109 protein-coding genes (2 of these 109 cut by a window edge) are annotated in these 115,343 nt (G+C 46.7%); 63 read left to right on the top strand and 46 right to left on the bottom strand.

The features are described from left to right. On the bottom strand, positions 1-701 hold the start of the coding sequence (locus tag B2W60_RS12900; RefSeq protein ID WP_292361333.1) for an acetamidase/formamidase family protein. It extends 757 nt beyond the left edge of the window; the window shows 701 of its 1,458 coding nt (coding positions 1-701); the start codon lies at positions 699-701; the stop codon falls past the left edge of the window. Positions 702-1,143: 442 nt separating this feature from the next. Between B2W60_RS12900 and B2W60_RS12895 the strand changes: the two genes are divergently transcribed. From B2W60_RS12895 to B2W60_RS12880, 4 genes are read left to right on the top strand one after another with little or no spacing between them, the layout of a single operon-like run. Then, positions 1,144-1,425, top strand: a complete 282-nt coding sequence (locus tag B2W60_RS12895) for a hypothetical protein (RefSeq protein WP_292361332.1) — start codon at positions 1,144-1,146, stop codon at positions 1,423-1,425. Further along, positions 1,422-3,065: a PepSY-associated TM helix domain-containing protein gene (locus B2W60_RS12890; RefSeq protein ID WP_292361331.1), complete on the top strand. Its 1,644-nt coding sequence runs from the start codon at positions 1,422-1,424 to the stop codon at positions 3,063-3,065. The genes B2W60_RS12895 and B2W60_RS12890 overlap by 4 nt, the downstream gene beginning before the upstream one ends. Next, positions 3,065-3,415 carry a DUF3325 domain-containing protein gene (locus B2W60_RS12885; protein WP_292361330.1) on the top strand — a complete coding sequence of 117 codons (351 nt, stop codon included), beginning with the start codon at positions 3,065-3,067 and terminating at the stop codon, positions 3,413-3,415. Before B2W60_RS12890 ends, B2W60_RS12885 begins: the two co-directional genes overlap by 1 nt. 26 nt (positions 3,416-3,441) lie before the next feature. Further along, complete coding sequence (locus B2W60_RS12880; RefSeq protein ID WP_292361329.1) at positions 3,442-3,657, top strand: hypothetical protein; 216 nt, start codon at positions 3,442-3,444, stop codon at positions 3,655-3,657. On the opposite strand, the gene B2W60_RS12875 is transcribed toward B2W60_RS12880, so the two are convergent. Together B2W60_RS12875 and argH are read right to left on the bottom strand one after the other, a co-directional pair. After that, complete coding sequence (locus B2W60_RS12875) at positions 3,654-5,000, bottom strand: DUF5924 family protein (RefSeq protein ID WP_292361328.1); 1,347 nt, start codon at positions 4,998-5,000, stop codon at positions 3,654-3,656. The genes B2W60_RS12880 and B2W60_RS12875 overlap by 4 nt on opposite strands. A 120-nt stretch (positions 5,001-5,120) precedes the next feature. Then, positions 5,121-6,503, bottom strand: coding sequence for an argininosuccinate lyase (argH, locus tag B2W60_RS12870; RefSeq protein WP_292361327.1), 1,383 nt, complete (start codon positions 6,501-6,503; stop codon positions 5,121-5,123). A 118-nt stretch (positions 6,504-6,621) separates the two neighbouring features. Here argH and hemC point away from each other — a divergent pair, with 118 nt between their 5' ends. Genes hemC through B2W60_RS12850 form a run of 4 tightly spaced genes read left to right on the top strand, consistent with a single transcriptional unit; the run spans position 6,622 to position 10,531 of the window. Continuing rightward, on the top strand, positions 6,622-7,551 hold the full coding sequence (gene hemC / locus B2W60_RS12865; RefSeq protein ID WP_292361326.1) for a hydroxymethylbilane synthase: 930 nt from the start codon (positions 6,622-6,624) through the stop codon (positions 7,549-7,551). Beyond that, on the top strand, positions 7,535-8,308 hold the full coding sequence (locus B2W60_RS12860) for a uroporphyrinogen-III synthase (protein WP_292361325.1): 774 nt from the start codon (positions 7,535-7,537) through the stop codon (positions 8,306-8,308). Before hemC ends, B2W60_RS12860 begins: the two co-directional genes overlap by 17 nt. Further along, complete coding sequence (locus tag B2W60_RS12855; RefSeq protein WP_292361324.1) at positions 8,298-9,332, top strand: uroporphyrinogen-III C-methyltransferase; 1,035 nt, start codon at positions 8,298-8,300, stop codon at positions 9,330-9,332. The genes B2W60_RS12860 and B2W60_RS12855 overlap by 11 nt, the downstream gene beginning before the upstream one ends. Then, entirely contained in the window at positions 9,329-10,531 is a 1,203-nt protein-coding gene (locus B2W60_RS12850; protein ID WP_292361323.1) for a heme biosynthesis HemY N-terminal domain-containing protein, read from the top strand. The genes B2W60_RS12855 and B2W60_RS12850 overlap by 4 nt, the downstream gene beginning before the upstream one ends. 65 nt (positions 10,532-10,596) lie before the next feature. Here the strand turns inward: B2W60_RS12850 and dnaN are convergent, their stop codons facing one another. After that, the gene (gene dnaN / locus B2W60_RS12845) at positions 10,597-11,700 is read right to left on the bottom strand and encodes a DNA polymerase III subunit beta (protein ID WP_292361322.1); all 1,104 of its coding nucleotides are present in this window, start codon (positions 11,698-11,700) and stop codon (positions 10,597-10,599) included. 14 nt (positions 11,701-11,714) lie between these two features. Further along, positions 11,715-13,079, bottom strand: coding sequence for a chromosomal replication initiator protein DnaA (dnaA, locus tag B2W60_RS12840; protein ID WP_292361321.1), 1,365 nt, complete (start codon positions 13,077-13,079; stop codon positions 11,715-11,717). A gap of 267 nt (positions 13,080-13,346) precedes the next feature. On the opposite strand from dnaA, the gene rpmH reads away from it, so the two are divergent. The 8 genes from rpmH to gloA all read left to right on the top strand — a co-directional run bounded on the left by rpmH (position 13,347) and on the right by gloA (position 19,420). Beyond that, positions 13,347-13,481, top strand: a complete 135-nt coding sequence (rpmH, locus tag B2W60_RS12835) for a 50S ribosomal protein L34 (protein WP_036311011.1) — start codon at positions 13,347-13,349, stop codon at positions 13,479-13,481. Between the two features lie 49 nt (positions 13,482-13,530). Further along, positions 13,531-13,863 (top strand): ribonuclease P protein component, encoded by a 333-nt coding sequence (gene rnpA, locus B2W60_RS12830; protein ID WP_292361320.1) that lies wholly within the window; start codon positions 13,531-13,533, stop codon positions 13,861-13,863. Next, complete coding sequence (gene yidD / locus B2W60_RS12825; RefSeq protein WP_292361319.1) at positions 13,848-14,084, top strand: membrane protein insertion efficiency factor YidD; 237 nt, start codon at positions 13,848-13,850, stop codon at positions 14,082-14,084. The genes rnpA and yidD overlap by 16 nt, the downstream gene beginning before the upstream one ends. Next, on the top strand, positions 14,077-15,720 hold the full coding sequence (gene yidC, locus B2W60_RS12820) for a membrane protein insertase YidC (RefSeq protein ID WP_292361318.1): 1,644 nt from the start codon (positions 14,077-14,079) through the stop codon (positions 15,718-15,720). The genes yidD and yidC overlap by 8 nt, the downstream gene beginning before the upstream one ends. A gap of 58 nt (positions 15,721-15,778) precedes the next feature. Continuing rightward, positions 15,779-17,137 carry a tRNA uridine-5-carboxymethylaminomethyl(34) synthesis GTPase MnmE gene (gene mnmE / locus B2W60_RS12815; RefSeq protein WP_292361317.1) on the top strand — a complete coding sequence of 453 codons (1,359 nt, stop codon included), beginning with the start codon at positions 15,779-15,781 and terminating at the stop codon, positions 17,135-17,137. A gap of 5 nt (positions 17,138-17,142) precedes the next feature. Further along, positions 17,143-17,772: a methyltransferase gene (locus tag B2W60_RS12810; protein ID WP_292361316.1), complete on the top strand. Its 630-nt coding sequence runs from the start codon at positions 17,143-17,145 to the stop codon at positions 17,770-17,772. 117 nt (positions 17,773-17,889) lie between these two features. Then, positions 17,890-18,843 carry a magnesium/cobalt transporter CorA gene (gene corA, locus B2W60_RS12805; RefSeq protein WP_292361315.1) on the top strand — a complete coding sequence of 318 codons (954 nt, stop codon included), beginning with the start codon at positions 17,890-17,892 and terminating at the stop codon, positions 18,841-18,843. A 22-nt stretch (positions 18,844-18,865) separates the two neighbouring features. Beyond that, positions 18,866-19,420, top strand: coding sequence for a lactoylglutathione lyase (gene gloA, locus B2W60_RS12800; RefSeq protein WP_292361314.1), 555 nt, complete (start codon positions 18,866-18,868; stop codon positions 19,418-19,420). On the opposite strand, the gene B2W60_RS12795 is transcribed toward gloA, so the two are convergent. Together B2W60_RS12795 and B2W60_RS12790 are read right to left on the bottom strand one after the other, a co-directional pair. Beyond that, positions 19,374-20,780 carry a sensor domain-containing diguanylate cyclase gene (locus B2W60_RS12795; RefSeq protein WP_292361313.1) on the bottom strand — a complete coding sequence of 469 codons (1,407 nt, stop codon included), beginning with the start codon at positions 20,778-20,780 and terminating at the stop codon, positions 19,374-19,376. The two genes, gloA and B2W60_RS12795, sit on opposite strands and share 47 nt — an antisense overlap. Positions 20,781-20,860: 80 nt before the next feature. Beyond that, positions 20,861-21,778, bottom strand: a complete 918-nt coding sequence (locus B2W60_RS12790; protein ID WP_292361312.1) for a LysR family transcriptional regulator — start codon at positions 21,776-21,778, stop codon at positions 20,861-20,863. 369 nt (positions 21,779-22,147) lie between these two features. On the opposite strand from B2W60_RS12790, the gene B2W60_RS12785 reads away from it, so the two are divergent. Then, a complete protein-coding gene (locus B2W60_RS12785) occupies positions 22,148-23,188 on the top strand; it encodes a porin (RefSeq protein WP_292361311.1) in 1,041 nt (346 codons plus the stop codon). Positions 23,189-23,236: 48 nt separating this feature from the next. On the opposite strand, the gene B2W60_RS12780 is transcribed toward B2W60_RS12785, so the two are convergent. The 20 genes from B2W60_RS12780 to dsbD all read right to left on the bottom strand — a co-directional run bounded on the left by B2W60_RS12780 (position 23,237) and on the right by dsbD (position 47,029). Beyond that, positions 23,237-25,294 (bottom strand): BCCT family transporter, encoded by a 2,058-nt coding sequence (locus tag B2W60_RS12780; protein WP_292361310.1) that lies wholly within the window; start codon positions 25,292-25,294, stop codon positions 23,237-23,239. Positions 25,295-25,488: 194 nt separating this feature from the next. Continuing rightward, positions 25,489-25,668, bottom strand: a complete 180-nt coding sequence (locus B2W60_RS12775) for a PLDc N-terminal domain-containing protein (RefSeq protein WP_226070887.1) — start codon at positions 25,666-25,668, stop codon at positions 25,489-25,491. Between the two features lie 80 nt (positions 25,669-25,748). Continuing rightward, a complete protein-coding gene (locus B2W60_RS12770) occupies positions 25,749-27,191 on the bottom strand; it encodes an efflux transporter outer membrane subunit (RefSeq protein ID WP_292361309.1) in 1,443 nt (480 codons plus the stop codon). Next, the gene (locus B2W60_RS12765) at positions 27,188-30,334 is read right to left on the bottom strand and encodes an efflux RND transporter permease subunit (protein ID WP_292361308.1); all 3,147 of its coding nucleotides are present in this window, start codon (positions 30,332-30,334) and stop codon (positions 27,188-27,190) included. Before B2W60_RS12765 ends, B2W60_RS12770 begins: the two co-directional genes overlap by 4 nt. 1 nt (position 30,335) lies before the next feature. Then, complete coding sequence (locus B2W60_RS12760) at positions 30,336-31,514, bottom strand: efflux RND transporter periplasmic adaptor subunit (protein WP_292361307.1); 1,179 nt, start codon at positions 31,512-31,514, stop codon at positions 30,336-30,338. A gap of 3 nt (positions 31,515-31,517) precedes the next feature. After that, on the bottom strand, positions 31,518-32,144 hold the full coding sequence (locus B2W60_RS12755; protein ID WP_292361306.1) for a TetR/AcrR family transcriptional regulator: 627 nt from the start codon (positions 32,142-32,144) through the stop codon (positions 31,518-31,520). Positions 32,145-32,317: 173 nt separating this feature from the next. After that, positions 32,318-33,577, bottom strand: coding sequence for a DUF2254 domain-containing protein (locus B2W60_RS12750; RefSeq protein ID WP_292361305.1), 1,260 nt, complete (start codon positions 33,575-33,577; stop codon positions 32,318-32,320). A 118-nt stretch (positions 33,578-33,695) separates the two neighbouring features. Next, positions 33,696-34,040: an iron-sulfur cluster insertion protein ErpA gene (gene erpA, locus B2W60_RS12745; protein WP_069294759.1), complete on the bottom strand. Its 345-nt coding sequence runs from the start codon at positions 34,038-34,040 to the stop codon at positions 33,696-33,698. Positions 34,041-34,105: 65 nt separating this feature from the next. Next, positions 34,106-34,543, bottom strand: a complete 438-nt coding sequence (locus B2W60_RS12740) for a bactofilin family protein (RefSeq protein WP_292361304.1) — start codon at positions 34,541-34,543, stop codon at positions 34,106-34,108. 8 nt (positions 34,544-34,551) lie between these two features. Beyond that, positions 34,552-35,181, bottom strand: a complete 630-nt coding sequence (locus B2W60_RS12735) for a DUF6776 family protein (protein WP_292361303.1) — start codon at positions 35,179-35,181, stop codon at positions 34,552-34,554. A gap of 74 nt (positions 35,182-35,255) precedes the next feature. After that, positions 35,256-36,284, bottom strand: coding sequence for an N-acetyl-gamma-glutamyl-phosphate reductase (argC, locus tag B2W60_RS12730; RefSeq protein WP_292361302.1), 1,029 nt, complete (start codon positions 36,282-36,284; stop codon positions 35,256-35,258). Between the two features lie 54 nt (positions 36,285-36,338). Beyond that, the gene (locus tag B2W60_RS12725; RefSeq protein WP_292361301.1) at positions 36,339-38,972 is read right to left on the bottom strand and encodes a class I adenylate cyclase; all 2,634 of its coding nucleotides are present in this window, start codon (positions 38,970-38,972) and stop codon (positions 36,339-36,341) included. A 13-nt stretch (positions 38,973-38,985) separates the two neighbouring features. Beyond that, the gene (gene purH / locus B2W60_RS12720; protein ID WP_292361300.1) at positions 38,986-40,551 is read right to left on the bottom strand and encodes a bifunctional phosphoribosylaminoimidazolecarboxamide formyltransferase/IMP cyclohydrolase; all 1,566 of its coding nucleotides are present in this window, start codon (positions 40,549-40,551) and stop codon (positions 38,986-38,988) included. Positions 40,552-40,580: 29 nt separating this feature from the next. After that, complete coding sequence (fis, locus tag B2W60_RS12715) at positions 40,581-40,871, bottom strand: DNA-binding transcriptional regulator Fis (RefSeq protein WP_069294753.1); 291 nt, start codon at positions 40,869-40,871, stop codon at positions 40,581-40,583. Then, positions 40,868-41,869 carry a tRNA dihydrouridine synthase DusB gene (gene dusB, locus B2W60_RS12710; protein WP_292361299.1) on the bottom strand — a complete coding sequence of 334 codons (1,002 nt, stop codon included), beginning with the start codon at positions 41,867-41,869 and terminating at the stop codon, positions 40,868-40,870. Before dusB ends, fis begins: the two co-directional genes overlap by 4 nt. Next, positions 41,862-42,731, bottom strand: coding sequence for a 50S ribosomal protein L11 methyltransferase (gene prmA, locus B2W60_RS12705; protein WP_292361298.1), 870 nt, complete (start codon positions 42,729-42,731; stop codon positions 41,862-41,864). Before prmA ends, dusB begins: the two co-directional genes overlap by 8 nt. A gap of 11 nt (positions 42,732-42,742) precedes the next feature. Then, a complete protein-coding gene (accC, locus tag B2W60_RS12700) occupies positions 42,743-44,083 on the bottom strand; it encodes an acetyl-CoA carboxylase biotin carboxylase subunit (RefSeq protein ID WP_292361297.1) in 1,341 nt (446 codons plus the stop codon). 54 nt (positions 44,084-44,137) lie between these two features. Beyond that, positions 44,138-44,608, bottom strand: a complete 471-nt coding sequence (gene accB, locus B2W60_RS12695; protein WP_292361296.1) for an acetyl-CoA carboxylase biotin carboxyl carrier protein — start codon at positions 44,606-44,608, stop codon at positions 44,138-44,140. Positions 44,609-44,611: 3 nt separating this feature from the next. Beyond that, complete coding sequence (aroQ, locus tag B2W60_RS12690; RefSeq protein ID WP_292361295.1) at positions 44,612-45,055, bottom strand: type II 3-dehydroquinate dehydratase; 444 nt, start codon at positions 45,053-45,055, stop codon at positions 44,612-44,614. A gap of 126 nt (positions 45,056-45,181) precedes the next feature. Further along, a complete protein-coding gene (gene dsbD / locus B2W60_RS12685) occupies positions 45,182-47,029 on the bottom strand; it encodes a protein-disulfide reductase DsbD (RefSeq protein ID WP_292361294.1) in 1,848 nt (615 codons plus the stop codon). Between the two features lie 136 nt (positions 47,030-47,165). On the opposite strand from dsbD, the gene B2W60_RS12680 reads away from it, so the two are divergent. The 7 genes from B2W60_RS12680 (at position 47,166) to B2W60_RS12650 (ending at position 55,382) form a co-directional block, all read left to right on the top strand. Continuing rightward, positions 47,166-48,815 (top strand): inorganic phosphate transporter, encoded by a 1,650-nt coding sequence (locus tag B2W60_RS12680; RefSeq protein WP_292361293.1) that lies wholly within the window; start codon positions 47,166-47,168, stop codon positions 48,813-48,815. A 61-nt stretch (positions 48,816-48,876) separates the two neighbouring features. Further along, entirely contained in the window at positions 48,877-50,097 is a 1,221-nt protein-coding gene (arsJ, locus tag B2W60_RS12675; protein ID WP_292361292.1) for an organoarsenical effux MFS transporter ArsJ, read from the top strand. 85 nt (positions 50,098-50,182) lie between these two features. Then, positions 50,183-50,875, top strand: coding sequence for a phosphate regulon transcriptional regulator PhoB (phoB, locus tag B2W60_RS12670; protein ID WP_292361291.1), 693 nt, complete (start codon positions 50,183-50,185; stop codon positions 50,873-50,875). Positions 50,876-50,887: 12 nt separating this feature from the next. Then, positions 50,888-52,177, top strand: coding sequence for a phosphate regulon sensor histidine kinase PhoR (gene phoR, locus B2W60_RS12665; RefSeq protein ID WP_292361290.1), 1,290 nt, complete (start codon positions 50,888-50,890; stop codon positions 52,175-52,177). Positions 52,178-52,379: 202 nt separating this feature from the next. Next, positions 52,380-53,087, top strand: a complete 708-nt coding sequence (phoU, locus tag B2W60_RS12660; RefSeq protein ID WP_292361289.1) for a phosphate signaling complex protein PhoU — start codon at positions 52,380-52,382, stop codon at positions 53,085-53,087. A gap of 201 nt (positions 53,088-53,288) precedes the next feature. Beyond that, positions 53,289-54,794 (top strand): exopolyphosphatase, encoded by a 1,506-nt coding sequence (gene ppx / locus B2W60_RS12655; RefSeq protein WP_292361288.1) that lies wholly within the window; start codon positions 53,289-53,291, stop codon positions 54,792-54,794. A 54-nt stretch (positions 54,795-54,848) separates the two neighbouring features. Then, positions 54,849-55,382, top strand: coding sequence for a hypothetical protein (locus tag B2W60_RS12650; protein WP_292361287.1), 534 nt, complete (start codon positions 54,849-54,851; stop codon positions 55,380-55,382). Between the two features lie 45 nt (positions 55,383-55,427). Here B2W60_RS12650 and B2W60_RS12645 read toward each other — a convergent pair whose 3' ends face one another. Continuing rightward, on the bottom strand, positions 55,428-55,832 hold the full coding sequence (locus B2W60_RS12645) for a c-type cytochrome (RefSeq protein WP_292361286.1): 405 nt from the start codon (positions 55,830-55,832) through the stop codon (positions 55,428-55,430). 319 nt (positions 55,833-56,151) lie between these two features. On the opposite strand from B2W60_RS12645, the gene B2W60_RS12640 reads away from it, so the two are divergent. The 5 genes from B2W60_RS12640 (at position 56,152) to B2W60_RS12620 (ending at position 60,211) form a co-directional block, all read left to right on the top strand. Continuing rightward, complete coding sequence (locus B2W60_RS12640; protein WP_292361285.1) at positions 56,152-56,907, top strand: sulfite exporter TauE/SafE family protein; 756 nt, start codon at positions 56,152-56,154, stop codon at positions 56,905-56,907. A gap of 15 nt (positions 56,908-56,922) precedes the next feature. Continuing rightward, positions 56,923-57,861 (top strand): sigma 54-interacting transcriptional regulator, encoded by a 939-nt coding sequence (locus tag B2W60_RS12635; RefSeq protein ID WP_292361284.1) that lies wholly within the window; start codon positions 56,923-56,925, stop codon positions 57,859-57,861. A gap of 247 nt (positions 57,862-58,108) precedes the next feature. Continuing rightward, positions 58,109-58,942, top strand: a complete 834-nt coding sequence (locus tag B2W60_RS12630) for a thymidylate synthase (protein WP_292361283.1) — start codon at positions 58,109-58,111, stop codon at positions 58,940-58,942. Then, entirely contained in the window at positions 58,939-59,376 is a 438-nt protein-coding gene (locus B2W60_RS12625) for a hemerythrin domain-containing protein (protein ID WP_292361282.1), read from the top strand. The genes B2W60_RS12630 and B2W60_RS12625 overlap by 4 nt, the downstream gene beginning before the upstream one ends. Before the next feature lie 97 nt (positions 59,377-59,473). Next, entirely contained in the window at positions 59,474-60,211 is a 738-nt protein-coding gene (locus B2W60_RS12620; protein ID WP_292361281.1) for a cytochrome b/b6 domain-containing protein, read from the top strand. A gap of 8 nt (positions 60,212-60,219) precedes the next feature. Here B2W60_RS12620 and B2W60_RS12615 read toward each other — a convergent pair whose 3' ends face one another. The 3 genes from B2W60_RS12615 to radC form a co-directional block, all read right to left on the bottom strand. Further along, positions 60,220-61,356: a PepSY-associated TM helix domain-containing protein gene (locus B2W60_RS12615; protein ID WP_292361280.1), complete on the bottom strand. Its 1,137-nt coding sequence runs from the start codon at positions 61,354-61,356 to the stop codon at positions 60,220-60,222. A gap of 75 nt (positions 61,357-61,431) precedes the next feature. Further along, positions 61,432-63,459, bottom strand: a complete 2,028-nt coding sequence (locus tag B2W60_RS12610) for a TonB-dependent receptor (RefSeq protein WP_292361279.1) — start codon at positions 63,457-63,459, stop codon at positions 61,432-61,434. A 126-nt stretch (positions 63,460-63,585) separates the two neighbouring features. Further along, entirely contained in the window at positions 63,586-64,260 is a 675-nt protein-coding gene (gene radC, locus B2W60_RS12605) for a RadC family protein (protein ID WP_292361278.1), read from the bottom strand. Between the two features lie 285 nt (positions 64,261-64,545). Here radC and B2W60_RS12600 point away from each other — a divergent pair, with 285 nt between their 5' ends. The 8 genes from B2W60_RS12600 (at position 64,546) to B2W60_RS12565 (ending at position 74,390) form a co-directional block, all read left to right on the top strand. Next, entirely contained in the window at positions 64,546-65,589 is a 1,044-nt protein-coding gene (locus B2W60_RS12600) for a substrate-binding domain-containing protein (RefSeq protein ID WP_292361277.1), read from the top strand. Positions 65,590-65,729: 140 nt separating this feature from the next. Further along, a complete protein-coding gene (gene pstC, locus B2W60_RS12595) occupies positions 65,730-67,118 on the top strand; it encodes a phosphate ABC transporter permease subunit PstC (protein ID WP_292361276.1) in 1,389 nt (462 codons plus the stop codon). Next, complete coding sequence (gene pstA, locus B2W60_RS12590) at positions 67,111-68,385, top strand: phosphate ABC transporter permease PstA (protein ID WP_292361275.1); 1,275 nt, start codon at positions 67,111-67,113, stop codon at positions 68,383-68,385. The genes pstC and pstA overlap by 8 nt, the downstream gene beginning before the upstream one ends. 11 nt (positions 68,386-68,396) lie before the next feature. Beyond that, entirely contained in the window at positions 68,397-69,293 is an 897-nt protein-coding gene (gene pstB / locus B2W60_RS12585; protein ID WP_292361274.1) for a phosphate ABC transporter ATP-binding protein PstB, read from the top strand. A gap of 34 nt (positions 69,294-69,327) precedes the next feature. Further along, positions 69,328-70,050, top strand: coding sequence for a phosphate signaling complex protein PhoU (gene phoU / locus B2W60_RS12580; RefSeq protein ID WP_292361273.1), 723 nt, complete (start codon positions 69,328-69,330; stop codon positions 70,048-70,050). 524 nt (positions 70,051-70,574) lie between these two features. Then, on the top strand, positions 70,575-71,210 hold the full coding sequence (locus tag B2W60_RS12575; protein WP_292361272.1) for a hypothetical protein: 636 nt from the start codon (positions 70,575-70,577) through the stop codon (positions 71,208-71,210). 69 nt (positions 71,211-71,279) lie between these two features. Beyond that, positions 71,280-72,536 (top strand): Shedu anti-phage system protein SduA domain-containing protein, encoded by a 1,257-nt coding sequence (locus B2W60_RS12570; protein WP_292361271.1) that lies wholly within the window; start codon positions 71,280-71,282, stop codon positions 72,534-72,536. A 459-nt stretch (positions 72,537-72,995) separates the two neighbouring features. Then, the gene (locus tag B2W60_RS12565) at positions 72,996-74,390 is read left to right on the top strand and encodes a phospholipase D-like domain-containing protein (RefSeq protein ID WP_292361270.1); all 1,395 of its coding nucleotides are present in this window, start codon (positions 72,996-72,998) and stop codon (positions 74,388-74,390) included. Between the two features lie 21 nt (positions 74,391-74,411). On the opposite strand, the gene B2W60_RS12560 is transcribed toward B2W60_RS12565, so the two are convergent. Further along, positions 74,412-76,250, bottom strand: coding sequence for a metallophosphoesterase (locus B2W60_RS12560; protein WP_292361269.1), 1,839 nt, complete (start codon positions 76,248-76,250; stop codon positions 74,412-74,414). Between the two features lie 241 nt (positions 76,251-76,491). Beyond that, positions 76,492-77,778: an MgtC/SapB family protein gene (locus B2W60_RS12555; protein WP_292361268.1), complete on the bottom strand. Its 1,287-nt coding sequence runs from the start codon at positions 77,776-77,778 to the stop codon at positions 76,492-76,494. Positions 77,779-78,032: 254 nt separating this feature from the next. Between B2W60_RS12555 and B2W60_RS12550 the strand changes: the two genes are divergently transcribed. From B2W60_RS12550 to B2W60_RS12540, 3 genes are all read left to right on the top strand, one after another. After that, positions 78,033-78,290, top strand: coding sequence for a DUF1488 family protein (locus B2W60_RS12550; RefSeq protein WP_292361267.1), 258 nt, complete (start codon positions 78,033-78,035; stop codon positions 78,288-78,290). Positions 78,291-78,362: 72 nt separating this feature from the next. Next, on the top strand, positions 78,363-78,953 hold the full coding sequence (locus B2W60_RS12545) for a uracil-DNA glycosylase family protein (RefSeq protein WP_292361266.1): 591 nt from the start codon (positions 78,363-78,365) through the stop codon (positions 78,951-78,953). Between the two features lie 131 nt (positions 78,954-79,084). Next, a complete protein-coding gene (locus B2W60_RS12540; protein WP_292361265.1) occupies positions 79,085-79,360 on the top strand; it encodes a DUF1971 domain-containing protein in 276 nt (91 codons plus the stop codon). Between the two features lie 32 nt (positions 79,361-79,392). Here B2W60_RS12540 and B2W60_RS12535 read toward each other — a convergent pair whose 3' ends face one another. The 4 genes from B2W60_RS12535 to B2W60_RS12520 form a co-directional block, all read right to left on the bottom strand. Further along, a complete protein-coding gene (locus B2W60_RS12535) occupies positions 79,393-80,550 on the bottom strand; it encodes an ABC transporter ATP-binding protein (RefSeq protein WP_292361264.1) in 1,158 nt (385 codons plus the stop codon). Further along, positions 80,547-81,212 (bottom strand): molybdate ABC transporter permease subunit, encoded by a 666-nt coding sequence (gene modB, locus B2W60_RS12530; protein ID WP_292361263.1) that lies wholly within the window; start codon positions 81,210-81,212, stop codon positions 80,547-80,549. Before modB ends, B2W60_RS12535 begins: the two co-directional genes overlap by 4 nt. Before the next feature lie 16 nt (positions 81,213-81,228). Continuing rightward, positions 81,229-81,996: a molybdate ABC transporter substrate-binding protein gene (gene modA, locus B2W60_RS12525; protein ID WP_292361262.1), complete on the bottom strand. Its 768-nt coding sequence runs from the start codon at positions 81,994-81,996 to the stop codon at positions 81,229-81,231. Positions 81,997-82,095: 99 nt separating this feature from the next. After that, entirely contained in the window at positions 82,096-82,458 is a 363-nt protein-coding gene (locus tag B2W60_RS12520; RefSeq protein WP_292361261.1) for a winged helix-turn-helix domain-containing protein, read from the bottom strand. Positions 82,459-82,634: 176 nt separating this feature from the next. On the opposite strand from B2W60_RS12520, the gene B2W60_RS12515 reads away from it, so the two are divergent. From B2W60_RS12515 to B2W60_RS12500, 4 genes are all read left to right on the top strand, one after another. Then, positions 82,635-82,955 (top strand): hypothetical protein, encoded by a 321-nt coding sequence (locus B2W60_RS12515; protein ID WP_292361260.1) that lies wholly within the window; start codon positions 82,635-82,637, stop codon positions 82,953-82,955. 210 nt (positions 82,956-83,165) lie between these two features. Further along, positions 83,166-84,485 carry a ferredoxin reductase family protein gene (locus B2W60_RS12510; RefSeq protein WP_292361259.1) on the top strand — a complete coding sequence of 440 codons (1,320 nt, stop codon included), beginning with the start codon at positions 83,166-83,168 and terminating at the stop codon, positions 84,483-84,485. Positions 84,486-84,612: 127 nt separating this feature from the next. Then, positions 84,613-84,909, top strand: a complete 297-nt coding sequence (locus B2W60_RS12505; protein WP_292361258.1) for a DUF1840 domain-containing protein — start codon at positions 84,613-84,615, stop codon at positions 84,907-84,909. A gap of 160 nt (positions 84,910-85,069) precedes the next feature. Further along, positions 85,070-86,629, top strand: a complete 1,560-nt coding sequence (locus B2W60_RS12500) for a cation:proton antiporter family protein (RefSeq protein ID WP_292361257.1) — start codon at positions 85,070-85,072, stop codon at positions 86,627-86,629. A gap of 78 nt (positions 86,630-86,707) precedes the next feature. Here the strand turns inward: B2W60_RS12500 and ycaO are convergent, their stop codons facing one another. The 3 genes from ycaO to B2W60_RS12485 form a co-directional block, all read right to left on the bottom strand. After that, positions 86,708-88,450: a 30S ribosomal protein S12 methylthiotransferase accessory factor YcaO gene (ycaO, locus tag B2W60_RS12495; RefSeq protein ID WP_292361256.1), complete on the bottom strand. Its 1,743-nt coding sequence runs from the start codon at positions 88,448-88,450 to the stop codon at positions 86,708-86,710. A 148-nt stretch (positions 88,451-88,598) separates the two neighbouring features. Further along, positions 88,599-88,799, bottom strand: a complete 201-nt coding sequence (locus tag B2W60_RS12490; RefSeq protein WP_292361255.1) for a DUF3185 family protein — start codon at positions 88,797-88,799, stop codon at positions 88,599-88,601. Positions 88,800-88,824: 25 nt separating this feature from the next. After that, positions 88,825-89,172: a GlcG/HbpS family heme-binding protein gene (locus B2W60_RS12485; RefSeq protein ID WP_292361254.1), complete on the bottom strand. Its 348-nt coding sequence runs from the start codon at positions 89,170-89,172 to the stop codon at positions 88,825-88,827. A gap of 73 nt (positions 89,173-89,245) precedes the next feature. Between B2W60_RS12485 and B2W60_RS12480 the strand changes: the two genes are divergently transcribed. The 10 genes from B2W60_RS12480 (at position 89,246) to B2W60_RS12435 (ending at position 98,797) form a co-directional block, all read left to right on the top strand. Continuing rightward, positions 89,246-89,557, top strand: a complete 312-nt coding sequence (locus B2W60_RS12480) for a hypothetical protein (RefSeq protein ID WP_292361253.1) — start codon at positions 89,246-89,248, stop codon at positions 89,555-89,557. 205 nt (positions 89,558-89,762) lie between these two features. Continuing rightward, complete coding sequence (gene miaB, locus B2W60_RS12475; RefSeq protein ID WP_292361252.1) at positions 89,763-91,103, top strand: tRNA (N6-isopentenyl adenosine(37)-C2)-methylthiotransferase MiaB; 1,341 nt, start codon at positions 89,763-89,765, stop codon at positions 91,101-91,103. Positions 91,104-91,124: 21 nt separating this feature from the next. Further along, positions 91,125-92,099, top strand: a complete 975-nt coding sequence (locus B2W60_RS12470; RefSeq protein ID WP_292361251.1) for a PhoH family protein — start codon at positions 91,125-91,127, stop codon at positions 92,097-92,099. After that, positions 92,096-92,560, top strand: a complete 465-nt coding sequence (gene ybeY, locus B2W60_RS12465) for an rRNA maturation RNase YbeY (protein ID WP_292361250.1) — start codon at positions 92,096-92,098, stop codon at positions 92,558-92,560. The genes B2W60_RS12470 and ybeY overlap by 4 nt, the downstream gene beginning before the upstream one ends. Next, on the top strand, positions 92,557-93,426 hold the full coding sequence (locus B2W60_RS12460; RefSeq protein ID WP_292361249.1) for an HlyC/CorC family transporter: 870 nt from the start codon (positions 92,557-92,559) through the stop codon (positions 93,424-93,426). The genes ybeY and B2W60_RS12460 overlap by 4 nt, the downstream gene beginning before the upstream one ends. Then, entirely contained in the window at positions 93,426-94,937 is a 1,512-nt protein-coding gene (gene lnt / locus B2W60_RS12455) for an apolipoprotein N-acyltransferase (RefSeq protein WP_292361248.1), read from the top strand. Before B2W60_RS12460 ends, lnt begins: the two co-directional genes overlap by 1 nt. Before the next feature lie 6 nt (positions 94,938-94,943). Next, entirely contained in the window at positions 94,944-96,395 is a 1,452-nt protein-coding gene (locus B2W60_RS12450; RefSeq protein WP_292361247.1) for a TrkH family potassium uptake protein, read from the top strand. After that, positions 96,396-96,971, top strand: coding sequence for a class I SAM-dependent methyltransferase (locus B2W60_RS12445; protein WP_292361246.1), 576 nt, complete (start codon positions 96,396-96,398; stop codon positions 96,969-96,971). It abuts the gene before it with no gap. 124 nt (positions 96,972-97,095) lie between these two features. Continuing rightward, positions 97,096-97,296 carry a 50S ribosomal protein L31 gene (gene rpmE, locus B2W60_RS12440; RefSeq protein ID WP_014705308.1) on the top strand — a complete coding sequence of 67 codons (201 nt, stop codon included), beginning with the start codon at positions 97,096-97,098 and terminating at the stop codon, positions 97,294-97,296. Positions 97,297-97,324: 28 nt separating this feature from the next. After that, positions 97,325-98,797 carry a M48 family metalloprotease gene (locus B2W60_RS12435; RefSeq protein WP_292361245.1) on the top strand — a complete coding sequence of 491 codons (1,473 nt, stop codon included), beginning with the start codon at positions 97,325-97,327 and terminating at the stop codon, positions 98,795-98,797. Between the two features lie 187 nt (positions 98,798-98,984). Here B2W60_RS12435 and B2W60_RS12430 read toward each other — a convergent pair whose 3' ends face one another. Continuing rightward, positions 98,985-101,381, bottom strand: coding sequence for a penicillin-binding protein 1A (locus B2W60_RS12430; protein WP_292361244.1), 2,397 nt, complete (start codon positions 101,379-101,381; stop codon positions 98,985-98,987). A gap of 188 nt (positions 101,382-101,569) precedes the next feature. Here B2W60_RS12430 and B2W60_RS12425 point away from each other — a divergent pair, with 188 nt between their 5' ends. The 8 genes from B2W60_RS12425 (at position 101,570) to B2W60_RS12390 (ending at position 109,874) form a co-directional block, all read left to right on the top strand. Continuing rightward, positions 101,570-102,628: a pilus assembly protein PilM gene (locus B2W60_RS12425; RefSeq protein ID WP_292361243.1), complete on the top strand. Its 1,059-nt coding sequence runs from the start codon at positions 101,570-101,572 to the stop codon at positions 102,626-102,628. Further along, entirely contained in the window at positions 102,628-103,188 is a 561-nt protein-coding gene (locus B2W60_RS12420; RefSeq protein WP_292361242.1) for a PilN domain-containing protein, read from the top strand. The genes B2W60_RS12425 and B2W60_RS12420 overlap by 1 nt, the downstream gene beginning before the upstream one ends. Before the next feature lie 2 nt (positions 103,189-103,190). Next, on the top strand, positions 103,191-103,778 hold the full coding sequence (locus B2W60_RS12415; RefSeq protein ID WP_292361241.1) for a type 4a pilus biogenesis protein PilO: 588 nt from the start codon (positions 103,191-103,193) through the stop codon (positions 103,776-103,778). A 14-nt stretch (positions 103,779-103,792) separates the two neighbouring features. Continuing rightward, positions 103,793-104,326, top strand: a complete 534-nt coding sequence (locus tag B2W60_RS12410; RefSeq protein WP_292361240.1) for a pilus assembly protein PilP — start codon at positions 103,793-103,795, stop codon at positions 104,324-104,326. A 103-nt stretch (positions 104,327-104,429) separates the two neighbouring features. Continuing rightward, positions 104,430-106,481: a type IV pilus secretin PilQ gene (gene pilQ / locus B2W60_RS12405; protein ID WP_292361239.1), complete on the top strand. Its 2,052-nt coding sequence runs from the start codon at positions 104,430-104,432 to the stop codon at positions 106,479-106,481. A gap of 92 nt (positions 106,482-106,573) precedes the next feature. Beyond that, positions 106,574-107,101: a shikimate kinase AroK gene (gene aroK / locus B2W60_RS12400; RefSeq protein WP_292361238.1), complete on the top strand. Its 528-nt coding sequence runs from the start codon at positions 106,574-106,576 to the stop codon at positions 107,099-107,101. Between the two features lie 5 nt (positions 107,102-107,106). Then, positions 107,107-108,192, top strand: a complete 1,086-nt coding sequence (gene aroB, locus B2W60_RS12395) for a 3-dehydroquinate synthase (RefSeq protein WP_292361384.1) — start codon at positions 107,107-107,109, stop codon at positions 108,190-108,192. A gap of 8 nt (positions 108,193-108,200) precedes the next feature. After that, positions 108,201-109,874, top strand: a complete 1,674-nt coding sequence (locus tag B2W60_RS12390; RefSeq protein WP_292361237.1) for an SPOR domain-containing protein — start codon at positions 108,201-108,203, stop codon at positions 109,872-109,874. On the opposite strand, the gene B2W60_RS12385 is transcribed toward B2W60_RS12390, so the two are convergent. From B2W60_RS12385 to B2W60_RS12365, 5 genes are read right to left on the bottom strand one after another with little or no spacing between them, the layout of a single operon-like run. After that, entirely contained in the window at positions 109,849-111,030 is a 1,182-nt protein-coding gene (locus B2W60_RS12385; RefSeq protein WP_292361236.1) for a pyridoxal phosphate-dependent decarboxylase family protein, read from the bottom strand. The genes B2W60_RS12390 and B2W60_RS12385 overlap by 26 nt on opposite strands. Then, positions 111,027-111,602, bottom strand: a complete 576-nt coding sequence (locus B2W60_RS12380; RefSeq protein WP_292361235.1) for a delta 1-pyrroline-5-carboxylate synthetase — start codon at positions 111,600-111,602, stop codon at positions 111,027-111,029. The genes B2W60_RS12385 and B2W60_RS12380 overlap by 4 nt, the downstream gene beginning before the upstream one ends. Then, on the bottom strand, positions 111,603-112,988 hold the full coding sequence (pabB, locus tag B2W60_RS12375) for an aminodeoxychorismate synthase component I (protein WP_292361234.1): 1,386 nt from the start codon (positions 112,986-112,988) through the stop codon (positions 111,603-111,605). A 9-nt stretch (positions 112,989-112,997) separates the two neighbouring features. After that, positions 112,998-114,041 (bottom strand): hydantoinase/oxoprolinase family protein, encoded by a 1,044-nt coding sequence (locus tag B2W60_RS12370; protein ID WP_292361233.1) that lies wholly within the window; start codon positions 114,039-114,041, stop codon positions 112,998-113,000. After that, a complete protein-coding gene (locus tag B2W60_RS12365; RefSeq protein WP_292361232.1) occupies positions 114,034-115,032 on the bottom strand; it encodes an ATP-grasp domain-containing protein in 999 nt (332 codons plus the stop codon). The genes B2W60_RS12370 and B2W60_RS12365 overlap by 8 nt, the downstream gene beginning before the upstream one ends. Positions 115,033-115,054: 22 nt before the next feature. Here B2W60_RS12365 and B2W60_RS12360 point away from each other — a divergent pair, with 22 nt between their 5' ends. Continuing rightward, on the top strand, positions 115,055-115,343 hold the 5' end (the start) of the coding sequence (locus B2W60_RS12360; protein ID WP_292361231.1) for a HisA/HisF-related TIM barrel protein. Its footprint extends 407 nt past the window's final position; only the first 289 of its 696 coding nucleotides appear in the window; it begins with the start codon at positions 115,055-115,057; the stop codon falls past the right edge of the window.

Raw genomic sequence — 115,343 nt, 5'->3', positions numbered from 1 at the left:
GCATCGACTTCGTAGATGGTAATGACTTCCCGTTGTTTTGGTTCGGTAAGCATATCGCCGTAATGAAAGCCCCACCAGGCAGCGGCATTACTGCCAAAGGTCTTACCTTTGTAATCAGGGTTGCCACTCGGTCTGGGGGTGACATCAACTATGCGCACCTCAAGAATATCGCCGGGCTGAGCGCCTTTGATGCGTACTGGTCCGGTACAGATATGCACGCCGGCTCCACCACCTGCTCCAATCTTGGCATCCATCGGGCCAGCACCACGTCTATCGACACCTTTGCGTTGGGCATCCCAATGAAAAATACTTTCTGCGCCGGGGTCACCTTTTACCATCCGTTCAGCATCATCGTTGGCATGATGGGTGAGTGTTTCCATGGTGACAAAATCACCGGACTCGATTTCAACGGTAGGCTTGGCATTCTTGCTGAAATAACCCCAGAGAACTGTTTCCGGGGTGGCAGGAATGTAATAGTGCATCTGGCCAGGTGCGTCAGCATTAATTGGTGTATTGGCGCCTGCGGCAAAACTCATTGGTGACATGGACATGCCCATGGCACCCAGAGAGGCGGCACCACCGCCAACAAACGCGTTACGGATAAATGAACGTCTTGCCGTATCAAATTCCTCGACGACGTCTTTTTTATTTTCTTCGGTGATGCCGTGTGTACAGCCTGGAGTGCAAATATGCTCTGTCATGATAAATCCCCTCGGATAACTGCTTGATGTCGGAGGTGCCCCGGCAGTGCGGCACGTGCAGATATTATGTTCCGGAGAGTGAGAGTTCTTCTTGTCGGCTGGCGCACTAATTCTTGTCGAAGATAGTTAATTGAGGTTTGTTGCTACCGCTCAATAACCCTCAATAAAACTCTTTCTGGAAGTTACCCAATCCAAACTTTTACCGTTAAACATTTACGGATAGAAAACTCGAGACTTGTTAATTACGAATGCAAACGATAATCTATCGCATTAGCTGTTGTTGTGAAAACACTAAAAATGTTGATAAACACCATGAAAATGGCCTTTTTATGCAGGTCATTCGACTTGTTATTAACTGAAAACATCTGAGTCGGCAGCGAAGCCATTATCTCATCGAAAAAGGCTTTGCTCGCTTAAAACCGTTTGTATGGAACATCCTTATATGACTTTGTCTTACCCAGGCCGAATTTTTTCGCTGCTGTTGGCCGCTACATTTGGTGGCTATTTGCTAACTTCGGCAGTGGTGATTCTGGTCGCCGCTATTTTGCCGTTATCGCGTGCTGATGCGGTTATCACTAGCTCATTACTGAGTTTTGCTGTGTATACCGCAGTCATTATCTGGGTGTTTGCGGTTAAAGATGCCAAACGTGCCTGGACAGGCATGTTATCGGCGACAGTGATAATTGGCGGAACAGGTCTGCTGCTGACGGAGTTGCTGCGATGAAACAGGCAACAGCAGTGAATAATGAACCAGGTCGTTTCCGTCAGGCGATGGCCTGGTTGCATACCTGGGGTGGGTTAGTCGCCAGTTGGGCATTATTTGCCATTTTTCTGACCGGTACTATCGGGGTGTTTGATGATGACATTACACATTGGATGAACCCTGAAAGAGCCATGGTGGGGGAGTTTGATCCTCAGACCAACACTCAGCAGCAGCGTTTGGATGCAGTCACAAAAGGTGAAGCCTATCTGCGAGATATTGCGCCACAAAGCCACCTTTGGAGAATACGTTTACCCAGTGAAGTAGATCCGGCTATCGGCTTAACTTGGGAAAATGAAAACGAGCAGTTCCAACAAGCTCGATTGCATCCGGTCAGCGGTGAATTACTAACTCAAAAGCAGGAACGTGAAACACAGGGCGGACATCATTTTGTGCATATGCATTTTGAGTTTCATGCCGGTACAGCTGGTATCTGGTTGGTAGGCTTTTTTACCATGATTATGCTGGTGGCGCTGGTCAGCGGCATTATTATTCATAAGCGTATATTCAAGGACTTCTTTACCTTTCGCCCCGGCAAGGGGCAACGCAGCTGGCTTGATGCGCATAATGCATCTTCAGTTTTATCCTTGCCGTTTCAATTGATGATTGCTTATACCGGCCTGATCGTCTTTGTCACGGTTTACATGCCTGTTGGCGTAATAGCTAATTATGACCATCCACGAACCTTTTTTGCCGAAGTGTTCAATCAACCGGAGCATCGTCCAGAAACCGGGATTCAAGCTGAGGTTTATCCGGTAACGGAATTGTTCGAAAAAGCGGAAGCATTGATGGAAAAACCCGCTAGTTTCATCAGTGTGGAGCATCCCGGCGACAGCAGTGCGGTGGCCAAGGTGTTTGGCTTATTCGAAAAAGAAAAAAATACCGGACGCCTGTTATTTTTGAGTTCCGGCCAGGTGATTCTGGACGCTGTCACTGGTGAGTTGCTGCATATCGAAGCACCAGATTTATTTGATAAAAGTAATGCGTTTGCCGCACAACGTATTATGCGGACCTTACATTTTGCCAATTTTGGCGGTTATACCGTGCGCTGGATTTATTTTATTCTGGGCATGGCGGGCACCATCATGATGGCCACTGGCGCCATTCTGTTTATGGTGAAACGACGTCAGAGATCGCTCAATGAATTTGGTGCACAGACACCCAAGGTTTACCGCGCCATTGAAGTGCTCAATATCAGCGCCATCAGTGGATTAATGGTGGCCTGTATAGCGTTTTTCTGGGTGAATCGACTGTTGCCTCTGGAAGTAGCCGATCGAGCCGGCTGGGAAATTAAGCTGTTCTTTTTTATCTGGCTGGGCAGTTTGCTGCATGCCGCATTACGACCTGCCTCACGTGCCTGGATAGAACAATTAATTGGCTTTGCTGTTTTATCTCTGTTGCTGCCAATCGTTAATTGGCTGACCACCGGCCAGCACTTATTCCATTATTTTGCCCGGGGGGACTGGTCAAACGTGGGATTTGAGCTAACGGTACTGCTGTTCGGGGTGTTAGGTGTCTTCACGGTCAAAATACTCAAACGCAAACAACAAAAAACCATAACAGAAGCCAACAGAGTCTATAAACCTGAATCGGAGTCAGCTTAATGAACATGTTGCTGATGATGTTGCTCGGAACAGCCTTGTGTTATGCCGGTATGGCCGGGTTAAGTCTTGCAATGCCGCGGAATTATTCGCAGTTAAATGCGGCTAAGTTATCTGCCCGAAACAATTTTGTATTGCGGGTTGCCTCGATTGCATTGCTGATAGTTTCACTATGGCCGGTTATCAGCATGTGGGGTGTTGTGGTCGGCATTGTGATCTGGCTGGGTTTACTATCAGTGGCCGCAGTGATGTGGGTGAGTTTACTGGCTTATTGGCCACGATTAGCGACAGCAAAGGCACTGGGATTGTCGGTTGTCGGATTGGCAAGTTGTGTCGTTTTATGGCTATGTTAATCTTGATGTAATTTCATGGGGCAGCTATGAAAAAATTCAGACTGGATGTGATTTTGTGTGTGATTGGAATTATTGGTTTACTGATTAATCTGGCATTGAATCTCTATGCTTATATACATGTTGACCCGGTTTCATCCACACCATTGGAAGAAGGCTGGTGGTCTGTATGGTTGCCGAGTTATCTGGTGTGGATGGTATTTTTAACGATTGCTTCGTTTCTTGGTGTCTATCAAAAAGATTAATTCTGTTCTTCGGGGATATCTTGCCCATCAGTGTTCGTTAGTTCTTCGGGCACTTGCGGTTCTCGAGCATCATTTTCCTGCTCTTCAGTGTTTTCCTGTATTTCAGTATTCTCCAGTTCTTGAATACTTTCCGATTCTTCAGGATCATTCTGGCTTTCGCTCATCCCCTGAATAAACTGCGGTGCCAGACGCTCATACAGGCTTTCTCTTCCTTCCGTATTCTCAGGTTGTTGCGTGTTGTCAGGATCTTTATTGTTCTGCTGATCTTCAACGCGCTCCTGAATGAAGGGTGGTTTAAGACGCTCAAAAAGGCTTTCCTGTTCGTTGATGCTGGCTTCAACGGTAAAGCGTTTGATGCCGATTAGCTGACCGGAATCTGTGACCACTTTAACCTGCCATTTACCTATCGGATCTTTGGGGAAATTCAGTTTCTGTGTCCAGGCTCGATATCCCTGTTCGCTGCCGCCTTCAATATTCAGCGTGATTCGATCTACCTGTTTGCCGTTATGCATCCAGATATGATGGATTTTTTCCTGTAAGCCGCGAGGTGCGCGGATAGCTGTCCAGGCATAGATGCCATCGCGTTTCAGTGATTCCACATCAAGGCGGTCAATGTGGATGCTATGGGTACGTTGCTCACGATCCACTTGCTGAACCAGATTAAATTCTGTCAAGCGTAACGCCGCAGGTGGTACTAAGCTTGGGACTTGCCATAAGCCAGCAGCTAAAGCGGATAACATCAGCACCATGACAGGCCGACGCCACCATTGGCCGTTGACGACAAACTTTACCAAGCTGGGCAGACTGAACAGGAGAGAGACAATCAATGCAATCGCCAGACTTTGTCCAGTCGTCAGTTGCAGCAGTATCGGTAGAGCCACCAGCAAAACAGCAAATAATGCTAATGCATGAAAAATGACAAAGAGTGAACGACGCGGCGCGAGCTGTTTGTAATACAAAGGATCGATCACTGAGATCAACGCGCATAAAACTAATAATCCGGTAAAACCTGCCTGGGTGTGGTTCCAGGTAGTGACTGCAAGGAAAAACGGTAAGGCAAAAAACAGACTTTCCTGATGCACCAATTGCGTCACATAATGCATCAATGCTGGCGGTATATTGAGGCCAAAGCGGTTTTTAAAGCTCTCGCGTAACCAGTTTTCCAGTACCAGAAACACCCAGCTCACCAGCATTACAATGGCAATTACTTGCGCCAGTGATTCTTTACGTTCCACCAGAAAATAACTGGCCACACCGGAAATAAAACCAAACGCTGCAATCAGACCGGGCCAGCGTTTCGCTAATTCAATCAGCGAAAAGAGTAATGATTTCAATGTGGCCATTTGAGCTGAGCTACCGCGGTCAGTGTAAAAGCTAAATAAAGATGATGAATTTGCTTATCACCTATGAACATCAGATTGGTAGTCGAATGATTAGCACGTCAATCGATTTTGGTAGTGGTTTTACAATTCGCTACGAGCAATTTGGATCGCTTTTTTTACCTGTTCTGGCGCTGTGCCACCGAGATGATTTCGAGCCGCTACTGAACCTTCAAGGGTTAATACCGCAAACACATCTTCACTGATCTGATCACTGAACTGTTGCAACTCATCCAATGACAGAGCCGACAAGTCTTTTTGCTGTTTTATCGCATAGGCGACTGACAGACCGACAACTTCATGAGCATCACGGAATGCGACACCCTTACGCACCAGATAATCAGCCAGATCGGTTGCCGTTGCATAACCTTTCAGCGCCGCCAGACGCATATTATCTTTTTTGACTGTAATTACAGCCAGCATATCGGCATAAACACGCAAAGAACCGAGCAACGTATCAATGGTGTCAAACAACGGTTCTTTGTCTTCCTGGTTATCTTTGTTGTACGCCAAGGGCTGATTTTTCATCAGCGTCAGCAGGTTAAACAGATTTCCGTAAACCCGGCTGGTTTTACCCCGTATCAGTTCCGGCACATCCGGATTTTTCTTCTGCGGCATGATCGACGAGCCGGTGCAGAACGCATCACCCAGATCGACAAAATCAAACTGGGCAGATGACCAGATGATCAGTTCCTCTGAGAAGCGCGACAAATGCATCATCAGCAGTGAGGCGAAGCTGTTAAATTCGATGGCAAAATCACGATCACTGACCGCATCCAGCGAGTTGCGACAGATACGTTCAAAGCCAAGCAATTCAGCGGTATATTCGCGATCAATCGGAAAGGTGGTACCGGCCAGTGCAGCAGCACCTAATGGAAGACTGTTGACCCGTTTAGAGCAATCGTCCAGACGTTCCAGATCGCGGCTGAGCATCTCAAACCAGGCCAGCATATGATGACCAAACGTCACTGGTTGCGCCGTTTGAAGATGGGTAAAGCCGGGCATGATGGTATTAAATTCACGTTCGGCTACATCCAGCAATGTAGAACGTAATCTTTGTAATTCACTGCGAATCGGCACAATCATATCGCGCAGATACAAACGCACATCGGTTGCCACCTGATCATTACGTGACCGACCGGTATGCAGTTTTTTGCCCACTTCGCCAATCAGTTTGATCAGTCTGGACTCGATATTCATATGCACATCTTCCTGTGCAATTGACCACTCAAACTGATCGTTATCAATTTCAGTTTCAATCTGCTGCAAACCATTAATGATTTGATCACGTTCGCTTGCTGTTAGCACGTCGACTTTGCACAACATGGTGGCATGAGCAATGGAACCCTCAATGTCCTGCCGGTACATGCGTTTATCAAAGGTCACCGAAGCAGTGAATTCCTCAACAAACTTATTGGTGGGTTGCGTAAGACGGGCAGAAGAAAGCTTTTTATCAGATGCGGTCATAGCACGGGCCTGTGATTGCTGGCAGAAAAAGACGGCATTATAACGCGGCTGCTCGTGGATCCGCAGGGGAAAATGTTAGAATCAACCACACTGTTCATAATCAACTGGTGTTTGTTTCATGAGTCAACGTACCGTTCGTATTGCCACCCGCCGCAGCCCGCTTGCCATCTGGCAGGCTGAATTTGTTCGTGACAGTCTGCTGGCGCTGGATCCGCATTTAAATATTGAGCTGGTCCGTATTAAAACTCAGGGCGATATTATTCTGGATACACCTCTGGCCAAAGTCGGCGGTAAAGGTTTGTTTGTCAAAGAGCTGGAACAGAGTATGTTGGCTGGCGAAGCGGATATTGCGGTGCATTCGATGAAAGATGTGCCGGTGGAGTTTCCCGAAGGTCTGCATTTACCTGTTATTTGTGAACGTCATGATCCGCATGATGCGTTTGTTTCCAATCACTTTGAAAACGTTGATGATTTGCCGCAGGGTGCTGTAGTTGGTACTTCCAGTCTGCGCCGTGAATGTCAGCTGCGTCATTATCGCCCTGATCTGAAAATCGTACCGTTACGCGGTAATGTGAATACCCGTCTTGCCAAACTGGATGCGGGACATTTTGATGCGATTATTCTGGCCAAGGCCGGTTTGGAAAGACTGGGATTTGATAAACGTATCCGCAGCGCTTTAACGCCGGAACAAAGTCTGCCAGCGATTGGACAGGGTGCGCTGGGTATTGAAACCCGCATTAATGATGAGGCAATGAATGCCTTAATTGCCCCGCTTAATTGTGCTCTGACCTCAATCACTGTCAAAGCAGAACGCGCTTTAAATCGCCGTTTGAAAGGCGGCTGTCAGGTGCCTATCGGTGGCTATGCGATGTTAAATGGCGATGATATCTGGTTGCGGGGGCTGGTCGGCCGTCCTGATGGCACTGAAATGCTGCAGCAGGAAATTCGCGGCAAGGCCAGTGAATCTGAGCAGCTTGGTTTAACATTAGGCGAGATGTTATTAAGTAAAGGTGCGGACAAAATTCTGGCCGATGTTTATGGTGACTGATACGGTGGCGTTGCCATTAAAGGGCCATAAAGTGTTAGTGACTCGCCCAATTCATCAGGCCAAAGGACTCGTCGAGATGATAGAACAGCAGGGGGGGGAGGCGATAAAGTTTCCGGTCATAGAAATCAAGGCGATTGATGTCAGGCAATGGAATGAATGGAATCCGCTACACACGAATTGGCTGGTATTTGTCAGTCGTAATGCGGTTGAAGCGTTTATGTCGGGCTACCAGCAACAGCTACCATCCACAATTAAACTGGCAGCCGCAGGTGAAGGCACTGCGCAGGCAATGCGGGAACAAGGATTAAAGGTTGATTTACTACCGGAATTGTCAAATGGAAGTGAAGGTTTGCTGCAATTACCCGAATGGCAACAAATGGATCAGCAGCAGGTCACTATTGTACGGGGCGAAGGTGGGCGAGAGCTGATGGCTGAAACCTTGCGAGCCAGAGGTGCTAGTATTGATTATCTGGAAGTTTACCGCCGACAATTGCCAAAGGTATCAGTAGATCTTCAACAAAAAGCCTGTTCTGCCGACTGGCTGACGGCGACCAGTGCCAATGGTGTCACAAACCTGTTAAGTTTATTATCAGTGAGCTGCCCGCAGATTCTGCAAAAACCTTTGCTGGTAGTGAGTGAACGAATCAAGGCTTTTGCGATTGAACAGGGATTCAAACAGGTGCATGTCAGTCTAGATGCCAGCGATGGTGCAATCATTCAGCGACTTATTGAAATGGGATCAGATCATGGAGTCTAACAACAAATCTGAGCAGGCAGAAAAGCCGGCTAAAAAAACTGAACAAACCAGTTCAGACACACCCAACAAAGCCTTTCCATGGCAAATTGTGTTGCTGGTGTTGGTGGCGATTCTGATTACTCTTCCAGGGGCAGCAGCACTTTGGTATGGATGGCAGCAGCAACAGCAACTTGTTCAACTGGAAAACCGTCTTGATGAAATAGCCGATCTTAAAACCGATATCTCCCAGTTAGGTTCTGCCCAAAGCCAGCTTGATGACCAATTGTCCAAGCTGAACCAAACACAGTTGGAACAGGGTGATGTCCTTACCAAATTACAGAATCAGTCGCCATTAACCAGTGACGAAATTGAACTCGAATGGGCGCTTGCGGAAATCAGGTACTTGCTCAACCTGGCCAATCAACGGGCCTTACTGGCAAATGATACCAACGGGGCAGCACTTGCTTTATCTTTGGCCGATCAACAGATCCGTGAAATCGGGGACTATCGTATGCAGCCGCTACGTGAACTGATTGCCGAAGAAGAGTTGGCACTGGAAGCTGCCGGAGAAACCGATGTTGCAGGTATTGCAGCCGATATGCTGAGTTTGATTAAGTCGATCGATAATTTAAGGGTGGTCACTGGGCCGAAACAGACTTTTTATAATGAAACTGAAGCAAAGGCGACTGAGCAACCTGCCTGGCGTGAGGCGGTTTCAGAAGTCTGGGCACAACTACGCTCTCTCGTGGTGATTCGTCAGCAACAGGATGCGCCAGCAGCGGTTTTAATGCCGGAACAACGGTATTTCCTCTATCAGAATCTGCGCTTGCAGCTGGAAACCGCACGATTTTCTGCTCTGTCAGGAAATCAGCGAATGTTTGAACAAAGCCTGCAATCTGCAATCAGCTGGCTGGAACAGTATTTTGTGGGCGATCAGCGCGATGCGATGCTGGTCATTCTGGAAGATATGCAAAATCAGGCTATCAGTATAGAAACCCCGGATATTTCAGGTTCGCTACGCTGGCTAAAAGGATTTGAACCATGAAATGGTTGATTATCATTGGGCTGGCTCTGGCCTTAGGTGGCATTTTTGTCTGGTTAGCTGATTTTGAACCAGGCTTTGTATTGATGCAGTATGGTCAATGGACACTGGAAACATCGTTAATTGTGTTCACTGTTGCCTGGTTGATTCTTTTGCTACTGGCTTATATGACGCTGCGCAGTCTGGCGATAATTAAAAACACCCCTAATCGCCTATCTCATTGGCAGGAAAACCAACGCCATAAACGTGCGACCAAAGCGTTGACTAATGGTTTGATTACACTGGAAGAAGGTCGTTGGGCCGAAGCAGAGCGCCTGTTGATCCGTCATGCAGGAAACAGTGAAACTCCGTTATTGCATTATCTGGCTGCGGCCCGGGCGGCACAAAAACAGCAGGCACCAGAACGTCGTGATTCCTATTTGAAACTGGCACATGAAACTACGCCTAGTGCAGACATTGCTGTCGGGGTGGTTCAGGCGGAATTACAGCTCTCGGCGGGGCAGAAAGAACAGGCATTGGCAACGTTGCAGCATTTACGCGAAGTGGCGCCAAAACACCCATATGTATTACAACTGTTGCAACAGCTCTACCAGGACACGGCCCAATGGCAGGAAGTGCAATCTGTATTACCGGATTTGCGTAAGCGTCATGTATTGGATAACAGTTCAGCCAATGCTTTGTCAGCAGAAGCCACAGTTGGTCAGTTACAAAATGCATTGATCAGGCAGGAATGGCAGCGAATGGAGCAGATTTGGCTGCAGTCTTCGGCGAAAATAAGACAGTCTGAGCAGGTGCTGAAAACCTATGTAAATGGTTTGTTATTACAGGGTGAGCAACAGCAGGCAATGCAAATGATTGAAGAATATTTACGCAAAAACTGGAGTGATGCTCTCATATACCAATACGGAAAAATTTTGCAGGGCGATTTGTTGAAGCGTCTGGCCACGGCGGAAAAATGGTTAAAACAGCGTGAAGAAAATCCCTGGTTATTGCTCACCCTGGGAAGACTCGCTCAGGCCAATAAGCTGTGGGCTAAAGCGGAAGCTTATCTGCGTGCCAGTATTGAGCATGGTCCTCGTGGCGAGACCTATCAGGCATTGGCGGAAGTGTTAATGGCGCAGGATAAACGTGATGCGGCCGCTAATACTTATAAGCAGGGTCTGGATGTGATGTTGCAGAATAATCCGAATAAAGTGATCTAGTCAGCTGTAACAATATAAAAAAACGGCGCTTTAAGCGCCGTTTTTGTGTGTATGGAATTAAATCATTACAGCCGCATCGGCATAACCACATACTGCCGGGTGAATTTTGGATCATTAGGGGTAATCAATGCGCTGCTATTTTCATCGGTAAACAGCAGTTTAACCTTATTATCCGGGATGGCGTTGAGCAAATCCAGCAGATACGCATTATTAAAGGCGATTTCCAAATCAGGGCCGCTGTATTCCACAGCCAGCTCTTCTTCAGCAGATTCCTGTTCCTGGTTGGTAACGGTGGCTTTAAGCAGATTGTTACTCAAGTTCAGTTTGACGCTGCGGTGTTTGTCATTAGCCAGGATTGAGGCACGTGACAAGGCCTGTTTAAGCTCATCACGCTCAGCGATAACTTGTTTATCACCACCTACAGGTAAGACCCGTTCGTAGTTAGGAAATTGACCATCAATCAACTTGGAAGTGAAATGCATATCAGGCAATTCAACTTTCAACTGTTGTGGACTGATTGCCAAAGTCACATCATCAGCGACATCACCTAATAAACGGCCTAATTCCAAAATCGCTTTACGCGGCACAATGACAGTGTGCTTTTCATTGGCTTTTTCTGCTGTTTCTATGCTGCCTAATGCCAGTCTATGACCATCAGTGGCAACAGCTCGCAGGATATTGTCTTCCCGCTCAAGCAACAAACCATTCAGATAATAACGAACATCCTGGCTGGCCATGGCAAAACTGGTTTCATCAAGCAGATCTTTTAATGCTGATTGAGGAACCGTCAGTTGATCAAGGTAATTGGCACCTTCGCTATCCGGAAAATCCGTTGCAGGAAGTGTGGCTAATGAGAAACGACTTTTACCCGCCCGAACTAATGATTTGTTGTCTTCTGCCTGAAAACTGATGGTGGCGTTCGCGGGTAAGGCGCGCACAATATCCAGTAGTTTGCGGGCAGAAACAGTCGTTTCTCCTTCTTTGTCGACTGCAACCGGCAGTGTAGCAATCATTTCCAGTTCCATATCGGTACTGGTCATGGTCAGCTGCTGTCCCTGACAACGTAATAAAATGTTGGACAAAATAGGCAGGGTGGAGCGCCGTTCAACGATGCTGCACACCAGTTGTAAGGGACGGGCAATAATGTCTTGGCTCACAGTAAATTGCATGATGTCTCTCTCAGCTAGCTGGATAAAGTACGAAGTAAATTACGGTAATCTTCCGCGATGCGGTTATCAGTTTCTTTCAGTTCCACCACTTTACGACAAGCATGCAAAACTGTGGTGTGATCGCGTCCACCAAAAGCATCACCAATTTCCGGCAAGCTGTGACTGGTGAGCTCTTTTGCCAGCGCCATTGCTATTTGTCGGGGACGGGCAACCGAGCGTGTACGTTTTTTTGCCAGTAAATCGGATACCCGTATTTTGAAGTATTCTGCAACAGTTTTCTGAATACTTTCCAGTGTCACCAGTTTTTGATGTAACGCCAGCAGATCTTTTAACGCATCCTGCGCCATATCAATCGACAGTGGCTGATTTGTAAAGCGTGAAAAAGCCATCACTCGCTGTAAGGCACCTTCCAGATCGCGGACATTGGATTTAATGCGTTTAGCAATAAAAAAGGCCACATCATCCGGTAGGGTAATCAGATTTTGTTGCGCTTTTTTGATCAGAATCGCAACGCGGGTTTCCAGTTCGGGCGGTTCGATAGCAATGGTCAGGCCCCAGCCCAATCGTGATTGCAAGCGTTCATCAAGGTTTTCTACTTCTTTAGGGAATCGGTCACAGGTCAGAATGATCTGTCTTTGACCTTCCAGCAAACTATTAAACGTATAAAAGAACTCCTCCTGAGAGCGTTCTTTTTTGGCAAAGAACTGTATGTCATCGATTAATAAGGCATCGGCGCTACGGTAATGTGCTTTGAATTGATCAATGGCGTTATTGCGCAGTGCGGTAATCATATCCTGTACAAAACGTTCAGACGATAGATAAATGACTCGTGCTTTGGGATTGTTCTGTCGAATTTTATTACCAACGGCGAGCATCAAATGCGTTTTACCCAGCCCGGTTCCGCCATACAAAAATAAGGGGTTATAACCAGAAGTGCCGGGTGCCTCAGCCACATGTAAAGAGGCAGCACGGGCAATCTGATTGGATTTACCTTCAACATAATTATCAAAGGTAAACAATGGATTCATTGGGCTGCCAATAGCTGGCGCAGGTTCAGTTTCAGAGAGTGAAATTGATGCCGGGGCTTTATCAGTGGTTTTGACACGTCGTTTGGTTTTTTCAGCGGAAATGGAATCTTTGGTACCGACTTCAATTTCAATTTTACTGATGTTACCGTTGGTTAAACCCTTGATCAGCGCATTAATCTGTTGCTCAAGTTGCTCATGTACCCAGGCCTTTACATAAGGATTAGGTGCTAACAGTCGTAGGCTATCTTCGGTTTCAATGGCTTGCAGGGGGCGAAGCCACGTGTTCAGCTGTTGTGCCGAAAGATCACCTTCGAGATGGGATAGACATTTTTCCCAAAGGGGTGAAGACACAGCAACTCCTTGACTATTATAAGGTTTAGATAAAGCAGACTAACTAACTTCAAACAATTTAGGTGATAGTATAGCGTGTCAGGCAGGGCATCTAAAGTTATCTGCATGCGGGATGTTTGGCAAGTAAATAATATCGCCTGGCAGGATGAATGCGGTTTGACTTGTTATGCTCACAAACTCTATAATCCCATGTCTTTTGCCCCGGCTGTTTCCGTTCGAGAGACGCTTACCGGCTGCAAAACCATTGATATTCCTGGAGTTGGTAAAATGAAAAGAACTTTTCAGCCTAGTAATCTGAAGCGCAAGCGTACTCACGGTTTCCGCGCACGTATGAAAACTGTTGGTGGTCGTCGTGTTATTAACGCCCGCAGAGCCAAAGGCCGCGCAAAACTTTCTGTTTAATTCTCTCTGTTCGCAGAGGGTGCATGACTTGGCCACTTTCAGCCGAGCCATGAAAATGAATAGCCCGGGAGATTTTACCCGGGTTTTTCGTCAGGGAAAGCGCACCGGTGGCGGTGGCCTGACGATCCTGAGCGCTGAAAACTCAGTTGGGCATCCCCGACTGGGACTGGCCATCGCAAAGAAGCATCTTAAGCTGGCCAGTCAACGTAACCGGGTAAAGCGGATCATCCGGGAGTCTTTCCGGCAGCATCAATCTGCTTTAGCTAATATCGATATTGTGGTGTTATCACGACCTGACATAAGTCAACGGGATTCATCGCAGTTATGGGCAGCATTGGAGCGACATTGGTTAACCGTGGTGGCACAATGGCAAACATCCTAATCGCTTTTGTTCGCGCGTATCGCTTTTTATTAAGCCCGTTCATGGGCATGCACTGCCGTTTCCAACCTTCTTGCTCGCAATACATGATTGAAGCCATTCAGACCCATGGCTCACTGCGTGGCGTGTGGCTCGGTTTACGCCGACTTTCACGCTGTCATCCCTGGCACGCCGGTGGCGTGGATCCTGTTCCTGAACTAAAGATAAAAAAACACAATGGATAACCTCAGAACTCTGTTTATTTTTGGCCTGTTAATTGTTTCTCTGTTGTTGTGGGAAGCCTGGCAAAATGACTATGTGCGTCCTCAGCAAGTTGCCACGCAATCGAATGCTGCTGAGCCATCTACTGCCGCAGACCAACAGGATGACTTACCTGAATTGCCTGCCGCGGTTTCTGCTGATGGCCTGCCTGCATTACCAGATAGTGATCCAGCCACGGCAAGTTCGACCAATCAGGTCAGGGTGAAAACTGATGTGATTGACGCGATGATTGATTTGCGTGGTGCGGACATACGCAAGCTAGCGTTGCTGAAATATCCTGTGGACGTAAATTTGCCGGATCAACCTGTGCAGTTCTTGAACGATGGTCGCAATAAATTCTTTGTCACCCAGTCCGGCTTACGTGCTGAAGGTCCTGCGCCAACGCATTACGAAAACTATACTGCAGAACAGAATGAATACACCTTATCGGATAATGCCGACAGTTTAAGCATTCCTTTACGTTGGGAATCGGATAATGGTCTGACAGTGATCAAGACTTATACTTTCAATCGTGACAGTTATCTGGTGAATGTCACTTATCAGATTGAAAACCGCACTGGTGAACGTTTTGCAGCATATCCTTACGCCCAATTTAATCGTAATGAAGCTGAGGACGATAGTTTCCTAATCTATACCTATACGGGTGCAGTGTTTTCCAGTGAAGGCAATGAATATGAAAAAGTTGATTTCGGGGATCTGAAAAAAAATGATTTTCGCCGTGATGTAAACGGTGGCTGGGCAGCGATGATCCAGCATTATTTTGTAGCAGCAATTATTCCTGAGAGCAAACCTCTGGAAATCAGCTTATATGGTAAATCGCTCAATAACACCAACTACACAGCAGGTATTCGTTTCCCCGTTGTGGTTGCCGAAGATGGCGAACAGGCTCAAACCGCTTACCAAATTTATCTGGGACCAAAAGAACACAAACGTTTAGAACAGATTGCTGAAAATCTGGATCTGACCGTTGATTATGGCATTCTGACCATTATCTCCAAGCCATTATTTATTGTCATGGAGTGGTTACATAAATTAACAGGCAACTGGGGCTGGTCCATCGTCTTGCTGACCATTCTGATTAAGCTGGCATTTTATAAATTGTCAGCAGCCAGTTATCGTTCTATGGCCTCGATGCGTAAATTGACGCCTAAGCTGGCCAGCCTGAAAGAGCGCTACGGTGATGACAAGCAGAAATTCAATCAGGCGATGATGGATCTGTATCGCACCGAGAAAATTAATCCTCTGGGTGGTTGTTTGCCGATCCTGGTGCAGATGCCAGTGTTTTTAGCGTTCTATTGGGTATTGGTAGAAAGTATTGAGTTACGTCAGGCAGACTTTATTTTCTGGTTGAACGATTTAACGGCGATTGATCCTTACTTTGTATTGCCGGTTTTATTTGGTCTGACCATGTGGTTCCAGCAAAAACTCAATCCTACGCCACAGGATCCGGCACAGGCGATGATGATGAAAGTATTCCCCATCGTATTTACCGTTTTCTTTGCCTTCTTTCCATCAGGCCTGGTGTTGTACTGGCTGGTCAACAATCTTCTTTCGATTGCCCAGCAATGGTATATCACTCGTAAAATGGGTGCGTTATAGACCTATCGTAGCTCAATACAGGCTGCGTTGTTTACGGCTAAAGTAAACACAATTCATTATGACTGAAATCTTCACCGATACTATCGTAGCCATAGCCACCGCGCCGGGCCGCGGTGGTGTTGGTGTAGTGCGTTTATCCGGACCGGATAGTGCTCAGATTGCCGAGCAAATCTGCGGCAAATTGACTCAGCCTCGCTTTGCTAAGTTTGCCCCTTTCCGTGCCGCTGATAAAGAGATTATCGATAGTGGTATTGCGCTGTATTTTGCTGCGCCAGCCTCTTTTACTGGTGAAGATGTGGTGGAGTTGCAAGGGCATGGCAGTCCACTGGTTATGGATCGGCTTTGTAAACGTGCGATTGAGCTGGGTGCCCGTATGGCACGTCCCGGCGAATTTTCCGAGCGGGCATTTCTCAATGGCAAGATGGATCTGGCACAGGCCGAAGCGGTAGCCGATTTAATCGAAAGCTCTACTGAACAAGCTGCCCGTAGTGCGATGAGATCCTTGCAGGGCGAGTTTTCCAACAAAGTAAATGCTTTCCTGCAGGAGCTGACTTATTTAAGGATGTTTGTCGAAGCCTCTATTGATTTTGCTGATGAAGAAATTGATTTTCTTGGCGAAGCCCAGGTGGATAAACAACTGCAGCAATTGCTTACCACTTTGGCGGGTATTCAAGGTAGCGCCCGACAAGGACGGCTATTGCGTGAAGGCATCAGCGTGGTTCTGGTTGGTCAGCCTAATGCCGGTAAATCCAGTTTGCATAATCGGCTGGCAGGTCATGATGCCGCTATCGTCACGGAGGTCGCGGGGACTACCCGTGATGTATTACGTGAGCAGATTCATATAGGTGGATTGCCGCTACGAATATCAGATACTGCCGGCCTGCATGATGCTACCGATGATATTGTTGAGCTGGAAGGCATTCGCCGCACGCAAAACGAATTGTTACAAGCCGATCATATTCTGCTTTTGATAGATGATAGGTTGGGTATGACCGAGCAGGATGAAAAAATCCTCTCTGCATTACCGGCAGAAAAATCCATAACGTTGATTCGTAATAAGATCGATCAAAGCGGCCATGTTGCTGAAATAACGAATGAAAACGACATGTCAGTGATCTATCTGTCAGCCAAAAATGGCGAAGGCATGGAATTATTGGTCCAGCACCTGTGTGAAGTCGTCGGTTTCCATCCTGAAGAAGAGGGGGTGTTTATGGCGCGTCGTCGACATCTGGATGCTTTGCAACGTGCGCAGCAAGCGATTGAAAGTGGTTATAACTGTCTTACCGGGATGGGCGCAGGTGAATTACTGGCTGAAGAGTTACGACTTGCACAGACAGCGCTGGGCGAAATTACCGGTACTTTCACTAACGAAGACCTGCTGGATCATATCTTTTCCAGCTTTTGTATCGGAAAGTAATTTTTATGAGTGCCGAGTTTCCATATCAGGACACTCAAATCAGCGCTTTACATGAAGTCCGACATCAACAAATCCTCAAATTAGTTCAACAAAGTGGTGTCAGGCAAGTTCTGGATTTAGGTTGTGGTTCAGGTAATTTTCTATGGCAATTGCTCAATGAAACTCAAATTGAGCAAGCTATTGGCGTTGAACAATCCGGTTTATCTTTAATGCAGGCCCGTGAAAAACTTGCGGTTTATCTCGACGCAACTCCTTGCCGGCTCACATTAATTAACGGTTCTTACGCCGATCCTCATCCAGAACTGTCTGGCTTTCCGTTGGCAGTGATGATTGAAACCATTGAACATGTTGCGCCGAAGCATTTATCTCAAGTTGAAAAAAATGTTTTTGCGGTGATGTGTCCAAAGCAGATCATCCTCACTACGCCGAATAGTGAGTACAATCCTTTATACGGTCTGAATCCGGGCGAGTTCAGGGACCCGGATCATCAGTTTGAGTGGACACGGCATAAATTTCAACAATGGGCCAGAGGCGTGGCTGTCCGTCATAATTATGAAATACATTTTTCAGGAATTGGGGAGGCAGATCTGCAATTAGGTTCACCCACCCAGATGGCAGTATTTCAGCAGCTTTGAAACTCATCTGTCATGGAATTGCCACGCAAATACCATAGCCTTTCGGCATAACGTGGTCAGTGCGTTACAATATTTCCACCATTCTTTTATGCGAAATCTAATCATTCAGGAGCCAGCATGCTGCGTCTATACAAAATTGCTCATGGCTTAATTAAGGAAATCAAAGTTGAAGGCGAGGTGTCGGGGCATCACTTAAAAGAAGCTGACTGGATTGATGCGTTAGAGCCTGATGATGATGAACGCGCATTACTTGCTACCTTATTCAGTGATGAAGTGCCAGATGTTGATGATGTCGAGGAAATCGAAGCATCAGCCCGCTGTTTTACCGATCAGGATGGACTGCATGTGCATTCATTGTTTCTCGGTTATTCAGAAGGACGGCATCACACGGTATCCGTGGCATTCATTCTGCAACAAGATCGGTTAATAGCCATTCGTGATGGAGAATTAAGTGATTTCCGTTTATTACGAATGCGTGCTCGCCGCGGTCAGGTGAGTTGTGAAACGCCCACGGATTTACTGATTACCTTGCTGGAACAGAAAGTCGAGAATCATGCCGATAATCTCGAAGATATCCATCGCCAGTTAGAGCGGGTCAGTCATCTGGTCCTGGAAGATGAAAGTGCCGATTTGGAGGATGCCATCAGTCAGCTGGCTCGTCTGGAAGACAGTAACGGAAAGATACGCTTGTGTCTGATGGACACTCAACGTGATATTTCGTTTTTACTGCGCCATCTACGTGAGCCGGGATCTTCCCGGGAAACCCTGTATGAGATATTGCGGGATTTGGAAACACTGATGTCACATACGACTTTCCTCTTCGATAAGATAAACTTCCTGATGGATTCCACTCAGGGTTTTATCAATATCCAGCAGGCTCAGATCATCAAAACGTTCTCGATAGCCGCCGTCGTATTCCTGCCACCGACCTTGATTGCCAGTATTTACGGGATGAATTTTAAATATATGCCGGAACTGGACTGGAGCTTTGGCTATCCATTTGCTATTGGTTTAATGGTGGCGGCAGGTATGGCACCTTATCTATACTTTAAACGTAAAGGCTGGTTATAAAAATTCATTAAAGGAGTGATTCATGAGTCGACATTTTGATAAAGCAGAGGGTTTGAGTGAACAGCATGACCCGGCGACACATGACTATGTGTTTAACCAGACCATGTTTCGTATCAAGGATCCAAAACGAACATTGAAGTTTTATTCTGAAGTAATGGGCATGACATTAATCAAGCGCTTTGATTTTCCGGAAATGCAGTTCACCCTGTATTTCATGGCAGCTATATCACCTGAACAACGTCAAGACTGGTCTGATGACAATAATGAGCGAATCAAGCAAACCTTTGCCCGTCCAGCCATGCTGGAGTTAACCCATAACTGGGGTGACGAAGACAAAGATGAGGTTGCTTATCATAACGGTAATAGTGAACCACGGGGCTTTGGTCATATCGGTTTTGCCGTACCGGATATTGATGCCGCCTGTGCACGTTTTGAGGCGTTCGGTGTACCGTTTGTAAAACGACCTGATGACGGCAAAATGAAAGGAATTGCTTTTATTCAGGATCCGGATGGCTATTGGATAGAAATTTTCACCCCTGATCGTCAGCCGACTTTGCTGAAAGATCATCTTGGTTAGGTTCTTCCTGTTTAGTGGAGCCGACTCCGAGTGGAGGACTGGCATATACCTGTACTCGGTCTGGCATTTTTTTGGCTTCGTACATTGCCTCATCAGCGTAACGGACTAGTTGCATGGCGTTACTACCATGCAGTGGGTATAAGGCAATGCCAATACTGACGCCGATATGCAGAATCTTGCCATCAACCTCATAGGGGATGCTCAGACATTCACAGATTTTTTCTGCTGTTTGCTGGGCATTCGCCAGATGATGAACATTTTGTAACAGCACGACAAATTCATCACCGCCAATGCGTCCGACCACATCTGCGCCACGCAGGCATTGGCGTATACGATTCGCCACCTGTTGCAATAATAAATCGCCAATGGCATGTCCATGCTGATCATTGACCGGTTTGAAATTATCTAAATCCAGAAATAAGACGGCGACGACTTGTTCTTCACGCTGGCTTAAGACGATGGCCTGATTCAAATGCTCGGTAAAACTGGCGCGGTTTGGCAAACCGGTTAATGTATCGTGATGCGCCATATGTGACATGCGCTGCATCAGCAGTTTATGTTCAGTGATATCCCGGGCAATACCGGTGTATGAGTCAACGATGTCATTTTTATCAAATAACGGTGCTGCATTACTGCGATGCCAGCACCAGTGACCATGTAAATGTCTGATTCGGTATTCGATGCCACTGTGTTTTTGACGGCTGTGCCGTACCTGTTGTAAAAAACTATGACAGGCAGGCACATCATCAGGATGCACAAAGTGCTCGAAATGCCTGCCAATCACTTCATTGAGCGGATGGCCCAGAATCTCTGTCCAGTTGGGCGAGGCATAGGTCAGTATGCCGTCCAGAGATAACGAATAAATGATGTCATTGGCATTTTCAACAAAGGCTCGAAATTTATTCTCACTTTTGTTCAAAGCGGTTTCGTAGTTTTTGCGTTGGGTAATGTCATTGCCGTAGCCGGTCCAGATAATAGTGCCATCAGTTTCACGTATCGGTGTGTCGTAGGCTTCAATCCAGATGGTTTCACCCCCTTTAACAAGCATTCGGAATTCACTGTGCCATGCGCTGCCCGTTTCAGCGCATTCAATGCTTTCATTAATAACACGCTGATAATCATCTGGATGAATCATTTTTAGTAACAAGTTGGCATCTTCAGCAACCTGTTGCTGGGTTACACCAAACAATTGTTCCAGTCTGGAACTGGTATAAGTGTATTGAAATTGACCGTCAGGTGTTCGACAAAGCTGGTAAATAAAACCAGGCAGGTAAGGTGAAACGGCGTGTAAATGTCTAAGCAACTCGCTGTGGGTCAGAGAGGAAGGTGTCTGCTGGCCGTTGTTTGAAGATTGCGTCATGCTTGATAACACCATTTGTTTTTTATTCAATAATAGGCCGATGCATGTATGGCTTCAAGCATTTAAATGACCTGGAAAGGTCAGTTACTCCATGCTGCAGGAAGATTATTTTTTAAATGATCAATAAATATTCGGGTGCGTCGAGACAAATGACCGTAGGGATACATTAACCAGATTGGCAGACTGGGGCCATTCCATTCGGCCAGACAGCGTTGCAATTTGATTGAATGCTTATTCAAAGCTGTTTCAACCAACCAGTCGGGATAAAACCCCAAGCCCTTTCCACGAGCGATCGCATCAGCCTGTATCACAAATTGATCCGCGGAAAGACGTGATGGTCTTGCAGCTAATTTAAATGTGCTTCCCTGAGTATGGTTTAATATGATTTCATCCATTGATTGGGACAGTGTATCAATCCATTCATGCTCAGATAGCTGGCGCGGATGACTGATTTTTTCAGCTTGTTGTAAATATTCCGGGCTGGCATAGATACCTTGAGAGAGTTGACCGAGAAACTCATGTCGTAAACCACTTTCAGAGATTTCCCCCAACCATAAGGTGACCGATTCTCCATCGGTTGCAAGGGGCAAACTAAAACCTGTACGCATTTTAAGCTGTAATTTAGGGTGCTCAGCCATTAATGATTCCACTTTATCGCTAAGCCAGCTGCAACTGAACGCGTTGTGAAATGTAAAATTGAGTTCTCCGCTCACCTCCATCTGCAGAGCATCCAGTGCGAGCTGACTTTGTTGTGCGAGAGCGATAAATTGCTGGCAATAACCGGCAAATATCTGACCTGCCTGAGTGGGGATAAGGCGGTTTGATTCCCGGCGTAGTAATTTTTGACCTATCCGTTCTTCAAGTTGAGAGATACGTCTGCTTAATGTTGATTTTGGAATACCCAGTTGCTCTGCGGTAAACGTTAAACTGCCGGATCGGGTGATCTCAACAAAGGCGTTAACGGCTCTCATATCTGGCAAAACTATCCGGTTTTTCATAATCGCTCTGTTCAGGTTTTTGCAACGGCATGTTGATCAATAAGCTCTTTTAAATGCAAATAATTAACAATATCATTTGCATTAAGTAATAAGCATTGTAATGAATTAACTGGATTTCCACCATCATTGAAATGTGTCGAAATTTTTAGTGGGTTTAGCTTAAACAAAGCTGGGTTAAGAAAGGATTAATACTGTGAATTAACAGCCAAAAGCTATTCAATGTTTCCCTATTTATAGTTTGTTTGCCCTTTCCCGGTGTCGCTGCAAAGCACACCGGGTTTTTTTTGCCTGAATTCAAGGGATATTTTCTGCTTGTCGTTTGCCAGATATAAGTCTAGTCGCCAGACTGTAAGGACAAAGGAGTGAGCGATGAGATTATTCACAAATATATTATGGCTTAACATTGTGGCCACTTTTGGGGCACAGGCCGATGAACCCGCTTTCAATTATAACTTTTACAGTTCAATCAGAATGCAGGCGGAAGCGGTGAGCCCGGATAATCAGCAAGCAATGTCTGCTTATCGTGGTATTCGTGATGCCTATTCAAGGGTTGGTTTTAATGCGGCGTATGAGTTTTCTGAAGATACATCGGTTTTTACCCAGCTGGAACTGCCTTTTGATAGCGCTAACTTTCGGTTTCGTGATTCGTATGACCAGGGAGAGGTTGGCCGCAATAAGGCTGAAAATATCCGGGTCGGTCTGATTGGCCTGACCAGCAGTGTCGGCACAGTAACCGCAGGTCAGCAGTGGATGCCTTACTATAATGCCATTACATTTCCAGTAGATCAGTTCAGCAGCTTTTACAGTGGCTTTGCGACTTATACGACTTTTCGGGTGAAAGAGACGCTGGCCTATCAAAGTCCACTGTGGAACGGTTTTGGATTTGGGGGTTCCTACTCAACACGTCACGGTAATATCCGTTCACCTTCAAGGATTGATGATCGACGAATCCAGGCTGTTGTCAGTTATCAGCTGGGGGAAACCCGTCTGGCCATTGGGATGGATGACCGTGGGAATGCCAGTGGCTTTAAAGACCGGTTATATGGTGTGACGTTGTCTCATGCAAAAGGACAATGGTCTATGGCAATTAAATATGAAATCACCGATACGGATAATCCAGACAGTTTTTATGGTGATAAAGCACAGGCAATAAATCTCTATAGCGCTTATCATCACGGTAAAAATACTTATAAAGTCATGCTTGCCAATGTTGAAGCTTATGGTGAATCCGTGATTCATCTTGGTATAGATCATCGAATCAATCAGGATTTACGTGTGTTTGCCGAATTTTATCAGGAGCAGGAAACCGCCGCGATGACTGCCAAACAGGCTGGGCTGGAAGGTTTTGATGCTGAGATCAGTGGTGGCAAGTTGTTTCTGGTGGGATTCCGTTATGATCTGAATATGTAAAAACTCACTCCAGCTGAAGCCAGAGTGAGTTATGTTTACCTAAGCAGATTATTTTAACCGTTCATCATTCAGCTCACCCTGCTCATTAAGCATGTCATCATGCTCCTGCATTTTCCAGGGCAGGATCCCCGGAGAGATGTGAATAAAATGCAGGTATTTTTCAAACTGATTCAGAATGTCATCAATGACCTCCTGCTGATCACAGTTGAAGATATCGTAGGCAGCACCGCCTCGGCGCATGAATATTTCCGCTCGGTAATAGCGTTTATCACCGTCCTCGTTGCTTGCCATTTGCGGATAGGCAAATGTCGGCATGGCATAACCCCGCATCCGGATCTCATAAATAAAATCGAGTTCTTCATCACGCACAACCTCAATATAGGCACGGTGCTGAGTATCATCAAAAAATACACTTACGGGCCAACCTTTGTCACGTAAAACCGTTTCAACATTTTGCATCGCCGGATAAGCTGTGTTTTTAATAAAATCAGCGACCTGTTGATAATCCGGATAGTGAATTAACCCGGCCAGACGCTTTTTCCAGTTGCCCGGTTTATGCTGCGAACTATGCATGTAGGCGGACAGGCTTGCTTCACGATGACCCTCAATGGACAGTGCCCGCCACATACCAATTGCCGCCAGCACCATAATGATGGCAAATGGCAAGGCGCTGGTAATACTCATGGTCTGTAAGGCACTTAAGCCCCCGGCGATTAACAAAGCAGCGGCAACCAGTCCCTCTAACGTTGCCCAGAATACACGTTGCCAGACCGGTGTGTTACTGGCGCCACCAGAGGCTAAAGAATCGATAACCAATGAACCCGAGTCAGAAGAAGTGACAAAGAAGGTCATAATCAAAATGACGGTAATAAAGGACACGATTGAGGTCAGAGGTAAACGCTCGTATAGCTTGAATAGTGCAATGGCTGTGTCATTCTGCACTTCGGTAATCAGGGCGGTGTATCCCTGATTCATGATCATGTTCAGAGCTGTATCACCAAAAATCGAGAACCAGATAAAAGTGAAAATGGTTGGCACCAGTAACACCCCGAATACAAACTGGCGAATGGTTCGGCCACGGCTTATTTTGGCAATAAATAATCCGACAAAGGGCGCCCAGGCAATAGTCCAGCCAAAGATGAAAAGGGTCCAGTTTCCAATCCAGTCACTGCGGGTATAGGCCTGCAGATTAAAAGTCCGTTCAACAATATTGTTCAGATAACTGCCGGTGTTCTGCAGAAAAGTCTCCAGAATCACAATGCTTGGTCCAGCGATAAAGACAAACAGCATTAGTGCCAGAGCCAACACCATATTAACGATAGAAAGACGTTTAACACCTTTATCCAGTCCAGCTACAACAGACAGAATTGCCAGCATGGTAATCCCGGCTATGGTGACCACCTGTACAAAGGTACTGACCGGTATGCTGGGCCATAAATAGTTCATGCCGGCGTTTATCTGGGCAACCGAAAGCCCGAGGGTGGTGGCAATACCAAATAAGGTGCCGAGAATGGCAATGACATCAACAGTATGGCCAATGGGACCATAAATTCGTTCCCCAATCAGTGGATAAAGTGCGGAGCGCATAGACAAAGGCAGTCCATGGCGAAAAGCGAAATACGCTAATACCAGACCGGTCAGGCCATAAATGGCCCAGATATGAAAACCCCAGTGAAAAAAGGCGATTTGCATTGCCTGTTTGGCCGCATCAACGGTTTCAGGCGCGCCTTGAGGAGGTGAGGCGTAATGCAGTACCGGTTCTGCCACACCAAAAAATAATAATGCTATGCCGTAACCCGCAGAAAACAACATGGCAAACCAGGCCGGAAAACTGTATTGCGGCTCGGCATGATCGGGGCCTAATTTGGTTTTCCCCCAACTTGAAATCGCCACCGTCACAATAAATACCAGAAAGAAAGCGACCGCCAGCATATAAAACCAGCCGAATGTTTTGGTCAGATAATTGAGTGTCGTAGCAAAGGCTTCACCGGCTAACTCCGGATTACTGATAGTCCCGATTACCAGCAATAAGGCGATAACAACGGCGGGTACAAAAACGGGTACTAATATGGTGGATGGAATTTTCGATGACTTGCTTTGCTGCATGATCAAGCTCCCTTTTTGGACTCCGAAGAATCACATAAGTCATGCAATATTATGTGCTTTATGGCCGTTATGGTCTCTGACTGACAATGCAAAATGTTCAGAAAATATTACATTATCGGCATATTGCATGCCGTATAGATAGTACAGAAAATCACCACACAAACTGATTTTGGTTTGTGTGGTGAGATAACTGTCTAGCCTTTAGGTCCGAGAAAGAACCAGATGATCAGGCCGACTACCGGGAAGAACAATAATATTAAAATCCATAACACTTTTGCTAACGTACCGGCACCACTTTTGGCCACTTTAAGAATAGCCCAAATGATGATGATCAGCCAAATAAGACCTAAAAGGCCGCCAACTTCAACACCCATTTTGTTGCTCCTTTGCTAGTGTGATATCAAGTAACTCTCCTCTAGCATAAACGATAAGCATGGTATTGAACCAACTCTTTTCAGGGCGTTGCCGGTTCAATCACCTCACCGGAGTAGGCTTTCAAGCCGCCGCCCAATGCCTTGTACAGTGTTAATTGATTTCGTAAACGCGCCAGTTGAGTATCAATTTGGGCTAACTGGGCATCAATATGACTGCGCTGCGCATCCAGAACTTCCAGATAGCTGTCTACACCGGCGTCATAACGGATTTCAGCTAACTGCAGGCTGCGACCAGTGGCTTTGGTCAAATCCTGTTGCGCATTAAGTTGCGCATCAAGCGTTTGCCTTGCCTGCATTTCATCCAGCACTTCTTTGAATGCCTGCTGGATCGTTTCCTGATAACGCGCGATATTAATATCTTTTTGCAGTTCGGCTACATCCAGGTTGGCATCGTTAACTCCCCAATCAAGCAGCGGTAGTGATAATTGTGGTGAAATTTGCCAGAGCCGACTTCCTGAGTTAGTTAAATCAGAAGGTGTTGAGCCGCCAAGACCAATAGCCGCCGTCAGACTGATTCGTGGGAAGAAAGCGGCTCTTGCAGCACCAATGTTGGCATTGGCGGCTTTGAGTTGATGTTCCGCCTGCATCACATCAGGTCTTGACAGTAATACTTCGGAAGATAAATTCACCGGTAAGTCCTGTAATGTATGTACATCTTCTCCCCATTTAGCCGTCCATTGCTGGCGGTCCAATGTTTGACCGACTAATAATTCCAGTGCGGTAAAGTTCTGATTGGCCTGTTGCTGGTAGCGTGATTCGGCAATTCGGGCTTCATGCAAAGCTGTTTCCGCCTGTCTTAATGCAAGTTCCGAGGCCAGGCCTGATTCAAATCGTTTGTTAATCAGCTCATAACTTTCTTCCCGGGCTTCGCGGGTTGAGCGTGAGAACTCCAGCTGGGCAATGGTTGCCTGCCAGCTGAACCAGGCATCAGCCACTTCAGAAACCAATGTCAATTGAATGCTTTTACGACTGGCTTCACTGGCAAGAAACTGTTCCAGTGCGGCTTGCTGTAAACTGTCAATCCGGCCAAAAAAGTCTATTTCCCAGGCCGAGATTCCGACACCAATTTGGTATTCTTCATAAATACCACCACCGCCAATAGCCTGGCTGCCGGAGCTAACACCTTCAGGTACTCTTTGACGTGTGGCACTGGCAGTGCCATCAACCGCTGGCAACCGTTCGGCACGTTGAATTTTGTACTGCGCCCGAAGCTGCTCAACCTGGAAAATGGTGGCGCGTAAATTACGATTATTTTCCAGAGACAATGCAATTAATTGTTGTAGCTGTTTGTCCTGATAAAACTCCTGCCAGCCTGTATCAGCAGCCAAAGAAGCATTGACAATCGATTCACTGCTTTCCAGCATCACTGGATTGGCTGGACGTTGATAATCAGGAATCATCGAGCAGGCACCCAGCGCTGCCGATAGTGTTATTACAGAAATCAGTTTCAATTTGGCATTCATGCCGATTCTCCTTGAGAAACCTGCTGTTTGGCAGGTGTTTTACCGGTTATCTTGCTGGCTAATGTAAAAACCAGCACAAAAAACATTGGGACAAAGAATATGGCCAGTCCTGTAGCGGTTACCATGCCGCCAAACACCCCGGTGCCGATGGCATTCTGGCTGGCAGAACCTGCACCGGTGCTGAGCATTAATGGCGTAACTCCCAGCATGAAGGTTAACGCGGTCATGGCGATGGGGCGTAACCTCATACGTACCGCTTCCAGCGTAGCATCCACTAATGACATGCCGTCTTCGTATAAGGTTTTAGCGAACTCAACAATCAGAATGGCGTTACGGGAGGACAGGCCTATCGTCGTTAACAGGCCAACCTGGAAATACACGTCATTGGACAGGCCGCGGCCTATGGCAAACAACACAGCGCCGATTATTCCCAGAGGCACAACCAGCATGACAGAGAAGGGGACTGTCCAGCTTTCATACAATGCAGCAAGGCATAAAAATACCACCAGTATGGAAATGCCATACAGCATCGGAGCCTGATTACCGGATTGTTTTTCCTGAAGGGAAATACCTGTCCATTCATAACCGATGCCATCAGGAAGTTGATTTATGATCTCTTCCACTGCCAGCATGGCATCACCGGAGCTGACGCCAGGAGCGCCTTGCCCCTGAATATTGCGAGACGAAACACCGTTGTAACGCTCAAGTCTTGGCGAACCATCGATCCAGCGTCCGCTGGTGACGGCTGATAAAGGTACCATTTCACCGGCATTATTACGTACATACCAGTTCCCCACATCTTCAGGCATCATCCTGAAGGGGGCATCACCTTGAATATAAACCTTTTTGACGCGTTGGTTGTCAATAAAATCATTGACATATCTGGGGGCCCACACACTACTGAAAGTGCGGTTAATTTCAGCCAAAGACACCCCGAAAGCGGCAGCCTTTTCATGATCGATATCGATCTTGAATTGAGGAGTATCTTCCTGACCATTTGGCCGCACGCCCATCAAGCGACTGTCCTGTGCAGCCATACCCAGAAATTGATTGCGGGCATTCATTAACGCATCATGGCCCACGCCACCGATGTCTTTTAATTGCAGGTTAAAGCCACTCGCGGTGCCAAGTTCAATAATAGGAGGTGGAACAAACGGAAACGCCATTGCATCCTTAATCTGACTGAAAAAGCCCATTGCCCGACCAGCGACCTGTTGTACATGCTGATCATCACGTGGTCGTTCATCCCAGTCTTTCATATTCACAAACGCGATACCATTATTTTGGCCCCGCCCGGCAAAGCTGAAGCCGATGACGGAAAATACAGAATCCACATTTTCTGCCTCTTCATCCAAGAAGTAATCTTCAATCTGATTCATCACTTCAATGGAGCGTTCTTTGGAAGCATTCGCCGGCAAGGTCATTTGATTGAATAAAATACCTTGATCTTCATCCGGCAGGAATGCGCCTGGCAACTTGGTAAACAGAAAAGCCAGCAATCCGACTATGATTAAGTACAACAGTGCATAGCGACCCATTCTGGTCAGAATATGTCGCACACTGCTCTGATACCCGTTACTCATTCTGTCGAAGCCACGGTTAAACCAGCCGAAAAATCCCCGCTTTTGATAATGGGCCGGATCCACAGGTTTTAATAGGGTGGCACATAGTGCTGGAGTCAGCGTTAAAGCAACCAATACCGATAACGCCATTGCTGATACGACAGTAATGGAGAATTGCCGGTAGATAACCCCGGTGGACCCTCCAAAGAAAGCCATTGGAATAAATACAGCCGAGACCACCAGGGCGATACCTACCAGTGCGCCAGTGATCTGTCCCATCGACTTACGCGTGGCCTCTCTTGGTGACAGGCCATCTTCATGCATGACACGCTCAACGTTTTCGACCACAACAATGGCATCATCCACCAGCAGACCAATCGCCAGTACCATACCGAACATGGTTAAGGTGTTTATTGAAAAGCCAAAGGCATAGAGAATGCCGAAAGTACCCAATAGCACTACTGGTACCGCAATAGTCGGTATCAGGGTGGCGCGCAGGTTCTGTAAAAAGAGATACATCACCAGAAACACCAGAATAATGGCTTCAACCAGTGTGGTGACAACGCTTTGAATCGATAATTTTACAAACGGCGTGGTGTCATACGGATACACTGTTTTCAATCCCTGGGGAAAGAAAGGTTCCAGTTCTGCCAGGCGGTCCCGAACCCCTTGTGCTGTATCCAGGGCATTGGCCCCTGAAGCCAGTGTTACCGCTAAGCCGGTAGCGGTCTGGCGGTTGTATTCGGTTTCAAACTGGTAGTTTTCACCACCCAGTTCAATCCGCGCAATATCCGCCATGCGGATCTGTGAGCCATCCTCATTGACGCGTAACAGGATATTGCCAAATTGTTCCGGGGTTTCAAGTTGAGTCTGGACGATCAGACTGGCACTGATTTGCTGGCCGGGAATGGCCGGAGCGCCGCCTAATTCACCTGCAGCGATCTGTACATTTTGTGCCTGAATGGCACTCACTACATCATCACTGGTTAAACTGTAATGCGCCATACTGTCTGCATTCAGCCAGATCCGCATCGCGTACTGTGAACCGAAAATCTGAATCTGGCCAACACCATTAACCCGGCTAAGTGGCTCCTGGATAGTACCGCCAACAAAGTCAGCAATATCATATTTATCCATCTGACCGTTGGATGAGACAAAGCCCACCACCATCATAAAGCCAAGGCCGGCCTTGTTTACCCGAATACCTTGTTCCTGAACAATGGTAGGCAATAACGGCATGGCTGCCTGTAATTTGTTCTGCACCTGTACCTGAGCAATGTCAGGATCAGTACCTGGCTCAAAAGTGATAGTTATCTCACCGACACCACTGGAGTCACTGGTTGATGACATGTAGAGCATATTGTCCAGCCCGGTCATATTCTGCTCAATGACCTGGGTGACTGTATTTTCCAGAGTCTGTGCCGCGGCACCGGGATATTGCACCCGAATATTAATTGAGGGTGGGGCAACTTCCGGATATTGTGAAACCGGTAATTCGAAAATTGCCAGTAAACCAGCAAACATAATCAGAATGGATATAACCCAGGCAAAGACCGGGTGGTCAATAAAATACCTTGCCATGTTAAGACTCCGTCCTGTTATTCATCGGGACTTGCTCTTCGTTATTATCAATTTCCACCGGTGCTTCAGGTGCTATCTTCTGCAGACCACTGACTATTAATCGATCACCGGCTGATAGTCCCTCATCAACCAGCCAGTATTGCCCGACTTCACGGCGTATTTGCAACTGACGAGGTTCGGCCTGATTATTGTCATTAACGATCATTGCTGATGCGTTACCTTCCCGATCAAATGTCACACCGCGTTGGGGCACCAGTAAAGCGTTATCTATCGAAGCTTCCTCCATTTCTGCCCGCACAAACATGCCCGGCAACAATAAACCTTCAGGGTTTGGGAACAAGGCACGTATAACGATACTGCCGGTTGATTCCTGTACATTAACTTCAGAAAACTGCAGTTCACCACGATGCGCATATTTACTGCCATCTTCTAATGTCAGCATGACTGTAGGTGCTGCAGCATCATCGATTTTTTTGTCAATCAATTGCCTCCGCAGACTAAGCAGTCTTTTTGAAGGCTGTGCAATATCGACATAGATTGGATCTATTTGCACGATGGTAGCCAACAGGTCAGCTTGTTGTGCGGTCACCAATGCTCCTTCGGTGACATTAGAGCGTCCAATCCGACCATTGATGGGAGCATTGACTTTGGTATAGCGAAGATTGATCTGTGCCGTTTCAATATTGGCTTTCGCTACTGAAACTTCAGCTTGTGATTGCAGGAAAGCAGCTAATGCATCGTCATAATCCTGCTGGCTGATTGCTTTATTGTCGATTAATCCTTTAAAACGTTGTTCACGCGCTTTGGTCGATTGCAGGTTCGCTTCAGCTCGAGCCAGTTCTGCACGGGCCATCTGTAATGCCGCCTCAAACGGTGCGGCATCAATTTGATAAAGCTGCTGACCGGCTTCTACATCAGCCCCCTCATCAAACAGACGTTTTTCAATAATGCCATTTACCTGAGGACGCACTTCTGCCTGACGGAACGCTACTGTTCGTGCTGGCAGCTCAGTTGTTAAGGTAATCGGCTGCTTAATCAGAGTAACTACATTAACCGGGGTTGCAGATGCACCATTCTCGGTGTCTTCAGCATTATTTTGTTCAGATTGACAGGCCGCCAGACCGAAAACCAACAAACTACTTAAAATGAACTGTTTAACAGATAGCTTAAAGCGTGGCATGTATTACTCCTGAGTAGATTGTCCTTCTGTACCAGTTGCCTGAGAAGGCGAGCAGGCAATGGCATCCCAGCTGGCATCAATAATGTGTGTTAGTTGCTCGCTATCAACTTTAATGACGTCTAACAGATGCTGACGAGCAAGAAACAGATAAGGTTCAAAACTTAAACTGATCAAAATATCGTCAGATAACTTTTTAATCTGATGCGTATTACGTCCTTGTTCAAAAAGTGCTTTGAGGGGTTGAAGTCCATCCCATGCATGGCTGCGCTGGCTTCGTAAAATATCCGGTGGCAAGTGATCAAACTGTGCTTTGCTATGGGTAATGCAGGGGTTTTCAATACAAAAGTGCCAAAGATTGCAGCACATGCGGCGGTATTGTTGTTTGAGTGGCAGTTGCGGGTCATGACCATCAAGTGTTGCTTTGATGAAGTCATCAATGATCTGGGTTTTCAACTCGCGAATAAGATCGTCACGATCTTTGAAATAAAGATAAATCGTACCAGTTGCAACACCTGCCTCTTCGGCTAGCTGTTTTATGGAAAAGCCGTGAAAACCATAACTGGCGAGTAGCTTTAATGTGGCACAGAAAATGGCTTCGCGTTTATCTGCAGAGGGGGCAGCAGGTGACATAGATAACTTTTTATGAATGAACGTTCATTCATAATATACATGCACTACGTTAAGGTAAAGTTAAAAAAAACAAAAAATTATATTTAATGTTCAGATCTCGTTGAGCTTTAAGAGCCGCCAGCTATATGTTGACGACTGTTCAACAGACTTGAATAAAGATGAGATGTAAGAGCTTATTTTATCAGTCGATTGTAGATGGGCTGTAAAAGCTGCTTATCGGAATCCAGGACTAATGCGTGTTCTGCACGCTGTTTGATAAGTTTTAGATGACGCGAAACCTCTGTTCCGAAAATGGCAGGTGAGTTATCGGCGAGTGCTTCCAGTGCTTTCTGTAACCTGAGTTGAACTTCGATCATGCTGGCGCCATCACGGCCAATGGGCATAAAAATATCATCAAACAAATCGCTGAGACTCAGTTCCGGTATCCAGACATTTGGATAGAGCAGTTTGTCCTCACTCTCATCAATTTTATAGTCTTTCCAATGAATCAGAATACGAATGGCCCGGTTAAGAATATCTATTGCAGTACCGGGATCATTGACTGCAGGTGAGAGTGCCCGGGAAGCTATTTCGGCTAAGACCATTAGCCCAAAACGGGGATCCTGAGAAAAAGACCGTTCATTGCCTAAGGTAATTGATGCGGTTATTGCCGACTTGGCTTCTTCAGAAAATTGACCTTTAAACCAGGCTTTGGGTTTTGCTGGATGAACAAATTCACCCGGAAGCACCAGTACACCAATTTCAGCATTATGATATTTAGCACATTGCTGGAGAGCCCCGACATCAATATGTCTTACATAACCAATAATATCGCAAAAAATCGCTGTTGCATCATCTGGAATTTCATCTTTGTTTTCCAGTCTGCGTCCGCCTAATGTGGGATGTTCAACTCGTTGCCTGATGGTATCCAACGCCGATTTTTCTACTCTATCAGAAGTTTCTCCAAGACGACCTAATTGCGACAAATGTTCTATCCAGCGCAACATGGTCACGACAATCAGGATAATGATGCCAATCGTGACGATAAACAAAATCAGTCTGCCATTGTCATCGTAAACATCTGTGCTTAAGGCGATAATGCCGACCAGACTGAAAAGAAAAGAGCCAATGAAGGTTGCCAGTACATTTTGTGTTGTCGTATCTTGTTGAACCAGTTTAGTCGCTCGAGGTGTCGCACCATTACTGGCTGCAGAATAAGCTGCCACCATGACGCTGAGGGAAAAGGTGGTGACCGCCAACATGCTGGAGGCAAGAATGTTCAGGATCTGACCAACAGCATCAGCACCGATATTAAGTGGCAGGGGAGTATTGATAATACTCTGGGCAGGAATGGCGATCAGTGCTGTAACAACAGCAAGCAAAGCAAATAAAGCGGCGCGAATCCATAAGGTTCGGGTCAATTGAGACAGTAACCATTGCCACTTGGATATCATCTGAGGGCTTCCTTGTATCCTTGCGAATTAAATTTCGCCAACCAATTTGTGGGCAATAAAAAACCGCTGTATTGCATGGCAATATAGCGGTTTAATGTGTTCTGTGGAAAGCGAATAATTATGGTGAGAACGATGATCCGCAACCACAAGTGGTAGTGGCATTTGGATTACGAATCACAAATTGTGAACCTTCAACGCCATCGGTGTAATCAATTTCGGCACCTACCAGATATTGATAGCTGGCTGGGTCTATCAGTAAAGTCACACCGGACTTTTCAACTTCGGTATCACCTTCACTGACTTCTTCTTCAAATGTAAAGCCGTATTGAAATCCGGAGCAACCACCACCCGTAATAAATACGCGCAGTTTAAGTTGGTCATTGCCTTCTTCTGCAATGAGTTCACTGACTTTTGCCGCAGCCGAATCGGTGAACAGAACTGGACTTGGCATTTCACTAGTCATGTTTTACTCCGTTTAATTCGAGGGATGTTTAGTTATTATCCAATTCTGACTAAATTAGTCAAGAATTATGAGTTTTGTTCAAGATTTAAATTGGCATCGGTTTGCGAATGTTCAAGATTTAAATTGGATTCTTCTGCTTCGCCAACATGAATCAATTGACCATTAACTTCGCTGCCCACAGCGACTTCTAAAAGTTTATAAAAAACGTTGCCGTTTATCCGTGCTTTTGCCGCCAGCTCAATATGCTCAGCAGCATAAATATTACCTTTGACATCACCATTGATAAGTTGAAATGGCACCCGAACTTCACCTTCTATGCGGCCTTTTTCACTGAGCGTCAATAATGCGGCTTCACCTTCATCAGCAGTAATATTGCCGGTAATAACGCCATCTATTCGTAAACCGCCACTAAAGTGAATATCACCTTTAATATGGGTATTTTCACCGATCAATGTTTCAATGCGAGCGGCTTTACGGTGTTTCGATTTTTTGCTGTTGAACATGAATTACCTCATTGCCCGACGGGCGTATCTGTTTGCCAATCAAAGTTACGTGAAATTAATACTTTGTCTTTCTGGCGCAAACTGACGCTGATTTGCTCCGGAACAGAAATTTCACTTAGATTGAAAACACCTTCAATAACCTGAACATGACGCAGATTCAGCGGGTGTTCGGTAACGTTAAGATCGATGGTTTTGGCTTCTTCGCCTTCACCCTCAGAATTTTGCAGTTTGATCATGACTTCACCGGTGATCGGCTCGCTGATATTTTTGCCTTGGGTTATCACCAGACGATAGCGTAATTGTTCTGGATTTTCTGCCTCCGGTCGTAACTGCAAATCCCGGATTTGCAGTTCACTGGTGCTGTTTCCTTGCGTAATGTTCTGATAAAAAAGCAGTTCTTTGTCGAGGTCGATGACTTTCTTTTGCAACTGTTCAAGTCGATTCTGCAACTGTTGGACAGTTGCCTGATGCATGGCCTGGACTTGTTGCTGATTTTGCTGTGACTCGGATTGCTGCATAAGCTGATTTTTCATAGCGGCAACCTGTTCGGTCAGATGTTTATTGTGTTCAATCAGACGCGCCTTTTCGCCACTGTCATGATTAAACCAATACCATTGAATCAGTCCGGTGATAATCACTGATAAAACAATCCACAATATGAGCCGCCAAGGGCGCTTTGGTTGAATAACATAGCTATCCAATGGCGAAGTCATCAGGGGAGAGTCGCAATAAGATTGATGCCAGCGCGCTCATCAAGATCGAACATGATATTCATATTTTGTATCGCCTGCCCTGATGCACCTTTAACCAGATTATCAATAACTGATAACACCACAACTGTATCAGCATTCTCAGGTTGATGAACGGCAATTCGACAAACATTGGCACCGCGGACACTTCTGGTTTCGGGATGCGAGCCGGCCGGCATCACATCAACAAAAGGTTCATCAGCAAAACGCTGTTCAAACAGGCTTTGCAGGTCAGTTGCTTTAAGCAGTTGACTGTACAGTGTGGCATGAATACCGCGAATCATCGGCGTCAGATGGGGCACAAAAGTCAGTCCCACTGCTGAACCATTCATCTGTTCGAGACCTTGGCGAATTTCCGGTAAGTGACGATGTCCGGCTACCGCATAGGCCTTCATGTTTTCACTGGCTTCTGTCAGTAAAGTGCCGATACTGGCTTTACGTCCGGCACCACTGGTGCCGGATTTGGCATCAGCAATCAAGTGCTGAGGATCAATCAGTCCCATCTCGAGTAAGGGCATATAGCCTAACTGCACAGCCGTTGGGTAACAGCCGGCAACAGCCACTAACTGTGCCTCACGAATTTTTTCACGGTTCAGTTCGGGTAGGCCATATACCGCTAATTCAGCTAAATGTGGACAAGTATGCGCCGTGTCGTACCACTTTTCCCATAAAGCAATATCTTTCAGACGAAAATCAGCTGACAGATCAATCACCCTTACACCGCGTTCAATTAAGGCGGGCACACTGGCCATGGCTACTGTATGCGGTGTCGCAAAAAACACTACATCACAGGCGGCCAGGGCATCGTCATCAGGAACAGTAAAACACAGGTCAACATGTCCACGCAGATTGGGATACAGGTCACTCACTGGCATACCTGCTTCGCTGCGCGAGGTGATCACCTCCAGGGAAACGTGCGGATGAACCGCTAATAACCGGAGTAATTCAACACCGGTGTAACCAGTGCCACCGACAATACCTACTTTAATCATACCTATTCTTTATTATTGGTCAGACGGCACATCATAAAAGAGCTGTGGCGAAATCTAAAGCGTTACCGTATTAAACTGCTGCTCAAGTTCGTATTTTCGATTCAGAAAAAACAAACTGGAATAAGCTGCCTTAGGAACAAACTGTAACTTATCGATAAAATAAAAAGCCGGTTTGCGACCCTGATGCTGTTGAAATAACTCAGCCAGAATTTGACTTAACTGCGGATCACCGAGATCGGTTTTCACCGTATGTGAATTCAAACCCAGTGCCAGTTGGGCACCGGTAATTTGCCAGATAACCGAAAAGCTTGCTGAGTCAGGGCGGTTGGGTTTAATCGCATTTATCTGCCAGCGCTGTTGTTGTCTCAGTAGTTGATAGCATTCGCAATGCATAGTCGAATCCCCGAGGCTGTTGAGGATAAATAATTTCAATTGAGCGAGTAGCTGAGATTCCGTTAATGCCGGATAGGTAAATTGCTGTATACGTCCCAGTTCATCAACAACATAGACTTCTGTGTTCTCTGTCTGACGATAGGCAAATAAACTTACCGTTTGCTGCTTCTGATACTGTAATAGGGAATTGAGCAGATTATCCGAATCCAGATAGCTGTCCACACGGCTTGGCAGATACTGTTTTTGTTCTTCAGCAAGCGCCTGGCTAAGTTTTTTTTCTGCTGCAAATTGCTTTATTAGCATGTGTCCGTCATGCCATTGCAGTTGAGAAAGACGATCCCCCAGCATCAGCAGATAACGACCTTGCTGAGGATAATACTGATAATGCGTTAATACCGCTTCAAACAAACGCTGCAAACGCATATTAATGGCCTGACCAAAAAAACCGGTGGCACACCAGACGGAAATATGGCTGCTCAATTGTGTTGCCGGCGGCCAGCTCAGCACTTGACGGAGAGTTTCAACCACTGCGTTTTGACTATCGAACCGATAATGATGCCACTGCCCCCAGCTACTATAAATCACCAGATCGAGGCTGTGCACCAGATTTTGTCTGCTCGAGGTATAACTTAGTGGGTCATTATTCAGACTGGCCATTTGCACTGCGCCAGCTTGTTGGAAATCTCCGCCGGGTGGTTGCAAATTGGCAAACAGCATCAATTTCTCGGCTTTTGCCGGCTGCAGTAATAATTCACTGCTGATTTCCTGCTGAAATGAGGGTAAAGCCGATTTTAATAAGGTCTGGGTCAATTCCAATACCAGATTAATCGATATCTGGTGTTTCTGGTCTGCTACTTTTAACCAGCTTCGCGTGGTAAGTATATGGTTACGCACTGCCCAGACCAGTAAACATACCAGGGAGGAATGTTGTTTCAGCCCGACCTGCTTGGCATCGTTGAGAGGAATGGTGCTGAGCTTCCACTCTGTTTGTTCACTAAACCGGTAAAGAAAAAGCTGATCCGGACCCTCAGTCGTTTGCAAAGCCATTGGCAGCTGTTCGATAACCGAATCATGGTTATTTGCAGCCAGGCTCATTAACTGTTGCAGCTCATTGAGCTCGGTCACATTGCTTACCGAATGTTGGCTGGCAAATAACTGCAAAGCAGAAAAAACGTTTTCTAATGTCCGGGAAAGATCCAGCCACCACTGGTGACGCTGCGGGTAGCTCCATCCAGTGCGGCTGTCTTCATTTTTGAGTGTCTCGGCTGACCAGTTCCAATCTGTTTGAAGCCGCAACAGGCTATGACGTCGCCAGGCAAATTGGGGATGCTTTACCTGCTGGGATAAACGCTCCGAGCAGAGTGCGTAATAAGATTGCCTGGCCCGATGCTGGTCGTTTGTTGCAGCAAATTGTTCTATCGCAGCAAGTTTCAGGCTGGCGGGTTCCACCAGCATACTGTCTGTTTCCCCTTGCTCAACCTTTTGTTTATAGCGTTCAGATAAATGGATAATATTTGGAAACAGTGCTAACTGGTGTTGAACAAACACTAAATCCAGCAGGGCAGTAATATCGCCTTGAATGCTTTTCTTGAGCGCCTGGCAGGCTTCATTAAACAGGTCTTCTGCCTTGCTGGACTGATCAAAACCAAAGTCCATTAGACTGATTTGAGTTAATCCGCGTTGTGAGAGCAGGCGTTCAGCAACTTGAGGGTAGGATAGTTGCTCTTCGGTGGTGATTAACCACCAGAGCGGTGCGCTGCCAGCAATACAAAGGCCTTGTAGATAAAACTGTTCCCGTTCAGAACCGGAAAGTGCATCGGTACGGCATTGTGTTTCATCCAGTAAGCGATATCGCAAATAAATACCCAGGCTGGCTGCCCACTGGACAATTGATTCAGCCTTGCTTTGCAGGATAGTCAAATGTTCAGGTTTTAACGTGGCGTGATGCACTAACCATAAATCAAAGCTTGCCGGTTCCGGGTAACGGATTTGCCCTGTGGGATTAAGCAAATAAAGCCCACGTAATGCATAGCGGCGTAATGCTCTTCGGCGATGACTGAAGTTGCGATTAAGACTGATAGCACTGTTCAGTGCTTCATTATCGGGCTGATAATCCATAATGCCTGCCGGGCAGTCATCACTGACATAGCCCGGCAGCAGTTTATGGTTAATATGAAATAACAGTGGCAGCAGACGAAAAAATAACGCCTGTTTGTGGGGGGCAAGCTCTGTTAAACGACTGACTCTGGCGCGGTTATGTGCCTGAAATACACGTAGAGCCTGAGCGCGATCCACAAGTCACTCAAACTTAGTGGCGGAAATGCCGCATGCCGGTAAATACCATCGCAATGCCATGCTCATCTGCAGCAGCAATGACTTCATCATCACGCATCGAACCACCCGGCTGAATAACCGCACTGATCCCGGCTTCAGCAGCGGCATCTAAACCATCACGGAACGGGAAGAAAGCGTCGGATGCCATCACGGCACCAGGAACGGTCAAACCGGCATCATTGGCTTTGATACCTGCAATACGACTACTGACTACACGACTCATCTGGCCAGCACCAATACCGACGGTTTGCTGGTTTTTGGCATAAACAATCGCGTTGGATTTCACAAACTTAGCGACCCGCCAGGCAAACAACAGATCTGCCAGTTGTTGTTTGTTAGGTTGCAGTTTAGTGACAACTTTTAATTCAGCCTCAGTGACAATCTGAATATCACGGTCCTGCACCAGTAATCCCCCTGTCACACGTTTGAAATCAAAATCAGTCGACGGATTAGCCGGGAAATCACCACTGCACAGCAAACGCACATTGGTTTTACCGGCAACCACGGCTTTGGCCGCATCGCTGATTTTCGGGGCGATAATCACTTCAACAAACTGACGGTCAATAATGGCCTGTGCTGTTTTGCCGTCAAGTTCGCGGTTAAAGGCAATAATGCCGCCAAACGCCGAAGTCGGATCAGTTTGATAGGCCAGGTCATACGCTGTCAGCAAATCATCGGCTGTCGCGACACCACAGGGATTAGCATGCTTAACAATCACACAGGCCGGTTTGTCGTTAAAAACTTTGACGCATTCCAGCGCTGCATCCGTATCGGCGATGTTGTTATAGGACAATTCTTTGCCCTGTAACTGGATAGCGGCACCGATTGAGCCAGTCTCAGCCTGTTTTTCAACATAAAAAGCGGCTTTTTGATGCGGGTTTTCGCCATAACGCATCGCCTGCTTGAGCTGGAACTGGCTATTAAATGTGCGTGGGAATGCGGCTTTGCTTTTATCAGCCTGAATCGTGCCAAGATAATTGGCAATCGCACCATCGTAATGTGCAGTGTGTTCAAAGGTTTTCAAAGCCAGATCAAAACGGGTGTGATCATCAGTACCACCTTGCGATTGAATCTGCTCAATCACCCGAACGTAATCAACCGGATCAACAATGACCGTTACGTCAGCGTGATTTTTGGCCGCTGCACGCAACATGGTCGGACCACCGATATCAATGTTTTCAATGGCGTCTTCCAGCGGGCAGTCTTCACGTGCCACGGTGGCTTCAAACGGATATAAATTCACCACCACCAGATCAATCGGTGCGATGTCATGCTGTTGCATAATGCTGTCATCTTTACCGCGACGCCCCAGCAGGCCACCATGAATTTTAGGATGTAATGTTTTGATGCGGCCATCCATCATTTCCGGAAAACCGGTATGTTCGGAGACTTCTTTAACATTTAAACCGGCTTCGGAGAGCAATTTAGCGGTGCCGCCGGTAGAGAGTAATTCAACGTTGAGATTTTGCAATTGTTTGGCAAATTCAACAATGCCGGTTTTGTCAGAAACACTCAACAGTGCGCGTTTAATCGAGTTCATCAGGATTCCAGATTGTGATTCAGGCTTGATTACAAGCCGTATTGCTTGAGTTTTTTTCGCAGGGTGCCGCGGTTAATGCCCAGAATTTCGGCAGCGCGACTTTGATTTCCGTGGGTATGCGCCAAAGCGGCCTGTAACAGCGGAACTTCAACTTCGGTCATCAGCATTTCATATAAATTGGCCGGGGAGTGGCCGTCGAGTTGTTCAAAATAGGTTTTCAGTGCATTGGTGACACATTGGTTTAATGGCGCGTGTTGCTGTTCAGCGGTCACGCCCAAATCAATACAATCAGCTAAGTCGTTGTTCAGCGCGTTATTCATGCGGCCAGTGAATCCTTGTCAGCGAGTTGCGCAAAAAAAGCATCTGTAAAAGCGAGCTGTTGTTCAGCTTTCTCCAGTGTATTCATCTGTTGGCGAAAGGCATTGCCATTGCGTAAGCCTTTGCTGTACCAAGCAATATGTTTCCGTGCCATGCGCACACCGGAATATTCACCATAGAAATCGTACAGCGTGTTGAGGTGACTAATCAAGATCTGTTGCACTTCTGTGACAGAAGGTTCAGGTAAATTGTCACCCGTTTGTAAGAAATGCAGTATTTGCTGGAATATCCAAGGGTTGCCTTGCGCTGCACGACCAATCATTAACCCATCGGCCCCGGTTTTTTGCAAGACCATTAAGGCTTTCTGTGGCGTTTCAATATCGCCATTGGCAATCACCGGAATCCCAATGCGTGATTTGATTTCAGCAATGGTGTCGTATTCAGCATCACCTTTATAGGCATCAGCGCGGGTTCGACCATGTACTGCTAAGGCTTGAATACCGGCATCTTCAGCAATTCTGGCAATTCGTATCCCATTGCGATTATCCCGATCCCAGCCAGTACGAATTTTTAAGGTCACCGGAACGTCAACGGCTTGAACAACGGCTTCCAGAATATCGCCGACCAGTTTTTCATGTTGTAACAAAGCCGAGCCGGCCATGACATTGCAGACTTTTTTTGCCGGACAGCCCATATTGATATCGATAATATGCGCGCCTTCCGCCACATTATGGCGTGCTGCTTCAGCCATCATCTGCGGATCGGCGCCAGCAATCTGCACACTACGTGGTTCAGGTTCACCTTCATGATTGGCGCGTAACAATGATTTTTTGCTGGCCCATAAGGCTTTATTGGCGGTAATCATTTCCGAAACCGCCATGCCGGCACCGAGTTTGCGACAAAGCTGGCGAAATGGCCGATCGGTCACGCCTGCCATCGGTGCCAGAAACAGATTATTGGGCAAGGTGTAAGGCCCTATAGAAAAAGCTTTATCAGCCATGACGAATACCGCTCAGACGTGCCCACTCTTCCAGCACAACGGGGGAGTCCATATCAAATGCTGTTTGATAATGCTGGCGTAATGTCTCGGCTTGAACATCCAAAAGTCCGGATAACACCAGCTGAGTTTGAGGACGGGTTAACTCGATAAAACGCGGCATAAGTTCAATTAACGGACCCGCAAGAATATTCGCCAGCAATAAGTCACATTCAACAGTCGGGCAATGTTGCGGCAAATAGGTCTCAATTATCACGCCATTACGCTGAGCATTAGCCTGAGTGGCTTCCAGAGCCTGAGGATCGGTATCCACACCAATCACTTTATCGGCCCCAAGCAAGGCAGCAGCTATCGCCAGGATGCCACTGCCACAGCCGTAATCAATGACTGTTTTACCGGTTAAATCAGCCTGATCCAGCCATTGCAGACATAAAGCGGTGGTTGGGTGAGTGCCAGTACCGAACGCCAAACCCGGATCTAACAAGATATTAATGGCTTCTGGTTGCGGTGGTTGATGCCAGCTGGGCACGATCCACAATTTCTCACCGAAACAGATAGGTTTGAAATTGTCCATCCACTCACGTTCCCAGTCTTTATCTTCAACTGCTTCAATGCGGCAGTCAGGTAAATCCGTTAGCTGAGATTGCAGTGAGGTCAGTAGCGCGTCAGTGTCCGTTTCAGCATCAAATAATGCAATAACCGAGGTCGCAGACCACAAAGGTGTTTCGCCTATAGCGGGTTCGTAGATAGGCTGATCGGCATTGTCCTGAAAAGTGACTGCCGCTGCACCGCTCTCAGACAGAGCATCAGATAACGCTTCTGCCTGCTGCGGTGAGCTGGTGAAAATAAGTTGGATCCAGGCCATAACGGACGGACTTACAGTCCGAGTTTCTTTTCAAGATAGTGGATATTGGTGCCACCGGTCTGGAAATGCGTGTCATCCATAATGTCACGTTGCAGTTCAACATTGGTTTTGATGCCTTCAATGCCGATTTCTTTGAGCGCAGTACGCATACGGGCAATCGCTGATTCACGGGTATTACCGTAGGCAATCAGCTTGCCTATCAATGAATCATAATTTGGTGGTACACGATAGCCGCTGTACAGATGTGAATCCATGCGGATACCAGCGCCGCCTGGCGCATGATAATGCGTAACCAGACCCGGACTAGGCATAAAGGTACGTGGATCTTCTGCATTAATACGGCATTCAATGGCATGACCGCGCATCACAATGTCTTCCTGTTTCACAGAAAGTGGCATACCAGAAGCAATGCGGATTTGTTCAGCAACCAGATCCACACCGGTAACCCGCTCTGTGACCGGGTGTTCGACCTGAATGCGGGTATTCATCTCAATGAAATAGAACTCACCATCCTGATAGAGGAACTCAAACGTGCCGGCACCGCGATAACCGATACGTATACAGGCATCCGCACAGACTTTACCCATACGATCACGCATTTCGGAAGTGATGCCTGGTGCAGGTGCTTCTTCAACGACTTTCTGGTGTCGGCGCTGCATAGAACAGTCACGTTCACCTAAATGGACGGCATTACCATGCTCATCTGCCAGTACCTGAAACTCGATATGGCGTGGGTTTTCCAGGAATTTCTCCATGTAAACCATATCATTGCTGAACGCGGATTTAGCTTCGCTTTTGGTTAAGGCAATCGCATTCAGCAAATGCGCTTCACTGTGAACTTCACGCATACCGCGTCCACCGCCGCCGCCAGCTGCTTTGATAATAATTGGGTAACCAATTTCACGTGCCAGACGTAAATTGGTTTGATCATCATTGCCCAGGGGGCCATCCGAACCGGGAACACACGGTACACCAGCGGTTTTCATGGCTTTAATCGCTTCTACTTTGTCACCCATCATACGAATAGTTTCAGGACGGGGACCAATGAAAATAAAACCACTTTCTTCGACACGTTCAGCAAAGTCAGCATTTTCAGACAGGAAACCATAGCCAGGGTGGATTGCTGTGGCATCGGTGATTTCAGCCGCGCTGATTAACGCCGGTACATTCAGATAACTGAGACCGGATGGTGCCGGGCCGATACAGACACTTTCGTCTGCCAGTAGCACGTGTTTCAAATCACGATCCACGTCTGAGTGGACGGCCACGGTTTTGATACCCAGCTCCCAGCAGGATCTGAGAATACGCAAAGCAATCTCGCCACGATTAGCGATGACAATTTTATCAATCATGTTGTTTTATCCGCAGTTTTTGGCTTGCGATAACAGCCGGAGCTGTCAGCAATATTATTCGATAACGATCAATGGTTCGTCATACTCAACCGGGTGGCCATCTTCAACCAGAATAGCTTTAACGGTTCCGCTGCGATCGGCTTCAATCTGATTGAACATTTTCATCGCTTCAATGATACAAATGACATCACCGGCTGAAACTTGCTGACCCACTTCTACAAAGGAAGCCGCTTCAGGTGACGGCGAACGATAAAAAGTGCCAACCATTGGCGAACGCACTGCATTGGCTTCGTTAGAGGTTTTAGTAGCTGCGGCCGCTGCTGCTGTAGTGGCGGCTTCACTGGCAAAAGAGGGCGTGCTGGGTGCCGCTGATGCAGGTTGTGGCGCAGCAAAATACTGTTGTTGTGGTTGGACAGTGCTGGCGCGGCTGATACGAACAGATTCTTCACCTTCAGAAATTTCGATTTCAGCAACATCCGATTCCTGAATCAAATCAATCAATTTTTTTATTTTACGAATATCCATGATTTAGCCTTGAGGGTTGGTGTGTTTAATGGCAGCTTGTAATGCCAATTCATAACCTTGTGCTCCGAGTCCACAAATTACACCGACAGCCAGATCTGAAAAATAGGACTGTTGGCGAAATGCTTCACGACGATGCACATTGGACAGGTGTATTTCTATAAAAGGTATTGCCACCGCAGCTAAAGCATCACGAAGTGCCACGCTCGTATGCGTAAATGCTGCCGGGTTTATTAAAATAAAATCATATTGCTGGCGTGCTGACTGAATAGCCGAAATAAGTTCATGCTCGGCATTGCTTTGGAGGCAATCGAGTTGGTGTCCGTCAGCCTGCGCCAACTGTTGCAGTCGGGTGTTGATATCATCAAGGGTTGTGGCACCGTAAATTTCAGGCTCGCGCTGACCCAGCAGATTCAGATTGGGGCCATGCAATACTAGAAATTTCGCCATAACGACAACACACCAACGCTGGAAATATAAGGCGGGATTTTGCACTAGCCAGCGCTTTATTGTCCAGCTTTTTAACGAAAAATCCGGCTTTTTGTCGCTAATTTCGCCGAAATACAGGCATTCTCACTATTTTGTTGATTGAGCAAGGAAATCCGCCAGATGAGCGTTCAACTGGGCGGCAGAGACATGTCCAACCAAACGATGAGAGGCTGATTCGTTAGCATTTTTATCATAAAACAACATGCTTGGCGGTCCAAAGACGCGAAGGGCTTTTAATAGCGCTTGATGCGCATCGGTATTATCGGTGAGGTCGACTTTCAGTAGCGTAAAATTCTGCAGGGTGCTGACAACCTGAGGATCACGAAAAGTGGTTTGCTCCATAGCCTTACAATCGGTACACCAGTCTGCATAAAAATCCAGCATTACCGGTTGATTGCTTTGGCTTAGCGCTGATTCAAGCTCTTCAACTGAATTCACATTGGTAAACTGCAATTTTGCTGTGGTTGTTGAGCTGGCATTGCCGATTGTCAGGTTATGCAGAGGCTGCAATATGGAATTTCCGCCACTGGCGCTGCCGATCAGCAATAAAGCACCGCTGATAAGTGACAGTAAACCAAGACCTTTCCATAGTTTTTGCCAACCAGTGGCTTCAATCGGCAGACTGTTAAGTGCGCCCAGATATACTGCGCTGATAATCAACAGAGCACCACTCATAAACAGAATCGCCCATCCCGGCATAATCCGATCCAGCATCCAGATGGCAAGCGCGATCAGCATCACACCAAAAAACGCTTTGATATTTTCCATCCAGCGGCCAGCTTTAGGTAACAGGGTCCCGGCAGATGTACCGATTATCAATAACGGAATGCCCATGCCGATACTCATCGCAAATAATGCTGCACCACCTAATATCGGATCGGCATGCTGACTGATAAATAACAATGCGCCGGCCAGTGGTGGTGCCAGGCACGGTCCGACAATTAATCCTGATAACAAGCCCATTAACGCGACCCCGATTAAGGTGCCGCCTTGCTGACGATGGCTGAGCTGATGCAGGCGTTGTTGTAAACCATGCGGTAACTGCAATTCAAAAAAGCCAAACATCGATAAAGACAACAACAGTAAGATGCCGACAAAGCTGGAGATCACCCAGGGATTTTGCAGCATTCCCTGCAGATTACCGCCGAGTAATCCGGTTAATACGCCGGCAGCTGTGTAAGTAACTGACATGGCCAGTACATAGGTAAGTGACAGAATAAATGCCCTGCGCGTGGTGATGTGTTCACCCTGGCCAATAATGATGCCGGATAAAATCGGAATCATTGGAAACACACAGGGCGTAAAGGCGAGCAGTAAGCCGAGCCCCAGAAAGCCGAACAGAATCTGCAGCAGATTATCGTTTTGCAGACGTTGGGAAATCTCATCCTGCTGGCTAACAGCATTCGAGTTCATGACCGGGTTAACAGGGGCGGATTCGACAGCCGCTGCCCCGGTACTTGCTGAATCCGTAACCGCGGGCAGACTCAGATTAATGGTCTTGCGAGTAGGCGGATAACAAATCCCAAAAGTTTCAGAGCAACCTTGATAGTGAGCCGTTAACGTCACCGAGGTTGCGTCAGTCTGGTTGCGAATTAAAGGCAGGTTTAGCTGTAGATCGCTGGTGTAAACTTCCGATAGCCCAAAATAGGCATCATTCTTCATCTCACCGCCAGGTAAGGTGAATTCACCTATCTGCACCGCATCACTATCAGTTATTTCAAAATGGATTTTATCCTGATAAAGGTAATTCCCCTCCATGATTTGCCAGCCGGCCAGAATGGTTTCTGGAGAGGTCAATACCGCATCAAAGGCAAATGCTTCATCCACTTCGGGAGGCATATCGGCATCGCTAAACCCGAACTTCTCCAGCAGACTCGGTCGCGCCTGAGCTGAAAAACTGCTGAGCAGCATAAGCAGTATCAAAAATTGTTTCATGTAAAGATCGCCACAGATTCGTTGCAGTTACAGACCATTCTAACAGCCGATTGTTACACGGGTGAATGTAACAGGGTGTCATGTTGTCTTTAAACTGTAATAATTAGCCACATTTTCGGCAAAGCACGGGTGTCCAGTGGAAATTAAAACCATTCATAAACTTGAAAAGCAGGCCTATAAAAAAAGCCATGCAGAAATAGCCAGAATAGGTTTTGCCTTATTTTTCCTCGCGGCCATCATGGCATACAGTTTCGCCACTTCCGGCGGCGTTCCCAATAATCTCTTTTTAGCTATTGCCGCCGTTTTTGGTGGTTATATGGCGATGAATATCGGTGCCAACGATGTCGCCAACAATGTCGGGCCAGCAGTCGGTTCTAAAGCATTGACCATGGGCGGCGCCATCATGATTGCGATGATTTTCGAGGCCGCAGGCGCTTTTATTGCCGGTGGTGAGGTGGTGTCGACCATCAAAGGTGGCATCATAGATATCAACCAGTTTGGTACCGATACCGATAGTTTTATCTGGGCCATGATGGCGGCATTACTGGCGGCAGCGTTATGGTTGAATCTGGCTACGTTTGCCGGCGCGCCGGTATCCACTACCCATTCCATTGTCGGCGGTGTTATGGGCGGTGGTATGGCCGCGGCCGGATTCAGTATTGTTGATTGGGGCACCATGGGCGCCATCGTCAGCTCGTGGATAATTTCGCCATTGATGGGCGGAATAATTGCAGCTTCATTCCTATTGGCGATTAAAAAAACCATCATTTTCCGCGAGGATAAAGTTCAGGCTTCATATCGCTGGGTGCCTATCTATGTCGCCGTTATGGCATGGGCGTTTTCCACCTATCTGGTCATTAAAGGGCTTAATCAGGTTTGGGGCGGTTTTGTTGCCGCTCTCAATGGTTTGCCGATGGTGACGATTGCTCCGCAAGGTAAACCGAGTTTTCTTATTGCCATGCTGATTGGTTTAATGATCGGCGTTCTGGTGTTCTGGATTGTTAAAAAGACCATTGGCAGTAATCTGCCACACATGAAAAATGATCGTGCCAGCGTCAACGCACAATTCACCATTCCATTGATTTTTGCCGCGGCGTTATTAAGTTTTGCCCATGGTGCCAACGACGTGGCAAACGCGATTGGGCCTTTAGCGGCTATTAACGATGCGATTATGACGGGCGGCATTACGTCTCAGGCTGGTATTCCAATCTGGGTCATGGCCGTGGGCGCATTGGGTATTGCGATTGGTTTGGGTTTATATGGTCCACGGTTGATTCGAACTGTCGGTGGTGAAATTACCGAACTGGATCAGATGCGCGCCTATTCGATTGCCATGGCGGCCTCATTAACAGTCATTATCGCCAGTCAGCTTGGTTTGCCGGTCAGCACCACTCATGTTGCCATTGGTGGTGTGTTTGGGGTGGGTTTCCTGCGTGAATGGCTGGATGAATCAAATAAAATTGAAAGACAGATTGATCGGGAAAAAGCTGAAATCAAAGATGATAAAAAAATGCTGAACGCATTGCGTAATGAGCTGAAAAAGCTGGAGAAAAAACCATCGAAAACGGTTGAAGAATATCAACGTATCACCGAGCTATTTCGCTTAATTGATGAAGAAAAAGCAGAATTGAAAAAAGCCAAAAAGCTGTTAAAGAAAGACAAGAAAAACCTGTTTGTAAAACGCGATATGGTGAAAAAAATTGTAACTGCATGGGTTATCACGGTCCCTGCCGCTGCTACATTATCAGCCTGCATCTTCTTTATGATCAAAGGCATTATGCTGTAATCAAATGTTCATCAATCTGACATATTCTGTGTTTTAAACCATTTGTCAGAGCACAGTCGATATGCTGAATAAACTCAAATCCCTACCCGTCGCTATTCAGCAATATCTGGTGGTCACATTCAGCTACTGGGCATTTACCGTTTCTGATGGGGCATTACGCATGTTGGTGGTGCTGTTTTTCCACCAGCTAGGTTACAGCCCGCTGGAAGTGGCGATGCTGTTTGTGCTTTATGAGTTTTTCGGCATTGTGACAAACCTGGTCGGCGGATGGCTGGCAGCCAGATTAGGGCTTAATGTCACCATGCATCTGGGCTTGTTATTACAGGTCATCGCTCTGGCGATGCTTTTGGTGGATCCGCAATGGCTCACCGTAGCCTATGTGATGGTGGCACAGGCATTATCCGGTATCGCCAAAGATCTTAATAAAATGAGCGCTAAATCCAGCATCAAAATGCTGGTGGCGGATAACGCCCAATCTACTTTATTTAAATGGATATCCATTCTCACCGGCTCCAAAAATGCACTGAAAGGGGTGGGTTTTTTTGTCGGTGCAGCATTGCTTTCATGGATCGGCTTTCGTGGAGCCATTTTTACAATGGCTGTCGTGCTGTTAGTGGTGTTAATTCTCAGTATTGTGTTACTGCAGCGCGATTTGGGTAAAGCCAAAAATAAACCCAGGTTCAGCGATATCTGGTCAAAAAGTGCCGCGGTCAATCGATTGTCGCTGGCCAGGTTTTTTCTGTTTGGTTCCCGTGATATCTGGTTTGTGGTGGCTTTACCGGTGTTTTTGCATGCTCAACTGCAATGGCCGGCCATCTATGTAGGCGCGTTACTGGCAGCATGGGTTATCGCTTATGGCATAGTGCAGGCATTGGCACCGAAACTGACCGGTTTTTCCAAACAGCATGCGCCTGACGGTTATCATGTCTGGCTATGGTCGTTGCCGTTAATGGTTCTGCCATTACTTATCGCGATGACCGTTTATTTTCAATGGGCTGTGTTGCCAGCGTTAACCGCAGGTTTATTAGTCTATGGGGCGGTATTTGCCATTAACTCTGCCATCCATTCCTATTTGATAGTTTCATATGCCGATGCGGCAGGGGTTTCACTGGATGTCGGATTTTATTACATGGCCAATGCGGCAGGCCGGCTGTTTGGTACTTTGTTATCCGGCTGGGTTTATCAGGTGGCCGGACTGGCAGCCTGTCTGGTGATTTCTGCGCTGATGATTCTGGCCGCCAGTATTATTTCAAAATTGTTACCCCGCCAAGCTCAGTATTGATAAAGCTTTCAGCGCTGTTATCAGATTGTAATAATTTCCCATTAAGCTTTATTCTAATTAAAGATGGATTAGGAATTTGCAAGATATGAGCATATCGGTTTTGTTGGTGGAAGATGATGCTGCCATTCGTGACATGATTACCTTCAGCCTGCGTCAGGTTGGTTTTACCTGTGAAGCATCGAAAGATGCTGAGTCCGGACTGGAATGGCTGAAAAATCAGCAGCCTGACATGATTTTACTGGACTGGATGTTACCCGGAATTGATGGTATTGAATTTATTCGCCGTCTGCGTGCCAATGAGTTTTTAGCTTCAATTCCGGTCATCATGCTCACCGCTAAAGGTGAAAGTGAAGATATGGTCAAAGGTCTGAGCGTTGGCGCCGATGATTACATCAACAAACCTTTTTCGCCTCCCGAACTGATAGCCCGCATTAAAGCGGTTTTACGGCGTTGCCGTCCGATGGAAGATGACGACGCGCAGAAACTGCAGATGGGTGAACTGGTCATGGATACCAAGAGCCATCGGGTGTCGGTCAATGGTGAACGCATAGAACTGGGGCCGACCGAATTCCGTTTACTACACTTTTTTATGAAAAATCCCGAACGAGCCTACAATCGTTCCCAGCTGTTGGATTTCGTCTGGGGGGATACCGTATATATTGAAGAGCGCACGGTGGATGTGCATATTCGGCGGCTACGTAAGGCGCTGGAACCCAGCGGTCATGACAACCTCGTACAAACTGTCCGCGGTGTTGGCTACCGTTTTTCTGCTGAATAGCAGGATTGTCGAATGCAATGGGATTATTGGCGTTTAATTACCCTGCTGAGCTTAGCCGGGTTTCTGGGATTGGTGCTGGGCCATATGATGCCCTTTTTGTTTGTGGCGGCACTGATCTATGCATTATGGCTTCAATGGCAGTGGACACTTTTACAAAACTGGTTATTGAAAACCAATAAAAACCGCCCGCCTTCGGCAGATGGTGTGATTGATGATGTTCGGCGCCAAATTGAGCGCATGCGCTTGCAGAACAGTAATCGTAAAAAGAAACTCACCGGGTATTTGAAACGATTCAAAACGGCGACAGCAGCCATACCTGATGGTATTGTTGTTATCGGTGAATTTGGTCAGGTTGAATGGGCGAACCAATCTGCCAAAGCACTGTTGGGTATTCATTGGCCTCGTGACGCAAATTTGCGTGTCAATAATCTGTTGCGTGATCCGGCGTTTCATAAACTATTGGATATGCCGATTGATAAAAATATAACAACGCAGATCACCTCTCCTAAAAATCAGGCTACCCAACTGGAATTGAAACTGGTTGAGTATGCTGATAATGATCGCCTTCTTATCGCCCGGGACGTCACTCAGACCATTAAGTTACAACGAATGCGGCGGGATTTTGTCGCCAATGTTTCTCATGAGTTACGCACCCCCTTAACTGTTTTACGTGGCTATCTTGAGAGTTTTGATGTTGATAGTGATCCAGCCATGTGGCGTCAAGCTTTGCCCGTCATGCAACAGCAAACCCTGCGTATGCATCTGATGATCAAAGATTTGTTAGCTTTATCTCAGCTTGAAACGGGCGACAAGCCTCTACATCATGTGCCGACAGATGTGAGTAGATTACTGCAAAGTATTGTTGATGATGTGAAACGTCTTGATAGTTTTCAGGATCATCAAATCACATTAAATTGCCGGACGGATAAATGGTTATTGGCTGATGTAGATGAATTACGCAGCGCAATTTCAAATCTGGTTTTTAATGCCGTGAAATACACACCCGCCGGTACCAAAATCACGATTAACTGGACGGTTGATGGGCAGGGAAGTGTCATTGAGGTGATTGATGATGGTGACGGGATTGCGAGCCATCATCTGGAGCGGCTGACTGAGCGTTTTTATCGTGTGGATAACGGTCGGGATCGCGAAAGCGGTGGTACGGGGTTGGGTCTGGCTATCGTAAAACATATTGTCAGTCGGCATAAAGGTCGGCTGGAGATACAAAGTGAGTTAGGGGAAGGCGCCGCTTTTCGCTGTATTTTTCCAACAGAAAAAGCAATTTCTGCCCCAGATATTTAATGATTTTCTGTCATTAATATTACGTTTTACAATGATATTAATGAAACGCCTTTGCTATAAAATAGCCCCAGTTTGAAAACAAATTGTTCATATTAAGTGTCCACAAACTTAATGACTCATAATCATCATTTGTAAAATTTAACTCGAATACAAATTAACGCTTCTGCAATCCATAAAAATTGATCTTACAAGGATATCTTTAATGTTGACCAATCAGCACATTTCCCAGCAGTTTGAAAAGCAATTACAAGATATTCGTAGTCAATTATTAGCGATGGGAGGCCTGGTTGAAAGACAAGTAAGCAACGCGATGCAGGCATTATTGACGGGTGACACCGATTTAGCGCGTGATGTCATAAGTGGTGATGATGAGGTCAACAAATGCGATCTTGCTGCAGATGAAAGCTGCATCAGTATCATTGCATTACGTCAACCCAGTGCCGGAGATCTGAGACTGGTGACGGTTATTTCAAAAATCATTACCGATTTAGAGCGTGTGGGTGATGAATCCGTGCGGATAGCCAAAATGGCACTTAATTTATCGGAAAAGGATCGCCCAAATAAAAATTACCGTGAGTTAAGAAGGCTGGGTATGCATGTAGAAACCATGTTGCGTGATTCGCTGGATGCTTTTGCCAGACAGGATGCTGACCTGGCGTTGAAAGTGGCCCGTGAAGATAACAGTGTTGATGAGGAGTATGAAAGCCTGTTAAGACAGCTTATGACTTACATGATGGAAGATCCTCGAAAAATCAGTCGTGCTATCGATATGATGTGGTCAGCACGGGCTTTGGAGCGTATCGGCGATCATTCACGCAATATTGCTGAACACACCATATATCTTGTCAAAGGCAAAGATGTGCGTCATTTGAGTATTGATAAAATGGAACAGGTCATAAAACAAAAATAAAATTAAGTGGTTTCTCGGCTAGCCTACTTAATATCCCAAGTCCTATCCTGGTATACAACAGATCCTAAATCATCATTTGATTAGACTTTGAATGATATCAACGGTATTAACCATACTTCTCCTGCACCATCCTGAATATCAATAATGGTATGACAGAAAAGAGTCAGGCAGAATGCTTGCAACTAGAACAAAGCTGAGATTATGGAAACACCTGAAGATTTTGATGTACTTGCCGCTGTGGATCTGGGTTCCAACAGCTTTCATATGATTATTGCCCGCCTGCGTGATGACCACTTCCAGATAATGGATCGGCTGCGGGAGATGGTGCAGTTGCGGGCCGGGCTGGATAAGCAAAATAAGCTGTCTGATGAAGCCCAGGACCGTGCCATTGCTTGTCTGGAGCGTTTTGGTGAGCGTGTTCGTCATTTACCTGCTGGTAAAGTTCGGGTGGTAGGAACTAATACCCTTAGGGTGGCTGAAAACAGTCGTGAATTTCTACGTAAGGCGCGTCAGGCGCTGGGGCATCCTATTGAAATCGTCACCGGCGAGGAAGAGGCCCGACTGATCTATCTGGGCGTGTCGCGATCACTGGCGTTTGATAATAGTCGTAGATTGGTGATGGATATTGGTGGCGGCAGTACCGAATATATTATCGGCGAAGGATTAGATGGATTGCGCCGTGAAAGCCTGGAAATGGGCTGTGTCAGTTTCACTCAACGGTTTTTTACAGATGGCACGGTCAGTCAATTACGCATGCAGGCTGCTTTATTAACCGCTGCTATCAAGCTGCGCTCTATTCAGCGCCCATACCAGAATCTGGGCTGGGTCGAAGCAGTCGGTGCTTCCGGAACTATTCGCACAGTGGCCAGTATCGCGACAGCCCAGAGCTGGAGTGAAAACGGTGTGATCACCGCCGAAGCGCTGGATAAAATAATTGCCCATATGGTGGAAGCCGGTCATCACGACAAGTTTCAACTGGAAGGTTTAGGTCCCGAACGAGCCAATGTTCTGGCTGGTGGGGTTGCGGTATTAAAAGCGTCATTCGATCGATTGAAAATTGAACGCATGATTGTGTCGGATGGTGCATTACGTGAAGGATTGCTCTACGATCTGCAAGGTCGTATTCAGCATGATGATGAACGCGATCGCACAGTGAATGCTTTGGCTCGTCGTTATCATGTGGATGAGTCTCATGCCGAACGGGTCAGCAAAATGGCCACCGAGTTGTATGAACAGGTTGCCGCCGAATGGGAAATCAATACCGAAGAACAATTGCAGCGCTTGCAATGGGCAGCCAAGCTCCATGAGGTGGGGCTGGAGATTTCGCACTATCAATATCACAAACACTCTTCTTATTTAGTTGCCAACTCCGATCTGCCGGGGTTTTCCAGAGAAGAGCAGCAAGCCCTTGCCGCGATGGTGAGAGGTCAGCGCCGGAGTTTTCCACGTAAACATATCAAACAACTGTCCGATGAGATGCAGCAGGCCACAATGCGATTGACGATTTTGCTGCGTTTGTCACTGGTGTTTAATCGAGGTCGAAGTGAAAAGACCGATACGCATGTTGGCCTTAGTTTGCATCGTAATTCTCTGATATTGACACTGCCATCCGGCTGGCTGGAAGAACATCCATTGACTGAAGCGGACTTGATGCAGGAAAGACAGGAGCTAAAAGAAATTGATATTCGCCTGAAAATTCGTGATTAATCTGGAATTTCACTCCACTGCAACAGTCAATCTCTTATAGATAAGGGTGGTTTTATGTGGCGATCAGTTTGTGTATTTGTTTCAGGCTTGATGTTATCCCTGCCGCTTTGGGCAGAAGAGCAGCTATACCTGAGCGAAACCGGCGATCGCTTTACCATCAGTCAAACCAAAGATGGTCAATATTGGGGGTCGCTGATTATCAGTGATAAACATACTGCCAGCTTTGCTCATAATGAACTCATTCTGCTACAGCTTGATGAGCAAACACCTGTTTCTCTTGAACATGGCAATTTGAGTTGCGGTTCACCCGCTAAAGCCCGGCAAACAGTGTTTTATGACGTTTCCCCTTCAGCTAATGAATTATTCATCAAAGGAAAGGCGCAGCCCTTACCTAAAGGTTTCCAGCAAGTCAGACAGCGCGATGTATTTACTACAATTACCGCCGATCGACGTGCTGAAACTGTTGATTTTGTCTTGAACGATGAAACGGTCAATCTGCAGCAGCTGCAATCTGCCAGCACACTGAAGTTTCGTTTTGTCACCGATGATGGAAAACGTCGTCAGGCACTTTTTCATATACAACAATAATAAGACTGTTGGCCCTGACATAACGTCAGAGCCAACCATGACAGATTACTTGGCTTTGCTGGGTTTAACCTCGCCAATTGCGCCATCAGCACGGGCTTTCAGGTAAGCATAAATTTGATCCATGCCTTCCATCACCTGGGGATTACTTTCCCAGGCTGGCATCATGCCGATTTGTCCCATCTTGCCGTGAGTAACAGAGGCGATAAATTCATCTTTGGAAATGACATTCAAGCTATCCGCCAGATTGGGCCCCACCATACCTTGTGCATAGGTGCCATGACAGCGGGCACACCAGTTACGATAAAGTTTATAGCCATTAAAGGTTGCACTATCCAAAGCCTGTCCATCGGTTACGGTATAAGGCTTATCGTCGGCAAGACTGAAAGGGCTGAAAGCCAGCAGACTTGCGATAATGGCTAAACTACTTGGTTTTAGACTATTTTTTTGCATATTGTCCCCCCATAAATATCAATAATCAGGTCATTGAGAGTCATCCGCTTTTAATGCGGGCAACGGATAGTCAATGTTCGATTACAACGGTCAAAACCCTGATTCAATCTTCCGGTCATTTGGAAACTGCTGTGTTAATTAACATGGTTCTGTACCATTCAATCTGTTTTGAACAGCATACTCTTTAACCTTCAAATATAGTTTAGTAAATGCTAATAAATGAAAAATGTGTTTTTTGCGGCTCTTGTATGTCAAATCACACAAAAAATACAGGGTTAAAGTGTTAATCTGTCCGCTAGTTGAAATTCAGGTTACATAAATGGATGCACTTACGACTTCGTTAATCACGGCTTTTTTGCTTGGTTTGTTCAGCTCGGCACATTGCATTGCCATGTGTGGTTCCGTTATCGGTGCATTAACACTGACCTTACCGGCGCACATTCGTGAACAGCCACGCAAAATGTTGCCATTTGTGTTGAATTACAACGTTGGCCGCATACTCAGTTATGCCATTGCGGGAGGGCTTGTCGGATTAGTTGCTTCACCACTGGCACAAATAGATGGTTTGCCGTTTTTACGCTATCTCTCCGTATTGGTGATGATCGGTATGGGCTTATATCTGGCCGGCTGGTTCCCCAGGTTTGCCCATGCTGAAAAAATCGGTGCGCCTATCTGGCGAAAATTACAGCCCATCGGCCAAAAACTGCTCCCGGTACGCACCTTAAAACAGGCCTTTTTATTAGGTGCAGTCTGGGGCTGGCTACCATGTGGTCTGGTGTATGCCGGACTGGCAGTAGCAGCAACCACAGGTGATCCTTTATACGCTGCATCGGTGATGCTGGCATTTGGTTTGGGTACCTTGCCGGCAGTGATGGGTGCCGGGATGTTTGCCGGCTTGCTGGCCTCATTAGCCCGTAATTTACTGTTTCGTAAATTCGCTGGCATCATGATTATCATGATGGCTCTGCTGGTTTTATTGTGGCCGCATGGCGGACATGAACATCATGATCACTCAGAGATGCAGCAGGTAACTGAACCTGCTGATGATGACTCACATGTCGGACACCAACACTAAGTCGGGTATGACAGAATGACAATAGAAATGATTGGCCATTCCCCTCAAATAACCCATCTTCAGCGGGTATTACCGATGATTGCCCTGAGTGATGCCAGTGTGCTGATTTCGGGTGCTACCGGGACGGGCAAGGAGTTGGTGGCGCAAAGCCTGCATCAGTTGAGCCGACGCTCAGATAAACCCATGGTGACCATTAACTGTGCCGCTTTGCCGGCGCAGGAGGCTGAAGTGGATTTGTTTGGACGTGCCAATGCTGCTGGTGAAGTGATTGAGCCGGGACGATTACTCGCCGCACAGGGCAGCTCGGTGTTTCTGGATGAAGTGGATGCCTTGCCATTAAGCGTTCAGGCCAAAGTGTTGCGATTTCTGGAAGCCGGAGAATGCCAGTTAGCAGGCAGTCATAAATTACATGTAATTGATGCACGTATTCTGGCCGCTACCAGCGTGGATTTGCCAGCTGAAGTCAAGGCTGGGCGATTCCGGGCAGATTTATATTACCGTCTGCAGGTTGTACCTCTGGAGTTGCCACCATTACTGCAACGCAATGAAGATATACCGCTGTTGTTAACGTATTTTGCCAAACAATTTGCCGGCAACAATGCACCACTGCGCTTTGCCAAAGAAACCCTATATCAATTACAACGCTATGATTGGCCAGGAAATGTCCGTGAACTATCCAATTTCTGTCAGCGGCTGAGTTTATTGCAGCCCGGCAGCATGGTGCAGCTGGCAGATCTGCCCGCAGAAATGCAGCAGAAATCTGCATCTGCCACCCAGCAATTTCATATTCCGCCAGAAGGGATCGATCTGGCGCAGCTGGAGCTGGACCTGATTGAACAGGCACTGGAAATGGCTGCCGGAAATCGTTCCAAGGCTGCCAGACTGTTAGGCATTACCCGCGATACGCTGCTTTATCGCATGCAGAAATACGGTCTGTCTGACGAAGCCAGATAATTATCAGCCTGGCCTTGTCTGTTTATCTTTCATCGCCGCCTCAACCCGTAGGGCTGGGACCATTTTTCCGACCAACTGTGTTGGGAATAAATTTATGCTGAACAACGACATTGCAACATTTCCGCCTTGATGGACAAAAAAATAGCTTTCAATAGTGGTGGCAATGACTGATCAACAGGTCCTAGTCCGTGCGAAAAAAGTGCCGATAGTTTACAGTAGCGGCACGGCAATAAATGAGTAAACAGGCATGAAACAGTATCTCGATTTACTTCGCGATGTGATTGAAAATGGCGTCGATAAAGGCGACCGGACCGGTACCGGTGCCCGGTCCGTTTTTGGACGGCAGGTTCGTTATGATTTGGCGGAAGGCTTTCCCTTACTGACTACCAAAAAACTGCATATTCGCAGTATTCTGCATGAGCTGCTGTGGTTTCTCAGTGGCGAAACCAATATTCGTTATCTGAAAGAAAATGGCGTATCAATCTGGGATGACTGGGCGACACCGGACGGTGAACTCGGCCCGGTTTATGGCGCACAATGGCGAAACTGGCAAGGAGCTGATGGTAAAACCTATGATCAGATCCTGGCGTTAGTCGAGGGACTGAAAAATAACCCGGACAGTCGTCGTCATATAATCAACGGCTGGAATGTTGCCTTATTACCAGATGAAAAACAAAAGCCCTGGGAAAATGCAGCGGCGGGCAGAATGGCGCTGCCACCTTGTCATGTTCTGTATCAGTTCTATGTGGCCAACGGTAAGCTCAGCGCATCTTTATATATTCGTTCAAATGATCTGTTTCTCGGCAATCCTTACAACACAGCCTCACTGGCTTTCCTCACGCATATGCTGGCACAGCAATGCGATCTGGATGTCGGTGAAATTGTGCTCAGCATTGGTGATGCGCATATCTACAGCAATCATTTCGAGCAGGTCGAAACGCAATTAAAACGTACCCCGGGGCCATTACCCAAGCTGAAAATTCATCGTAAACCGGCTTCGATACTGGATTATCGATTCGAGGATTTTGAGATTGTTGGTTATGAAGCGCAAGCGCATATCAAAGCACCCATAGCCGTATGATCGAAAAAGCTCAGAAACCACTCTATATCGTCTGGCAGGACAAATTTCTGCAACACGAATCGATCATTGATGAACAGCATCGGGGCGCAGTGGCGATCATCAATTCGCTTCATTATTTTATCCAGCAAGGTTTTACGCTGCAGCAGCTAAAACCCACAGTACATATATTGAAGAACTATCTGAATTTTCATTTCATGACAGAGCAGGGAATTTTAGAAGCTTTGGAATGCCCATTAATGAAGCAATACAAAGCGGAAGCGGAAAAAACCTTAAGAGACTTTGATGCCTGCTATTTACAGGGTATTTCAGAAGCCGATCCGACGGTATTATTGATTTGTCTGAGAAACTGGTGGCAGCAGCATCTTGAACTGCATGAAAAAATTACGCCGTTTTTGCATGAATGGAAAGGTGATTATTGTCGGGTAACGACATAAATACGTGATTGCATCATGGGTCTGATTACGCTTAAGACTCTTTTAAGAATAAGCTAATAGACTGAGAATAGAACGGGTTGAATTCAAGGAATAAAGCATGACACAACAAAGTTTAAAATCTTATCGAGTTTGGGATAGACCGGTCAGGATCTTTCATTGGGTAGCGGTGTTAACGTTTATCCCGATAGTCGCTCTCGGTTTGGTGATGATGTTCAGCCGTGACTTAGGTATATCGAGCGAAGATAAAGTGTTGTTAAAAGCACTCCATATCTGGATTGGTTATGTGTTTTTTCTGAATATCGTTGTCCGCATCATCTGGGCTTTCTGTGGCAATCGTTTTGCCAGATGGAAAGCCATTTTGCCGTTCGGTAAAGTTTATAAAGCACAGTACGCTGCTTATCGTGAAGCAGGCAAAACCAAGCGTAAAATCAATTTCCTTGGTCATAATCCGCTAGGGCGCTGGAGCGTTATGGTGATGTTGTTTTTGATGACAGCACAAAGTGTCACCGGTTTGGTATTGGGCAGTACCGATCTTTATATGCCACCGTTTGGTTCGCAGATAAAAGCCTGGGTGGCACAGGATGAAGCGTCCATGGCGTTGATTGTGCCGGGAGATAGAGAAACCGGTATTAATCCCGAGGCTTATCAGGAAATGCGTGATTTCCGTACGCCGTATCGCAGCTGGCACACTTACTTTTTCTACTTGTTGATAATTTCAGTTGTGGTGCATATTGCAGCGGTTATCAGAGCCGAGAAGAAAGAGGGCAGTGGCCTGACGTCAGGCATGATCACCGGTAATAAGGTGTATTCTGAAAAACCGTTTGATGCGGATTAAATAAGCCGTTAAGCTGAATGGCGACTGGTCACCAGTCGCCTGGCCCGGCGTTTTTGTAACCAGCGAATCAGACCGGTCACAAATAATATTAATGGTAAAAAGCCAGCAATAAACACCAAAATCCGGCCGGTCATGCCAAACACTTCGCCATTATGCAGTGGATGTAACCAGTGCATTAACACATCACCACCAGTGTCCTGTTTGGTGTCACGAAGTGCCAGAATCTCTCCCGTTAATGGATCAATCCACACTTGAGTTCGGGGAAAACGTCGACTGGGTTCACCCTCCTGATACAAAGCTATCCGCCAGGCTTTCTGATTATTTAACCCTGGTGTTTCAACCCAACGTAATTCAGCTTGGGGAAATTGCTGTCTGGCGATTTCGACCGCTTGATCAGCCGTAATTCGCGACGCATTTTCTGAATGATTTAATGCAATTTTCGGTGAGCTGCTTAGATCAGAAAATGGCTTAACCAGCATGGCCGTTTGATCCGGCAGAGCGAGTGCTGCACCGGTCAGGCTTAAAATCAGCAAAAACACTAAACCATAACTACCAGACAGCACATGCAGATCGTAATTGAGCCGGGCTTTCCCTGAGCGAAGCTGCGGTTTTAATGCCTGTTTCAAACCACCCCAGCCCGGCCACCACAGCCAGATGCCGGAAATAAACGAAATTAAAGAAATCAGCCCGATAATGCCAATGGCGATTTTACCGGGTTTTTCCAGCAGCAGACTGTAATGCAAATCGTAAATCCAGGTCATTGCATAATCGCCCCACAAACGGGAGCTGGTCACCTCCAGCGTGACCGGATCGACTGTCAGCATTAATGGCGCAAAGTTTTTTCCAACCGATTCAACCGGTGTGTAATAGCGCGCCATAATTGGCCAGTCATCATGCATTGGCTGTTCGATACGCCACGGATCGGTGCGCCTCGGATGCGCCTGTTGCAGGGCATCAAGAATGTCCTGTTGGGCAGGCATTTCATAAGGAACCGTTGTCGGTTCAATCTGCGGATTGATGATTTGATCGATTTCCAGATAAAACACCAGAATACTGCCGGTCAGCCCCAGTAATACCAGCAAGGCACCGATACTCAGACCGAGAGTTAAATGAATGCTCAGCCAAGTGCGGCGGGCGTTTTTCATGGTGAGGTTTATCCGAATGACGTTATTGATTCGCTGTCGAATAGTGACAGCGAATCAACCAAAAAAAGTAATGGGCTAGAAGTCTACCTGAACCGAGCCATACACAGCACGCCCATCACCCGGTGAATGCAACGATTGCGTGCCATCAAACCACACATATTCATAATAACGATTTGCCAGATTTTTCAATTGCAGTTCCAGGCGGACTTTTGGCGTTACGGCATAACTGGCTGACGCATTCATTAAAAAGAACTGACCAAATTCACGGGTGCTATTGGTGCGTTCCAGATAATAGCTGTCCTGAGCCGAAGTCCAGAAAGATAATCCCAGTTTTTGCGTGGCCTGATAATCGACACCGGCATTAAGCAGATAATTGGGTACATGGTCAATTTCCTGACCTTTACTTTCCGGTGACACGGAATCTGCTTTGAGGATTTCTGAACGTTGCAGTGAGGCGGCAAACCATAAGGCAAGCTGATCGGTTGCCTGAGCATTAAATTGCAGATCAATACCCTGACGCTCGGTTTTACCGATATTTTCACTGCTGTTATTCGGATCATTCAACACACGCCGAGCTTCATTGCTAGCGGTTTGCTGCCAGATGGCCACCCGTCCATCCAGCCATGAAACAGGACGGAATTTAAAACCGATTTCAAAACCTTCATTAATGGAAGGATCCAGATCACGGTCATTATCAACCCGATAAGTACCGGTCCCAACTCCAACCTGGAAGGTTTTGCCCCAGTTGGCATAAGCGGCGTAATTGTCGGTAAATGAATAAACAGCGCTAAATTTAGGTTGATGAATCAGACCATAATCGTTGATATCAAAACGTTGATCGGTAAGTTCATTGGTATAACTGCCATGCAATGATTCCACACGATAGGCCGGCACCAGTTTTAAATTTGCGGTGGGTTTCACCACGGCCTGCACAAAGGCACCATAGATATCCAGATCAAATTGCTGACCTCGCGTCTGGCTCTGTCGAATACGTTGGTTGGTTAGATAGCGATCACTTTCGTTATCCTGAAACTCGGCACTGACACCGCCCATCAGGGCAAACTCATTGGCCCAGTCGACTTCTGGCCGCCAAGTCAGTGTGCTTAATGCACCAATATGATTTTCCTTGGTATAGCGTTCCTGTTGCGAGACATTTTCCGAGAAGCGTACATAACGCCGGTCGTCAATCTGATTGAGGTAGGCTTTGGTTTCCCAATACAGTTCCTCATTCAAATCAATATCCATATGCGCACTGAATTGATTCAACTCGCGATCGCCCTGATCGAAGGCATTATGTGCCGGTGATTGTCTGTCATCATCGCGGGATTGAGCATACGTCAGATAGCCGGCTTCTTCGGCATCGGCTTTATGATGACGGGCAATAAAACCAAAACGGGCATTGCCACTTTCCGGAGTGAAAAACCATTTACCGGCAAACGATGATCGCTGGGTATCACTGTGATCACGATAGCCGGTTGAATCCAGATAACTGGCGGTGTAATTCTGTGAAAACAACCCATTATCAAACCCGGCAGCGTATTGCACATTGCGGGTATCAAAGCTGCCATAACTGGCACGGGCGGTCTGATAATTACCACCAATGCGGGTAATCACATCAGCGTTACCGGCGATATTGTGCAGACCATAACGTGGATCATTGGTGCCACGCACCACTTCAATCGCCTCGATATCCAATGGATTGGTCAGCTCCAGATACGGCATATTGCCGTCATTGCTGTTACTCGGAATGCCATCAATCAGCAGCTTCACGGCGTTGATTTCACCTTCACCGTTAAAACCGCGTAACGAAAACTTGCCCGAGACATTGCCCTGATTAAACTGGGTCAGCATGATGCCCGGCATTTGCCCGAATATCTGCCAGTTATTGGTCACCACCTGATTCTGGATTTTCTCGGCACCCAGAATATCCACCGAAGTGGGTAAATTGCGGGTGGAAATCGGGCCGCTAGCCCCACTGACCACCACGGTACCCAGTGTCAGGCTGGCATCATCCAGCAGGTTTGAAGTCTGGGCATAAACGCCATTGGCATAAATCACGGCAAGCGCAATACTGATCGGTTTAAGTGTTTTGGTTATCGTCATAATGTGGGTCGCATCTTATGAATGGGATGGTTTTACAATCCCAAAAGCATAACGATCTGCTTGCCAGCAAAAATGGGTGATATGCATTAAGGGTGTGGCAAAAGCCTTAATTTAAACCAGTTTACGCTAACAATGCCCCAATTCAGCTAATGAAGTGGTTTCCGCATCACCAACAATAATATGATCCAGCACCCGAATATCCACCAGCTCCAACGCACTGCGTAACCGTTTGGTGATTTGAATATCCGATTGACTCGGCTCCGCCACACCTGAAGGATGGTTATGGGCAAAAATCACTGCCGCCGCATTATATTTCAATGCCTGCTTAACCACCTCACGCGGATACACACTGGCCCCATCAATGGTGCCCCGAAATAACGGCTCAAAACTGATCAAGCGATGCCGGGTATCGAGAAACAGACAGGCAAAGACTTCATGAGGAAAATGGCGTAACTGGCGTTGCAGATAGAGCCGGGTAGTTGCAGCGTCAGTAAAGGCATTACCTCGCGTCAATGTCGATTCCAGATGCCGCCGGCTCATTTCCAGCACCGCCTGCAACTGCACAAACTTCGCCGTACCCAAACCATGTTGCTGACAAAACGTGTGATGATCCGCTTCCAGCAAAGCTCTCAGACTACCAAAATCAGCCAGCAGTTTTCTGGCTAAATCGACAGCCGAAATTCCCGTCACACCGGTTCGAAGAAAGATAGCCAGTAACTCGGCATCCGATAATGCTGCTGCGCCTGATTGCAGCAATTTTTCACGCGGCCGTTCACCTGCCGGCCAGTCCCTGATTGCCATGATTCGCTCCCTGCGATGTCATTTAAATGACAATTTAACGATAACGCCTGATAAATACAAACCGGTTTAGGAGTGAGGGTTGTCACATCTCCACCCAGACTGGTTGTCTGGATGATAATTCTCCTAAATAGGTTATTTCACTGAATGTCATAAAGTTGTCACACTGTCACTTTATTCTCCACGAATCGGTTCTGATGTTCCGGTTAGTCTGAGAATTAAATTGTTTCTGATTTTCAGTACTAAAAGATAGCTAACACAACTTTAAGCGAATGAAGGAGTTTTAAGGTGAGCAAACTGAAAACAGCACTTACATCTATCGCCCTTGCAGGTAGCCTTGCTGCTATTTCTGTACCGGCTATGGCTCGCGACACTATCAATATCGTCGGCTCTTCCACTGTTTACCCGTTTGCAACGGTTGTTGCGGAACGTTTTGGTAATCAAGGCGACTTTCCTACCCCTAAATTGGAATCAACCGGTTCAGGTGGTGGTTTGAAAATTTTCTGCCAGGGCATTGGTACCAACCATCCTGATATCACTAACGCTTCACGTCGTATCAAGGCATCTGAGCTTGAGTTGTGTAAGAGCAATGGTGTTGAAGAAATTACCGAATTCCGTATTGGTTCTGACGGCATCGTCATCGCCAGTTCAAAAGAAGCTGAGCACATGGATTTGACACTGCAGCAATTGTTCCTGGCGCTGGGTGAAAAAGTGCCGGTTGATGGTAAGTGGGTTAAAAACCCTTATCAAAACTGGAGCGATATTGATTCCAGTCTGCCAAACAAAAAAATCGTTGTAATGGGGCCTCCTCCAACTTCTGGTACACGTGACTCATTCAATGAATTAGCGCTGGCTGCGGGTTGTGACACATTACCGGAAGCTGCTGAACTTGCTGAAGAAGAACATGCTGCGATTTGTGAAAGCATTCGTGAAGATGGTGCGTTTATCGAAGCGGGCGAAAACGACAATCTGATCGTACAAAAGCTGGTTGGTGATAAAAACATCTATGGTGTTTTCGGTTACAGTTTCCTGGAAGAAAATGCTGATCGTCTGCAAGCAGCTAAGCTAGATGGCGTTGCTCCAGAACCTGAACTGATTGCTGAAGATAAATATCCAGTTGCCCGTTCAATGTTCTTCTACGTTAAGAAAGCACACATTGGTGTTGTTCCGGGTATCGCTGAGTATGCGGCTGAGTTTGTTAGCCCGGCGGCAATGGGTCCTAATGGCTACCTGAAAGATGTCGGTCTGATTGTGCCAACACGTGACGCATTGATGGACCTGCAGAAGAAGTTGAAAGAAATGCCTAATCTGACTGCAGATGATCTTAAATAATTAATAAGTTCAATGGTATAACAAGGATACGAATCATTTTAGATGGTTCGTATCCTTTCCATTTCAGCAAGGTAGAAATAAACTCGTGCTTTTAAAGAGTAAAGCTTTAAAAAATCCCTTAGTAGCAGATAGGAAATAGCATGCAACCCGCTAATCTGTTTTTTTTAACCCTGGCACTTATCTTTACCGCTTACGTGCTGGGGTATTTTAGATCAAAGGCATTGGCCAGACCGTTGGGCGGCGTTCGCCACCTTAAGTCTCTCCCCGGCTATTACGCTGTTCGTGCTGCGTTGTGGTGTGGCATACCAGCCCTCATCATTCTGGTGTTATGGGCCTCATTTGAAAACCAAATCATTCAAATGCTGGTTCTCGGAACGCTGGCACCAGAAATTGTTCCTGCCTCTCCCGGTGAAGCCAGTCTATTGATGTCGCAAATCAATAACATTGCCAGTGGTGCCTTGTCGTCAGGTTCGGTTGACGCTTCACTGGTCAATGCGGCTGAGTTACTTACGAACCTGCGACAAAACAGCAACACTTATATGACAATGTTAGTGCTCTCCATTGCTGTACTGGCGGGTTTTGTGGGCTGGTATCGGATACAGCCGAAGCTGAATGCCAGAGAGCAGGTTGAGAGAATTCTGCGCTGGTTTTTCTTTTCCTGTGCTGCAGTGGCGATTATGACCACCGTCGGCATTGTGTTTTCTGTGTTCTTTGAAACTGTCCGTTTTTTTGGGATGGTGTCTTTTACCGATTTCTTTTTCGGCACCAGCTGGAGTCCACAGGTCGCGCTTAGGGCGGACCAGGTTGGTTCAGGCGGTGCTTTTGGCATGATTCCGTTGTTCACTGGTACGTTGCTGATTTCGGCAATTGCGTTGCTGGTAGCCGTGCCAGTTGGGCTGTTTTCCGCTATCTATCTGTCGGAATATGCCAACAAACACGTTCGTAGTGTGGTGAAGCCTTTGCTGGAATTGCTGGCCGGTGTTCCCACAGTTGTTTATGGTTTTTTTGCTGCTTTGACAGTGGCCCCCTTCATCGCTAATTTTGCACAAACACTGGGTATGAATGCTTCTTCCCAGAGTGCACTGGCGGCAGGTCTGGTCATGGGGATCATGATTATTCCTTTCGTTTCGTCGCTTTCTGATGACGTCATTAATGCCGTACCTCAATCGTTGCGGGATGGATCGCTGGCATTGGGCTCTACCCAATCCGAGACCATGAAAAAAGTCATTTTCCCAGCGGCATTGCCCGGCATTATGGGGGGAATATTGCTGGCGGCTTCCCGGGCTATCGGTGAAACCATGATTGTGGTAATGGCCGCGGGGCTTGCCGCCAATCTGACGGCGAATCCGCTACAGTCTGTCACCACTGTGACGGTCCAGATTGTGACCCTGTTAATAGGTGATCAGGAATTTGATAGTCCCAAAACACTTGCTGCGTTTGCGTTAGGTGCGATGCTGTTTATCGTCACGCTACTGTTAAACGTGATTGCCCTTAAGATCGTTCGTAAATACAGAGAGCAATATGATTGATCCTAAAAAACAGGCAGAAATTGTCCATAAATCGCTGAAAAAACGCTACCGAAAGGAGAAGCGTTTCCGGGCATACGGCATTCTGGCCATTACCATTGCATTAGCTTCGCTGATAGTTTTATTCGCGGATATTATTAACAAAGGCCATACCGGTTTTCTGAAGACAACCATTACCCTGGATGTCGAAATGAACGCCGAGACGATGTATCTGGAGGATCCCACCGATCCAGATGCAGTGCGTATGGCCGATTTTGTAGAGCCTCTGATTCAGAGTCTGTCAGAAATATTGCCAGAGGCTACTGAGGAAGATCGGGGCAAACTGCGCGGCCTGATTAATCCGTATGCATCGAGTCAGCTTCGGGATGAATTGGTTGCCAATCCGGACTGGATGGGCACAACCCAAACCATTACCTTTCTGGCGCACAGTAATGTTGATGTGTACAACAAGCATAAAGGCAATGAGGCTTATTCCATTAAGTTGTCGGAGGAACAGCAGCAGTATGTGGATAAGTTACGCGATAAAGGCGTCATAGAAACCAGTTTCAACGACGTGTTTTTCACCAGTGGCGATTCACGTGACCCTGCCAGAGCCGGGGTGCTTGGTGCTATCGTCGGTTCGCTGTTAGTTATGTTTGTCACCCTGGTATTGTCATTCCCTATCGGTGTGGCGGCGGCGATTTATCTGGAAGAATTTGCCCCGAGAAACAGGATCACCGACTTTATCGAGGTCAACATCAACAACCTGGCCGCAGTACCATCGATCATCTTTGGTTTGCTGGGTTTGGCGGTGTTTATCAATCTGTTTGGCATGCCTCGCTCTGTCCCGTTTGTCGGTGGCCTGGTACTCACATTGATGACGCTGCCAACCATCATTATCTCCAGTCGTGCGGCGATCAAAAGTGTGCCGCCTTCAATCCGTGAAGCGGCTGAAGGAGTGGGTGCCTCTAAAATGCAGGTGGTATTACATCACGTATTACCGCTGGCGATGCCCGGCATGCTGACCGGTTCGATTATCGGTATGGCTCAGGCTCTGGGTGAAACAGCACCGTTGCTGTTGATAGGTATGGTGGCCTTTATCGTTGAAATTCCCGAAGGGTTCTTTGACGCCGCTACTGTGTTGCCTGTGCAGGTTTTCTTGTGGGCAGGCAGCCCCGAACTGGCCTTCATTGAACGCGCGTCGGCGGCCATTATGGTGCTGCTGGCATTCCTGTTAAGTATGAATGCATTGGCTATCTGGTTGCGCAAGCGCCTTGAACGCCGTTGGTAATGGAGAAAACAATGAATATGAACGATACGCTTATTAGCGAACCTTTGGAGCCACAAGAAATGAGTACACCTGTTAATCGCCCTGTTGAGGATGCTGGTGCGCAGTCTGCGAAAGTTGAAGAAGGAAAAACAGTCGGTAAGCCGTTTGCGGATGATCCCAAGTTTAAGCTTCGCAACGTGGAAGTGTTCTATGGACAAGAACGCGCCATAAAAAATGTCAGCTTGGATATTGGTCGTAATGAAGTTATTGCGTTTATCGGACCTTCGGGTTGCGGTAAATCAACATTTCTACGGTGTCTTAACCGGATGAATGACAGCATCGATATTTGCCGGGTTAAAGGGCAATTAATGCTCGATGATGAAGACATCTACCATTCCAAAAAAGACGTGGTTGAATTACGGGCCCGGGTAGGCATGGTATTTCAAAAACCGAACCCGTTTCCAAAGTCGATCTATGACAATGTGGCCTATGGCCCGCGAATTCATGGGCTCGCCAATCGTAAGTCGGAACTGGATGACATTGTTGAAGACAGCCTGCGTAAGGCGGGTTTATGGAATGAAGCGAAAGATCGTCTGCATTCCATTGCCACAGGTATGTCAGGCGGTCAGCAACAGCGTTTATGTATCGCCCGTGCCATTGCTGTTAGCCCTGAAGTGGTTTTAATGGATGAGCCATGTTCAGCACTTGATCCCATTGCCACAGCGAAAGTTGAAGAGTTAATCTCTGAATTATCAGAAAGTTACACCATTATTATTGTGACGCACTCTATGCAGCAAGCCGCCCGGGTATCCAGCCGGACTGCGTATTTCCATCTGGGGCACCTGGTAGAAGTTAACGAAACAAGCAAGGTGTTCACGTCTCCCGAGCATGAACTGACCGAGTCCTATATTACTGGCCGTTTCGGCTAAGCCACACTTTTACGTGCTTTTGGAGAATTTTGCTATGAAGAAAGATAATAATAGTGTCTACGGAGGTCACACGTCTCATGAGTTCAATGAAGACCTTGCTTCCCTGAATGCCGACTTCCTGAAAATGGGCTATATGGTCAGAGACCAGCTTACAAATGCGATAGCTGCACTGATGGATGGCGATGGCTTTAGGGCCGATGAAGTACGCAACAATGATAAAATTGTCGATAAGCTGGAGCTGGAAATTGATGATGAAGCTGTCCGTATCATCGCTCGTCGTCAGCCGGCTGCTATAGATCTTCGTCTGGTGATTGCCGTGATGAAAATGGTTGCTGATCTGGAGAGGGTCGGGGACGAAGCCAAGAAAATTGCCAAATCAGCTTTGGCATTATCCGAGGAGGGTCAGGCTCCCCGTGGTTACGTTGAAGTTCGTCATATTTCTAATCACGTACTTGAAATGCTCAACGATGCCCTGGATGCTTTTGCCCGGCTTGACTCCGAGCTGGCATTACGGGTGATGAAGGAAGATAAAATAGTAGACGAAGAATACAAAGCGGCTACCCGGAGCTTACTGACTTTCATGATGGAAGATACCCGTAATATTTCTCGCTGCATGTCAGTGATGTGGGTGTTGCGGGCGCTTGAACGGGTGGGCGACCATGCCTGCAATATTTCTGAACATGTCATTTTTATGGTTGAAGGCGAGGATATCCGTCACACGCCCGTAGAAGATACAGAAAAACTCGTTGGCCGCTAATAACTCACGAAAAGCTGCAGGAATTTATCATATTCCTGCAGTTTTTTTAAGTTCTGAAACGCTATTTCCCCTTATCAATAACCCTGTTTTTTAATGAACATTTATTAGTTTAGTTAAGCATATTTTTCAGTATTTGCCAGTATGCCTGGATCAAAAGCGGCAATGGCTGACCGCTTGAACCCATCAGGCTAAATCCACAGCCGAAATCCCATTAAACACCAGCATAAAGTTAAGATACCCAGCAGCTCGGCATCCGATAATGCCACCGCATTTGATTGAATCAGCTTTTCACCTGTCGGCCAGTCCTTGATTGACACAAAGAAAATCGCCAGCGTAAATCAACCGTAATGAATCGTGAATCATTTACGATCCATTATTTTGGTTATAGTTGCCTAAATATAAGTGATTAATTTTCAATTGCTTAACATCGATGGATGGATTTGCTAAATAATTATGATCCATTCTCATTAATAATTATTTTGAGGTCGCAGACCTTATTAACAGACTGTTATGGATTGTAGATCATGACCACTAACGAAGAAGATGACGTCTTAGAAGGCTGTGCAGGCCTTCCAATAAAAGCTGCTATGCACCCTTTTTCAGTTGATTTTTTGGCCGGCTGTAAAAAGTTTGCTGAGCTTGCAAAGCAAACCGATAGCGAGAAGGAAGTCATGATTTATTCCACATCTAGTATCGTTAATGCTGCCTGTTACCTGGAAGCCAAGCTTAACGAAGAGATTGCGATATCACGAATGTTTTTTAATGAATGCTCACGGGAAGGAAAGCGCTGGGGTGAAATAAAGGAAAGTGAGCGGCATACTTCTGTTCCAGAAAAATGGAACAGAATTTCCTCCCTGACTGGGGGGCGCAAATGGAGTCATGGAGAAGCCCCTTTCCAATCATTTGAAACGATCACATCATTAAGAAACGAACTTGTGCATTATAAGGGCGACCTGCTTGGTAAGGACGAAGCCCCATCTAGGAGAATTGAAGCACTAATGAGACAGCTAGGTATTAAAAGCGAGGCATCATGGGGTGAAGATGAATGCTCTAGCTGGGTTACAGATCTTCTTTCAAACCCCGATGTGGCTAGATGGGTCGCAGTTAAAATCACCTCATTTGACCGGCAATACTATGATCTTATGCACAGAAAACCATAACAAGTTGCTGTTTCGGATCGCCTTATGCGCCCGCAAAGCAAAGCGTTAGGCGATGGGGATTGAAATTACATGAGCTTCTCTGAAGAAGAAAAAAACATTATTGAGAAGTATTTCATCGACTTTACTTCGGCATTAGAAGTGCATTTAAGAATCCATAAAGGAAAGCTCTCTGATTATTGGGGCGGGATTGATAAAGATAAATTCAGCACAATCATATATCTCACCCGTGACGGTATGGTTGTAAGGATTATTCCTAAGTGGATTGGTGCTCAGGTTTCAACCAAAAGGAATGTAAGTTTCGCTCAAGCAGCAATAGCAAAATGGAATAACAACGATTTTAAGTCAGGAGATAAGGTTGCTGCATCAGCTATTGCGAAGCATCTAGCGGGGAATGCTAAAATGCAACTTGGTGTAGAAAACAATGGAAATTTTTTAAGAGTTATTCCTACAGAAAAAGATAGCTCCTTTATTGCCTTGGCTCCTCTGCTTTTAAAGGGGCTATCCACTGCTCAGGCAAAACAGGTACATGAGAGCCCCGGCTATAGAAATTTTGAAAGCCCTCCACCAACGCCCCCTTGGATAGTCAGCATAGTCTCTTCGTCAATAGGCCTAAATGTTCTTGCTGGTCTAGATGAGGATCCTTATATCGCTGCAAAAGGAATAGCCGATATTATTTTCAAAACTGCTGGTATAACTGACGAAGATCCAGCTATTATTTATCGAAAAGCCAGAAACCGTTTAGAAAAAAGTATTGCCGCGATTAATTCTGAAAACGAGAAAGAAATCCAAAAGGTCATCGAGGAATACCCCTGGATTTTACTTGATGAAGTAGATTATTCAGCTGTGGATCCAGAAAAGACTTTGCAGTATGTGGAGAGAACTGCTGGAGATGATGGAGTAGTTTCAGAAATAGTTAGAAAGGTTCGTCCGGATTTTATTTACGAAAAATATGACCAGTCGTCGCTGGTTGTAGAAATTGAAGCAGCTAGCAAGAGACTTTTAGTAAAAACAAAAGAAACACATTACCAACTTCCCTCAGCGCAAGAAGTAGCAGCTCAATTTCAAATACAACATTATAAGCATATATGCTCCGGACCGTTTGGTAGCCAAATTAATGCGTATCTAGAAAAACCTGATGATTGGATCTACAACTATTTACTTGTTGTGGGAAGTGATAAACAGCCTGATTTTGACCGAAGATCTTGGAACTTGTTACGGGAGTTTATGAAACCTCACGGTATAGTTTTACGTGACTGGGACTATTACATTGATCGATTGGCTCGATTTGAGGCTGCTGCAACTACAGCTAACACAACAAAATTATGAAGAGTTTCAAGGTGTCAGCAAACTTGATATTTTAGTCAGTTAATAATCAAAGATTGGAAGATATTTGGTGTCAGAGTAAAAACTCGTTTCCCCCTCATAGGTTTTTATTTATTAAAATCAATCAATTATAATCTGTTGCTTTTGCATTCTGTGCATTTTAGGAAAACTCTGCGGCAGTCTGTCCGCTGGAATCTTGGCTGGTTGTGGTCAGTGATGTTGAGCTGGATTAGTCCTAGCTCGGCAGTTTTGAATGTAAAAGTGTCTTTTTAAGCCGATACTTCCGACTTAAGGTGCCAACAAGTATTATCTTTCAACTAAGCAGTGTCAGTGGTGGGTTCAGATGGATTTGAAGCGAATTACATTATGCGAGTGAGAAAAAGGCACCACCAAAGAATATTATTCAGCTCAGATAGAGACACTCATCACCGGCATCGATTATGGGGTCGGTTATTCATTCTGATGATGCTCATTCTGGTAGTCACAGCGATTTATCAGGTTTATAAACCGTTGCCGTCCGGCTTGAATATGTTTTCTCAGGCCCGTCCCGCCACCGAGGTGCAGTTTCTGGTTGACAGAACTTACACCGACGATGATGGCAAACGCTATATGGATCAGCAGATATTCGACAGCATTTTTGAAATGATTGCGGATGCCCGGCGGATCGTGCTGGTGGATATGTTTCTGTTTAACGATTTTCAGGGGCAGCTGACTGAAACCCACCGGCCTTTATCAGGCGAATTAACCGCCGCTTTGATTGCTCAGAAACAGCGCTATCCGGAACTTGAGGTCAGGGTGATTTCTGACCCGATCAACACTATATATGGCGGTCGCCCCTCACAGCATTTTGCTCAATTGGAAGCCGCTGGCATTCCCGTCACTCTGACTGATTTGACCCGTTTGCGTGACAGCAACCCTGCGTATTCTGCTATCTGGCGACTGTTCATCCAGCCTTTTGGCAATAGTGAAGGCGAGCTGCTGCCCAATCCATTTGGTGAGAGCCGGGTTTCGTTGCGAAGCTATCTCGCTATGTTTAATTTCAAGGCGAACCATCGTAAGTTGATCATTGCGGATAAGGGGCAGGATCTGACGGCTCTGGTGACTTCGGCCAACCCGCACGATGGCAGCAGTGCTCATGGCAATGTGGCATTACGTTTCAATGGCGCTGCTGCCTGGGATCTGTTTGCCAGCGAGGCGGCTACGCTGGAATTTTCCGGTGATGTCCGTCCGGTATTGGAATTGCCGCAAATGTCGTATGTGACCAATACTGAGCTTACGGTTCAGGTACTGACCGAACGTGCAGTCGAGCGTGCGGCACTGGCGCTGATTGATGAAGCAAATACGGCTGAACAGTTGGATATGGCGATGTTCTATCTGTCTGATCGTGACATTATTGAAGCGCTTAAACAGGCAGCTGGGCGAGGGGTCAGGTTGCGTGTATTGCTTGATCCCAATAAGGATGCATTTGGCCGGGAGAAAAATGGTGTGCCTAATCGGCCGGTGGCTCATGAACTAATGCAGGCGGGTGCTACCGTTCGCTGGTGTGATACGCATGGCGAGCAGTGCCATGCCAAATGGCTGATGCATCGTGGCGCTGAGGGGCAAAGTATGATGTTGCTTGGCTCAACCAATTTAACCCGGCGTAACCTGCACAATCTTAATCTGGAAACCAACGTCATTCTGAGCGGTCCTGCCGAGGCCGAACCACTGCAACAGGGCCATAGATGGTTTGAAGAGCGCTGGAACAACCTGGATGATCGTCATTACAGCGTGGATTATGCAACCTATGCCGACGAGCGGTTTTGGCCACGCCTGCTTTATCGCGTGATGGAAACCACCGGACTTAGTACGTTTTAACCTTTTTTTAGATTAACAAACTCAGTCACCTAACGAGAATTCATCAAATAACTGCACGGCTGATACTGGATCACGGGTATCGAAAACATAACTTTTGATCGTTCCGGTGCCGGTATCCAGAATGGAAAAGGTGGTCAGTTCATTACTGGTGACAAAAGGCAATGCCGGAAACGTTTTATCCAGTAGGTTCATCGGACTGAAAATGCTTGGCAATGTCATTTTCCGGCCATGTGGATCGCCATTGGCAGCGTAATCTGCAGAATTCCAACGTGAATTTTCAGATTTCAGTTCAGCCCAGAAATTGGCTTTAGCAGCACGGTTATCATGCGGATAAGCACCACTTGGGTCGGTGAAATAAGCGCCCATGGTATTGCCGACATTGGATGTTTCCAGATAATGCATATTACCGACCTTGGTACGGTTCCACAGGTGTGAGTGGCCAATCTGTACCAGATCAACGCCATGTTTTACCAACAGCGGCTCTATATCCCTTCGCCAGATATCGTCGCCGAGTGGATAGTGATAACGCACTTCACGAATTGATGACAGTTTTGGCTGCACGATGTTTTGCCAATCTGCCGGGCTGATGGGAAAGCTGAGCTCAGTAACCTGTTCAGTATTAGCATCATCAATTTCTATAAGCTGCATTAGCGGATTGGCAAGCACCGGGACGACATTATCCCCCAGCCCGAAAATGCCTTGATGGGCCAGCACCACTTTATATTTCGCCTGTTTAAACGCTGCCGATTGCAACACGCCTTCCAGCCATTGGTATTGCTGTGACTGGGCATCAAAACGCTCGAATATAAATTCGCCGAATCCCCATGCGTCCGGTGTTTGCAACTCTGATAAGGCTTCGACAAACATGCTGCGGTGTTGGCCGCTTACATTCCACGAACGCCAGATCCGGGAGACATTCATTGAGATAAGAAACACATCGCCGAATGCCATGGCGTAATATTCCTTGCCGTTTGGCCCGTCATCCGGAAATGAAAACACCTCCAGATAGGTTTGCTGATTATGCGAGTTATCCAGAATCCATTGCGCTTTGATTTGTGGGTCGTTGTCAGGGTTAATTTGCTGTTTTATCTGTTCATAAGCGATTTCGGCATACCAGCGGGGTTGTGGATCATTAAAACTGTTATTCATTCGATGATCGGCCTGTTGTGGCAGAAAACGCCCCATCACTTCATGGTTGCCAATAGCAGCAAATAATGGGGTGTGTTGCAGAATTTCACCACCCTTATAGGCCGAGTCAGATCTGATTTGCCGATAACGTCCCTGCATGGTGGGGAAAAATGGCGGTGCCCCGTCTTGAATTTGATCGAACCATTCAGAAGCCCGATCCGGGATATTCACCAGATCCCCTGCGAAGAAAACAGCATCGGGTAAACCAATTGTTTCGACGACTTTTTGATAATTGGCAGGGGAGTTGGCTTTGGATTGCAGATCTGAGGTGAGCAGAATTTTCAGCGGCTGATTTTTCTGTGGCAGCGGTGTGAGTGTAAAGCTTTCGCTGGTCAGGGTTTGTCCATCATTGGTAACGCTGGTCACCAGGTAATTAACACGGGCGCCAGAGGACAATCCGCTTGCCGTGGTTTCGTGGCGATAAACTTTTCGGGTGGTCAGCGTCTCATAATATGCTTCTGGTTGGAATGAATCCGCATCCTCAAACATCCGGGTCATTTTGCTGGTATTGGCATCAGCAACCTGTCCATCACCATAGTGCAGTTGATGGTTTTGCCCTTCAAAGTTGGTAAACCAGACCACATTGACCGAATCTTCGGTGGGTAATTGTAAAAACGGATCGCTGAGAAACTGCTGTTTTGTTTCAATGCTTTCCGGGACGTTTTTGGCCACTGTTTCTCCTGACGTATACAAACCTGATAATAGAACAAACCCTGAGATGATCAGGCTTGACTGTGTTAGCTTCAAAAAATTCATACAACACACTCTGGGATAGCGTTTAGGGGAGTTTCCCTAAGCAGTATCAATAAAGCGTGTTACCAATCGATGATCATGGATTGGTTTAACTGACCAGGTCAGTTGAAATCAGTAAATTGTCTCATGGAGATGAACACCGCTGAAAACACAGACAAATTCACATCCTCAATAAGACCACGGCCAGGCCTGCTGATAGCGATAACAGCATTGGTATTAATACTCGAAGCCCGATTCTACGGTTACCTATGCTGAGTGCCAGGCTGGCCTTGAAAAGGTTGTTGACCATGGCGGCGATAATGATGGCCAGAACCGCTGTGGTGGCAGTTAAGTCATCACGCGCCATACGCGTCAGCGATAAAGTAATGGCATCAACATCGGTCAGTCCGGAAACGGCTGCCAGCAGATAAATACCTGCATCACCCATCAGATTCTTCATCCACTCTCCAAGCAGTAAAATCACTACCAGTAACAAGCCGAACAGCAGGGCTGCCCGCAGTTCCAGTGGATTCTGTCCCTTGGGCTGAGTCACGTTTCCCGATCCGGCATGTTGCCACCAAATCCAGGCCGCGGCACCGTATAAAAGACTGCCCATGATGATGACCGGGAGCAGCAGATCTTTCAGCAATGGCGGGTAAATCAGCGCGGCGTAAAGCAGAATCCGAGGGAACATGGTGCCACAGGCGATGAGAATGCCAGCGGCTAGTAGCGGGCTAAGCTGAGTTGAGTCTGACTGGCGAGAAAGACGGGAAAAATGCAGGGTCAGCGCGGTGGATGAGCTGAGTCCGGCAAACAGACTAGTGAACAGTATGCCTCGTTCCGAACCACCGAAACGCATGGCAAAATAACCGATGAAACCAATTGCAGCAATGAGCACAACCAGCCACCAGATTTCTCTCAGGTTCAGTACATTACCGGGCCCAAAACCCTGATCAGGTAATAATGGCAGTACCACTACCGATATCAGCAAAAGCTTCAGGCCTGCGTCCAGTTCATTGGCTTCTAATGTCTTCAGGAAACGATGAATGGACTCTTTGTTGTCCAGAATTATTGCTGTGACAACTGCCGCTGCGGCGGCAATCACTGGTTGTCCTGCAACCACCAGCGCACCAAAGCAAAAAGTTAGCATCTGGCCGACCCAGCTGGTGATGCTGAAATCCTGTTGTTGCCGGTTTTTAATCAAAAGCCCGGTCATGCCTGCCAGTCCAACCATAATTAGCAATATAGCGGGTATCCAGTCACCTAATTCCCGGCTGAGCTGAACTGAAAGACCGCCCAGCAAACCAAGCAGGGCATGGGTTCGGATGCCAGCGACACGTTGCCCAGCGGCTTTATCCCTGGCGTGCCAGCCATGTTGCAACCCGATAAGGGTTCCCAGAGCCAGGGCAATGCCGAGTGCAAACAGATCCTGGCTGACCGTACTGAGAAAATCACTCAGTTCGTACATAGTCGTTCATCCTGGTTAGTGACTCAGTTTCATTATAAGCATGCGATCTTAGGATCCAGTAGCAATCTCACCACAACGATAAAGCAAGGACTGAAAAAAATACAAATAACAGTAAACCAATTAAATGGAGATATCCGATACCCGTAAATAAAAATCTGATGCAACTTAGGGTATGCTGAAGAAGTCCTGTTTTTTAATACTTTTTTCCTTGTGTTTAGATGCAGCTTACAGCTTAACCAATTTAAGGAGACGTTATGGATATCGACTTTACCGGTGAATATTTGGTGAATGATCAAGATGTGACGTTTTATGCCATCGTCAATAATCAGACGGTGGCGTGTATCGTCTCTACTGCTGCCTTAGACGAGTTGGCTGACCCTGACGATCACGAAGATGCTGAAACACTGTTTTTGGATCATCAATACAAATTCGAAGAGATTGCTGAGGGCTTGATCCTTAACCATAAGGTCATTGACGGTGAAATTCATATCCATCGTGGTGAGCTCGACTAAGTTTTATTCACTGGGTTGGGCGATGATTTTTTTGAGGCTGTTCAGAGGGGAGGCGATCTGTCTGCTTTCAGTATGACAACCGTTTCTGCATTACTGAGGGACATCCGCCATTGTCGACTCTGTGCTGAAAAGCTGCCGTTTGAGCCTCGGCCGGTTGTGCAATTTCATCCATCTGCACGAATCCTGATTGCAGCACAGGCGCCTGGCAGAAAAGTGCATGAAACCGGTATTCCATTTAACGATGCCAGTGGGGACAGATTGCGAGCCTGGCTGGGCCTCTCACGGGAGGTATTTTACGACGATCGTCGGATTGCGATTCTACCGATGGGATTTTGCTATCCGGGAACCGGCAAGTCCGGCGATTTACCGCCACGACCAGAATGTGCTCCGGCATGGCGTGAGACTTTGCTGTCACAGTTTGAAGATCTTCAACTGACGCTGGTAATTGGTCAATATGCTCAGGCGTATCATTTTCCATACAGCAAAAAGACGCTTACCGAGAACGTGTTGGATTGGCGAGAAACCTGGCCGGATAGGGTGCCATTGCCTCATCCAAGTCCGCGTAATAACCGTTGGTTGAAGAATAATCCCTGGTTTGCAGAATGTTTATTGCCGGATTTGCGTCGTCGAGTGGCAGAGGTCCTGTCGGATTCGGAAGAGTAAAGGTGATTTTGCCTGTTTTATCTGCCAGAACAGCATAATTGAATACTATATAGTGAACGTATAACGCTAAAATGTAATGAATTTGCTGATTTTACTCAGTGTGATGCCCGATCTGGAAATAAGAGGTACAGATGATGAAACCACTACCAGATAATATCGTTGCTTATAAACGTACACCCGAATTTGACGAAAGTACGATTCCAACCGGCTTGCTGAATAGCCATCAGACTAAAGAAGGCGTTTGGGGAAAAATCGTCGTGTTGAGTGGCAAGCTGCTTTACACCATCCAGCAGCCTTTTGAAGAAATAGAATTGGATTCAAATAGAGTTGGCGTGGTGGAACCTACCGTCCTGCATCATGTAAAACCGATGGGGCAGGTGAGTTTTTTTGTCGAGTTTTATCAGTAGCGGATCACTCTACGCAGACGATTTATGTAGATTCACAGTGCCCGGATTTGCCTGGCTTTACCGCCTTTGCGGATCGGCATGACATGCACCATGCTCAAGTCAAGCCTGATGCCCAGCCTGGTTCCCACCGATAAACTATTTCGGAATGACCCGGACAAGGTCAACACAAACTCGGCTCCAGCGACTTCTTCAACCGTTAATGTCAGCAGGTTGATTTCACCTAAATGTCTTGATTCAGTCACCTGGGCATGAAAATCATTTTCCTGTGATATGTCCTGCTGTTTGATTAAGGCAATGCCATCACTCGGAATCACCCAGTTGACTGGCTGACCTGCAGGAATTCGTCCTTTATCACGCACCTGTAAAACAGGTTGTTGGGTTGCTTTCTGACCGTCACCCTTCCAGCGTAACAACCCTTTTCCGGGTGGCTCAGTTGGGCCGATCCACTCTCCCAGAAAGCGATTATGTATACCCACCAAATCAGCAACACGGGCATTACGCGGCGCATTGTAAATATCCGAAGGTGTTCCCTGTTGAAGGATTTGGCCGTTATCGATGACCACCAGCTGATCAGCCAGCAGTCGTGCTTCATTCAAATCATGGGTGACCAAAATAATTGGAATAGCTAAATCACGTCGTAAATCGGCCAGCAACCGATACAGACTTTGACGGTTCATCTGATCCACTGCCGAAAAGGGTTCATCCAGCAGCATTAATCTGGGCTCCCGAGCCAACGCTCTGGCAACGGCCACCCGTTGTTGCTGACCACCTGACAAATCCGCCGGTTTACGGTGTTGTTCTGCGTGAGTTAGGCCAACATGATCAAGCCACTGTTTTGCTTGTTTAGTTCGTTCGGCTCTTGGCAGATGTAATAACGGCAATGAAACATTTTCAATCGCATCAAAATGCGGCATAAGTGCATAGTCCTGGAACACCATTCCCACATGGCGACGCTGCGGCGGCAAACAAATATGGTTGTCGGTATCACACCATATTTCGTCACCGACAATCACTTTGCCATGATGTGGTTGCATCAGTCCCGACAAAATTCGCATCAACGAGGTTTTGCCTGCGCCGGAAGGACCAACCAATGCCAATAACTGTCCGGATTCACATTGAAAGCTGCCTTTCAGAGGCATAGGCTGTGACTGTTCTACCGAGACGTGAAGTGCTGGAGATGTGTGTGTCATCGTCTTACCGCCAATCGTGCCGAGGCAAAAAACGATGCCACGACTGCGGTCAAAGAAAGCGCCAATAACATCATCGCCATTTGATTGGCACCTTCAAGATCAAACGATTGCACCCGATCATAGATGGAGATGGCGATGGTTTTGGTTTCGCCGGGAATGCTGCCGCCGACCATCAATACCACGCCGAATTCACCCAGCGTGTGCACAAAAGTCAGCACCATGCCTGATAAAATGCCGGGCCAGGCCAGCAATACCTCGATGCGCCAGAAACTCTGCCATTTGCTCAGCCCACTCACCGCAGCGGCTTCACCCAACTCTCGGGGAATGGCTTCAAAAGCCCGTTGAATCGGTTGTACCAGAAAAGGAATATTAAAAATGACCGAGGCAATCACCAGACCGGAAAAATTGAAGGTAAGTTGGATACCAAAGGTATTCTGCATCCATTGGCCGAAGGGTGAACCACCCCCCATGGACACCAGCAGGTAGTAACCAAGCACCGTGGGTGGTAATACCAGTGGTAATACCACTAACCCTTCTATCCAGGCTTTATAACGAACCTGAGTGTGTGCCAGCCAACGGCCTAACCACAGTCCGAAAGGCAGTAACACCAGTAAGGTGACAAAAGCCAGTTGCAATGAAAGTGTTAAAGCCTGCCAATCCATTTAACGTTGCTCTCGGTTAGTCATCTGGCATCGCAAAGCCATAACGCAGCATGATTTTTTGGGCCCTGGGCGTGGCGAGAAAGTCATAAAACTGTTGTGCCGATGGCGGGGCATTTTTTATCACCACCATGCGCTGAATAAGTGGCTGATGCCAATGCTCGGGGATCAATTCAAACTCACCCAATCTGCCGACTTGTGGGGCGAGTGCCAGAGATAACGCAATAATGCCGCCTTGAGTGGATCCCGAGGTGGCAAACTGGGCAGCCTGAGAAATATTTTCACCATAAACCAGCTTTGGTTGAATGCTCTGCCACAGATTGGCATATTGCAAAGCTTCCATTGCCCGAGTTCCATAGGGGGCATGTTCAGGGTTAGCGATAGCGAATTTGTGTAATCGGCCATCTGTTACAGCCTTCGTTAAATCAGTTAATTCACCATCAGCTTTTAAAGGTGATTGATGCGGCACGATGATGCCAATGCGACCAATCGCATAGATGCGACCTTCATCTTGGGTTTTATCAGCTTTGGCTAACTCAAACACAAAACTCTCATCTGCTGACATAAACAGATGAAACGGCGCGCCTTGCAGGATTTGGGTTTTGAAGTTACCGGATGATCCAAACACTAAACGCAGTTGCTGACCGGTTTCCTGCTCAAACAGCGCGGCAACTTCTTCTATGGCAAATTTGAGATCAGATGCTGCGGCTATCGTAGCCTTTTCAGCCATTGCCTGGGTTGAAAGCAGCACGAGAAACAGACTGGCGATTAATTTATAAGGCTTCATGTTGTCCTGACTAATAGGGCTACTTTCGTTAGGTCTGTTGAGACATAACGCTCAATATAATGCATGTTATTTATCTCAACAACTTTGCGAACATCAGGTTTAGTCGGTTAATGCACGAACGGCGGCTAATTCTTCGGCAGCTTGAGCATTGAGACGTCTTTCAAGTGCATCATACTTCTCAACCAATTGCTGACCGAGAGTCGTTAACGAAGCGCCGCCACCTCCTTTTCCGCCGCTGGTCGTTTCCACAACCGGTTTGCCAAACCCCTGATTCAGCGAATCAATGAGCACCCAGGCGCGCTTATAGGGGATGCTGAGTTTTCTGGCTGCTGCAGCAATCGATTTCAGTTCCGCGACTGTTCGTAATAAATCGATCTTACCGGGGCCAATGGCTAAACCCTTGCCCAGATAAATTCGGGGACGAACTAAAATGGCAGCTGACGTTTTGGTTGTTGGACACATAGCGCTAGCCTAACCAAAAGCGATGCTGAAGACCAGAGCCATTGTCAGCCGAAATAGAACTCAATACAGGTTAAAGCCTGACCGGGATTTATGCGTTGTAATAGTCATTGTTTATTACGTTATAAACAGCTGATAATGGCCGAGTATTGAACGGCATATTCATCGTGGAGAACAGAATGAAAATTATTGCGCTAATCTTAGGTTTGTCGTCAGTTGCATTGGTATCGGGCTGTGCGGTGAAAACATCAGGTGTCAAAAAAGTCGGCCCGGATACCTATACGGTTTCTGCTGATCATTTGAATGCGTCAACAGCCAAAGCATCTGTACTGGATCAAGCCGGTGCATATTGTGCGAATCTGGGACAAGAAGTATTGGTTACGAAGACCTTGAAACGTCAGAAAGTGAAATATTTTTACGATGTGACGTTCCTGTGTCTGGAAAAAGGCGACCCGCGTTTAGTCAGTCCGGAGTATGAAACCACGGTTGAGCCGAGATAATCGACTCAACCGTTGATGAAACACAAAACCGGCAGTGAGTTTTCTTGGCCGGCTTTGTATTGATAACAAAAAGAGTTTGCTGCCTGTTACACACAACCGTTAGTTATCTGCTTTAGTGTGTAGTAATGTTGGTGCTGCTAAAGCAGCCACTTTTTATCTTTTCTGCCTCTCGTTTAGTAAGCCCATCTCACCCGGAATCGGAGTATTTGAATGCCGATAAAACCCATCACCATTGCAGGCTGGTTATTGTTGTATCTGCTGATTGCCTTGTTGCCGATGATGATTGCGATGGGTATTGAACGCCCTGAACCGCGAGATTTGCTGGTGGAAATGGGGTCGATGCTGGGGTTACTGGGGTTGGGTATGCTGGCAACTCAATTGATAATTTCAGGCAGACATCGCTGGTTTGCTGCTGGTGTGGGACAAGATAATTTACTGCAGTTCCATCGTCGCACCGGCATTACGGCATGGATACTGATTCTGGCGCACCCTGTATTACTGATGACTGGAGATCAGCAGTTTATTGCCTGGCTGGATCCCACTGAAGACTGGCTGCGGGCCAGCGGTGTTTATGCACTGGCTTTGGCGGTGACAGCATTAATCATCAGTTCGTTGTGGCGTAAACAGCTCGGTTTGCAATACGAAAACTGGCGAACCGTGCATGCGGGCCTTTCATTATTTGTGGTTGCCGGCGGATTGGGGCATGCCTTAATGGGCAGACATCATACTGATGGTTGGTTAACCCAGATATTGTTCATTGCTGCGATCACCATTCCATTGTTGCTGTTGCTGGAAACCCGTTTATGGCGACCTTATCAAATGCAAAAACGTCCTTGGCGGGTAGTCGAGTCCGAGAACACTCGAGCGGATTCAACCGATCTGATTTTAGTTGCGGATGGTCATCGGGGAATGAATTTTAAACCCGGTCAATTTGCCTGGCTGACATTGGGGAGTTCGCCGTTTTCAATTCAGCAACATCCATTTTCAATGGCATCCAGTTCAAGCAATCCCGGACATCTTGAATTTGTGATCAAGGAAGCAGGTGATTTCACACATTATCTGGCGAAGGTCAAACCCGGCGATAAGGCCTTTCTGGAAGGCCCTTACGGGGTTTTTACCATGGATCCAAAAGCCAAACGCCGTGCGGTGTTTATTGTCGGCGGCATCGGCATTACACCCATATTGTCGATGATCCGCAGCCGACTGGTAGAGCATAATCAAAGCCCGATGTGGCTGATATACGCCAACAAATCTGAAGATGAAATTATCATGCGCGATACACTGGAAGCGTTTACCCAAAAATTGCCGCTTCAGGTGCTTCATGTACTTTCTGATCCATCCGATGACTGGATGGGCGAGTCCGGTTACGTTGATGGAGATTTGCTGGACGAATATCTGCCTGAAGATGCAGAGGATATTGATTATTTTGTCTGCGGACCACCACCAATGATGGATCTGGTGGAACCCGAATTACGAAAACGCGGCGTCAATATCTGTCGTATGTATTCTGAACGTTTTAATCTGGTGTAAGGAGTTTATATGTTGCATATCTATGCTCGACGAATTGGCAGTGTGGTCTCCGTCGTTTTGTTGTTGATTGCACTTACCATAGCCTGGTTATTTGCTCGATGAAAAATTTCACCAACTGGAGAAAGTAATGGTCGTCACCTTTAGCACCAAAGCCTATGCCAATATCACCATGATGGGTGATGTGGCCAAAGATATGCTGAAAATAATGGGCCACAGTGGCACTGTTCCGGGAGCCTTTCAGCCCCGTGACTTACCATCAGCTTTATCGAATCTGCAACAAGCCGTCGATTCAAGTAAAGCGGCAGAACAGGATCCTAAAGAGGGTGAATTCAAGCCAGGTTTGTCGCAGCGGGCATTGCCATTAATCAACCTTTTAAAAGCCGCCATTGACGCTAATGCGGATGTAATGTGGGATGGCAAATAGCCTGAAAACCCAGTGATAACAGGCGTAGTGAACATTTTATAAAAACGTGTTTAACAATCCGTTGGCAATGCGCTGAAAGGTAAGATTGTCAGGTATGATTACCCTTTAACTCAATATGACGATTGGCTTGCAATCGCTCATCAGACAGGGGAGTCACATCGTGGAACCGGCCTATTTTATTTATGCCTTTGCAGGTGGTCTGCTGGCAATGATTTTACGCCTGCCACCGTTGGCCGGATTTCTGGCAGCAGGTTTTTTGCTCAATTATTCGGGCTATACGCTCACGCCGACGCTTGAGGCTGTCGCCAATCTTGGTGTGACCTTATTACTGTTTACCATCGGTTTGAAGCTCAATATCCGCACTTTATTACAATCGGAAGTGTGGGGCGTTGCCAGTTTGCATATCACCTTGTCCAGCGTGTTATTTGTGCTGATTCTGGGCTTGCTCAAATTCGCCGGTATCATGCTGATGCAATCGACAGACTGGACAGCCATTGTCATTCTGGCGTTTGCCTTATCGTTTTCCAGTACGGTATTTGCTGTCAAAGTGCTGGAAGAGCGCAGTGAAACCCAATCTTTTTACGGACGGGTGGCGATTGGTATCTTGATCATGCAGGATATTTTTGCCGTGATTTTCCTGTCAGCCACTACGGGCAGTTTGCCTTCAGTCTGGGCATTAACATTATTCTTATTGATCCCTGCAGCCCCATTTCTACGTCAATTACTGGATCGCCTCGGTCATGGCGAAATGCAGGTATTGTTTGGTTTTGTCCTTGCGTTAGTGCTCGGCTATAAGCTGTTTGAACTGGTGGGTTTGAAAGGCGATCTCGGTGCCTTAATCATGGGAATTCTGCTGGCGCCTCACAAAACCTCGGCTAATCTGGCACGATCTTTATTTAATATTAAAGAACTGTTTCTGGTCGGCTTTTTCCTGTCGATCGGTCTGACGGCATTACCCAATTGGGAGCACGTTGGGCTGGCATTGTTATTGTTAGTATTGTTACCCCTGAAAACCGTGCTATTTGTGGTGATATTTCCCCGCTTTAAATTACGGGTCCGCACCTCAGTATTAGCATCGATGACACTGAGCAATTACTCCGAATTTGGCTTGATCGTAACGGCTTTAGCGATGACTCAAGGCTGGTTGAGCAGTGACTGGTTAGTGATTTTATCGTTATCAGTCGCGATGAGTTTTGTGGTGGCTGCGATATTGAACAACTATAACGAACGTCTCTATCAATTAAGCCGTAATCGATTGCAGGAAGTGCCTGCGGCTGAATTACATCCACATGACAAACCTATTGAATTAAATGGCGCACAGGTGGTTATTTTGGGCATGGGCAAAATTGGCCGTGGCACCTATCAACGGCTGCAGCAAAAATATAATTTGAATGTGCTGGGAATCGACAACGATGAAAACAAAGTGGAACGCTTGAGTCAGGATTATCAAATCGTTGAAGGCGATGCAGTGGATTCTGATTTTTGGGACAAATTGTTGGTGAGTGATCAGGTGCAACTGGTGGTACTGGCAATGCCGCATCATGCCGGTAATGTCTATGCGCTTAAACAATTGCGAGGACGGGATTTTAAAGGTCGCGTTGCGGCCATTGTTGAATATTCTGATGAAGTTGAGCGGCTGAAAAATCTGGGCGCTGATGAAGTGTTTGAAGTCTACGAAGGTGCCGGCCTATCGTTGGCGGATCAAGCGATGCAGCACTGAATATCATGGTAAAACGGTAAATCAAAGGCCAGCAATCAGTCTGGCCTTCATTTTGGATAAGGTGTATTTCAGCGCAGTTTATTTCCAGTTGGTCCGCTTGGCTTGCTGAAGTTTTTCATAACCTGCCAATAATGCATTGTGGCGTTCAAAACCCTCCAGGCTGAGGCCAGGGCAATGCAGGTTGTGGAATAGTTTTTCACCTTCGACGATTTGAATGCCATCATCAACATTTTGTTGGCCATACATCAAAGCCAGGCCTTTGCTGTATTCAGCGTAATCGCGTTCATCATCCCATTTGATTTCCAGCAGTGCCTTCAGGCAACGGTAAAACAAAATGTTTTCTTCGCTGGCCTGATCCAAAGCCAGACACCAGTCAATCCAATCGATGGCTTCTTCGTCTTCCAATGCCAGATACAGCATGGCTTTCAGTTCGCCAAGACGAATATCCGCCCATAAGGTGCCGGGATCTGGGGCCAGTCCGATAAACGGAGCCACTGGAGTTTGATCGTTATAACCACCTTCATCAAGACGATCCAGAATATCTTGCCATTGCTCTGGGTCGCCATCTTTCAGAGTCAGAAAGTCTTCGCGGAATAAAGCGCCTTCATTATTGTTTTCCCAAACCAATTCATCGACCGGATAAATATCGGACATGCCCGGCACCAGAATACGGCAGGCATAGACATCCAGATGATGGTAATCGGCAATATAGATATCAAAACCCAGGCCGTGGATTTTGTCGGTCAGGAATTTGAACTCATCGGCGGTGGCATCATCATAATCCCAATCGAAGAAATCGTAATCAGGCGTTTCGCGGAAAAAGTCGTTAGAGATGTAACCGCTGGAATCAATAAAATGCATTTCCAGATTGGCAGGCGAAGCGACCTCATCCAAATCAAATGTTGGTGGATGAAATACATCCAGCTGATCCAGGCTGCGGCCCTGCAATAATTCGGTGACGGTACGTTCCAATGCCACTTCAAAACTCGGATGTGCGCCAAACGAGGCAAACACTGAACCATCTTTTGGGTTAATTAATGTCACGGACATTACTGGAAACTGACCGCCCAGTGATGCATCAGCTACTCGCAGGTGATAACCGTGATCACGTAATTCCTGTAAGGCCTGTTGGATTTTTGGGAAACGGTTAAGTATTTCATCAGGGACTTCCGGCAGGCAAAGCCCTTCGGCAATGATCTTGTTTTTCACATAACGTTCAAACACTTCAGACAAACCCTGAACACGGGCTTCATTCTGCGTATTACCGGCTGACATGCCATTACTGACATAAATATTGCCAATCACATTGACTGGAATGTAACGGATTTCACCATCACACAAACGTTGGTAAGGCACGGCACAGATACCGCGTTCGCCATCACCGGAGTTGGTATCAAACAACATATCCGGCGTTAGTTCATTTTCCGGATCAAAATATTTCCACAGGCTTTCATCCATCAAGCCTTCCGGCATCTCATCACCATCAATATCAAACCAGCGTTCATTGGGATAGTGCACAAATTCACTGTTACTGTGATGTTCGCCCAGATAGAAATCAGCAAAAAAGTAATTGCAGCTAAGCCGTTCGAAATACTCGCCCAAAGCACTGGCCAGACAGGCTTTTTCACTGCTGCCTTTGCCATTGGTAAACATTAAAGGACAGGTTTTATCGCGGATATGCACAGAATAAACATTACTGACCGGATTGAGCCAGGAGGCTTCTTCGATATCAAAACCAAACGATTTTAATTTGGCCTGCATGGTGGCGATGCTGGTTTCCAGATCGCTGTCTTTGCCTTTAATAAAGGTTTGTTCAGTCATGATGAAGTACTCGTGTGGATAAAAAAGCCCCCAGTAATGGGGGCTTTTTCAGTTAGCCTGCTTTGGCTTCACATCTTAACAGCTTTGCGGGTTGTGCTTTTTGCATAATTGCCATTGCCTGATTTATGAGTCGATGGCATCTTAAAATTTATTTTTTGCCGAGTGCTAAAAAAGCGCCCACTACCACAGCTACAGCACCACTAATGATGAACCACATGGTTTCATCGGTAAAACGGCCAGTAAGTGTTTCAGTGACCTGATCGCCTAAAGACTGTGAAGCATTCCAACCGAAAATCAGCAGAATAACGCCGACAACTAACAAGATAATGCCTAAAAGTTTGGAACTCATATTCTCTCTCCTTTAATTATTTTATTTATGTTCTCCATAGATGTTCCGGCAAATCACAGACATTGATGATTTCGGCTCCTGCATGAGCGACCAGATCATCGTTTTCGACTGAGCTGCCATTTACACCTATCGCGCCCGACATAAATGCTTCATCATCCACAATCGGTACGCCTCCCGGAAAAGTAATCATGCCATCGTTTGAATGCTCAATACCATATATAAGGCTGACCGGACTGAGACAGTTGACCTGTTTCTCCACTGGGTATGCCGAAATAAACGGCGTACGGGCTTTTTTGGTGGCAATATCAATACTGCCTACCCAGGCAGGGAATGTGATTGCAATGACAACAATGTTGAATAAAAGCGGTTCCACTATAAAAGTCCCAGATATAAGCGCATTAATGTAAGTCAAAACGACTTATTTCATTTGATGACAGGATAAGCCTATGAGAACCGTTTTTTTATTACTCAGCGTAACTCTGAGTATCTTGGTAAATCAGGCCATTGCTGAAGATCGTCAGGCTCTCCAGCAACAACTTAATCAGGCTTGCGAAGCAGCGAGGTTGGAGAAACTGAAACCTGTACGTGAAAAATATGCAGCAGAATGCGTTGCGCAGTGGGATCGAAGCCAGGAGTATTGTGATCGTTTTTACAGTGATTATGGCAATCAGGGCGGTGCTCAAACGCCGTTGTTTTACGATCTGCCGGAGTGTGAAAAGGCCTGGAATTATCTTAATAGTCAGCGTCGACCTGACTAAATGTTCAGTTCAGATATTCTTGACCAAAATTGCTTGGCAACTGAGGATTTTGGAGTGCCTGTATGCGAGTGGCTATCTGATAGTTGTGTGTGGAGGGATCATGGTTTTTTAAAGCCACTATTTTGCCCCTGAAAAAACAATCACTTGTCTGTACTAAGTAGGTAAAAAAGCGTATGCTGTGCGCCCTTTATCACTAACTGATTTTATGGCCGGAAAACTTTTTATCAGAACCTTTGGTTGCCAGATGAACGAGTACGACTCGAACAAGATGGCCGAGGTGCTTGCTGCGTCGCATCAACTGGAAACAACCGATATCGCTGAAGAAGCGGATGTGTTGTTGCTCAATACCTGTTCGATCCGCGAAAAAGCTCAGGAAAAAGTTTTTCATCAACTGGGTCGCTGGAAACGCTGGAAGGATAAAAAACCGCATCTGGTGATCGGTGTCGGTGGCTGTGTGGCCAGTCAGGAAGGTGAAGCGATTCGTAAACGCGCGCCTTATGTGGATCTGATCTTTGGGCCGCAAACCCTGCATCGTCTGCCCATCATGCTGGATGACGTCAGAAAAAATAATAAACCGGAAATTGATATCTCATTCCCGGAAATCGAAAAGTTCGACAACCTGCCTGCACCGAAAGCCGATGGCCCAACAGCGTTTGTTTCTATCATGGAAGGTTGCAGCAAGTACTGCACATTCTGCGTCGTACCGTATACCCGCGGTGAAGAAGTCAGTCGTCCTGTGGGGGCCGTGCTGCGAGAGATTCGACAATTGGCTGCGCAGGGTGTGCGTGAAGTCAATCTGCTTGGCCAGAACGTGAATGCCTATCGTGGCATTATCGAAGATGATGAAACCGCTGATCTGGCGTTACTGATGCACTACGTTGCTGCAATAGATGGCATTGAACGTATCCGTTTTACCACCTCGCATCCGGTGGAGTTTTCTGACTCATTGATTGAAGCATTTGCCGAAATCCCTCAATTGGTCAATCATTTGCATTTACCGGTACAGTCCGGTTCGGATCGCATTCTGGCGATGATGAAACGTGGTCATACCGTCGCGCAATATGTTGAAAAAATTGAGCGAGTGAAAAAAATCCGCCCGAACCTCAGTATGTCGAGTGATTTTATTGTCGGTTTCCCGAATGAGACTGAAGAAGACTTTAATGCAACGATGGCGCTGATTAACCAGATCGGTTTTGATCATTCTTTCAGTTTTATCTATAGCGCGCGTCCCGGTACACCGGCAGCGATGTTTAATGATTCAGTCTCTGAAGAAGAGAAAAAACAACGCTTGCAAATTATGCAGGATCGTTTACGTGAACTTGAAAATGCGGTCAGTGAATCCATGCTCGGCACGGTGCAACGTGTATTGGTAGAGCGGGCTGCACATCGTGATGCAGCAGAAATTGCCGGACGAACAGAAAATAATCGGGTAGTGAATTTCCCCGGTGATATTGCGCTGGTGGGGAAGTTTGTCGATGTGCGAGTCACAGAGGCACACACCAATTCCTTGCGAGGTGAACTTCTTGCTGATAGCGTTATCTTATAACTCCTTTATGGAATCAAATTTGTGGTCACTCCAACTGTAACAGTTGACTCGATAAGCTTTGAATTAAGTCCTGCGGACAACCCCCGATTAGCCAATTTGTGCGGTCACCTGGATGAACATATCCGGATGATGGAACGCGGATTTGGTGTGGAAATTAATAATCGTGGTGGAAAATTCCAGATTATTGGCAAGCCGGAAATGCTGACTGAAGTACAGGAAGTGATTCACGCGCTGTATGCCGATACCGCACAATCCATTATAGAACCCGAACAGGTTCATCTGGCTATTCGTGAATCAGGCGGCACTGAAACCACCGGTTTTGAGGAAGAAAAAGAAGTCACTATCAAAACCAAGCGCGGTTTGATCAAGGCGCGTGGCGAAAATCAACAGGCCTATCTGCGTCGCGTCATGACCCATGACATTAACTTTGGTGTGGGACCCGCCGGAACCGGTAAAACCTATCTTGCAGTCGCCTGTGCGGTAGAAGCACTGGAACGTGATTTTGCCAGACGAATTGTGTTGGTCAGACCTGCTGTTGAAGCCGGAGAAAGACTTGGTTTCCTGCCTGGGGATCTGGCTCAGAAGGTTGATCCCTATTTACGGCCATTGTTTGATGCGCTTTATGAAATGCTGGGATTTGAAAAAGTTGCCAAGCTGATCGAGCGTAATGTCATCGAAGTGGCGCCGCTTGCCTATATGCGTGGTCGTACATTGAATGAATCTTTTATTATTCTTGATGAAGCGCAGAACACCACGGTTGAGCAAATGAAAATGTTTCTGACCCGACTGGGGTATAACTCCACAGCGGTGATAACCGGTGACATTACGCAGGTGGATTTACCGGGCTCAACCCGTTCGGGTTTGCGTCATGCTATTGAAGTCTTAAAAGATATTGATGGTATCGGTTTTACTTTCTTCCAGGCTAAAGACGTGGTGCGCCATTCATTGGTGCAAAAAGTTATCCTGGCCTATGAAAAGGCTGAAACCAAGTCGTGAACGTCATCATTGATTTGCAGCAGGCTACTGATGCAGATGTTCCATCAGAACAACAATTCCAACGCTGGGCCAGCGCAGCGCTGGCCGAAGTCAATGAAGACTGTGAATTAAGTATTCGTCTGGTGAATGAAGCAGAAAGTGCCGAATTGAATAACGACTATCGTGGCAAAAATTATCCCACCAATGTTTTATCCTTCCCCTTCGAGTCACCCGTGCCGCTGGAACCTATGTTGTTAGGTGATTTGGTGTTGTGTGTAAACGTGGTTGAAAAAGAGGCCGCCGAGCAGAATAAAGTGCTGCAAGATCACTGGGCACATCTGGTCGTACATGGCTGTTTGCATTTACTTGGTTATGATCATATTGAAGACGATGAAGCCGAGCTGATGGAATCGTTGGAAATCCGTATTTTAGATAAACTTGAGATCAAAAATCCTTATATAGAGCAGAGGGTTACATCATGAGTGAGGGACGACCGAGTCGCTCAGACAGTCCAGTTTCCTGGGTGCGAAAATTAAGTAATCTGTTTCTGGAGCCAAAAGACCAGGAACAGCTGATTGAACTGTTACGCAATGCTTCCGAGCGACATATTCTTGATGCCGAAGCCTTGTCGATTGTTGAAGGCGCCTTGAGTGTCTCGCAAATGCAGGCACGCGACATCATGATCCCGCGTTCTCAGGTGGTGATGGTTTCAAGAGATGCGCCAGCAGAAGAAACATTGAAGCTGGTGACCGAAACCTCGCATTCCCGGTTTCCGGTGATTGATGATGATCGGGATGATGTCATCGGCATTTTACTGGCCAAAGATCTGCTTTCAGCTGTTGTCAGCTCTGGAGAGTTTAATTTTGATTTGCGCGAATTATTACGTCCGGCCGTATTTATCCCGGAAAGTAAGCGATTAAATGTTCTGTTACGTGAATTCCGTGCCCGTCGTAATCATATGGCCATTGTTGTCGACGAATATGGTGGCGTGGCAGGCATGATCACCATCGAAAACGTGTTGGAACAAATCGTGGGTGAAATTGAAGACGAGCATGATGTGGATGACGATGCACCGATTTTACAGCGTGATGAAAACACCTTCACTGTAAAAGCACTGACACCTGTCGAAGACTTTAATGAGTACTTCGAAACGGAGTGGAGTGACGATGACTTTGATACCGTTGGAGGCCATGTAGTGAATCAATTCGGTCATTTGCCTGGCCGTGGTGAGCAGGTGACCATCGGTCAGTTCGAGTTTACTGTGCTACGGGCTGATAAACGTCGTGTGCATTTGTTGCGTATGGTAGTTTTACCCGAAGTTACTGATAGCGATAGCGAAACGGAATAATGACAAACCCCGGGCAGATTGCTTGGCAAGGTGCATTTGGTCGCTGGGCAGCATTGATTGCCGGTGCCATTCTGCCGTTTAGCCTGGCACCCTTTCATTTTTATCCATTGGCGGTGTTGAGCCTGCTTGTTTTATTTCTGAGTTGGCAGCATGTCACTCCGCGACAAGCCTTCTGGCGTGGTAGTTTGTTTGGCATCGGCATGTTTGGCGTCGGCGTTTCCTGGGTGTATGTCGCCATCCATGTGTTCGGTCAGGCCAGTGTATTTCTTGCAGGGTTACTGACAGCCTTATTTGTCATTGCTTTGGGGGCAATGATTGGTGCACTGGGATGGTTGCTGAAGCGTCTAACTGGTTCGAGACTTACGGCGAAAGATTTCCTGATATTACTGCCTGTCAGCTGGCTGTTGTTTGAATGGTTCAAAGCCTGGTTTTTGACGGGGTTTCCTTGGCTTGAAGTTGGCACCGGACAAATTGAAGGCCCGCTTGCCGGGATGATTCCGTTAATTGGTGTGCATGGGGCTTCCTGGCTGGTGGCATTGACTGCCGGTAGTTTGGCGGTGGTGATTTCTCAGCGTAAATGGTCGCTTTTATTACTGCCTTTAGTGATTTGGGGCGGTGCTTTTGCATTGCAGTCGGTTGAATGGACAAAACCAACCGGTGAGCCGATTAAAGCAGCATTAATTCAGGGTAATGTGCCGCAGGAGATTAAATGGGACCCGCAGCAATTGCGAAATACCTTACAACTCTATGCTGACTTGAGTCGCCAGCACTGGGATGCGGATGTGATTGTATGGCCTGAAAATGCGGCAACCGCGTTTTATCATCAAATAGATGAAGGTTATCTGGCACCCTTGGGTCGCGAAGCGCGTTCGCAAAATACCGATATTCTTCTCGGACTGCCGGTGCTGGACGAAAATGGCGAAGACTACTACAACAGCATGGTCAGTCTGACCGACACGCCGGTGTTTTATCATAAACGCCATCTGGTTCCGTTTGGTGATTATGTGCCGTTTGAAACGTTACGTGGTTTGATCAAATTCTTTGATTTACCGATGTCGGCCTTTGTCCCCGGATCAGCGGATCAGCCACAAATGTTGCTGGCCGGACAGCCTGTTGGGGTATCGATATGTTATGAAGATGCATTTTCATTAGAGGTGAGAGACACCGTACCAGCGTCAACCCTGCTGATAAATGCCACTAATAATGCCTGGTATGGCGATTCGTTTGCACCGCACCAGCATTTACAGATTTCACGCAGTCGGGGGCTGGAGACTGGCAGGCCGATTTTGCGGGTGACCACCAATGGTATTTCTGCGTTTATCGATCACAGGGGCAAACTGCAGCAGCAAAGTCCACAATTTGAACTGGCAGTGCTGACAGGAGAGATTCAGCCCCGGGATGGTATTACCCCCTATGTGCGACTGGGGCAATGGCCATTATTAATATGCATTTTGTTGTTGCTGGGCCTATGGGCGTATTATCAGCTACTTCAACGCCGTAACGACTCATAATCTGATATGCAATTACTCACTATCCAGCGCATTCTGGGCATCTTACTGAGTTTATTCAGTATTACGATGTTACCTCCTGTACTGGTTTCCTTGTGGTTCGATGATGGGGCTGCTACGGCATTTTTAACGGCATTCGTAATATTGGTCAGTACCGGTCTGTTACTTTGGTTGCCAGCCAGAAAGCATCAAAAAGAGCTGAAAATCCGTGATGGTTTTATTGTGGTTGTCATGTTCTGGATTGCCTTGGGCTTTTCCGGAGCGTTACCGTTTTATTTGACGGAATCGCCTCAAATGAGCATTACCGATTCCGTATTTGAGTCAATGTCGGGTCTAACCACCACCGGTGCAACAGTGTTGGTGGGGCTGGACACTTTGCCGGAAGCCGTATTGTTTTATCGTCAGTTTCTGCAATGGTTGGGCGGTATGGGTATTGTCGTATTGGCGGTTGCTATTCTGCCTTTATTAGGTGTCGGTGGTATGCAGCTTTATCGGGCTGAAACCCCAGGGCCGATGAAAGATGCCAAATTAACCCCGCGTATTACCGAAACCGCCAAAGCACTCTGGTATATCTATTTAAGCTTAACAGTCGCCTGTGCCATCGCTTATCGTTGGGCGGGAATGACTTGGTTTGATGCTATAGGCCACAGTTTTTCTACTGTCGCTATAGGCGGTTTTTCTACCCATGATGCCAGTATGGGCTTCTTTAACAGCGCCACCATTGAAATGATTGCTGTGGCGTTCATGCTGATTTCAGCGATGAACTTTTCGCTGCATTTTCTGGCCTGGCGACATCGTAGTCTGATGCATTATTTGAGAGACTCTGAGCTGAAAGTCTTTTTAAGTATTATGTTTATTATCTCTCTGATAACAGCAAGTTACCTATATTTTACCGGCACTTTTGATGATGGCTGGACCTCGGCGCATCATGGCATTTTTCAGGCAGTTTCGATTGGTACGACAGCCGGTTTTACCACGACAGATTATTATTTATGGCCCGGTTTTCTGCCGATTTTATTGTTGATGACCAGCTATATTGGCGGGTGTGCTTTCTCCACGGGGGGAGGTATTAAGGTTATCCGTGCCATGCTGCTGTTCAAGCAGGGGTATCGTGAAGTATTACGGTTGATTCATCCCAATGCGGTATTTGCTATCAAGGTCAATGGCAAGGCTTTACCTTCTAAGGTGGTTGGGGCGGTCTGGGGCTTCTTTGCCCTGTATGTTTTCTGTTTCAGTATCATGCATTTGATGTTGATGGCGACAGGACTTGATGTTGTCACGTCATTTTCCGCAGTAACGGCGTGTTTGAATAATCTGGGGCCCGGCTTGGGTGATGTAGGGGCAAATTTCGGTCAGATTAATGCCACCTCGAAATGGGTTTTATGTGTCGCTATGTTATTGGGCCGTTTGGAAATTTTCACTTTGTTAGTTGTATTGACCCCTGCATTCTGGCGTCGTTAGATGACTGGTATTCAACAAAAGTGGGATAAACGTTACCGTGAGCCGGTTGGTAATTATCCTGAACCAGCCTGGGTATTACAGCAAAATCAGCATTTATTACCCGGACACGGAAATGTGGTGGATTTAGCCTGTGGTTTGGGAGCCAATGCTTTATTAATGGCCAGTCTTGGTTTACAGGTCCAGGCTTGGGATATCAGCGGCGAGGCGCTAGCAAAGCTCTCAATAGAAGCCGAAAGACGTCAGCTTGATTTGAGTATCGAGCAACGTGATGTTTCCATAATGCCTCCGGCTCCTGAGAGTTTTGATGTGATTGTGATCAGTCAATTTCTGGATCGTCCGTTATGCCAGCATATTGTTAATGCATTAAAGCCTGATGGATTAGTGTTTTATCAGACGTTCTGCCGCGACAAGCCCGATAACAAGGGGCCGCAAAACCCAGAATTTTTATTGGCAGATAATGAACTGTTGGACTTGTTTGCCAGTCTCAGGATCAGAGTTTATCGTGAAGAGGCTTTACTGGGGGATACGAGACAAGGCTGGCGTAATCAGGCAATGTTAGTTGCTCAAAAGTCGTAGTAAAAATAAATACTTATTTAAGGCTTGCTGAAAAGCTGATGGATCAGTAGAATTACACGGTTCAGAAAGGGCAAACATATAAAGTGTGTTTGTCAGGCAAACATTATTATTGGCGAGAACAGATATGAAAGCGGATATCCATCCAGATTATAGCGAAATCAATGTTACCTGCAGCTGCGGTAACAGCTTCAAAACCCGTTCAACACGCGGCAATGACCTGACGCTGGATGTATGCTCAGAATGTCACCCGTTCTACACCGGCAAACAGAAAATGCTTGATAGCGCCGGCCGTGTTGATAAATTCCGTCAAAAATACGGAAAGTAATCTTGCGGGCAACTTGCCGGAGATACTGATGAATATCATCAACACCACATACAAAAGCCTCTGTCGATTGACAGGGGCTTTGTTGTTTCTGGGGCTTTTATCAGGTTGTGCACAGAATCCGGTCACTGGTGGCCAGGACTTTGTGATGTTCAGCGAAAACAAAGAACTGGAAATGGGACGTACCTATCATCCGCAAATCGTTAAAGAATACGGTTTGTATGAAGATGAAGCGTTGCAGAGATATGTTCAGGACATAGGGCAAAGACTTGCCGCAGTCAGTCATAGAGATGATCTGGTTTATCGCTTTACTGTGCTGGATTCACCGGTTATCAATGCGTTTGCTTTACCTGGCGGTTACATCTATATCACCCGCGGCTTGATGTCTTATCTGAATTCTGAAGCTGAACTGGCCGCCGTGTTAGGGCATGAAATAGGCCACGTTACTGCAAGACATGGTGTGCGCCAGCAAAGTGCCGCACAGGCGGCTAATTTAGGCTATACCCTTGGTGCAATATTAGTTCCTGGATTACGCACGGCAGGTGCCCAGGATTTGTTTAATTTGTTTGGTGGCGCCTTGCTCAGCGGTTATGGCCGTGAGCATGAACTGGAGTCGGATAGACTTGGCGCAGAATATCTGGCCCGCTCTGGTTATAACCCCCAGGCAATGATTAATGTGATTGGAGTATTAAAAGATCAGGCAACCTTTGCTGAAGCGGAAGCTAAAAAACAGGGGCAGGATTATCAGGGATACCATGGCCTCTTTGCTTCACATCCTGATAATGACACTCGGCTGCAGGAAGTGGTTAAGGCAGCAGATCGATATAAAACATCAGAAGGTGTTGAAGGCGCTGAGCGCTATTTGAAGCGTATTGATGGCATGGTGTTTGGCGACAGTGAATCACAGGGAATTCGTTCAGGTAGAAATTTCTATCATGGTGAAATGCAATTTGCGTTGAGTTTTCCAGTAAATTGGCATATTCAAAATAACCCTTCCAGCCTGCGAGCTGTTGCACCTCAGGGTTCAGCGATTATTGAAATGGGTGTATCTGATCTTAATCGTAAACAGAGTCCTGCTGAATTTATCCGGGATCGGTTGAATATTAAAGATCTGAAGAGTGGAGAACCTATCACCAGCAATGGTCTTCAGGGATATACCGGCTTGGCAGCTGCTCAAGGCAAAACCGTTCGTGTTGCGGTCATGTATTTACGTGAACAGGCATTTATTTTTATCGCCACGACTAAAGCCGCTGGGGATTTTAAACGTTTTGATGCCAGCTTCCGCGAAACGGTAATGAGTTTTCATGCATTACGTGATGATGAAAAACATCTTGCCAAAGCACAGCGTATAGAAGTCGTACAGGTTAGCAAAAATGATAGTTATGCAAGCTGGGCTGCTTCGACCCGGATTAGCAATAGCCCAATCCAACAGCTACGTTTACTGAATGGTCATTATCCTAATGACGAGTTGCAACCTGGACAATTGGCCAAGCGTATTCGTTAATTTCTCTTTGCTCCTGGCTTTGCAACAGAGCAGTTTCAGGTTGTCCCTGTTGAGAACGCAAGTGCGTTAATTCCAATACTCGCTATAAGGTGTGGTGTCAGGCCTGTTGCTCTTCAACGATCACTGTTTAAAAATAACAGACCTTATCGGTCGGCAGATTTGTGTGCCGGGAGGGTAAGGGTCGTATTCAGAACAGATCAATGAGTGAATCATCCTCGTCACGACTTGAACTGCTGCCTCCACGCATTGCAGGAACATTATCCTTATGGAAGGATTCGTAGATAGCATTCTGATCGCCCGGGCGGGCCAATAATCCTGTTTCAGGATCTATTCGAACGGTGACCATGTCCACTGGCTGTTCAAAGGCGTGTTCAGGCTGATCTTCCAGAGCAATACGCATAAAATCAATCCACATTGGCAACGCAGCACGGCCACCCGTTTCATAACGGCCAAGCGTTCGAGGGTTATCAAAACCAACCCAACCGATAGCAACTAAATCCGGGTTATAACCATTGAACCAGGCATCAAGTTGATCATTGGTTGTGCCGGTTTTTCCGGCCAAATCATTTCGATTCAAACTCAAGGCCTGACGACCCGTGCCGAACTTCACAACATCACGCAGCATGCTGTTAATAATATAGGCATTTTGCGGCGTGATAACCTGTTTAGCAGGATAAAACCCTAATAACTCAGCCTGCATTAACGCTTCTTCTTCAGTTATATCTTCATTGGGAACAGCACAGCTATCGCAAACCTTCTGCGGTTTGGTCTGCATTAAAATCTCGCCTGCTGTATTTTCTACACGGGAAATCACATAAGGATCCACCAAGTGACCGCCGTTAGCCAATGTTGCGTAAGCGCGGGCCATATCTAATGGTGCAGCGTTACCACTTCCTAACGCTATAGAAAGGTTTGGTGGCACCTGATCCGGTTTAAACCCAAAACGCTTTACGTAATCCACCGTGTAGGCAATGCCGATATCTCTTAACAGGCGAATAGAAACTAAATTTCGTGAGTGGGTAAGCGCTTCTCTAAGGCGAGTTGGTCCAAAAAAGCGTCCACTGTAATTTTCGGGGCGCCAGACATTTTCAAGACCAGGATCATCAAATACAACGGGTGCATCGTTGACCACGGTAGCGGCGGTATACCCTTTTTCCAGAGCGGCAGAATAGACAAAGGGTTTGAAGCCTGAGCCGGGTTGACGTTTTGATTGTGTCACCCGGTTGAATTTATTCTGAAAGAAATCAAAGCCGCCTTGCAAAGCAGTAATGGCACCATCTTCTGATGCAAGTGAAACCAAAGCACCCTGTACTTCCGGGATTTGCGTCAACTGCCATGCATCATCTTCTAAAGCTCGTAGATAGATGATATCGCCCACAGACAATACATCCGCTATGGTTTGTGGTTTTTTTCCCATACTGTTGGCACTGAGCTGTGGTTGCGCCCAGCTGACGGCTGAAAAAGGTAATTCGATTTGCCCGAAGCGTTTTACAAATACCTGGGCAATGTTGTCTTCGATACTGAGCACTAAGGCCGGGCTGATTGAGCCGATAATGGAATAATCTTTCAGATGCAGTTCCGATGCAGCCAAATCCGGCAGTTCGCTCAGTTCTACCTTGGCCGCTGGTTCCCGATAACCATGGCGTTTGTCATAAGCCAGCAAGGCATCCTGTAATGCTTTTGTTGCCGCCTGCTGATGTTTGGCTTTAATGGTGGTAAATACGCGAATACCGTTTTCATAGATTTCTTCACCATATTCGGCGACCAGGTAAGTTCGGACCATTTCGGCAACGTACGGTGCATAGACTTCTATTTCGCGTCCATGATAGCGAGCACTTACATCTTCTTTAAGTGCTTTCTGATACTCGTCTTGTGTGATGAAACCGACATCCAGCATTCTTCTCAGCACATAATTTCGACGATCGAGAGCCCTTTCGGGCGAGGTAATCGGGTTGGTCGTTGAGGGGGCTTTGGGCAATCCCGCTATCATGGCCATTTGCGCGAGCGTCAAGTCTTCGAGTTTTTTTCCGTAATAGACTTCTGCAGCTGCCCCAACGCCATATGAGCGATGTCCCAGAAATATTTTATTCAGATACAAAGCCAGAATTTCTTCTTTAGACAGAATATTTTCTATTTCAAGTGACAGAAAGATTTCATTGATTTTGCGCAAATAGGTTTTTTCGTTACTTAAGAAAAAATTACGTGCCACCTGCATGGTGATAGTGCTGCCACCCTGGGCTTTTTCACCCGTCAGTGCCAAAGAATAAGCGGCCCGAAGCAAGCCTTGATAATCCACCCCCGGATGCTGGAAAAAACGATCATCTTCAGCAGCCAGAAACGCTTCAATAAGTTTAGGAGGAATGTTTTCGTAAGTGACAGGTATACGACGTTTTTCGCCAAACTCTGCCATCAGCAGACCTTCTTCACTGAAAATACGTAAAGGTATCTGCAACTGCACCGTGCGCAACGATTCTGCGTTTGGCAGTTTGGGAGATAAAAACAGATAGACGACAGCGATAAACAGCAGGCCAGCTATGAAAAAGGTAAAGCCCCATTTAAAAAGGCGTGACACAAGTCGCGACATTGGATTATTTGGTTCGCAAAAAATAAAACCGTAGAGTATATATAAACATCGTAATAATGCCAGTTAATCACTTTTCGGGAAGATGTCACATTTTTAGTTGTTGACATCCTGGTAATTGTTAATAAACTACTTTAACTTACAAAGGTAAGTGTACTTCACACATCATTTCGATGGAATTGGGGCGATGCATGTTTGGACGTAAAAAATCCCCTTTACTAGGGATAGACATCAGTTCTTCAGTTGTGAAGCTGTTGGAGCTTAATAAACGGGGTGATCGTTACACCGTCGAATCGTATGCGGTAGAGCCTTTACCGGTCAATGCTGTGGTAGAAGGACGAATTGAAAACAGTGACGAAGTTGCCGGCGCGATAAAACGTGCGGTGAAACGTTCAGGTACTAAATCCAAAGATGCCGCCGTAGCGGTTTCGGCAAACTCAGCCATTACCAAAGTGGTTTCCTTTCCCGCCTCGATATCAGAGCGGGATATGGAAGAAAATGTGATGCTGGAAGCTGAAAACTATATCCCTTACCCACTGGATGAAGTTCGACTGGATTTTGAAATTCTGGGGCCTTCGGCCGCGGATGCCGATGCCGTAGATGTGTTACTGGCCGCTTCACGGCGGGAAAATGTTGATGCCCGCACTGATGTATTGGAAAAAGCCGGACTTAAGCCTCGCCTGGTTGATGTTGAAGCGTATACCGTTGAAAATGCTTTTTCATTAATCGCCAGGCAATTACCCAATCAGGGAAATGGTTTAACCGTTGCCGTTGCAGATGTCGGGGCAAACGTGACCACACTGCACGTACTGGTCAATGGCAAAATCGTTTTTACCCGGGAACAGACCTTTGGTGGTCGAATGCTCACTGAGGATATTGAGCGTTACTATGGCATGTCTTATCAGGAGGCGGGGCGTGCCAAAAAAGATGGCAGCTTACCGGATGATTATCAGCCTAAAGTGCTTGAGCCCTTCAAACGATCCATGGCCGTCACTATTACCCGCGCCCTGCAATTCTTCTTTTCCGCCTCCAGTCAGTATCAATCCATAGACCACATCATTATTGCTGGTGGTTGTGCCTCAATCGAAGGTGTTGATCAAATTGTCGAGGCGGAAACGGGTACTTCTACATCGGTGGCCAATCCATTTACGGATATGGCTTTAGGCTCTCGAGTCAAAGTACAGGCGATTAGTAATGATGCCCCATCGATGATGATAGCGTGTGGGCTGGCCATGAGGAGCTTTGACTAATGGCACATATTAATCTTCTGCCATGGCGTGAAGAAAAGCGCCAGGAAAGACAGCAACAGTTTTATGTCGTAATGGGACTCACACTGGCATTTGCGATATTGGTTTTTTATGTTTTTACCAGCTATATGAACGGACTGCTGGATAAACAAAATCAACGTAATAATTATCTGCAACAGGAAATCACCAAATTAGATATTCAGATCAAAGAAATTCAGGACTTAGAGAAAAAACGTGATCGGCTACTGGCCAGGATGCGGGTGATTCAAGACTTGCAACAGAGTCGACCAAAAGTTGTGAAAGTGTTTGATTCGGTGGTTAGAACAGTTCCGGAAGGAATTCATCTTCAAGTTTTAAGCCGCGAAGGCGATAAATTGATTGTGCAGGGAGTTGCACAAACCAACGCCAGGGTATCTGTATTTATGAATCAACTGGATAAGGATCCGGAGTTTAGTGAATCAAAACTTCGTGTTGTTCAGCGTACATCTACCCGCGATGATGCAATTCGTCAATTTACTTTGGAAGTTACTGAGTCCAAACCTGAAACGAATAAGGAGCAATAGGCGTGGATATCCCTTCAGTTAATGATATTGATTTCAATGAAAGCGGCGAATGGCCGCTGGTTGGAAAAATCGTTGCCGCCTTGCTGATTTGTGCAGTGATCTGGGGTGGAGGTTATTACTTCCTGATTAAAGATAAGCGTACTGAACTGGCAAGACTTGAACAAACTGAAACTGAACTGCGTACAAGCTTTGAAGTAAAACAAAGTAAAGCCGTTAATCTGGAAGCATATAAAGAGCAGATGAAAGAAATGGAAGTTTCTTTTGCTTCCATGTTGCAGCAGTTACCCCGTAAAAGTGAGGTAGCGGATCTACTGGTAGATATTTCCAGAACAGGTTTGGTGAATGGATTGGAATTTGAATTATTCAAACCCGAAGAAGAACGGCCTATCGATTTTTATATAGAGCTGCCAATCACTATGCGGGTCACTGGTTCCTATCATCAGTTTGCTGAATTTATTAGTGGAATAGCGGCACTGCCACGTATTGTGACTATGCATAACTTCAAAATGGGACCATTAACAGCCAACGGCAATATGACCATGGATATTACCGCCAAGACGTATCGTTACTTTGACGAGCAAGGTAACTGATAATGAATATGTCCATGACAACTCAAACATTTATCCGCAACGTCATTCTGCTGTCCATTACCTTTATGCTGGCAGCCTGCTCCCCGCCAAAAGATGATCTGCAAACCTATGTGGCAGAAGTGAAAGCCCGGCAGGTAGTGGATATTCCGCCAATCCCGGTAATGAAACCCTATGAAAAATTCAGCTATGCAGCATCTGAATTACGTGACCCATTTGTTCCTACAGTCATTGATGTTCCAGAGCCGGAACCTGAAAAAGTGGTTGATAACGGTATTCAACCTAATGAAAATCGCAGAAGGGAAGTTCTGGAAAATTATTCTCTGAGCGACCTGCAATATGTCGGTACTCTGGAACAGGAAAGCTTATGGGCATTAATCCGGGCTCCGGACAGCACAATACATCGCGTGCAAATTGGTAATTATATGGGACGGAACCATGGCCAGATTGTTGCAATCAGTGAAACACAGTTGACATTAAAGGAAATCGTTCCTGAAGGAAACGGCTACAACGAGCGTGAGACGACAGTATCCGTCGTAGAGATAAATTAAGGGCCAGAAAATGATGAGTAAATACGGAATGACAATCACACGGCGTCAAGTCACGGCAACGTCAGACAAAACTCTATTTGAACGGTGGCGGTCCAGTCTGGGGATGCTCTCATTATTTCTTATCAGTGGTTTTGCGTCGGCAAATGAATTGCAGTCACTGGATTATTCATCACTTTCAGGAAATAAAGGCCTGGTAACGCTGACATTTTCTGAAGCGGTAGAAACGCCAGAAAGTTTTGCGACGGATGAACCCGCTCGCATCGTCCTGGATTTCAGAGGTGTCAGCAATAAACTGAGTGAGACAACCAAACAGATAAACAGTGGACAAACACGCAGTATCGCAACGGTTGAAGCTGGCGAACGTACTCGTATGGTCATTAATTTATTACGCAAGCTGCCTTATCAGGTTGAAGTTGAAGGTAACGTTGTAAAAGTGATGTTAAATGACAATACCAGCGTGGCAAGTACACGACCTGATTCAGCGGTTGCTTCCAGGGGGGGCAATTCAGTTACGGATATCGATTTCCGACGCGGTGAACAGGGCGAGGCCAGATTAATGGTGGCTTTGCAAAATGAAAATACCTCATTGGAAGTGCGCCGTGAACGTGGGGATTTGATTGTGGATTTACCGGGGGTAAATTTACCGGACAAATTAAAGCGCCGACTGGATGTGATGGACTTTGCCACTCCCGTGCATTTAATTGACAGTATTCAAACCAGCAACGGTACACAGCTGATTTTGACAACCACCGGTAAGTTTGAACATCTTGCTTATCAGTCAGGCGATATGCTTGTAGTTGAAGTAAAACCCATTGCTGAACAAACTGCTGCGGAGTCTTCGGGTAGTGAGTTTGGCTTTGAAGGTGAAAAACTCTCACTGAATTTTCAGAATATTGAAGTAAGAGCCGTATTACAGCTATTGGCGGATTTCAATGGGATGAATCTGGTCACCAGTGACACCGTGACCGGTAATCTGACGTTAAGATTGAAAAATGTTCCCTGGGATCAAGCCCTGGATATCATCCTGAAAACCAAAGGGCTGGGAATGCGTCAGAATGGCAACGTCATGCTGATTGCGCCAGCGGCAGAAATTGCTGCGCGTGAAAAACAGGAACTTGAGGCAAGAAATCAATTAGTAGAGCTGGAGCCGCTTTATTCTGAAATATTTGAGGTCAATTTTGCCAAGGCATCAGAAATGGCGGAGATTCTGACCACTACCCAAGGCCAGAGTACGGCTGGAAGCTCCGCAGGTGGTTTCCTTTCAGAACGTGGCAGTGTGGTGGTTGACCAGCGGACAAACTCTTTATTGCTGCGTGATACCGCCAGTAATCTGGCCGATGTGCGTAAATTAATCGAAAAGCTGGATATTCCGGTACGACAGGTATTAATTGAATCGCGGATTGTTATTGCGAATAACGATTTTGCCAAGGAACTTGGGGTGCGCTTTGGTTCTTCTGCCCGAAGCGGAACGCTGGGAGCAGGTACTTCTGGTTCACTGGAAGGGCTTCAGGTTCCTGCTACAAATAACAATTCTGTGATACCCACAAACTCTACCGGTGTGCGTGGGCAGGACTTGAATGTGAACTTGCCCGTAGCCAATCCAGCCGGAACCATTGCTCTGGCCCTGGCGAAATTACCTTTGGGTGCGGTGCTGGAGCTGGAATTGTCTGCAATGCAGGAAGAGGGTAAGGGTGAGATAGTGTCCAGCCCACGGGTAATTACCTCAAATCAGAAACAAGCGACTATCGAGCAGGGTACGGAGATTCCTTATCAGGAAGCATCTTCAAGTGGGGCAACCTCCGTTTCGTTTAAAGAAGCGTTGTTAAAACTGGATGTCACACCGCAAATCACGCCGGATGATCGTATTGTGATGGATCTGGAAGTAAACAAAGATGAAGTGGGTGAGATTTTCCTCGGCGTGCCCAGTATTGATACCCGTAGTGTTCGTACTCAGGTATTGGTGGACAATGGCGAAACGGTCGTTCTGGGGGGGATTTATGAGCAAACTTCGACGCAGTCTTCAACACGGGTCCCATTCTTTGGTGATCTGCCTTATGTCGGATTCCTGTTCAAAACTGATCTGAATGAAAACCGGCAGCGTGAATTGCTGGTATTTGTGACACCAAAAATTATTAAGGAAGGTATGGATTATTAAATCCAGCTTTTTCAGTTAAGATAAAAAACCGGATCGACGAAGGCCTGTCGATCCGGTTTTTTTTCATGATAAACAGTTGAGTCATAAGCCGCGTGATTTCAGGTAATATATTTCTGGTGGGACCAATGGGGTCTGGAAAGTCTACTATTGGTCGACAGCTTGCCAAAAAGCTGCATCGAAAGTTTTTTGATAGCGATCGTGAGATTGAAAAACGCACCGGCGTGTCTATTTCCTGGATTTTTGAAATGGAAGGTGAGGCGGGTTTCAGAGAACGTGAACAAAAAATTATTGATGAACTCACGGCGATGGATAATATAGTCCTTGCTACCGGCGGTGGAGCAGTGCTTTCGGAAACAAATCGTCAGAATCTGGTGCGTGGCACGGTTGTCTATCTGGCGGCTTCAGCAGAACAGCTGTACCGTCGTACATCAAGAGATACCAGCCGACCCCTGTTACAAGTGGGCGATCGTCGACAGCAAATTAAACAACTTATGGCTCAACGTGACCCCTTATATCGGGAAGTGGCTGATGTGGTCCTGCAAACAGGTGATCAGTCTGTGACACGAACCGTAAATGCCGTTATAAAACAGCTACAACAATTAAAAACAAAAGATATCTGACTATGATGAATACGCTCCAGGTTGCGCTCGGTGATCGCAGTTACCCAATTTATATCGGTGAAGATTTGCTTGCTGAGAGCAGCTTATATAGTGCGCATATTCGAGGCAAGGAAGTGCTGATCGTTACCAATGAAACCGTGGCGCCATTGTATCTGGATACCGTGAAAACCGCTTTAGCTGACTATCGGGTTGACGTCGCTATTTTGCCTGACGGTGAACAATATAAAACGCTGGAAGTCATGCAGCGGATTTTTGATCGCTTACTGGAAACCCGAATGTCCCGTCAGGTCACAATAGTTGCTTTGGGCGGTGGCGTTATCGGAGATATGGCGGGCTTTGCAGCTGCCTGTTATCAGCGAGGTGTGCCGTTTATTCAGGTTCCCACTACATTGCTCTCACAAGTCGATTCTTCTGTGGGAGGCAAAACAGCGGTCAATCATCCCCTGGGCAAAAATATGATCGGCGCATTCTATCAACCTCAGTGTGTGCTGGCAGATACTGCGACGCTGAACACCTTGGATGACAGACAATTGTCTTCCGGGCTGGCTGAAGTCATAAAATACGGGCTGATTAATGATGCTGAATTTTTTGACTGGCTGGAACAGAATATGCCGTTACTGGTGGCACGGGATCCTGCCGCATTAGCGCAGGCGATTGCACGATCCTGTCAGGATAAGGCCACGATTGTCGCAGATGATGAACGCGAACAGGGTGTCAGAGCATTGTTGAATCTTGGTCATACCTTTGGCCATGCCATTGAAACCGGCTGTGGTTATGGGCATTGTCTGCACGGTGAAGCGATTGCGATTGGCATGGTAATGGCTGCCGATTTATCACAACGTATGGGATGGCTTAACGATGATAAGGTTAACCGGATTCGCACCATTATGATAAAGGCAAACTTGCCCATTACAGTTCCGGGTCAGTTAAGCTCTGCTGACTTTATGGATCTGATGGCGGTGGATAAAAAAGTTCAGGATGGACTGATTCGTTTAGTGTTATTACGCGATATCGGACAGGCTATTATTTCTGATGACTATGACAGTAAGGCGTTGGCTGAAACGCTGTCGACATTTACAGCTGGAAATTGAGAAATGCAATGACTGCGGCGGCAGCTGAACCAAAATACATTTCAAGATTAGCGCTTCAGGCAAACCCATTTAGTACTGAGGTAGGAGAAGCCGGTCTGTATCTGGGGCCGGAAATCAAGCAGCGTCTTGATTTGGTATTGCATCTGCTCAGAGCCAGCGACAAAATCCCTTTACTGTATGGCCCGAATGGTTTGGGTAAAACCACAGCCTTAAAAGCATTAATGAATGTTGGCGGTGATGATCTGCGCTTTTGTTTTATTCAGGCAGAACCTTCACTGACCATTCAGTTTATGGTCAGCCGATGTTTACAGGTATTTGGTGCGCCACAGGAAAGCACCCTTGGCAGTAACAATCTGCAGCTTTTGCAACAACGGTTGCAGCAGTTGCAAACTTTACAGGTGCGCCCGGTTTTATTGATCGATGATGTCAGCAAACTGGCTGACCCGTTACGTCAGCAATTAAAAGTCTGGTTTGACTGGCAGCATGAAGACAAATATTTATGGCGTGCTGTCGTGGCGGATGTTGCGGCGGATGCTATTACTTTAGAGAATGATCGCATACAGTCATTAATGCTCAGTCCCATTCCAGCACAGGAAACGGGTGCTTATTTATTGCAGCGGCTTCAAGGTGTTGGGTTCAACGGTGATAGTCCGTTTAATGAGAAAACCTTAACGCGTTTTCATCGACAATCAAACGGCCTTCCTGCCAAACTTAATCGTCTTGCCCATCAATTTTTATTAGGCCAGGGACAGGCCAGACAGTTGCAGCTTCCGCTCCGCTTCAAAATACCGCAAAGCCTGAAAACGCCTGCTATTAAGCTCAGGTGGAATAAATGGTTTGGACTGATTCCAGTCGCTATCCTGTTCGCCATGATACTGTTTTATCAGCAACAGATTAATGACTGGTTTATTGCGGATAAAAATGCCATTGAGGATGCTGAGGTCAGCAATGATGCTTTAACCGAGGAGCTGCCTTTGGTTATAGCAAATGAGCCGGAACAGTTAACCAGTGTTGCAGAAGCCGATCGCTTAGAGCTAATGGCGTTGCTTGATGAACTTGAACAAACGGTTTCTGAGCCGGAAGCTGACCCTGCAGAGTTTGATTCAGAAGTCGTTGCAGAGACCGAATTCCCCTTAGCGTCAGAGCCTGAGCCAGAAAATAATATTGCTGATTCAGCGGATGAAATGACCTTAACAGAGGAAATTCCTGAGGAGTCTGTTACCGCTGTGAATGCCAATAAAGACGAAGAGAATAACGATACTGACACAATAGTTTCTGAAAATTCTGCAGCACAAGCAGAGATAAACCCTGTCGAATTAAATCCAGCACCTGCTGAGCCTGAAAAAGTCGATAATTCATTGGCGGATACTGAGTTGAAGGATAAGCAGTGGGTTCTGCAGCAATCCAGCACCGCTTACACTTTTCAATTGATGGGGACGTGGGACCGCGAGGAAATTGACAGGTTTGTGAAAAAACATTCCCTCACTGGCAATGTCGCTGTGTTTGATAGTCTGCGTGAAGATAAAGTATGGTATGCCTTGATTTATGGCGTTTATCCATCGCAGGAGGTTGCCATACAATCCAGCAAAAAGTGGCCATCTCCACTGAATAAAGTATCACCGTGGCTGCGACGTTATGACGGCGTGCAAAAACAGATTATAGATAAGGCGCCAGATCGTTAATTAATGACTCACACCGAGTGGTGTGGCTGGTAAATACGGCTCGGTATACAGGTTTCCCGGCCAGTTCAGTTAGCGAAAAAATGCCTTTCCCGATTAAATCCGATAAATTGTGGTGTTGTGGGGCTGTAAAACAGACAATTCCACTGGGTGAATATTGCGCCCACCAGCCTGACTGTTCGTTAATATAATCGGCAAACTGTCTTGCCTGCTCAAGCTGTGTTTCTATTTGTCCGGCCAATCCCGTTTTACCCTGTGTTTTGATGGTCAACCACAAAGGCAATAATAGTTCGGGACCATACGAACCCACTAAAGTATCTCGTGGTGGCTGGGCTAAATAATGGGTGGATACGCTCGTTTTTTTTATGGGTTGCTGATACATCAACAGGCCGCATGGCCGAGGCTGGCCTAAACTTTTATGTGGATCAAAACAGACAGAATCGGCCTGACCGAGCTGTTTATCCGTTAACGGACTGTTCTCTAGCAGACTTAAAAAACCACCCCAGGCGGCATCAATATGCAGCCAGCATGGCAATTGCCCAATAATCGTTTTGATGGCGCTCACATCATCCAGCTGACCACTACTGGTGGTGCCTGCGGTTGCCACAATGGCCATAGGAGCATGAGTGCTGCAGGCCTGTTTCAGCACATCAATATCCATCTGCTGTTCAGGATTGGTTGGAATCAATTGTAAATCCAGTCCAAGAATGTCGCACGCCTTGACGACGGAGTAATGAGACTGTTCACTGGCATAGACTCGTTTTGAGTTTAACCCGAATTTTTTCCGGGCTTGCCATAAGGCATCGAGATTGCCGTATGTGCCACCATGCGTAGCATGCCCTGATTTTTGTCCGAATAATGGGCAGAAAAAATCAAAAATATCTTTTTCAATGTTGCCGAGTTCGGGGTAGAGCTCTGGTGACAGTAAATTTCCCTGATGCAAAGCAGCCACAAGCTGTCCTAGAGCCGCTAATTCATTAACGGCCGGGGTCATATGGCTTGCCCAGTTTTTTTGGTTGTGACGCGTTGCTGTGTGAAGGATAAGCGTTACTTGTTCAGCCAGTTGCTGTTGTTGCTCCGTAGTTAACTCCGTCATTTGCAGATATTGATGAATGACGTTGTTTAACGAGGCAGATAATGGGGTTTCATCAACGCTCATTCCAATACCAGCCCGTTATCAGGAAACAGATTCGGTCTTTGATAGTGGATTAGCTGCGATGATATTGGTCGCTGTTGAAAGAGTGACTGAAAACCCTGATCAAGAATATTCCTGCTACTCAATTCGCTCATCACACCGGTATCGACCGAGACACATTTGATTAAGCTGAGTTTGCTGTTCGGCAATTGCTGGGCAAACCACAAGGCAAGGCTGTCAGACGTTATCTGCCAATTTTGCCTGATTTCATCTGCTTTCAGCAGTTGATCATCTGGTAGCCAGATAGCCAGTTGGGGTGTTACCGGCACTTCAGCTGGGGTATGAATGGTTAAGGCTGTGGGCATCAGTGCATGTAATAACAGTCCATATTGGGCCATCGCCAACAGTGCCATATGGTGAGCATGATGATCATCAAATTGATGTATTGTCTGGGCCTGGCGAACCATATCGGCAAAAGGACCACCACCGGGGACAATCACCACCGAATCATGAAGCGAATAGTCAGACAGTAGAGCTAACCAGGATTTGAGTTCTGCCGTGTGATAAAGACTGCCGCCCAGTTTGACGATGTGCATTTAACGTAATGACTCCACCAGACCTAGCATTGCGGCTGCTTTATCCGCCACTTCCTGATACTCGGCAGCTAATTCAGAGTCAGCAACAATTCCGCCGCCCGCCCAGAATCGCAGGCGTCTATCACTGAAGACCAGCGTACGAATAGTAATATTACTGTCCATATTGCCATCGAATCCAATATAAGCAACGCTGCCACAATACACACCACGGCGTTGTGGTTCGAGCTCTTCGATGATTTCCATCGCGCGCATTTTTGGCGCACCGGTAATGGAGCCACCCGGAAAACAGGCTCTCAACAGACTCACAGCATCCTGATCCTCGGCCAATACACCGGTGATGGTACTGACCAGATGATGAACTGTCGCAAAGGACTCCAGGGCAAACGGTGTGGGAACAGATATTGAACCCGGTTCACAGACCTTTCCCAGGTCATTGCGGAGTAAATCCACAATCATCACATTTTCTGCCCGATCCTTAAGGCTGTTTTGTAATTGTCTGGCAAGCAGTCTGTCGCGCACGGGATTCTGCAGGTCGCGTGGACGAGTGCCCTTAATCGGTTTGGTTTCCACCTGTCTATTTTTGACACGTAATAATCGTTCAGGTGATGAGCTTAATATGGTCGCGTCAGGTGTGGTTATAAATGCCGAAAAGGGGGCAGCATTCTGCTGGCGTAATTGCTGATAAGCCGTCCAGGGATCGCCATCGGCTGCTATTTCATAGCGTTTGGCCAGATTGACCTGGTAACAGTCACCTTCGGTAATATAGTTTTTTATTTGCTGAAATGCCGTTTGATAGGTTTGTTGATCCATATTGCAACGCAATTCACCAAACACGTTAAATGTTGAGGAACCTGATTGTGCGGGTGTTTGCAGCCGATTTAACAGCTCAGGCCAGTATTGCTGCGTGTGGGGGTCTAATCCATGACTGACTAACCAGCAGCGCTGCTGTTGATGATCATTAATGACGACCCAGTCATAAATGCCCACAGCCATTTCCGGTATCTGTTCGGAATCCACTGCCAGGCTCGGCAGATTCTCGATTCTGCGGCCGAGGTCATAACCGAAATACCCAATGGCACCACCACAAAAAGGGAGCTCATTGGATGGTTGCGGGTACTGTTGCAAAATCTGTTGCAGCAATAAAAAAGGATCTTCAGCTGATTGGCTGGAATCAGTATTCCGATATTGAATAGCGGTTGTCTGGTCACGGGTTTGCAGGGTTATAAACGGATCCGCTGAAATAATGTCAAAGCGCCCGTTTTCTCCTTCAGTCATGCTGCTATCCAGAAAAACCGCCCACGGCAAATCACGAATGGCAGCAAACAGGGTAGCGCTGTCAGTTTGGTAAGTTAGCTCAGCGCATAAGGTGGGCAATTGAGAAGTCATCACGATATTTTACGTGAACTGCCTCTGTGCTAGAAGCGCAAGCGCACTTGCAGGCGCATAAGCCGCAGCTGTTTCGTGCGTGCCAAGCAGATTATCAAAATCGACATATGGGCGTTGTAGCCGACTGGCGATCAGTTGGGTGACAAATCGTCCAGTTCCAGCACCAATAACCGGTGCTTGCCAATCAACATCCGGATGTGCGGACAATACCTGCAAACAGGCATTGTGAATCTGCTGAACCTGTTGTTCAGTGAACCAGTGTGCGACATTCTTCCAGTCTGCTGCAGAATATAGATTGGCATCGGTCCCCAGCATTCTGGCCAGTCTTCGTTGGCAATTTTCGATTGACCAATCATTGCCGTCAGCGCTTTTATCATTAATTTGTGCTGCGCTTATTTCATCCAGAATACGCCAGCAATCGCCGGTTGTAGCAAATAACTCAGCGGCCATGGTTTGCCATTGTCCGCGAAAAGGCAACTTCCGACTGACAGCCATTAAAGGTGTCCGAATGACCCCCGTATACAGCAGTTCACCACTGTTTAACCGACCTTGATCATCATAGGCCGTCAGCTCGGGCAGTGATTGAACCAGCGTCATAATATCCGTGGTGGTACTGCCGCAATCAATCAGTAAGGCTGTCGGATAATGGGCTGCGGCTAATTGAGCACTGGCGAGCCAGTTCATCGAAGCTACCGCATCCCAGTTAATCCGGGCTTCTTCCTGACTTAACCAGCCATTTTTACTGAATACCGAGACCCGATCGGCTGGAAAGTATTCTGCTATACAAGCCAGAATTTCCGATACGCCGGCAGCCCGGTCAGTAAAACAATCCGCGAGTTCTCCAGTCATAGTGATCAGTTGCTGATCCAGTTCATTATTCAGTGTATCCAGAGCCAGCCGGATGGCTTTACGCAAAGCATTTTTTCCATGCCAGAGCGGGCAGGGTAATTCGATGGCCTGTAACAACTGTCCATCATTGTCACAGCGAACCACTTTTAAGTGTGCCCCACCAATATCCCAACCACTGAAACAACCTTTTTCCTGTCTATGCATAGTGCGCTTCTTGTTGATTCAAACGTTGTAAATGCTGCCATAAAGGCAGTCCGGAATTGTATTTGCTGGCCGTCGACAGACCGACATAGGCCGTTGTCAGTCGTGGATTGATATCTACCACGACCGGACCTTGCTTGCTTAAAATAAAGTCGATGCCCACAAAGCCTGACAATCCACTTATAGCCTGCTCGATCTGGCTGGCAAGCTGCATTGCCTGCTGTTCAGAAAATGCTTGTGTGGCAACACTGTTTATCAAACACCCTTCAAAGACAAATTGAGTGGCATGTTGTTCGATTAATTGTTGATTAATTGACAGTAGCTGGATTTGAGCATTATCAAGATAGAGACTGATGCTTAATGTTGCCCCATCAATATAGGGCTGAACAATGAGTCTGTCACGTTGGCCTGAAGGTAAAGCGAGTAAATACGCTCTTGTGTGCTCAACAGAATCAAAAATGAATGTATCCAGACAACCTGCTCCATCCAGCGGTTTCACAACATAGGATTGGTTTATCAGACAGGTATCCAGTAATGCATTTTTGGCAGAAAAGGTGGTAGGTGTGGCAATCTCTGCTTTTTGCAGTTGCTGATAACAAAGTAATTTATCACTACAGAGCCGGGTTGCCTCTGCTGAGCAGCCGAGGTAGGTTTTACCGGCAGCGAGAACCTGCTGTTGCAAGGAGCAGAGAACATTGTCTGTTTCGGGGGCAATCAGCAGAAAAAATGCGTGATTTTCCAGACACTCCCACCATTGTTGTTTAAATTCCTGTGGATTAGCACATGTGTTTATAGTGATTCTGGAAGAGGATATCATCCATGCAGGCGGCGTTAGTCTGGCATCCCGGAGAATCGTGATTTGAATCTGGCTCAGCTCAAGCAGATCCTGCAAAATGGCTGAAAGCATCATTTCACCCTCATGTGCGAGCGATGATAGCAACGGCTCGTCACACAAAGCGCCACTGGTGATATGCTCGTAGACGACTAAGTTCATTTTTCTGAGGTTTATTAAAGAAGTGTTGATTATACCGGTCATTGATCTGATGGGGGGCAAGGTTGTGCATGCCCGTGGTGGTCAGCGAGAACAATACCTCCCAATAAAGTCACAACTCACGTCCAGTGTGTATCCACATGCGGTGATAAAACAGCTTTTAACATGGTTCTCATTTCCGGTTATCTATATAGCTGATCTGGATGCCATTGAAAATGGCAGCATTGATAAAGCGTTTTATCTGCAATTACACACACTTTTTCCTCAACTGACCATCTGGCTGGATGCGGGAATCCGCAATCTGGATGACTGGC

The sequence above is a fragment of the Methylophaga sp. UBA2496 genome (assembly GCF_002341635.1).
Taxonomy (GTDB): domain Bacteria; phylum Pseudomonadota; class Gammaproteobacteria; order Nitrosococcales; family Methylophagaceae; genus Methylophaga.
This window is presented reverse-complemented; position numbering and strand designations above follow the sequence as displayed.

Coding starts and splice junctions, on each gene's coding strand:
- B2W60_RS12620 (WP_292361281.1), top strand. CDS start 59,474: ATGACACAACAAAGTTTAAAATCTTATCGAGTTTGGGATAGACCGGTC.
- B2W60_RS12850 (WP_292361323.1), top strand. CDS start 9,329: ATGAAATGGTTGATTATCATTGGGCTGGCTCTGGCCTTAGGTGGCATT.
- B2W60_RS12610 (WP_292361279.1), bottom strand. CDS start 63,459: ATGACGATAACCAAAACACTTAAACCGATCAGTATTGCGCTTGCCGTG.
- modB (WP_292361263.1), bottom strand. CDS start 81,212: ATGGATTGGCAGGCTTTAACACTTTCATTGCAACTGGCTTTTGTCACC.
- B2W60_RS12410 (WP_292361240.1), top strand. CDS start 103,793: ATGACAACTCAAACATTTATCCGCAACGTCATTCTGCTGTCCATTACC.
- B2W60_RS12545 (WP_292361266.1), top strand. CDS start 78,363: ATGACAACCGTTTCTGCATTACTGAGGGACATCCGCCATTGTCGACTC.
- pabB (WP_292361234.1), bottom strand. CDS start 112,988: ATGACTTCTCAATTGCCCACCTTATGCGCTGAGCTAACTTACCAAACT.
- B2W60_RS12380 (WP_292361235.1), bottom strand. CDS start 111,602: ATGCACATCGTCAAACTGGGCGGCAGTCTTTATCACACGGCAGAACTC.
- B2W60_RS12890 (WP_292361331.1), top strand. CDS start 1,422: ATGAAACAGGCAACAGCAGTGAATAATGAACCAGGTCGTTTCCGTCAG.
- B2W60_RS12880 (WP_292361329.1), top strand. CDS start 3,442: ATGAAAAAATTCAGACTGGATGTGATTTTGTGTGTGATTGGAATTATT.
- B2W60_RS12575 (WP_292361272.1), top strand. CDS start 70,575: ATGACCACTAACGAAGAAGATGACGTCTTAGAAGGCTGTGCAGGCCTT.
- B2W60_RS12505 (WP_292361258.1), top strand. CDS start 84,613: ATGGTCGTCACCTTTAGCACCAAAGCCTATGCCAATATCACCATGATG.
- B2W60_RS12520 (WP_292361261.1), bottom strand. CDS start 82,458: ATGTGTCCAACAACCAAAACGTCAGCTGCCATTTTAGTTCGTCCCCGA.
- rpmE (WP_014705308.1), top strand. CDS start 97,096: ATGAAAGCGGATATCCATCCAGATTATAGCGAAATCAATGTTACCTGC.
- B2W60_RS12650 (WP_292361287.1), top strand. CDS start 54,849: ATGTGGCGATCAGTTTGTGTATTTGTTTCAGGCTTGATGTTATCCCTG.
- B2W60_RS12370 (WP_292361233.1), bottom strand. CDS start 114,041: ATGCATAGACAGGAAAAAGGTTGTTTCAGTGGTTGGGATATTGGTGGG.
- argH (WP_292361327.1), bottom strand. CDS start 6,503: ATGACCGCATCTGATAAAAAGCTTTCTTCTGCCCGTCTTACGCAACCC.
- B2W60_RS12635 (WP_292361284.1), top strand. CDS start 56,923: ATGACAATAGAAATGATTGGCCATTCCCCTCAAATAACCCATCTTCAG.
- B2W60_RS12625 (WP_292361282.1), top strand. CDS start 58,939: ATGATCGAAAAAGCTCAGAAACCACTCTATATCGTCTGGCAGGACAAA.
- B2W60_RS12795 (WP_292361313.1), bottom strand. CDS start 20,780: ATGACGCAATCTTCAAACAACGGCCAGCAGACACCTTCCTCTCTGACC.
- modA (WP_292361262.1), bottom strand. CDS start 81,996: ATGAAGCCTTATAAATTAATCGCCAGTCTGTTTCTCGTGCTGCTTTCA.
- B2W60_RS12775 (WP_226070887.1), bottom strand. CDS start 25,668: ATGGGTGTTGAAGTTGGCGGCCTTTTAGGTCTTATTTGGCTGATCATC.
- B2W60_RS12570 (WP_292361271.1), top strand. CDS start 71,280: ATGAGCTTCTCTGAAGAAGAAAAAAACATTATTGAGAAGTATTTCATC.
- aroB (WP_292361384.1), top strand. CDS start 107,107: ATGAATACGCTCCAGGTTGCGCTCGGTGATCGCAGTTACCCAATTTAT.
- yidD (WP_292361319.1), top strand. CDS start 13,848: ATGGCAAACATCCTAATCGCTTTTGTTCGCGCGTATCGCTTTTTATTA.
- B2W60_RS12895 (WP_292361332.1), top strand. CDS start 1,144: ATGACTTTGTCTTACCCAGGCCGAATTTTTTCGCTGCTGTTGGCCGCT.
- B2W60_RS12480 (WP_292361253.1), top strand. CDS start 89,246: ATGAGAACCGTTTTTTTATTACTCAGCGTAACTCTGAGTATCTTGGTA.
- pstB (WP_292361274.1), top strand. CDS start 68,397: ATGAATATGAACGATACGCTTATTAGCGAACCTTTGGAGCCACAAGAA.
- ppx (WP_292361288.1), top strand. CDS start 53,289: ATGGAAACACCTGAAGATTTTGATGTACTTGCCGCTGTGGATCTGGGT.
- yidC (WP_292361318.1), top strand. CDS start 14,077: ATGGATAACCTCAGAACTCTGTTTATTTTTGGCCTGTTAATTGTTTCT.
- B2W60_RS12425 (WP_292361243.1), top strand. CDS start 101,570: ATGTTTGGACGTAAAAAATCCCCTTTACTAGGGATAGACATCAGTTCT.
- B2W60_RS12645 (WP_292361286.1), bottom strand. CDS start 55,832: ATGCAAAAAAATAGTCTAAAACCAAGTAGTTTAGCCATTATCGCAAGT.
- B2W60_RS12640 (WP_292361285.1), top strand. CDS start 56,152: ATGGATGCACTTACGACTTCGTTAATCACGGCTTTTTTGCTTGGTTTG.
- B2W60_RS12430 (WP_292361244.1), bottom strand. CDS start 101,381: ATGTCGCGACTTGTGTCACGCCTTTTTAAATGGGGCTTTACCTTTTTC.
- phoU (WP_292361289.1), top strand. CDS start 52,380: ATGTTGACCAATCAGCACATTTCCCAGCAGTTTGAAAAGCAATTACAA.
- B2W60_RS12760 (WP_292361307.1), bottom strand. CDS start 31,514: ATGCCACGCTTTAAGCTATCTGTTAAACAGTTCATTTTAAGTAGTTTG.
- arsJ (WP_292361292.1), top strand. CDS start 48,877: ATGCTGAATAAACTCAAATCCCTACCCGTCGCTATTCAGCAATATCTG.
- dsbD (WP_292361294.1), bottom strand. CDS start 47,029: ATGAAACAATTTTTGATACTGCTTATGCTGCTCAGCAGTTTTTCAGCT.
- corA (WP_292361315.1), top strand. CDS start 17,890: ATGCTGCGTCTATACAAAATTGCTCATGGCTTAATTAAGGAAATCAAA.
- B2W60_RS12510 (WP_292361259.1), top strand. CDS start 83,166: ATGCCGATAAAACCCATCACCATTGCAGGCTGGTTATTGTTGTATCTG.
- B2W60_RS12540 (WP_292361265.1), top strand. CDS start 79,085: ATGATGAAACCACTACCAGATAATATCGTTGCTTATAAACGTACACCC.
- lnt (WP_292361248.1), top strand. CDS start 93,426: ATGACAAACCCCGGGCAGATTGCTTGGCAAGGTGCATTTGGTCGCTGG.
- B2W60_RS12615 (WP_292361280.1), bottom strand. CDS start 61,356: ATGAAAAACGCCCGCCGCACTTGGCTGAGCATTCATTTAACTCTCGGT.
- B2W60_RS12770 (WP_292361309.1), bottom strand. CDS start 27,191: ATGAATGCCAAATTGAAACTGATTTCTGTAATAACACTATCGGCAGCG.
- B2W60_RS12385 (WP_292361236.1), bottom strand. CDS start 111,030: ATGAGCGTTGATGAAACCCCATTATCTGCCTCGTTAAACAACGTCATT.
- B2W60_RS12750 (WP_292361305.1), bottom strand. CDS start 33,577: ATGATATCCAAGTGGCAATGGTTACTGTCTCAATTGACCCGAACCTTA.
- B2W60_RS12490 (WP_292361255.1), bottom strand. CDS start 88,799: ATGAGTTCCAAACTTTTAGGCATTATCTTGTTAGTTGTCGGCGTTATT.
- aroQ (WP_292361295.1), bottom strand. CDS start 45,055: ATGGCGAAATTTCTAGTATTGCATGGCCCCAATCTGAATCTGCTGGGT.
- B2W60_RS12780 (WP_292361310.1), bottom strand. CDS start 25,294: ATGCAGCAAAGCAAGTCATCGAAAATTCCATCCACCATATTAGTACCC.
- phoU (WP_292361273.1), top strand. CDS start 69,328: ATGAAGAAAGATAATAATAGTGTCTACGGAGGTCACACGTCTCATGAG.
- prmA (WP_292361298.1), bottom strand. CDS start 42,731: ATGGCCTGGATCCAACTTATTTTCACCAGCTCACCGCAGCAGGCAGAA.
- B2W60_RS12515 (WP_292361260.1), top strand. CDS start 82,635: ATGAAAATTATTGCGCTAATCTTAGGTTTGTCGTCAGTTGCATTGGTA.
- miaB (WP_292361252.1), top strand. CDS start 89,763: ATGGCCGGAAAACTTTTTATCAGAACCTTTGGTTGCCAGATGAACGAG.
- B2W60_RS12390 (WP_292361237.1), top strand. CDS start 108,201: ATGACTGCGGCGGCAGCTGAACCAAAATACATTTCAAGATTAGCGCTT.
- phoR (WP_292361290.1), top strand. CDS start 50,888: ATGCAATGGGATTATTGGCGTTTAATTACCCTGCTGAGCTTAGCCGGG.
- B2W60_RS12450 (WP_292361247.1), top strand. CDS start 94,944: ATGCAATTACTCACTATCCAGCGCATTCTGGGCATCTTACTGAGTTTA.
- argC (WP_292361302.1), bottom strand. CDS start 36,284: ATGATTAAAGTAGGTATTGTCGGTGGCACTGGTTACACCGGTGTTGAA.
- ycaO (WP_292361256.1), bottom strand. CDS start 88,450: ATGACTGAACAAACCTTTATTAAAGGCAAAGACAGCGATCTGGAAACC.
- B2W60_RS12630 (WP_292361283.1), top strand. CDS start 58,109: ATGAAACAGTATCTCGATTTACTTCGCGATGTGATTGAAAATGGCGTC.
- pstA (WP_292361275.1), top strand. CDS start 67,111: ATGATTGATCCTAAAAAACAGGCAGAAATTGTCCATAAATCGCTGAAA.
- B2W60_RS12875 (WP_292361328.1), bottom strand. CDS start 5,000: ATGGCCACATTGAAATCATTACTCTTTTCGCTGATTGAATTAGCGAAA.
- B2W60_RS12550 (WP_292361267.1), top strand. CDS start 78,033: ATGGATATCGACTTTACCGGTGAATATTTGGTGAATGATCAAGATGTG.
- rpmH (WP_036311011.1), top strand. CDS start 13,347: ATGAAAAGAACTTTTCAGCCTAGTAATCTGAAGCGCAAGCGTACTCAC.
- B2W60_RS12810 (WP_292361316.1), top strand. CDS start 17,143: ATGAGTGCCGAGTTTCCATATCAGGACACTCAAATCAGCGCTTTACAT.
- gloA (WP_292361314.1), top strand. CDS start 18,866: ATGAGTCGACATTTTGATAAAGCAGAGGGTTTGAGTGAACAGCATGAC.
- pstC (WP_292361276.1), top strand. CDS start 65,730: ATGCAACCCGCTAATCTGTTTTTTTTAACCCTGGCACTTATCTTTACC.
- B2W60_RS12755 (WP_292361306.1), bottom strand. CDS start 32,144: ATGTCACCTGCTGCCCCCTCTGCAGATAAACGCGAAGCCATTTTCTGT.
- phoB (WP_292361291.1), top strand. CDS start 50,183: ATGAGCATATCGGTTTTGTTGGTGGAAGATGATGCTGCCATTCGTGAC.
- B2W60_RS12435 (WP_292361245.1), top strand. CDS start 97,325: ATGAATATCATCAACACCACATACAAAAGCCTCTGTCGATTGACAGGG.
- erpA (WP_069294759.1), bottom strand. CDS start 34,040: ATGACTAGTGAAATGCCAAGTCCAGTTCTGTTCACCGATTCGGCTGCG.
- hemC (WP_292361326.1), top strand. CDS start 6,622: ATGAGTCAACGTACCGTTCGTATTGCCACCCGCCGCAGCCCGCTTGCC.
- radC (WP_292361278.1), bottom strand. CDS start 64,260: ATGGCAATCAGGGACTGGCCGGCAGGTGAACGGCCGCGTGAAAAATTG.
- purH (WP_292361300.1), bottom strand. CDS start 40,551: ATGAACTCGATTAAACGCGCACTGTTGAGTGTTTCTGACAAAACCGGC.
- pilQ (WP_292361239.1), top strand. CDS start 104,430: ATGCTCTCATTATTTCTTATCAGTGGTTTTGCGTCGGCAAATGAATTG.
- B2W60_RS12445 (WP_292361246.1), top strand. CDS start 96,396: ATGACTGGTATTCAACAAAAGTGGGATAAACGTTACCGTGAGCCGGTT.
- B2W60_RS12460 (WP_292361249.1), top strand. CDS start 92,557: ATGAGTGAGGGACGACCGAGTCGCTCAGACAGTCCAGTTTCCTGGGTG.
- mnmE (WP_292361317.1), top strand. CDS start 15,779: ATGACTGAAATCTTCACCGATACTATCGTAGCCATAGCCACCGCGCCG.
- fis (WP_069294753.1), bottom strand. CDS start 40,871: ATGAATAACGCGCTGAACAACGACTTAGCTGATTGTATTGATTTGGGC.
- B2W60_RS12365 (WP_292361232.1), bottom strand. CDS start 115,032: ATGAACTTAGTCGTCTACGAGCATATCACCAGTGGCGCTTTGTGTGAC.
- dnaN (WP_292361322.1), bottom strand. CDS start 11,700: ATGCAATTTACTGTGAGCCAAGACATTATTGCCCGTCCCTTACAACTG.
- B2W60_RS12420 (WP_292361242.1), top strand. CDS start 102,628: ATGGCACATATTAATCTTCTGCCATGGCGTGAAGAAAAGCGCCAGGAA.
- B2W60_RS12555 (WP_292361268.1), bottom strand. CDS start 77,778: ATGTACGAACTGAGTGATTTTCTCAGTACGGTCAGCCAGGATCTGTTT.
- accB (WP_292361296.1), bottom strand. CDS start 44,608: ATGGATATTCGTAAAATAAAAAAATTGATTGATTTGATTCAGGAATCG.
- dusB (WP_292361299.1), bottom strand. CDS start 41,869: ATGGCTGATAAAGCTTTTTCTATAGGGCCTTACACCTTGCCCAATAAT.
- B2W60_RS12785 (WP_292361311.1), top strand. CDS start 22,148: ATGAGATTATTCACAAATATATTATGGCTTAACATTGTGGCCACTTTT.
- B2W60_RS12885 (WP_292361330.1), top strand. CDS start 3,065: ATGAACATGTTGCTGATGATGTTGCTCGGAACAGCCTTGTGTTATGCC.
- B2W60_RS12860 (WP_292361325.1), top strand. CDS start 7,535: ATGTTTATGGTGACTGATACGGTGGCGTTGCCATTAAAGGGCCATAAA.
- B2W60_RS12855 (WP_292361324.1), top strand. CDS start 8,298: ATGGAGTCTAACAACAAATCTGAGCAGGCAGAAAAGCCGGCTAAAAAA.
- B2W60_RS12765 (WP_292361308.1), bottom strand. CDS start 30,334: ATGGCAAGGTATTTTATTGACCACCCGGTCTTTGCCTGGGTTATATCC.
- B2W60_RS12740 (WP_292361304.1), bottom strand. CDS start 34,543: ATGTTCAACAGCAAAAAATCGAAACACCGTAAAGCCGCTCGCATTGAA.
- accC (WP_292361297.1), bottom strand. CDS start 44,083: ATGATTGATAAAATTGTCATCGCTAATCGTGGCGAGATTGCTTTGCGT.
- rnpA (WP_292361320.1), top strand. CDS start 13,531: ATGAAAATGAATAGCCCGGGAGATTTTACCCGGGTTTTTCGTCAGGGA.
- B2W60_RS12565 (WP_292361270.1), top strand. CDS start 72,996: ATGATGCTCATTCTGGTAGTCACAGCGATTTATCAGGTTTATAAACCG.
- B2W60_RS12790 (WP_292361312.1), bottom strand. CDS start 21,778: ATGAAAAACCGGATAGTTTTGCCAGATATGAGAGCCGTTAACGCCTTT.
- B2W60_RS12535 (WP_292361264.1), bottom strand. CDS start 80,550: ATGACACACACATCTCCAGCACTTCACGTCTCGGTAGAACAGTCACAG.